Source organism: Streptomyces sp. NPDC059009 (assembly GCF_042740175.1).
Lineage (GTDB): Bacteria > Actinomycetota > Actinomycetes > Streptomycetales > Streptomycetaceae > Streptomyces.
This window is the reverse complement of record NZ_JBHYJB010000037.1, coordinates 1-84,647: the sequence shown is the minus strand read 5'-3', so window position 1 is coordinate 84,647 and position 84,647 is coordinate 1. Positions and strand designations below refer to the sequence as shown.

Here is an 84,647-nt window from a genome sequence, read left to right as displayed (position 1 = left end):
CGTTCCGGGGGGGGCGGGGGACAGTCCGGGCCAAGGGCTGGATCGGGCACCGGGGTGGGCGGCGCGGCGGGGGGGGGGGGGCCGGCGCGCCCGCCCCGGGGCGCCCCCCCACGGCCGCCGTCGCGCTCGCCGTCGGCCTGGCGGCGGGCTGCTCGTCGTCCGAGGGAGAGAAGGGCGGGGACCACGCCGCCGCCCTGTCCAAGGCCGACATCACCAAGACGTCCGCGCTGCCCGCCTCGGTGCCCGACCACCTCAAGATCCCGGACATCGGCGTCGACGCGAAGCTCGACTCGGTCGGCCTCGCCTCCGACGGCACCATGCAGACGCCGCCGTTCGACAAGCCGATGGAGGCGAGCTGGTACAAGAACGGCCCCACCCCGGGCCAGACCGGCGCCGCCGCCATCGCGGGCCACATGGACACCCCGGACACGCCCGAGGCCGTCTTCTACAACCTCAAGAAGCTGAAGAAGTACGAGCAGATCGAGGTGCACCGCACGGACGGCACCACGGCCGTCTTCGCCGTCGACGAGGTCGACACCTACAAGAAGGACCAGTTCCCCACAGAGAAGGTCTACGGGAAGACCGACAAGGCCGAGCTGCGCCTCATCACCTGCGGCGGCGACCTGACGAAGGACCGCCACTGGGACTCCAACGTCGTGGTCTTCGCCCACCTGATGGGCAAGGAGGCGTGAGGAGCTCCTCGGGCCGAAGTCCGAGGTCCGAGGAGCCCGACCCGGCAGGGACCCGACCCGGCAGGGATCTGACCCGGCAGGGGCCGCCGCTCGCCCGTCGCGGCGGCCCGGTCCCGGCTCAGCGCAGCCGGGTTCCGGCGTACGCCTCGATGGCGGCGCGCTGGTAGGCGGCCAGGCCCGGCGCGATCCCCCTCGTACGCCGCGCGCCAGTGCTCGTTCTCCACGCAGGTACGCCCGATCGCGCGGTACTCCTCGGCGGTGGCCGCCCGGATCCGGGCCAGCGTGCGGTACTGGGTGTCGATCTCGGCCTGCACCTCATCGGCGTCGGCGGGCAGGCCGGCGGCCAACAGCTCCGCCAGCCGGATCATCTGCGCCGTGCGCTCGCGCTCGTCGGCCTCCCTCGCCGCCTCACTCAACGCCGCGCCATGCCGCTCGACGGCCCCGACCAGCTCCGGGAAGCCGTGCAGGGCCTGCATGCACTGGGCGGACCGGATGCCCTCGAACAGGTTCTCCGGCCGGCTGATGCTGATCATGTCTGCGCCGTCCTTCCTGGACTGCTCCAGTACGGCGATCGTGCGGGCGATGGTTCCGGCCAGGACATCCAGCCGGTCGCGCTCGGCGAGCAGCCGACGGTGATGGCCCCGCAGCGCCACCAGCTCGTCGACCTGCGCGGCCAGGATCCGGCCGATCTCGGGCAGTCCCACGCCCAGCGCCCTCAGCACGAGAACCTGCTGCAGCCGCAGCAGTTGACGGTCCTCGTAGTAGCGGTGGCCGTTGGCCCCGATCCGGGCCGGCGGCAGCAGGCCGATCTCGTCGTAGTGCCGCAGTGTCCGGGCCGTCACCCCCGACATCCGGGCGACCTCCGCGATCGGCCAGGCCATCGCCGCCTCCCTCACACGTGCCTCACCGGGCCGGATTCTCCGGCTCTGCTCAGGACGGTAGAGGCTTCCGCTGCGGCAGCTTCAAGCCCCGCTCCCAGACTCCCAGGTCCCGCGCCGATCGGCGGCCGCCCGGACAGCGCACCTCCTAGACAGGAGCCTCGGTGTCGACGGCGGCCCGGGTGACGGGCCCGTACACGCCGAGCGGCTCGTGGATGTTCCGGGCCTGCTGGAGGCGGGCCACCGCGGACGCGACATCGCTGCTGTAGTAGCCGTCCACGGGGCCGATGTAGAGCTGCAGGTGTTGGAGCTGCTGCTGGATCTGTACGACGGAGTCGCCGCTGGCGCCGACGGAGAGCGAGCCCGGCGGACTGGCGACCGACGGCGCCGGGCGGTGGTGCTGCGTGGGGCTGGGCTGCGCGGTCGGCTTCCGGGCGGGAGCCGGAGGAGGGGTGGGTGCCGGGTCGTCGGCCGGCGGTCCGGCCGTGTCCTCGGGCGGGGTGTCGGCCGAGGCGTCCGGGCTGGGGGTCGCCTGGCGGTTCCCGGACGCGGCGTCGGGGGTGGCGGGCTCCGGGCTGCGGGACGTCGCGAGGAACGCGGCCGTGGTGACGGCGAGGGCCGCCGCCGCGGCATACCCGTAGAGGGAGGGCCGGGCGCGTCGTGTGCGCCGTCGGGAGCGGTGCCTGGCGGCCGGTGCCGGGACCGGAACGGTGACCGGTGAAGTGAGCGGTGAGGCGGCCGGTGAGGTGACCGGTGGCGCGGTGATCGGAGGCACAGGAGGCGCCGGCGGAACTGGAGGAACTGTAGGCACCGGGGGCACGGCCGGAGCGGAGGAGGCCGGACGGTCGCGCCGGTGCGCGGCGGGCGCTGCGGGCGCGATGCGATGACGGCCCTTCGGCCCCTTCGGGTCCTTGCGGTTGTTGTCCTTGCGGTTCTTGCGGTGGGACGACGGCGCCGTGCGCGGCGCCATCAGCGGAGGTCCTACCGGAGGCAGCGTCACGGTGGCCGTCGTGGACCCACCGGGAGTTGTCTGCTTCAGGTAGGACGACAGCGCGGGGTACGCCGTCAGGTCTGAGTCAGCTGCCTTGAGTTTCACAGCGCAGAACCTAGAGGCCGACACCCTCCCGCATCGCCCGCACAGCGCCCGGCCAGTGATCCTTAAGGCGCCGTTGAAGATCACCTCAAAGCCGGTTAAGGGCATGTCCGACGTGGGCGGACATGGGCGCGGCAGCGCCGGCCGGAGAAACTTTCCGGACTCCGGTCACATCTGCGCGCGGGCATCCGTCAGTGCTGTGAAGACGCCGAGCAGGCCGTCGGAACACAGCGAAGGAGCCCAGCCATGACGAACACTTCGGATATCTCGGACACCTCGAACGCCGTGAACACCGCCAAGGTCTCGATCTCCCGGATGCCCAACCCGGGTGAGTTCGTGCCCGAGTTGAGTGACATCAGCGCAGCGCTCTTCAAGGCCACGGGCAACCACTCGGTGCCGCGCACCACCATGAACCTCGTCCACCTGCGCGCCGGGCAGATCGTGAACAACACCTACCTGACGATCCTGAACACCGGTTTCCTGCGGAAGGCCGGACAGTCCGAGGAGCGCATCACCGCCGTCTCCTCCTGGCAGGACGCTCCCTACTTCACCGACGCAGAGCGCGCCGCACTCGCGCTGGTGGAGGCCACCCTCCAGCCCGCCCCGCACGGCCAGGAGCGCGTCTCCGACGAGCTGTACGCCGAGGTGGCCGAGCACTACGACGAGAAGGCGCTGGCCACCCTCACCATCGCGATCGGCCAGATCAGCTTCTTCATCGCCCTGGCCGTGATCGGCAAGCCGCAGCCGGTCACCTCGCTCGCGGACGAGCAGTGGGACTGACGACGGGTGGGACTGACGACGGGTGGGACTGACGACGGACCCCATTCCTCAGTCGCCCCCGCAGCCACCGCCCCCACAGCCGCTCCCGCAGCCGTGCCCACCGCAGCTGTGGCCCCCGGAACTGTGACCGCTGTCGCCGGAACTGCCGCCCGAGCCGTCCCAGACGCCGCCCCCGCACCCGCCACCGCTGGTGCTTCCCCAGCGGTTGCGCTCGGACGGCCGGGGCCGGGCGGCCCGTCCGCGGGCCTGGCGCTCCTTCCTCAACTGCTCCTGTCGCAACCGGGCCTTGCGCTGCTCCTCCTTGTACCGCTCCGCCGCCTCCCGGGCCTGCTGCCGCCTGGCACGCTCCCGCTCGGCGGCGTCGGCCGGCTTCCAGGGGCTGAGGCCGTGGCGCCGCTGCGGCCGGAGCACGGCGGACACGAGCCGGGTGCGGATCTGCCCCGCCTCCCCTCGATGCGCGTGGTACTCCACGAGGGCGCACTCCACCACCACCTCGGCCCCTTCGTGCAAAGGCCCGTAGACGATCGCCTCGAAGGGCTCGTGGGCCGCGTCGATGTCGTGGTGTCCACCCCCGGCGCCGTACGCCGTGCCGTTGCCCAACAGGCGTACGCCGTCGCGGGTGTCCCGGTCCCCGGGGACGTACGAGATGAGGGGCCGCCCCGATGTCGTACGGGCGTCCGGGTACAGCCAGTGGCGCCCGCCGCGGCCCGTGCGCACGCCCACGATCAAGGCGGGCTGCGGCTCGTCGTGCAGTCGGCGGGCCGCCCGGGAGGCGGTCATGCCCCGGCCGAAGAGGGTGCAGCCGGGGACGGCGAGGAGCAGCACGACGCTCTGGTGCCCCACGGCGTCGTACGGGGATGCGCCGCCGGACGCCCGGAGATCGCTGACCAGGCCGTCGGTGAGGACGCCGGCCGCGACCAGACACAGCGCGAGACCGAGATAGACCTGGAAGTGGCCGCGGCGGCCGTCCGTCTCCGGAACCCCGTCGGGAAGGTCGACGCGGCGCCTGCCCGCCGCGTCGAGGGCGAGCCGCCGCTGCCGGCGCCGGGCGTGCAGCCGAAGACAGCTGCCCGCCAACGCCCAGGCGCACGCGCCCAGTTCGATGAGGTATCCGGCAGTCCCCGCTCCGCCGAGGGATTCGGGGGAGGAGAGGGCGGCGGCAGCGCCGGCCGCGACGCCGACGGAGGCCACCGCGGCCGCCACCGGCAGGAACCGGTACCAGAGGGGGAGGGCCAGGAGCAGAAACGCGGCGGGGTAGCGCAGCCAGTCCGTGCCGCTGCCGCTGCCGCTGCCGCCGGTGCCGGGCCAGGCCGCTGCCGTCGACGAGGCGGCGACGGTCATCACGTACGCCGTGAGGGCCACGACCGCGAGAGCCCAACTGCCCGCGCCCGGGGCGAAGATGACCGGCAGCCGTGCCCTCCGCCACTGCTCCGCACTGCTCACGGGCCAGGCCGCGACGCCGCCGTCGGGTATCGCCCCGCCGGGCAGATGCTTGACATGGAAATGGGCCACTACGTCCCCCTTGATGTACATGACTGCGCGGTGACCGTACCCGCGGAGCGGCTGTGCCCAATCACTCAGTGCGCGGCGCCGGGCGGGCGGCCCCGGGACTTCGCGAACAGGCCCCCCGCCCCCCTGTCCCGCCCCCCGTATCCCGTTCTCCCGCGTCAGTGACGGGTGACCGAGCGGATCCAGGCGAGCTGCTGGGAGATCTCCCCGGCCTCGGCGACCTTGTCCCGGTCGGAGCCGTCGAAGACCCCGAGGAGGGTCTCTTTCCCGTGCGGGGCGATGCTCATCACCGGGCCTCCGGAGTCACCGCCGGCGGGGATCCCGGACACCTTCTTCATGCAGAAGTCCGAGCCGCCCGGCGTGGTGTAGCCCTTGCACCGGGGGTCGTCGGGCCGGATGACCCGCAGGTGCGCCTGCTTGAGCACCGGAGACTGACAGGTGTTCTCGTCGCTGGTGCAGGTGGCGCCCCACCCGTACTGCCGCACGTCCAGGCCGGGGTGGACGGGGGCCGTGGCCGGACGTGCGGGCCGGACCTTCATCGACGGCACCTTGATCAGCAGCATGTCGGCGCGTGCGCTCCCCGCGCGCTTTCCGGGCAGCGGGCGGACCGTGGTGCCCTTGCGCATGTCGAGGTTGCCGACGCGGAACGAGATCCGCCTGTCGGCGACCGGCTGTCCCTGCTCGAAGAAGCAGTGCGAGGCGCTGAGGATCCACTGGCGGGCGACCGCCGTCCCGGTGCACGTCGGTTTGCCGTCGACGAGCATGCGCACCGCCCAGGGGGCGTAGGTGCTCTTCGACCCGCCGATGACGGCGGAGGCCGGCGCGGACAACATGACTGTGCCGGTCACCAGCACCAGGGCGGTCAGCAGCAGAACACGAACTCGACGCACCATGCGTAACGGCTCCTCTCCTCAGGACATCGCCTGCACTCCTGCACTCCTGTACTGATGAAGAGATACCTGTCTGAGCCAACTGGTTCCGCATGCACCGGCAACGACGTGCGGTGTCACCGATCGCCGGGGCGTGATCCGCTCGCGGACGGCGGAGTCGTCATGGCCGCGAGGCAGCCGCGCACCCAGTCGTCCCGGTACTGCTGTGACAGGCTGCCGGTGTACTCGGGTGTCGAGGCGTAGCTGTCGCAGAGTTCCCGGTAGCCCGCGGTGCCCGTGCCCGTGCCCTTGCGCACTGCTCTGAACTCGATGACAGATCCTGGCGTGGCGTCGGCCGTGACCGTCCTGTCCAGATGCAGAGAGTCGGTCACCGGGCCTGAAGGGGGCGGGGAGTTGGGTGCTGTGGTCGGCGTCGGGGCAGGTTCTGGTTCTGGATCGATGCGCGCCTTCACCCACGCATGGCCCCGGTCATAGGCTTCCTGGGCCTTCGGATCGGCCTGGTCGGGGAAGGCCATGGATTCGACCACCGTGGTGGCGGCGGCCGAGAGGGCGATGACGGCGGCCAGGGACATGAGCACGGTGCGGGGTTTGGGCTGACGCATCGCGTCAGCCTACTTCTGGTGGCGTCTGCCCACGGAGTAGGGCGAGTTGTGCGCCCCGAAGGAGCTGTAGGAGCTCCGATCGGAGCGAGCCTGCTCGCGGTGGTGCTGCTCGATGAGGAGTCCGTCGACGTTGTGCGTGGCGCCGTTGCGCCGGCGCAGCAGGACGACGATCAGGAGGAGGGCCACCCCGGCCAGGAGGCCGAGCGCGATCAGCAGCGTGGTCATGTCTGACTCCTCTTGATCTCCCGCAGGGCAAGGAAGGACAGCTTATGGGCCAGGCTCAGTTCGTGGCGCTCGGATCACGAACGGCGGTGGTTTCCAGACGTACTTCAGTGGTTGCCTGACGCATTTCAGTGGTCGGATAGCGCACCACCAGCACCGCCTCCACGTCCCCCGACGGCGCCCCGTACACATGCGGCACATCGGCCGCCCACTCCACGTGCCCTCCCGGGCCCGCCTGGAGGGGCGCCGTGGCCGGGCCCACGAGCGCGGTCCCGGTGACGACGACGAGGTGCTCGGTGGCACCGGCGGTGTGCGCGCCCGACTGCTGCCGCTGCCCCGCCCGGATCCGTATCCGGAACACCTCCGTGACCGCCGCACCGTCCTCGAAGCGCTCGATCAGGCGGGCGTCCACGGCGGTGCCGGAGAGTTCGGCGTGCTCGACGGGCGCGCTCAGGACGGCGGTGAGGTGCGTGCCGAGCGCGGTGGTGAGGGCGTACAGGGTCTCCAGGGTGGGGTTGCGGCGGCCGCTCTCCAGCTCGGACAGGGTGCCCTTGCCGATCCCTGCGCGGCGGGCCAGCTCGGAGAGCGACATCCCCTGCCCGTCCCGGAGTTGGCTCAAGCGGCGCCCCACCTGCTCGGGCAGATCACTCATGTCGTACGGACTCCCTTCACCGCTCCTGGTCCTGCTGCCGGCCCCGCACTCGCCGTCCGCCCCGCACTCGCCGTCCGCTCGACGCGGCCAAGTCCCGTGCGCCACAGCACCGTTGACCGAACCGTACCGGCGTCCTACTGTCACCAGCGTGCGTTCTGTTTACGGAACGCAGTGCGCCCCAGCCAGAGTACGTCCACGTCCTGGAGGGATCCCTATGAGCGTGTCGCGGCTGCGCCACATCCCCGGCATCGGGGTCGACACGATGGGCGACGCGGCCGATGCCGCGCACGACCCGGACCTGCTGCGCCTGGAGAACCTCGACACCGACCTGCGACCACCCCAAGTCGCCCTCGACGTCACTCACTTGGCGATCGACGACGACGCCGCCAACAGCTTCCTGCCCTTCCAGGGCAAGACCGAGCTGAGGGCCGCGGCGGCAGCGCACGTCGGCCGGATCGCGGGCGTCCCCTACGACCCCGCCACCGAGTGTCTGAGCGTCGCCGGGGGCCTCAACGGCGTACTGAACGTGCTGCTCGCGACCGTCGAGCCGGGCCAGGAAGTCGTGGTGTGCGATCCGATCTACGCCGGACTCGTCAACCGCATCCGGCTGGTCGGCGGCGTGCCGCGACATGTGCGCGGCACTCCCACCAAGGACGGCTGGAGCGTCGACCCGGACGAACTTGCCGCCGCGGTCGGCCCGAACACGGCCGCGGTCCTCGCCATGTCCCCGGCCATGCCCACCGGCGCCCTGCTCGACGACACCCACTGGAACGCCCTCGCCCCCAAGGCCGTCGAGCACGACTGCTGGATCGTGTACGACGCCGCCATGGAGCGCATCCGCTTCGACGGCCGCGCCCCCGCGCACCCCGCCTCCCACCCGGCCCTGGCCGACCGCACCCTCACGGTGGGCTCGGCCTCCAAGGAACTCCGCATGATCGGCTGGCGGGTCGGCTGGGTCGTCGGTCCCGCGCGGATCATCGCCGACGTCCACCTCGTCGGCCTCACCAACGTCGTCTGCCAGGTCGGCATCGCCCAACAGGCCGTCGCCGCCGCCCTGGAAGCGCCCGACGCCGAGGCCGACGTGGCCGCCGCCACCCGCGTCTGGCAGCAGCGCTGCGAGCTCATCCTGGACGAGCTCGCCGACTACCCCTGCGTCCGGCCGCACGGCGGCTGGTCCCTCCTCGTCGACACCGCCGCACTCGGCCTCTCCCCGGCCGACGCCTCGGACCGCCTCTTCCGCCAGGGCCAGGTGGCCGCGACGCCCATGACGGGCTGGGGGCCGAGCGGCGACGACTACGTCCGCCTGGTCTTCGCCAACGAGCCGGTCGAACGGCTGCGGGGGCTGGGGGAGCGGTTCAGGGCGGCGTTCGGCTAGACGGTTGCCACGCGGCGTTCGGCTGGGCGGTTGCCACCTGCCTCGCCCGACCGCGCTGCCTAGGTCTTGCCGCCCAGGCCGCCCAGGCCGCCCAGGTTGCCCAGGGCGCCGTAGACCTGTTGCTCGGTCAGCCGACTCGCAGGCAAAGGGCTGCGGGCGGCCTCGGTGCGCAGACCGTCCAGGAGAAAGGCGGCTTGTCGGCGCCAGGCGTCCGGGGCGGCCTCGGCGGTTGCCCGGGCCAGCAGGGCGTTGGCGGCGAAGGCGAACACCAGGTCCGCGTTGGTGAAGTCGGGGCGGAGGGCGCCGGCTTCATGGGCCCGCTCGACGATCCGTTGCGCGGCGCCCATGGTCCGGCCGCAGGCGGACATGAGGCGCTCGGCGCCCGGATAGCGGCCGCTGACCACGTCGGCGACGGCGGGGTCGGTGGCCTGGAGTTCGCAGAGCTTCTCGACGTAGTACGCGAACCCCTCCCAGGCGTCTTCGTAGGCGAGGGCCTGCTCGGCGACCTCACTCAGGCGGCGCGCCGCACGATCGGTCACCACTTCGTCGATGAGGGCCTCGCGCGTGCCGAAGAGGTTGTAGAGCGTGCCGTGGCTCACTCCTGCCCGGCGGGCGATCTCTTTGAGCGGTACGTGCAGGCCACGCTCCTGGAAGAGCTCAGCGGCGGCTGCTCGCAGCTTCTCCGCGTTCCGTTGTGCGTCGGCCCGCATCTGGTGATTCCTCCTGGTACCGGCATGGCGTACTCCGTCGCTGCGCCCTGCCCGCCGAGCAGAACTTGACCCTTGGGTCAACCTGCATGTTACCGTCCAACTTAAGTTGACCCAAGGGTCAAGATGTCGAAGGCCGAGATGTCGCGAAGTCGAGAAGCAGAGAGCAAGGAGAGCCCTCATGTCCAAAGTGATCGCCGTCTTCGGGGCCGGTACCGGTCTCGGTGCCTCTGTCGCCCGCCGCTTCGGCCGTGAAGGCTTTCGTGTCGCCCTGGTGGCGCGCCGCCGGCAGCGCCTGGATGCCCTCGTCGAGGACCTCGCGAAGGACGGCATCGAGGCAGCCGGATTCTCCGCCGACCTGTCCCGGCCCGCCGAAGTGCCCGCGCTGATCGCGAGCATCCGCGACCGCTTCGGCCGCATCGACGTGATCGAGTACGGGCCGTTCAGCACCGAGCAGAGCTTCGCCCCGGCCACGGAGACAGACGCCGCCTCCCTGGAGAAGGGCCTCCCGATGTTCCTGCTGACCCCCGTGGAGGTGGTCCGCGCAGTGCTGCCGGAGTGGACCGGGCGGGGAGACGGCGCTTTCCTCCTGACCACCGGCGTTTCGGCGGTCCACCCGATGCCCGGTCTCAGCGGCCTGGCTCCCGTGGGAGCCGCTGCCCGCAACTACCTCTACTCCCTCCACGGCGAACTGGCCGACGCGGGCATCTACGTCGGAACCCTCTCCGTCGGCGCATCGATAGCCCGCAGCGAGATGAGCGCACTCATCGCCCGGTCCGGAACCCCTGCGGCTTCGACCGCGGAGTTCCCGGTCGTCGACCCCGATGACCTCGCCGAGCAGTACTGGGACATGTACACCCAGCGCGACCGGATCGAGCAGCTCCACCCTCAGCCCTGAAGCGTGCGGCGCAGCCAGGGCGGTGTCCCTTCCGGGTGATGGCCAGGGCGCGGCTGCCGTGCCCCGCGTCGGCGGGAGCGGAGACTGGCCGGACGTCCCCGGACTGTCCCGCCCCCGCTCCTGTGAGTTGCCGTGTTCGCTCTTCTCCTCCTGGTGTCCCTGCTGTTCGTGTGGACCCTGGTGTCGGAACGGCTGGCGCGGTGGAGCATCACCGCGCCGCTCGCGTTCGCGGTCGCCGGGATCGTCCTGACTCGTGGGGAGCACCCGCCCGTCCAGCTCGACCTGGAGGCGCACGCCTTCCAGCGCGGCCTCGAACTCGTCCTGGCGGTCATGCTGTTCACGGACGCCACCGAGGCCCGGGACTACGAACGGCTGGGCAAGTCGGTGGGGGAGGGGCGGCTGCTCGGCCTGGCGCTGCCCGCATCGGTCGGGCTGACCACCCTCTTCGGCGCCGCGCTCTTCCCGGGCACGAGCTGGTGGCTGCTGGCCGTGGCCGCGCTGGTCGTGATGCCCATGGACCTCGCCCCGATCGCCACGTTCCTGCGTGATGCGCGGGTGCCGCTGCGGGTGCGTGCCGCGCTGAACATCGAGGGCGGCTTCAACGACGGGCTGATCTCCCCGCTGTTCACCTTCTGCGTGGCCAACCTCGTCTCCGCCCAGGGCGATACGTTCACCGATCTGCTGCTGAACGCCCTCAAGGGTGCGGTGTTCGCGGTGCTCGTCGGCTCGGCCCTGGGGTTCTTGGCCGCCTGGCTGGTGCGGCGGGCCCTGGAGGCGGGGTGGGCGCGGCCCGCCGGGCTGCGCCTGGCCACCTTGACGCTGCCCTTCGTCGCGTACGCCGCCGCCGTACCCATCGGCGGCAACGGCTTCGTCGCCGCCTTCGTGACCGGCCTCTGGTACGCCCACACGGCGCACGCCATCGGCCACCACAGCCTCGAACTCGCCCACGACGCCGTCGAAGTGATGGCCCTGGCCGTGTGGTTCACCTTCGGGAAGCTCACCGCGGACGACTTCGCGCAGGGCGGCGTCACCTGGCCCGTCATCGGCTACGCGCTGCTCGCCCTCACCGTCGCCCGCATCGTGCCGGTGTACGCGGCGCTGGGCGGCATGGGCTTCGACCGGGTGGAGCGGGGCGCGGTCGGGTGGCTCGGCTCCCGCGGGGTCACCTCGATCGTCTTCGCGTTCCTCGCGTACGTCCAACTGCCCTATGGCAGCGCGGTGTTCATCTTCAATGTGACCTGTGCGACCGTTCTGCTGAGCATCATCCTGCACGGCGTCACGATGGAGCCCATCGCCCGGTGGTTCGAGGGCCACCAGGGCCGGAGTGCTCCGTCGTCGCTCGCCGAGGCGGACGGCGGCCGGTGACGGTCGGGGCCCCGGCGCGGCCCGGACTTCACGAGTCCGAGTCGCCCGGGCCACGGTCGCCCCCAGGGGGTGGGCGGTGTTCGTCGGCGTCGTCCGGAGTCCGTGTCGTCGTCGGCGCTCCGGCGACCGTGTCCTGGAACCAGGTGCGCAACCTCTCCCAGCGGGCGTCGTGCCGGGCGGTCTGCCGTTCGGCACGGGCCCGCTTCGCCGGGCGGTCGCGGTAGAAGCGGCGGTACCAGGGAGAGCCGGGCCGGGCCAGGCGGATCGCCGCGGCCGCGCCCACCACCGGCACGAACAGGCCGAGCACCCCCAGCCGGAGCTTCCCCTTGGCGAACGCCACCGCAGCACACAGTGCGTCCGCCACGATCGCCGTGATCCACCAGCCGCGCCCGGTCGTCGCGAGGTCGCCGAAGGAGTCGATGCCCAGCGGAGCGATGCCCAGCAGCACGGCCCCGACCGCGGCCACGGTGAGGGTGATCGCCTCGATGGAGGCGCGGCCCTCCTTGGACCAGTAGACGTCCTGCAGATGCAGGATCAGCGCGAACTCATCGAGGACGAGACCGGCCCCGGTGCCGAAGACACCGGCGGCCAGACAGCGGGACAAGCTGTCGCCACCGGACACCCCGACTGCCCAGAAGCCTCCGGCGACGGTGAGGATCACGCCGGGCACCACGTGGTGGATGTGCAGTCCGCCGGAGCTGACATTGCGGAACGGCCCCCGCCCGGCCCGGATCATGCGCGTGATCAGGCGGGTCACCAGAAACACCACGACGAACGCCAGCAGCGCGATGGTGAGCGGGAGCCGTCCGTTCGAGCTCGCCGCCAGTACCCGTACCGCTTCCGCCGCCGTCAGCCCGTGCTCTGTCACAGCCCGTAAACGAGCCGAGGGTGCCCCGGACACCGAGGCCGTGAGGAGACCGTGCAGCCGGTACGGTTCGGGCCGTCACGCCTTGCGAGCCGCCTTCTCCGCCGCCCGCACCTGAGCGGCGAACTCCTTGGCGGACAGGCGTTCCAGGGTGCCACCGTGGCGCAGGGCCAGGTCGTCGGCGGGCTGCGGTGACTCTTCGTAGAGGTCGGCGACGAGCGCCGCCGTCCCCTCCTCGACGCGGCCGCTGACGTAGATCAGCGCGGCCCCGCCCTCCTGGTCGCGGGCGTTCGCGAGCGCCTCGGCGGCGGCTGCCGCGTTGGTCAGGCCCAGGAACGCCCCCGCGGGCCCGGCGAGCAGCCCGAGCAGCCCGCCGACGACCCCGGCGCCCACCGTGTACCCGGCCGCGCTCTCCACATGGCTCTCCGGCACGTCCACGATCCCGTCCGCCGAGCGCTCCAGGACCGCGACCGCCGCCAGGTCGGGCAGCAGCTTGAAGTCCTCGAACGCCGCGCGGCAGCGGCCGGGATCGTCGAAGAAGATCAGCAGCACATGGTGGGTGTCGGCCATGACGGGGGCTCCTCGGCTGGCTCCTTGGCGGGCTCTTCGGTGGGCTCTTGGGCTGGCTCTTTGGCGTGCTCTTCGGCGTGACGGGGCCATTCCAGTGGACCCGGCGGCGGCTGCCCCCGCCAGTGGAACCCAGGAGGCGGGGCGCGGCAGACCGTGCGAGATTCGGTCGTGTCCGCTGCGTCGCCGGAGTGAGGAGCCCGATGGTCGCACTGGTCCAGCCGGCCACGCAGGTGACCGAGGTTGGCGCGGTCCCCTGCGGCGCAGCGGGCTGTTTCCGGCCCCGGTCCTGATCGGATCGTGCGCGGATGAGCTGGTGGCGGGAGCGGGCGAGGCGCGCCGGGCGACAGCGCCGACGCAGGGACGGGGCGCCGCCGCAGACCGGTGACCCGGGGGTCTCCGGCGCGGCCGGCCCAGGCGATGACTCGCCGCCGTCCGACGTCTCCGCGCACGACCTCGCCGCCGCCCTCCTCAAGCGGCTGCCCCCGCTCGGCGCCGACACCATCCGGGTCCCGCGCAGCGAGGACCTGGAGCCGCGCATGCTCCAGGAGCTCGCCGCCACGCTCAGCACGGTGGGCATGGACCTCGTCCGCGCGGCGGAGCGCACCGCGCAGATCGAGAGCACCATCAAGGACATCGCGGCCCGCTACGGCGTCGCCGCGCGCTGCTTCGCCGTGCCCACCGGCGTCTTCGTACGAGTCGCCCACGGGCCGGGCAGCACCGCCGGGATCGTCGACTTCGCCCCGGTCGAGGGCCCCGACCTCCGGCTCGACCAGGTCCAGGCCCTGCAGCTCCTGGTCGAGCGCATGCGGCGCGAACCGGTACCGCTGCCCGAGGTGCGCGGGGCACTGCGGGAAGTCGACGAGCTGACCGTCCGGTTCAACCCGGCCGCCCGCGTCCTGGGGTACGCGCTGCTCACCGTCGGCCTGGGCGTGGTGCGCCACCCCACCGTCCCCGCCATCGTGGGCTACGCGGTCCTGGGCGTCCTGGTCGGCCTGCTGCACCTGCTCGGCGACCGCTTCCCCGCGATCAGGAGCGGGCTGCCGGTGGCCGCCGCCGTCCTGGTCACGGTGGTGGCGCAGCGCTGGGCGGGCCCCGTGCTGCACGAGGCGCCGACGAACCTGTTCATCCCGCCCCTGATCGCCTTCCTGCCGGGAGCCTCGCTGACGCTGGGCGTCATCGAACTCGCCGCCGGCGCCGTCCTGTCCGGCATGGCCCGGCTCGCCAAGGCGGGCAACGTACTGCTGCTGCTCGCCTTCGGCATCCTCGTCGGCACCACCGCCGTGGGCGCCCGCCCCGTCGCCGAGCCCTACCCCGACACCCTGGGGCGCTGGGCCCCTTGGTGCGCGCTGCTGCTGCTCGGCCTCGGCTTCCAGCTCTTCCGCATCGCCCCGCCCCGCGTCATCGGCTGGCTGGTCGGCGCGCTGTTCCTGGCCCGCTTCGTGCAGTCGCTGGGCACCACCGTCCTCGGGCCCGCCTTCGGGGCGTTCGCCGCGGGCATGCTGCTGCCGCCGATGGCCGCGGCGATCCAGCGGCGCACCAGCACGCCGGACCGGGTGATCTTCCTGCCGTGCTTCTGGATGCTGGTCCCCGGCTCGACCGGTCTGCTGGGCGTCTCCGAACTCTTCGTCCAGCACAACGCCAACAGCGTGCCCGACCTGATCACCACCACCGTCACGGTGGCCGCGATCGCGCTCGGCGTGCTGGTGGGAGCGGGCCTGCTGCAGCGACCCCACCTCGAACTCGCCACGGCGGCGCCGCCCGGCGATTCCCGGACGCCTGACCCCCGTACGACCGATCCGAGAACGACCGATTCCCGTACGGCCGAGGGGCCCGGCTGACCCCCGGTCGGCCACGGCCTTGACTTCTCCGGAGCGCCACCTCACCGTGCCGCCATGACGCCCCCGTCACCGCCTCCGCCCCCGCCCCCGCTTCCTCGCTCCCGTGCCGCCTTCGTCCCCTGCTCCGGCGAGAGCTGGCGCGACCCGTACCCCATGTATGCGGCGCTGCGCGACGAGGATCCGCTGCACCACGTCCAGGACGGCGACTACTGGGTCCTGTCCCGGTTCGCCGACGTCTCGGCGGCGCTGCGCGATCCCGAGGTGTACTCCTCCCGGCAAGGGCTCACCTTCACCTACGGCGACATGAAGGCCATCGGCCTGGACGCGGCGACGCCCATGGTGATGCTCGACCCACCCGAGCACACCGACTTCCGCAAGCTGATCACCAAGGGGTACACGCCGCGCCGCGTCGCCGCCGTCGAGCCGGACATACGCCGCTTCGTCCGCGCCCGCCTGGACCACCTCGACGAGCTGGCAGAGCAGAGCGGAAAGGCCGAAGTGGACCTGATATCCGGCCTGTTCAAGCCGCTGCCCAGCTTCGTCGTGGCGCGCTACCTCGGCGTCGACGAAGCGGACCGGGCGCGGTTCGACGACTGGACGGAGCAGATCGTCGCCGCCAACGCCCAGGGGGACCCGCTGGGCGCGACCGAGGCGGTCAGCGGCCTCTTCGGCCACTTCACGCAGCTCATCGAGCGCCGCCGCGCCGCCCCCGCCGACGACACCGTCTCCGACCTGATCCAGGTCATGGGCGACGACGAGGCGAGCCTGCTGCGCATCCTGGGCTTCGCCTTCACGATGGTCGCGGGCGGCAATGACACCACCACCGGGCTGCTCGGCACCGCCGCCGAACTCCTCACCGCACACCCGGAGTTGCGCCAAGCGCTCGCCGCCCGCCCGGAGGAAGTCCCGCGCGCCGTCGAGGAGTTCCTGCGCCTGGCCACACCCGTGCAGGCGCTGGCCCGCACCGTCACCAGGGACGTGACCCTGCACGGCGCCACCGTCCCGGCAGGCCGCAAGGTGCTCCTGTTGTACGGCTCCGCCAACCGTGACCCGCGCGAGTTCGGCCCCACGGCCGACGTACCGGACACCGGCCGCACTCACCGTCAGCACGCCGCCTTCGGCTTCGGCCCGCACCACTGCCTGGGTGCCGCCGCGGCCCGCCTCCAGGCGCGCGTCGCCCTGGAGGAACTCCTCACCCGCTTCCCCGAGTTCACGGTCGACGCGGCGCGCGGCACCTTCGCGGGCGGCAGCTTCGTGCGGCGCTACGCGTCCTTGCCGGGCACCCTGACCTGAGGCCGCGAGGGCGTGCGGCCGCGCGTGGTCAGGGGGTGGCGCGCAGCAGCACGAGCGACCCGCTGTACGTCGGCCGACTGCGCAGGTGGCCGAAGGCTTCGTCCCAGGCGCCGCAGCCCAGCGCGCGGCGCAGAGCGGTGTCGAAGTCCAGGCCGGCCCGGTCGTCGAGGGAGCTCCAGGCCGAACTGGCCGGGCGGGCGGCAGAGTCGAGGAGGAGTTCGGGGCGGCCGTAGTACGCCTCGTTGAACCCGCCGTCGGTGCAGTCCAGGGGGATGGGGACGAACTGGATGGTGGTGGTGCCGCCGAGCGCGGCCGTGAGGCGGTGCAGGGGCGGGTGGCGGCGGGCCTCCGCGTCGAGGACCTCGGGGGCGTACTCGTACAGCCAGAAGTCGCGCACGCGCAGAGGGTCGCAGGTCAGCACGGTGACGGGGCCGCGGGTGACGCGTCGCATCTCGCGCAGCCCGGCGGTGACGTCGGACCACTCGTGGACGCTGAACAGGGTCATCGAGGCGTCGAACTGCCCGTCGGCGAAAGGGAGATGTTCGGCGACGGCGTCGATGGCGGTGGCGAGCTCGGCGGGGCGCTGGGCCCGCAGGGCGAGGGAGGGCTCGACGGCGGTGATCGAGTGGGCTGCGTTCTCGTAGGACCCGGTGCCCGCACCCACGTTGAGGACGGTGCGGGCGTCGCCCAGTGCCTGGTCGACGTAGTGGGCGATGCGCGCGTCAGGGCGGCGGTAGGCGTCAGGGCCGCGGCCGATCGCGCGGTGGCCGACGTCACCGACGTATCCGTCCTGAGTGCGCATGACCATCAATGACCTCGCCTGCTGGGCCCGGACCGGGGGCGGAGCCACCGGCATCCGCGTCCCGAAGAACACTCCCATCCTGCATGTGCCAAGGCGCATGTCATAGTCCCCTGTCGCATGCTTGGCCGATCAGCCAATGTGCGTCGCAAATACGCTGTCGTAGTTGGATGTTGCGCTGGTGGGCTCGGCGGGCTCGGCGGGCTCGGCGGGCCGAAGGAGGCCGGGACTTCGGCCCCGGCCCGATCTGCCAGGAACCGTGGCCCTTCTGGCTCGCGGATGCGGCGCGCCCACAACCGGACTTTTGCGGATGGATTACCTTCGGGGCCATGAAGTCAGGTGGGCCGCGACAGCGGCCCGCTCGCCCCTTCCGTCCCTCTACCTTTGTGAGGCACCACCCCATGAGCCTGTCCATCCGTAACCAGATCGCCGGTACCGTCGCGTCCGTCACCACCGGCGAAGCCATGGCGACGGTCAAGGTCCGCCTGGACGGCGGCCAGGACATCACCGCCGCGATCACCACCGAGGCCGTCAAGGACCTCGGGCTCGCCGAGGGCTCCGCGGTCAAGGCCCTCGTGAAGTCCACCGAGGTCTCCCTGGCCACCGGCCCGGTCCAGGGCCTGTCCATCCGCAACCAGATCCCGGGCACCGTCTCGGACGTCGCCGCCGGCGGCGCCATGGCCTCGGTCAAGGTCGACGTCGAGGGCGGCGCGCTCACCGCGGCCATCACCAAGGACGCGGTCACCGACCTCGGCCTGGCCGCCGGCTCCTCCGTCGTCGCCCTGATCAAGTCGACGGAGATCTCGCTCGCCACCGCCTGATCCGGCGTCGGCACGACCGTGGGGCCCCTCACCCGGGTTGGGCGAGGGGCCCTTGGCGTGCCACGTTCAGGGCCCGTACGTCGCCCGCCCGCCCGGCGCAGCGCGGGGCGCTCACATCGTGGCTCCGGCCCGTGTGAACGGAGAGCCCGCACCCGGCCCGGGATCCGGCCCGCTGGAGGCCCCGCCTCAAGGAGCCGGCTCGGTCAGCCTCAACGCCTCCTCCACCAGCGTCTCCACGATCTTTGACTCCGGCACCGTCTTGATGACCTCGCCCTTGACGAAGATCTGTCCCTTGCCGTTGCCGGAGGAGACGCCGATGTCGGCCTCGCGGGCCTCCCCGGGGCCGTTGACCACGCAGCCCATCACGGCGACGCGCAAGGGGTGCGGGAAGCCGTCGAAGGCCGCCTCCACCGCCTCGGCCAGGCGGTACACGTCGACCTGGGCGCGGCCGCACGAAGGGCAGGAGACGATTTCCAGGCGGCGTTCGCGCAGGCCCATCGACTGGAGGATGGCGATGCCGACCTTGACCTCCTCCACCGGCGGTGCGGACAGCGAGACCCGGATGGTGTCGCCGATGCCGCGGGAGAGCAGCGCTCCGAAGGCGACCGCCGACTTCACCGTGCCCTGGAAGGCGGGGCCCGCCTCCGTGACGCCCAAGTGCAGCGGGTAGTCGCAGCGTTCGGACAGTTCCGTGTAGGCGGCGGTCATGACGAGCGGGTCGTGGTGCTTGACGGAGATCTTGAGGTCGGTGAAGCCGTGCTCCTCGAAGAGTGATGCCTCCCAGAGAGCCGATTCGACGAGTGCCTCCGGTGTGACCCGGCCGTACTTGAGGAGCAGTCGCTTGTCGAGGGAGCCCGCGTTCACGCCGATACGGATGGGCGTCGCCGCGTCCCGGGCCGCCTGGGCGATCTCCTTGACCTTGTCGTCGAAGCGCTTGATGTTGCCCGGGTTGACGCGGACCGCCGCACAGCCCGCGTCGATCGCGGCGAACACGTACTTGGGCTGGAAGTGGATGTCGGCGATCACCGGGATCTGCGCCTTGCGGGCGATGGCGGGCAGCGCGTCGGCGTCGTCCTGCGAGGGCACCGCGACGCGCACGATCTGGCAGCCCGCTGCGGTGAGTTCGGCGATCTGCTGGAGCGTGGCGTCGACGTCGGCGGTGAGCGTCGTCGTCATGGACTGCACCGAGACCGGGGCGTCACCGCCGACGGGCACGGAGCCCACGTGGACGGTGCGCGTGCGGCGGCGCGGAGCGGTCAGCGAGCGGGCGGGCATGCCCAGGTCAGTGGTCACGGAGGGCCTCCGGCTCCAGGTGGGGGTGGCCCGCGCGGGCGCGCAGGACCGAGTGGACGATGCCGCTGCGGCCGAGCCCGGCCGCGGCGAGGATGTCGGCGCGCCCGCCGTGGGCGAGGAACCGCCCGGGCAGGCCGAGGACCCGTACCGGCACGGTGCTTCCGGCGTCCGCGAGCGCCCGGGCGACGGCCGTACCGGCGCCTCCGGCCCGGGTGTTGTCCTCCACGGTGACGACCAGCCGGTGCCGGGCGGCGAGCCGCGTCAGGTCGGCGGAGACGGGCAGGACCCAGCGCGGGTCGACGACGGTCACGCCGACGCCGAGCGCGGACAGGTGCTGCGCCGCCGCCAGCGCCTCGGTGGCCAGCGGGCCCACCGCGATCAGCAGGACATCCCGGTTCCGGGAGTGCCGCAGCACGTCGACGGAGCCGATCCGCTCCACCGCCGAGAGGTCCGCGCCCGCCGTCGCCTTGGGGAAGCGCAGCGCGGTCGGCCCCCGGCCGTCGGCCACGGCCTCGCCGAGCAGCTCCCGCAGCCGCGCCGCGTCCCGGGGCACCGCGACCCGCATCCCGGGCACGGCCCCCAGCACCGTCAGGTCCCACATGCCGTGGTGGCTCGGCCCGTCCGGACCGGTGACCCCGGCCCGGTCCAGGACGAAGGTGACCGGGAGCCGGTGCAGCGCCACATCCATCAGCACCTGGTCGAAGGCGCGGCCCAGGAAGGTGGCGTACACGGCGATCACGGGATGCAGCCCCGCCATGGCCAGGCCCGCCGCCGACGTCACCGCGTGCTGCTCGGCGATCCCGACGTCGAAGAACCGCTCCGGGAAGCGCTCACCGAAGGAGGCGAGCCCCGTCGGGCCGGGCATCGCGGCGGTGAGGGCCACCAGGTCGCGGCGGCCTTCGCCGAGGCGGCAGATCTCCTCGGAGAACACCCGCGTCCACGTCGGCGGGGCAGGGGTGGACGAGCGCGGGCCGCCCGTCTGCGGGACGAGTGGTCCGACCGCGTGCATGCGCTCGGAGGCGTCCGCCTCCGCCGGTTCGTACCCTTTCCCCTTCACGGTCACGACGTGCACCACGACGGGCACCCGCATGTCACGGGCGATGCGCAACGCCTCCTCCACGGACGGCAGATGGTGGCCGTCGACCGGTCCGAGATAGGCGAAGCCGAGGAGCTCGAAGAGCGTGCGGGCCACCGGCAGCGGACCGCTCACACCGCTCACACCGCTCACACCGTTCACCCCACTCACGCCACCGCCGGCGACGCCCGGCGGCCGGTTCGGCGAACCCGGCGCGTCCAGCAGCCAGTCGACGGTGTCCGTCGTGTCGCCGCGCAGGTGCTGGAGGTGGTCGGCGAGGGCGCCGACGGTCGGGGCGTAGGAGCGTTCGTTGTCGTTGAGGACGACGATGACGGGGCGGTGCGGGGCGCCCCCGATGTTGTTCATCGCCTCCCACGCCATGCCGCCGGTCAGCGCCCCGTCCCCGATGACCGCGACCACGGACCGGTCCGCCTCGCCCGCCAGATGATGGGCCTTGGTGAGCCCGTCGGCATACGAAAGGGCCGTCGAGGCATGGGAGTTCTCGACGAAGTCGTGCGGGGACTCGGCGCGCGAGGGATAGCCGGACAGGCCCCCGGCCTGACGCAGCCGACGGAACCCCGGAGCCCGCCCGGTGAGCAGCTTGTGCACGTACGCCTGGTGGCCGGTGTCGAAGAGCAGCGCGTCCGAGGGGGAGTCGAAGACCAGGTGCAGCGCGAGCGTGAGCTCGACGACGCCGAGGTTGGGGCCGAGGTGGCCGCCCGAGGCACAGACGTGCTCGACGAGGAACGCGCGGATCTCGGCGGCGAGTTGCTCTCGCTCCTCGCCGGACAGCGAGCGCAGGGACTCCGGGCCGGAGACGCGGCGGAGCACGGGGTAGTCGTGGGTCACGGGAGCAGAGGTCACAGCAGCCATGGGTGCGCCTACTTACGAAGCGGGGAGCGATGGTGCAACGGGTCGGCGGGGGAGGGGAGTTCACGTCCGTACGGCGACGAACGGGCTCCATCCGTACGGCGGCGAACGGGGCCCATCCGCTCGGCGGCGGGGCGCGCTCACGTCCGCACGGCCGAGGGCGGCGCGAAGTGCAGGTCCTCCACGGTCGTGGTGCGCTCGACGACCGTGACGGGGCCCAGGCCCGCGAGGAACTCGATCACCTCGTCCACCAGGGCGGGCGGCGCCGACGCCCCGGCGGTCAGGCCGACCCGGTCCGCGCCCTCGAGCCACGCCGGGTCGATGCGGGCGGCGTCCTCGATGAGGTGCGCGGCGGTGCCGAGGCGGCGGCTCACCTCCACCAGACGCACGGAGTTGGAGGAGTTCGCCGAGCCGACGACGAAGAGCACATCCACCTCGCCCGCCACCGCCTCCACGGCCAGCTGCCGGTTGGTCGTGGCGTAACAGATGTCGTCGGAGCCCGGCTCGGCGAGGAGCGGGAAGCGTTCCCGCAGCGCGCCGACGACCTCTTGGGTCTCCTGGACGGCGAGGGTGGTCTGCGTCAGTACTGCGACCCGTTCGCTGTCCGGTATGTCGAGCGACGTGAGTGCCGTGACGTCCTCGGCGGTCTCCACCAGGACGGTCCTGTCCGGTGCCTCGCCCAGTGTGCCCTCGACCTCCTCGTGCCCGGCGTGGCCCACGAGGACGACGGTGTGGCCGCGCCCCGCGAACCGCCGTGCCTCCGCGTGCACTTTGGTCACCAGCGGGCACGTCGCGTCCACGACCCGCAGCCCCCGGCGCCCGGCCTCGGCCCGCACCTGCGGGGAGACGCCGTGCGCGGAGAACACGGTCAGCGCGCCGTCGGGTATCTCGTCGAGCTCGTCGACGAAGCGGGCGCCGCGCTCGGTCAACTCCGCCACGACATGGGTGTTGTGCACGATCTGTTTGCGCACGTAGACGGGTTCGCCGGCGTCGGCGAGAAGCCGCTCCACGGTGTCGATGGCCCGCTCGACCCCCGCACAGAACGAGCGAGGAGAGGCGAGAACCACCGTGCGGGGGTGGGGCGTCGGGGAGGCCGGGCCGGGATCGGAGCCGTCGGGATGCGGCGGGACGGACATGGTTCCGCCTCCTCTCAAGAGGCTGGGGCGGTCTGCCCCGAAAGGGGCCAGGGGCTGTTCGGCCGGGTGGTCAGCCCGGCCGGGCCGGTTCGTCTCTGCTGGTCGGGAGGGCCGGATGGTCGGTCCGGCCGAGCGGGCAGGCGTGCGCGCCGAAAACACTCCCCGCCGTGAATCCCCACACCCCGGCGGGCCTCACTCGGCACCACGATGCGCCTGGTGAGCCGTTTCCCGTCCGGCATGCGAGCGGCAGAATTCACCTAAGCACCGGACATCGACACCAGTAAGTGGCCTGTACCGCTGCATGCGTGAATATGTTGAAAGCCCACGAAAAAACCGTCCTGCGCGGCCGGTCGAGGACGTACGCCGATCAGCCGCAGAGCACCCTGAGGGACGCCGCATGACCCGCCGCGGACGCAACCACCAACTGGCCGCCCTGCTCGCCGAAGCAGACTGGAGCGCCGCGCAACTCGCCCGCCGGGTCAACGCCTTGGGCGGCGCCCGTGGCCTGCGGCTGCGCTACGACCGTACGGCGGTCGCGCACTGGCTGGCCGGGACCCGCCCTCGGCGCCGGGTCGCCGATGTGGTCGCCGAGGTGCTCAGCCAGGCCACCGGCCGGACCGTGACCCCCGACGACACCGGCCTCGCCCCCCTCGCCCGGGCGCGCGGCGAGGTGCTGAGCCCGGCCGTCGACCGCACCGACCCGGTCCGCCGCCTGCTCACCCTGTGCCGCACCGACATCCATCCCGGACTGCGCTCGGTCCTCCTCAACTCGCCCTACATCACGGACTTCAGGCCCCGCTGGCCGCTGCCGCCGGGCGACGACGCCGAGGACCTGCCGACCGCGCACACGCCCTGGGAGGCGCACTCCCTGGAGGAGGCGGTGACGCTCTTCCACGACCTTGCGGCGCGCCACCCCGGCCCGCGCACCAGGGCGGCCGCCGCGGCCTTCATCGCAGGTGAAGCGGGACCGGGGCTCTTCACGCAGACCCGCTCCCCGTCCCATGCCGCTCTCCTGGTGCCCCTGTCCCAACTCGCCCATCTCCTGGGCTCGATGAGCGGAGCGGCCGGTCACGACGGGCTCGCCCAGGACTACTTCCGCACCGCCTGCGCACTGTCCGCCCGGGCGGGGGACCACATCACGTACGCGATCACGGTGCGCTCGATGAGCACGCAGGCCCACGAACTGGGCCACCCCATGCACGCGTTGGAGCTCGCCGAGCGCGCGGCGATGCTGGCCCCCCGCGAGACTCCGCCCGAGGCCCTGGCCTACCTCCTGGCCGGACGCGCCCTGGCCCGGGCCGCCCAGGGCCTCGGCCGGGGGGCGCGCGACGACCTGCGCCAGGCCGAGCGCCACCACGCGCGGGCGGGCGAGGACAGCGCCCCGGGTGCCTTCACGGCGTATCCCCGGGCGGGCCTGGACTACCAGCGCGCCCGCACCCTCCTGGTCCTCGGTGACCGGACCGGGGCGCTGCACGCCTTCCAGGAGTCCCTGGAGCACCGCGACGCCGAACACCGCAGGGCCCGCGCACTCAGCCACGCCCGCTACGCCGAGGCCCTGCTGTCGGTCGGACACCTGGACGCGGCCTGCGCCCAGTGGCGCGACTGCCTCGCCCTCCTGCCCACCCTGCCGCCCCATCAGGCCCGCCACATCCTCCGCACCGTGGTCCGGCGCCTGTACCCCTACCGTCACCACGGCAGCGCCCAGCACGTGCTGCTGCTGGTGCGCGCGCAGCTGACGACCCCTCGCTGAGAGGCAGTCCTTCAAGCCACGGAAGCATGCGCTCGATGAGACGTTTGCCACCGCCGGGGGCGGCGCGTCGCGTGCGCGGTCAAGGGGCGAACAGGGTAGCCAGAGATCATGGTCTCCTCATCGAACGTGCCCCGCGCCCTGGCCGGTCTTCGCGCCCTGGACAGTTTCCGGGTCCTGGACCGCCGGATGTTCCTGCGCGTGGCCGAGTCCCGGCTGCCGGGCGCGGAGCAGGTGCTGCCGCGGCTGTCGCGGGCCGCGAACCACGGCCGGCTGTGGTTCGCCACCGCCGGGGCCCTCGCGGTCGCGGGCGGGCCTCGCGCGCGGCGGGCCGCGGTCCGCGGGGCCGGGGCCCTGGCGCTCGCCTCGCTGGCCACGAACACCGTCGCGAAGTACGCGGTGCGCAGGCCCCGTCCGGCCTTCGACGCGGTCCCGCTGGTGCGGCGCCTGGTGAAGTACCCGCACACCTCCTCGTTCCCCTCCGGGCACTCCGCGTCGGCCGCGGCCTTCGCCTGCGGCGTGGCGCTCGAGTCGTGGCGCGGCGCCCTCGTCGTCGCCCCGCTCGCCGCCGCCGTGGCGTTCTCCCGGGTGTACGTCGGTGTCCACTACCCCAGTGACGTCCTCGCGGGCTGCGCGATCGGCGCGGCGGCGGCCGCGGCCACCTGCTACTGGTGGCCGCCGCGCGTCACCGCCCCCGGCGAGCGCACGGCCCGCGCGGACGAGGCGGCACCGGCCCTGCCGCGGGGCGCCGGCCTGACCGTGATCGTCAACTCCCGCTCCGGCGCGGGCGTTCCGGGCCGCCTGCCCGCCGACGAGCACCTCAAGCTGCTGCTGCCCGAGGCAGAGATCGTCGTCAGCGCACCCGGCGACGACCTCGGCGCGCTCCTGGACGAGGCGGCGCACCGCGCCAAGCAGGACGGCGGCGCACTGGGCGTGTGCGGCGGCGACGGCACGGTCAACGCGGCGGCCCGGCGTGCGACCGAGGCGGGCGTGCCGCTTGCCGTCTTCCCCGGCGGCACCCTCAACCACTTCGCCCTGGACGCGGACACGCAGACCTTCGAGGAGACGGCCCACGCGGTGGAGTACGGGCAGGCCATCCGCGTGGACCTGGCGCAGGTACAGGTACCGGCGGGCGAGGACAAGGACTTCCTCAACACCTTCTCCATCGGCCTCTACCCGGAACTGGTCGCCGCGCGCGAGCGGATCGAGGGCCGCATCGGCAAGGCACCCGCCGCCGCCCTCGCCCTGGCCCGCGTCCTGCGCACCGCCGCCCCGATCCACCTGCGCATCGACGGCGAACCCCACCTGATCTGGCTGCTGTTCGCGGGCAACGGCCACTATCTGCCCGACGGCTTCGCCCCCAGCCACCGCCCCCGCCTGGACGACGGCACCCTGGACATCCGTACGGTCTCCGCCGACACCCCCCTGGCCCGCACCCGCGTCGTGTTCTCGGCCCTCACCGGCTCCCTGCTCCGCTCCCGCGTCTACCACGCCCGACAGGTGAGGCGACTGGACCTGAGCGAGCTCTCGGACGTCAACTCCCTTGCTTACGACGGCGAGACGGCACCGGCACCCGACGCGCTCACCCTCGCCAAGCAGCCCGGCGCCCTCGTCGTCTACAGCCCCAGCAACGCGCCGAACGAGGTCGTGCAGCGGGCACGCACGGTCACGGCGGCGGCATATGGGGGCGGCAGCCGCCGCGTGCGCGAGGAGAAGTAGCGGGGGAGCAGGAGGGGGGGAGCAGGAGGGGGGCCGCGCAGACCGGCGCGCGGTGACCCTCAGCCGGGCTGGAAGAAGGCGAGCATCTTCTGGGCGGCGTCCGGCGCCGTCAGCAACTCCTGGATGTCCGCGGACATCCGGGCGGCGGCGCCGGTGCGCTCGAACATCTCGCGTTCGTACTCCCTGACGGCGGCGGGCACGTCGTCCGGGTGCGCGGCCAGCGCGAGGCCGAGGAGCGCGCCGTCGAGCAGCGCCATGTTGGCACCCTGGCCCACCGGCGGCATCAGGTGCGCGGCATCGCCGAGCAGCGTGACGTCCGGCGCCGACGGCCAGGTCAGGCCGACCGGGAGCGTGGAGATCGACCGCGGCACGACCGTGTCGTCGCAAGCCGCGATCAGTGCCGTGAAGCGCGGGTCCCAGCCGGAGAACAGGTCGATCAGCCGCGCCCGGGCGGCGGCCGGGTCGTCGAAGGGGATCCCGCTGGTGGCGAACCAGTCCTGGTCGGTGTTGTAGAAGTTGAGGCCGATGCGCACGCAGCCGTCGCCGTTGCGCTGCGCCGCCAGGGACTGTCCGTTGCCGAGCACCCAGTAGTTGCCGCGCCCGACCATTGCCGCGAGGTCGGGGTGGGTGTGGTCGATGTCGGAGATGCAGAGCTCGACGAAGTTCTGGCCCATGTGCGTCGGCCGGGCGTCGGTGAGGAGGGGGCGGACCCGGGAGTTCGCGCCGTCGGCGCCGACCAGCAGGTCGTACGGAGCGCTGCCGCCCTCGGCGAAGTGCAGCACGCCGTCGGCGGCGGACGCGAAGGCGTGCCCCCAGCGCACCACGCCGCCGGGGAGGGAATCCAGCAGCAGGTCGCGCAGATCGGCGCGGTCCACCTCGGGCCGCGCGAGCGGGGCGTCGTCGGGTGTGTCCTCCTGCAGCAGCAGGGTGCCGTCCGGTTCGAGGAGCCGCATGTCCTGGCCTTCACCACGGGCTATCGCGAAGAACTCGTCGATCAGACCGGCCTCGCGCAGCGCCCGCTGCCCCGAGTGGATGTCGAGCATGCCGCCCTGATCACGCGCACCGCGCGAGGCGTCGCGCTCGTACACGACGGCGCCGATGCCGTGCACGTGCAGCACCCGGGCAAGCGCCAGGCCGCCCGGGCCCGCTCCGACAATGGCGATGTTCGTGGTCATGGTTGCCCCCATACGATTCGCTGTATTGGTCGATACACTGTATCGCTCAAAGCGCTGTATCGTCTGCGGCATGGTGGTGTGGGAGCGGCCGGAGCCGCAGGACCGACCGGTGCCGGCCCCGCTGAGCCGGGAGCGGATCGTGCGAGCGGCGGTCCGACTGGCCGACGCGGACGGCATGGAGGCGGTGTCGCTGCGCAAGGTCGCCGGCGCGCTGGGCGTGGGGCCGATGCGGCTGTACGGCTACATCGACACCAAGGAGGAGCTGCTCGACCTGATGGTCGACGCGGTGCACGCCGAGATCCGGCCGGAGGGGGACGGTTGGCGCGCGGCGCTGCGCTCCTTCGCCGAATCCACCCGGCAGGCCGTGCACCGGCACGAATGGCTCGCCGACCTGATCGGCGGCCGCCCCCGGCTCGGTCCGCACGCCCTGGCCAGGGGGGAGGCCGTCTACGCCGCGATGGACGGCGTCGACATGGACACCGTCGTGCCGGTGGTCGCCGCGGTCGACGCGTACGTGATCGGGGCGGTGCGCCGGGAGATCACCGAGCTGCGCGCCGAGCGGGCCACCGGCATGGACAAGGGGCAGTGGCAGGCCACCTACGGCCCTTACCTGAAGCGCACCTTCGCGACGGGACGGTTCCCCGCGCTCGCCTCGGTCGTACGCGACGGCCCCCACCTCGACGCCGACGAGACCTTCTGGAGCGGACTGGACTTGCTGCTCGACGGCGTCGAGGCGCGTATTTCTGGGTGACGTCTCAGGTTTCTGGGTGACGTCTCAGGGCGTCGCGTGGCCGCCGTGTCGGACCTACGCCCCCGGTGGCAGGTGCCGGGCGCGGCTGCGGACCTGGAAGGCGGTGATGATCTCGGTGACGCCGAGGGCGACCAGCCAGCAGCCCGCCAGCAGCGTCAGGACCGCGACCGAGTCGAAGGGCGAGGTGATCAGGACGACGCCCGCGAGGAAGCTGATCACGCCCATGAAGACCTGCCAGCCCCGGGCGGGCATGTGCGGATCGGAGGCCGCGGCGATCGTCTGGGCGATGCCCCGGAACAGCCAGCCGATGCCGATCCACAGGGCGAGCAGCAGGATCGACTGCAGCGCACCGCGGAAGCAGAGCAGGCCGAGCAGGATCGACAGGGCACCGCTGATGAACGCCAGCACGCGCAGCCCCGTCGACACATGGGTGCCGAACGCGGAGGCGAGCTGGGCGATGCCGCTGACGACGAGGTAGATGCCGAAGAAGACGCCCGCGACGAGCAGGGACGCGCCGGGCCAGACCAGCACCAGGACACCGAGGACCAGCGAGGCGATCCCGGCCAGCAGAATCACCTGCCAGGCGGCGCGCGAGAGGCGGCGCAGCGGCCCGTCGGGCACCTGGTCGCCGGGCGGAGCCCCGCCGTCGGCGTGGTCTTCGGGGGCGTGCGGTGGAGTGCTCATGATCCAAAAGTGGGGGCGGCCGGGCGGGGGCGCCAGTGATGCGGGGCCGTCGGAGCGACGGGTGGGGGTGTCCGGTCCGGGCACGGGCGCCTCGGAGCCGCTCGGAGGGGCGGGCCGCCAGGCATTACGTCCGGGAGCCGAGGACGCAGTCGACGGCCATGTACAGGGTGTCCGTCTCTCGGATCGCAGGCTCGACTCGTCGGCGGGCATCGAGGTCGCCATGAGCGGCTTCGGGACGAAGCGCTGCCACTACGTCACCGACGCCGGTGCGGAACACCAGCTCGTCCCGGACCCCGTCTCCGCGGAGGGCCGTCGCTCCCGCCTCGGAGCGGGCCCTTCGCATGCGCTACAGCCGGCTGCCCGACGGTGCGGCCAACTGGCATGTGCCCTACCCCGGGGCGCCGCACCCTCGGTGGCGCGGGGTCGTTGCTCAAGGTGCTGACCTGCGCCTCATCCCTGTATCCCTGTAGTCCCGTATCGCCGTAGTCCCGTACCCCCGTATCCCCGTTCTCTGCGTCTTTCCCAAGGAGTTGTGCTGCAGCCATGACGGCCCCCGAGGAAGTCTCCCTCCCGTCCCCCGACCGTCTGATGGCCCTCAGTACGGGCTTCTGGGCGTTCAAGGCGCTGGCCACGGCGCACGAACTCGACGTGTTCGCGCGGGTGGACGCCGCGGGCGGGCTCACCGCGGCCGGGCTCGCCGCGGACCTGGGCGTCGAGACCCGGCCGACCCGCCTCCTCCTCACGGCGTGCGCAGCGCTCGGCCTGCTGGCGTCCGACGACGGTGTGACCTACCGCAACACCCCGCTCGCCGACGCCTACTTGGTCCCCGGCCGCCCGTACCACTTCGGCGGCTGGCTGCGGATGCTGGACCAGCGGCTGTACGCGGGGTGGGGCAGGCTGACGGAGGCGGTCCGGTCCAACGCGCCCACCACCTGGGACCCGGCCCGGCAGAAGAGCCTCTTCGACAACGAGAGCCCCGAACTCCTGGACTCCTTCTGGGAGGGGATGCACTCCCTGTCGTCCTCGACCGCCCGCGTCCTGGCCCGGTCCGCCGACTTCACTCCGTACCGCAGTCTGCTGGACCTGGGCGGCGGCTCGGGCGCCTACTCCATCGAACTGTGCCGCGCCTACCCGGAGTTGCGCGCGACTGTCCTCGACCTGCCGCACGTGTGCCCGGTGGCCGATGCCCACGCGGCGCAGGCGGGGCTCTCCGGTCGCGTCACGGCGCGGCCCGGTGACTTCCTCGGCGACGAGCCCCTGCCGCAGGGGCACGACCTGATGCTGCTCTCGATGATCCTGCACGACTGGGACGCCGACACCGGCCGGGCCCTGCTCTCCCGGTGTCGAGGCGCGCTGGCGCCGGGCGGTGCCGTCGTGATCAGCGAACTGATGGTGGACGACCGGCGCGACGGGCCGCCCGCGGCCGCGCTGATGGGCCTCAACATGCTGGTGGAGACGGTCGGCGGGGAGAACTACACGGCGGGGGAGTACGGGGAGTGGCTCGTCGAGGCGGGATTCCGTCCGCCGCGTCGTATCGACCTCGACGCGCCGGGGGCGAACGCGGCGCTGATCGCGGTGGTGGCCGACTGACGCCCGGAGAGTGCGGCCGGACGCGCCGGGGCGCACAACTGGCCGGTCCGCGGGCGCCGTTTGATCCGCTGTCCCCCGTGTGAGGGGCGTCCGATTCTCCTGATCAGGGCACGTCCTGGGGAACCGCACCGCACCTCAGGGTGGGCAGGGCGAACGGGATGAGCCGGATGAGCAGGAGGGCATGAGATGAACGTGCGCAGGAGGATTCCCCGGGCGGCCGGCGCCGCCTCCGCCGTCTCCGTCGCCGCCGTGACACTCGGCGTCATGAGTGTGCTGACCGCCCCGGCGGCCCACGCGGCGGACGGCACGGCACCGGCCTGCATCAACAGGTATGTGACCGACACCCCCAATGGCTTCGACGTCGACCTGACCAACAACTGCGGACGCACCATGCGGGTCAAGGTGGTGGTCGACTTCGCAGGGGACAGCCCGTGTTACATCCTCGGTGCCGGGCAGTCGAAGCTGTACATCTACGAGGGGGTCACGGGCACGTACGACCGGACGGTGGTCTGCTGAGTCGAGGTGTGAAGCGAGAGGAGTCGTGACTGTTGACGCCGATGAACGTGACGGTGTGGGACGAGACCGGGGGCCAGGGCCCGCCCGCGGTCTTCGTGCACAACATCTTTACCTGGGGCAGCGACGACGTCTACGGCTTCGCCGCCCAGCGTCCGTTGGCCGACCGTGCCCGGCTGCTGCTGGTGGACCGGCGCGGGTACGGCCGAAGTCCGGACGTCGAGCGCAACGACTTCGAGGTCGATGCCGACGATGTGGTCGGGCTCCTGGACGAGTCGTCGACCGCGTCTGACGGCCGCGGCCGCGGCCGCGGCAACGATGGCGGAGGCGGGCACGGGGACGGTGTGCACGGGGACGGCGTGCATCTCGTGGGGCACGGCAACGGCGGCGTGATCGCCATGCTCGCCGCCGCCCGCCGCGCCGATCTGGTGCGGTCGCTGACGCTGATCCAGCCCTCCGCGTTCACCGCAGCCGCTCAACACCCCGTTGTGGCGAAGCTCTTGAGCCGGGTGACGGGCGCGGCGCCCCAAGTGGCCGATTCCATGGGCGCGGTGGAGTTCCTGCGCAACTCCACCGAAGGCATCGGAATGCCCATGCCCGAGCCGACCCCGGAGCGACTGCGGGCCGTGGCCACCTCGATGCGGGAGCGGCCCATCTGGGAGGCCGACGTGCCCGTCAAGCCCCTCCGCGCGGCGCCCTTCCCCACGCTGGTGATCTGCGGGACTTGGGAGGACGCCCCGGAGCTCTACCGCACCCACGTCGGTGAACCGCTGGTGGCCGTGGCCGAGACCCTCACCGAGACCCTGGGCGCCCACCTCCTGCGCGTGCCCGGCTTCTACCCCCACACGCAGGAACCCGACGCCGTCAACGAGGCGTTGCGTGAGCTGTGGGGTCGCGCCGGGTAGGCGGCATCCCGCATGCGTCAGCCGATGGTGACCATGCCCGCCTCCGACGGGGTGCCGTGCGCGTCCACGGCGATCAGCATGTAGTCACCGGGTGGGGCCGCTGCGGGGTTGACCGGTGTCTTCGCGGCGATCCGGTACACGCCCTCGCCCCCGCGTGCGGCGGGCTTGTGGCCGGTCACGTCCAGCCACACGTAGCGGGAGCTCATCTCGTTCCCGTGGGTGGTGGAGCCGAGCTTGACGATGGCCAGGCGCATGCCCCCGAGACCCGCGGTGGGGCCTTGTACGTCGACGCTGATCTTCTTGCCGTAACCGGCCTTAAGATCGGCCGCGTCGACGAGTTCGGGGCGGGGACGCCACATGTACTCGGGGTAGAAGCGTTCGCCGTCGGTGTGGGCGTGCAGGTGCTTGTACTGGCCCATGGCGTCGAGGGAGTCGTCGTAGCCGCCGGTGGAGCCCGCCTTCAGGACGGTGCCCTCGGGCAGCAGCATCGCGGTGGCGTGGTAGCGGCGGTCGGTCCTGGCAGTCGCCGCCACGGTGAACTGCTCGGTGGCCGGGTCGTAGATCTCCGCCTGGAGGACGTAGTCGGTGTTCTTGTTGGTGTAGCCGGTCCGCGCGCCGCCCGAGACGAGGAGCGTGCCGTCGGCGAGCATCGTGGCGTCGCACAGGAAGCGGGCATGGTGCATCCGGCCGGTGGCCCGCCAGCCGGACTGCTTGCCGATCGCCTTGCGGGTGTCGATGTCGAAGATCTCCGCCGAGGCCGTCATTTCTGGTCCTCGGCGAGGTCGCGGTGTTTGTCGGAGGAGTCGATCTGTCCGCCGAGCGCGAGGATGCGCAGGCTCGTGTCCGAAGCCCGGAGACAGCTGGTGCTTGCGCTCCTCCGGTACCCCTGTCTGGCTGGGCAGGCGCTTGAGGTCGACGAGTTCGACCTTGCCGACGCCGGTCATCGTGCGGGTGATGGGGTCGAAGACCTCGTAGTTGTTGTGGATGTTGGCGAAGTAGCCCTTGACCGGGTCCTTGTCGGTGCCGTCTCCGACGAGGGCCTTGGTGCTGCCCGAGGAGATCAGCATGCGGCCGTCGGGCATGGTGGTGATCGTGGGGTACCAGCGCGGCAGGGCCATGGTGTCGAGCGCCGTCCACCGCTTGGGGTTCTCGGTGTCGTAGACGAAGACGCCGTGTGCGTCGCCGCTGTCCTGCTCGCCCGGGGTGGTGGGGATGATCAGCCCGCCAAGGACGAGGAGTGTGCCGTCGGGCATCTGCCCTCCGGCGCCGCAGAAGATGTTGGTCTTCATCGCGTGGTCCATGCCGTGGTGCATGTCCTGGTCCCGGGTGCGCATCGTGGCCGGGTCCAGGGAGCGGGACTCGCACTTGCCTCTCGCGTAGAGGTCCCAGATGTACTGGCCGGGCTCGTCCTTCTTGGGGACCAGGTCGCCGTTCTCGTCGCGGGCGCGGGGCGGGGACCACATGGCTATCTCGGTGCCCTTGCCCTTGCGCAGCAGCGCGGAGTGCACGGCGACGATGCCGAGGTCGCCGACCTTCTCCCAGCGTCCCCCCGCGGGGACCGCGTACACGTCCACGCGCGTCTCGCCCTTCGGGGTGCGGACGGTGAGGGTGTCGGCGGGGCGTCCGGGGCGCCCGCCTCGAGGGAGGTGATCCAGATTTCGGCGGTCCTCCCGGCGGGCACCGCGAGGCGCTGCTTGGGTGCGGTGCGGCCCCCTGCCTTGTCGGCGATCAGCGTGCGGCCCTTCGTGCTGGTCACGGTCACGGGGACGTCGCCGCCGCCGCGGGTGGGCTCGAGGCCATGGGCCCGAAACCCTCGACTCCCTCGATGACGGTGTGGACGATCTCGGGCTTGGCAGCGATGGCGTCCGGTATCCAGGCCATGGCGGTCTTGAAGTGCGCGGACTGGACGTGCAGTTGACCGGCCTCCTCGTCGCGGAAGCCCTCGACAAGGGTGTAGCGGGTGGGGTCTTCCACGCTGCGGGTCCAGTCGAAGAACAGGCAGCCCTCTTCGGCCCGGCACGCCTCGGAGAATGCGCGGACGTCGTCGAGCCACCGCTCCGGTGGCCAGGCCCGCGAGAGCCTGCTTGCGCCCGGCGCCGCCCATGCGGGAGGCGTTGGCCAGGCCGGTCGCGCCGAGCACGAGTGCCGGGACGGCGATGGTGCCGGTGACATCGCGCACGGCGGGCACGATGCCGCCGACGACGGCGAGCACCCCGTAGGCGATGGCGAGGGTGGCCAGGCCGTTGAGCGGCTGCCTGCGCGGCCCGCCGGGGGCAGGGGCAGAGGCGGGTGTACGGCGGGTGGGGGTCATGCCGAGGGGAAGTCCTGGCGTTCGATGAACTCGATGACCTCGCCGTCGGGGCCGTAGACGAACCCCATGCGGAGCTTGAGGTCCGCGTGCCCGTTCAGCCCCTTCTGCTCCAGGTCGAGGGGGGCCTGCATGGCGCGGGCGCCGTGGTCGAGGGCGCGGGCGTAGGCGGCGTCCACGTCATCGGTGCGCAGGGCGATGTGGAGCAGGGCGTTGGTCTCGGAGCGCTCCTCGTCGGCGGGCGCTGCACCTGGGTAGCCGGGGCGGGCGGGGCCGCCGGGAACGATGGTGTCGGCGTCGAAGAGTTCGAGGTAGCGGCCGTCTCCCGCGTCCAGGAAGACCGACCGGCCCACGACGCCGGGGGCGGTCCACTCGTAGGCGAGGGAGAAGCCGAGGGCGTTGGTGTAGAAGCGCACGGTGGCTTCGAAGTCGCGGGCCCGCAGCGCGAAGTGGTCGAAGCCGCGCAGCCCCAGGGAGTTGGTGATCACGGTGCGGAGGAGTCCTTTTCTGTCTGTGTGGCGAGGTACGTCCGCAACGTTGGCACTGCTGCCTCCATAGGGCAAAGGCGAGATTTCGATGAAGCTCATAGGTGGGCACTATGGGGGAGCGTGCGACTTCAGGGCGTCTGCAAGGGGGGCGGCGGGGTGCACTGGCCCAGTGGGATCGATCGAATGTGGCGGGCCAATAGTTGGGCATCGCCTGCGGCCCGTAGAAGACCGTCACCCGAATTGACCCGAACAAGGCCCCGGCCGGCGAGAGAACCCGCACCGGCGGCAGAACCCGCCGGCAAGCGCGGCGTCAGTGGTGCGCGTCCAGCGGTACGGGCAGGCTGGGTCAGGCCACTTGATGGTGTGTCAGCCCGTGCCCCGGGGCACGACCAGACCGGTTTCGTACGCGATCACCACCGCGTGGGTCCGGTTCTGCGCACCGAGCTTGGTCAGCACGTTCCCGACGTGCGTCTTCACCGTCTCCAGGCTCACCCTGCACGACTCCGCGATGTCCGGGTTGGACCGGCCGGTGGCCATCAGGCGCAGCACCTCCTCCTCCCGGCCCGTCAGCGCGGCCTGCGGCAGCGCCTCGGCGGATCCCAGGGGGCGGGCGGTGACCATCCGGCGCAGGGCCGCCGGGAAGAGGATCGCCTCGCCCGCCGCGACCACCCGCACCGCCTCCGCGATCTTGGGGACGGGGAGCCGCTTGAGCACGAAACCGCTGGCCCCGGCGCTGAGCGCGGCGGTGACGTAGTCGTCGTTCTCGAAGGTGGTGATCACGACGACTTTCGGCGGGTCGGCCGGCCCGGCGAGGAGCTGCCGGGTGGCCTCGATGCCGTTGCGGCGCGGCATCCGTACGTCCATCAGGACCACGTCCGGCCGCAACTGCCGGGCCCGCTCGACCGCTTCGATGCCGTCGGCGGCCTCCCCGACGACGGCGATCCCGGGCTGCAGCGCGAGCAGCGTGCGCAGACCGCTGCGGGTCACCTCGTCGTCGTCCGCGACCAGCAGGGTGGTGCGGCCGGAGGCGTCGGCGGTGTCAGTGGTGACGGCTGCGCTCGCGTCGGGGCCGGTCGCGACCGCTGCGCTCGCTCGTGAGCCGATCATGCGGGCAAGCGTACCGGCAGCCGGACCGCGAGCCGCCAGTGCTCCGGTCCGTCCGGACCGGCCTCGATCTCGCCGTGCAGGAGCCGCACGCGCTCCACGAGACCGGGCAGGCCGTGCCCGGACGTCGGGAAGGCACCCGGGCTCATGGCCCTCCCGGCTCCGGTCCGGTTGACCACGCGGAGCTCCAACGAGTCCGGCGCGGCCGCCACCTTGAGCCGGATCGGACCGCCCGCTCCGTGCCGCAGCGCGTTCGTCAGCCCTTCCTGCAGGATCCGGTACGCCGCCCGGGAGAGCGTCCCCTGTACCTGCGCACAGTCGCCCGACAGCTCCGGTTCCACCACCGCGCCCGCGTGCCGCAGCCGGTCGAGCAGCTCGGGCAGGTCGGCCAGGGTGCGGGCCGGCGCCGTCCCCGCCTTCTCCTCGCGCAGCATGCCCAGCACATAGTCCAGGTCCTCGAGGGCGGCCCGGGCCGACTCCTCGATGCTGCGCAGGGCCGCCCGCGCCGCCACCGGGTCGGCACAGAGCACCTCGCCCGCCACCGCTGCCTGGATCGTGGCGGCCGTCAGGGTGTGCCCGATCGAGTCGTGCAACTCGTGGGCCAGCCTGTTGCGTTCGGCCAGCGCCCGCTCCCGCTCGGCCGCCAGTGCGAGCCGCTCAGCCGACGACGGGCCGAGGAGCCTGGGCGCCAGCCACCGCAGGGCGTAGGTCACGGCCAGGCACAGAGCCGCAGCCGGCAGCAGGCAGCCGAGCGCCGCCGCCCAGCTCTGCCAGCCGCTCTCCGCCCGCAGCGACCAGCCGTTCACACTCACCCCGGCCTCGGCGCCGGCCCATCCGCCGGGAAGGAGCAGCGCCGCGACGAACAGCAGGACGCTCAGCTGCGCTCCCGCCCACCCCAGCAGCACATGCGCCAGCAGCCAGAGCGGGGTCCGCAGGCGGTCGGCGCCCGATGCCGTGGAAGAGGCCGCCCCCTCACCGAGCGAGCCCGCACGCCGACGCTCGCCCACGGGGTCCGGCAACGGCACCCCCAGCATCCGCCGGGCGCAGGCGATCAGCACCCGGCGCGTGGTAGGAGCCAGCCCGATCACACCGATCAGCACGGACCAGACCAGCACCGTGAGAGCGAACTGCGCTCCCCAGGAAGCGGATGACCACGCCAGTGCCGGTAGTGCCGCGAAAGGCAGCAGGGGAAGGCTCGCCAACGCGCCGCAATAGGCGAACAGCGCACCCGAATACGTGGAGCCGCGCAGCAGCGGCCGGATTCCTCTGAACATGGCCGGACAAGTATGACCGTACGGCCCACCGGCGCCCTCCCTCGATCGGGGGAGGGAATTCTCCCGCCTTCCCGCGATGTGCCCATGAGCCCCCGAATCCAGAATCGGGGCTTCACCAGTTGACGGGACGAAAGGAAAGGACGGGCTGATGAACCCTCAGGGAATCGAGACGCCGCTGAACCACACGGTGTCCGCTCAGGACCAGGCTGTACGGACTCGGACAGCACCGAAGAACGGCCTGGCCACGGCCGCCCTGACCCTGGGCATCGTCGGCCTGTGCACCTCGGTCGTCTTCATCGGCGGCCCGCTCGCCGTGATCGGCCTGATCCTGGGCATCGCCGCGCTGACCACGGCCAAGCGGACCGGTGCGGGCCGGGGCAGGGCCGTCACCGCCGTGGTGATGTCGTCCCTGGCGATCGTGGTGTCCGGGCTGGTCGCCGTCTTCATGGTCTGGTACGCGAACAAGACGCAGGAGTGCTACCAGCCCGACAGCTTCCACCAGTACACGCAGTGCGTCCGCGAGCGCCTGAACGGAAACTGACCGGCCTTCCCTTTCCCTCGCTTTCTCACGCCTTCCCTCACCGGTGAACCGGCCGCCCACTCTCCTCGACAAGGACGAGCAACATCGTGCGAAGCACAAACACCCGCAAGGCCCCCCTGCTTGCCGCCGGCCTCGCGGCGGCCGCCCTTTCGACGCTGACGCCCGCAGCGGCCTTCACGGCGTCCACGGCATCCGACACGTCCACGGCATTCGACACGTCCATGGCATCCGCTGCTTCCCCTGCCAAGGACCCCTTGCGGGAGTACACGCATCAGAAGCTCCACTGGAATCGCTGCGACGCGAAGGGCCCAGGCACCCTCCAGTGCGCGATGCTCAAGGTGCCGCTGGACTACAGCGACCCCGGCGGCAAGACGATCGGCCTGGCGATATCGCGGCTGAAGGCGGGCAGCGCGAAGCGACGTCACGGTGTTCTGCTGCTCAACCCGGGCGGCCCCGGCGCACCGGGACTGCAGCTGCCTGCCGACCCGCTCCTGAAGTTCCCCGCGGAAGTGAAGCGGCGCTACGACCTCGTCGGCTTCGACCCGAGGGGCGCCCGGCGGAGCTCTCCCGTCAGCTGCGGGCTGACCGCCGAGGAACAGGCCGACCATCCGTACAAGGCGGAGACCGTCGCGAAGGACCTGGACCGGGCCCGTGCCATCGCCGGGAAGTGCCGGGCCAGGGCCGGTGAGAAGCTGCGGCACCTCACCACCCGCAACAGCGCCCGTGACATGGACGTCATCCGCGCCGCGCTGGGCGAGAGGACCATCTCCTACCTCGGGATCTCCTACGGCACCTACCTCGGCGCCGTCTACATGCAGCTGTTCCCCCAGCGGGCCGACCGGATCGTGCTGGACAGCGCAACCGACCCGACCCGCATCTACCGGGGGATGTTCCAGGACATGGCGAAGGCGGCCGAGCACGCTTTCACGCGCTGGACCGCATGGACCGCCCGTCGGCACACGACCTATGGACTGGGCGACACTCCGGCCAAGGTCCGCAAGACCTACTGGGACCTGATCGCACGGGCGAATCGCAAGCCCATCCCTTTTGCGGGACAGACCCTCACCGGCGACGGCATCCGTGCCGACAACCGCACGTTCTTCCACGTCCGGAAGGCCGCCGAACGGATCGCCGGACTGAAGAAGGCGGCCAAGGACAAGCACCCCACCCCGCCCGGCACGCCCGATCAGGGCCGGACCCCCGACGACAGCTACTTCTCCGCCGCCTGGTCCTTCATGTGCGCCGACACCCGCACCTGGTCACACGCCCCTGAGCAGTACCGCCGCGAGGCGGTCCGCGACAAGGCCCGGTATCCGCTGTACGGCGACTTCGCGGCCGCCATCACACCCTGTGCCTTCTAGGAGCAGGGCAGCGAGCCGCAGACCAGGATCGACAACAAGGTCCCTGCGCTGATCACGCAGAACGAGTGGGACTCCCAGACGCCCCTCTTCGCCGGCCGGGCCATGCACCGGTCCCTGCGCGGCTCCCGGATGCTCACCGTCGCCGGAGGCGAGGGACACGGCGTCCTCTACGCGCCGGACGGCAGCCCTTGCGCGGACAAGGCCGCGACGTTCTACCTGACCACGGGCAGGCTCCCCGCCGAGGATCTGACCTGCCGGGCTCCGGCCGGGCAGCAGCAGTGAGCCTGTCGAGCTCGCCGAGCCCACTGACTCCTGCTGACTCCGGCTGACTCCGGCGAGGGCGCCGCAGCCGGGGCCGCCGACCCCGCCTCCCCTGACCCTACGCGCTGTAAGGTGACGGGATGGCAGGCACCAACCCCCAAGGCAGAGCGAGCAGATCGGGCCGGGCAGGCAGAGCGGTACGGCGCGGCGCCGGCGAGTTGGAGAGCGAAGTCCTCGCCGCCCTGTGGGCCACCGACAAGGCCCTCACCCCCGCCGAGATCCAGAGCGGGATCGGTGGTGACCTCGCGTACAACACGGTCCACACCATCCTCAAGCGCCTGCACGACAAGGGCCTCGTCCTGCGGGACGCGGAGGGGCGGCGCGGGGCGTACCGGCCGGTGAAGAACGCCGCCGAGATGACCGCCGAGGCCATGCACCAGGCCCTCGACCGCGGACCGGACCCGATCGCCACGCTCCAACAGTTCGTCACCGGCCTGAGTCCCGGGGAGGAGCGCGCGCTGCGTGACCTGCTCGGCAGGGGCGACCCATGAGGATCGACGGCTACACCCCGCTCGCCCTGTCCCTGCTGCTCGCCGCCACCCTCGTCAACGAGGCCCCGCCCGTGGAGGGCGCTAGGCGGTACGGAACCGGGGCGCCGCCGTGGGATCACACGATCCTGCGGCGCACCAGCACGACCAGCACCGCAAGCCCCGGCACCAGCGGCAGCCACGCGGTGAACAGCCGGTAGCCGATCACCGCCGCACCGGCCGCCGACCCGGGCGCCCCGGCGGCCACGAGTGCGAACAGAAGAGCGGCGTCCAGCGAGCCGAGGTTGCCGGGCGTCGGCAACAGCACCGCGGCACTGCTCGCCGCGAGATAGGCGAGAGCCACCTGCTGGGCGGGCAGCGCCACGTCCAGGCTCCGGGTCAGCGCGATGAGCACGGTGGCGTGGAGCAGGGCGAAGGCCAGCGAGCCACCCCACAACGCGGCAGCTCTGTTCGGAAGTTGATGCACATCCCGTACGTCGGCGAGGACACGGGCCGCCGCACCCCGCAGCCGGCCCCGGAACGGTACCGTCGCGGCGCCCGCCACGCAGACCCCGGCGAGCGGCAGCCACGGCACCGACTCCGGCATGCGCAGCACCCCCGGGCAGGACACGGCCAAGACGGCCAGGAGCGCACCGCGCACCGCGCCGCCCGCACCGGTCTTCACCGCGAGCGCCGACGCCGCGCGGGGCAAGGAGAGCCCGCACCGTTGCAGCAGCCGCACATTCACCGCGCCCGCCCCGAGCCCGGACGGCAGCACGTGATTGGCCGCCGACGCCGCGAACTGCCCCGCCAGCAGCCGCCCCGCGGGCAGCGTCTCCCGCACCGCCCCCTGGAGGGCGAGCGCCGAACACCCCCACGTCAGCACCGCACTCGTACCCGCCACCAACAGCCATCCCCGGTCGGCGGCGGCGAGCCGGTCGACCCCCTCCGCGACCACGGCCCGCTGACGCACCGCGACGACCGTCGCCACCACCATGACCACGAGCGCCACGGCCCCACGCCCGCGCGCCCCCTGCGCCCACCGCATCGGGCGCATCTGACGCATCTGACGCACCCGCGTCCGGGTCTCCGACGGCATCGCCATGCGTTACGACCTTCCCGTACGGTGAGCGCGCTGCGGCTTACTGGTCCGGCCTGCACCCTTGCACGTTCCGCTGTTCGTCCGCCGTCAACCCTACGAGGTGTAGGGGAATCCCCGTTGCGGCCGTGCGCCGACTGTGGGGCTGTGAAGGGTGATGCGGGGCACCGGAAAAGGGTGACAGGACGTTGTCGCGCAGGGCTGCGACGGTTGGTCCATGACGTTCACCGATGAGGACTGCCTCGCCGAGACTCTCGCGTTCAACAAGCAGTTCGAGGCCGCTGCCGCGAACCGACCGGCACGCGAACGGCCGCTGGACGCCGCCTTGTTGGCGACCCTGCGACGCAACCGGCTCGGCGGCGACACACCCCCGGTCCGGCTGCCGCACAGCCGAGACCGCGTCGTCGAGGGCGGGGTGAAGGTACGGATCTTCGTGCCGGACCAGGTCGACGGCGTGTACCTGCACATCCACGGAGGTGGTTGGACGTTCGGTTCCGCCGACGGACAGGACGAGAGACTGTGGCGGCTCGCTGAACGAGCACGGCTCGCCGTGGTGAGCGTGGAGTACCGCCTCGCGCCGGAACACCCGTTCCCGGCCGGGCCCGACGACTGCGAAGCCGCGGCCCGGTGGCTGGTGCGGCACGCCGCGGCCGAGTTCGGCACCGAACGGCTGCTGATCGGCGGCGAATCGGCCGGTGCCCACCTCGGCGTCGTGACGCTGCTGTGCCTGCGTGACCGGCACGGCATGACCGGAGCGTTCCGCGCGGCCCACCTGGTCTTCGGCCCCTACGACCTGTCGATGACACCCAGCCAGAGGTCGTTCGGATCCCGGCAGTCGCTGAGCAACACCGAGTCGCTGCGGCGGACCTATGAGCTGGTCACTCCCGGCATGGGCGCCGAGCAGCGCCGGGATCCCGACATCTCACCGCTGTACGCCGACCTCCAGGGGATGCCCCCGGCCCGCATCGTCGTCGGCACCGAGGACCCGCTCCTCGACGACTCCCTCTTCCTGGCCGGACGCTGGGAGGCGACGGGAGCGACTGTGCAGCTCGGCGTCGTACGGCGGTGCGGCCCACACGGCAGCCCAGAAGATCGCGGCCACGATGACCGGCCCCGCCTCGGCGGCGGCACAGGAACTCGCCGCACGGATCGTCGCGCTGCCCTCGCGGACCGACATGTCGGTCCGCGACGCGGTGGAGGCGTCCCTCACCACGCATACGGTGCTGCGCCTGTCGTACGTAGACGCGACAGGCCGGCAGAGCGACCGCGAGGTGGAACCGGCCGGGCTGCTCACCGCGGATGGCCGGTGGTATCTGATTGCCTGGTGCCGAGCGCGCCAGGCCGGGCGTGGCTTCCGCCTCGACCGCATCGCAGCGGCGGCAACGACGACTGAGCGGGCTCGCGCCCACGACCTGACCGCACTGCTGCGCGGCTCGGCCGGGGCCGATGCCGTGCGACCCGCCACGCTGGCGCCCCTCACGTCCCGCCGCTGAACCGGGCAGGACCCCGCGAGGCCCGGCCGATCGCGTGTGCGAGCATGACCCGCCGTGAGAGCGGATGGAGAGTGTGAGGCGGGGGCTGTGGCCGGGTCGGGTGGCGCGGACGGGGGCGAGGGAGCTGAGGAGGCCGGCGCGGCCGACCCGGCGGAGAGCGCTGACGGGACGGCCGGATGGCCGCTCGTACCCGGGGACACGGCGCTGACCATCAAGGTTCCTGAGGCCGACGCGCTGGTGCAGGAGGCGTTCCCGGCACACGTCACGGTCCTCTTCCCGTTCTTGCCCGAGGAACGGCTCGACGACGGGACGACCGAGCGGAAGCTCGCCGAACTGGTTCGCGCTCATGACGCCTTCGACCTCACCTTCTCGGAGTTCGCCTGCTACCCCGGGGTGCTGTACCTCGACCCGTGGCCGCACGACCCGGTCACGGCGCTCGCCAAGGACCTGACCCGGTGCTGGCCCGACGTGGTCCCGTACTGGGGGATATTCGGCGAGGGCGGTCTCGCGCCGCACCTCACCCTCGCCAAGGGAGAGGGCCCGGACACCTGGCGCACCGCCTACGACGCGCTGGCCGCTCGTCTCGCCCCGGCTCTTCCGCTCCACACCCGCGTCCGGCATGTCGACCTGATCACGTGGGACGGCACGCGGTGGTGCGACCGGGCTGCGTATCCGCTGGGCTGACGAAGGTCTCGCCGCGGCCCGGCAGGCCCACTGGCAGCAGACCTGCACCGCCCACCGGGGATGTACGGCAGCGAGCCCTCCGGCCTCTGCCCGCCACGCCGCCGACTTCAGGCCGACCGGGCTCACGCAACTGCCGCCCGCCCGGCTTGTGCTCTCAGTCGCTCCAGCGGTCGTGGATGTCGCTCAGCGTCGCGAACCACACGTCGTCGTGCTGCCGTGCGTGGCGGATGAATCGCTCCAGCATCATGATCGCGTGTGCCCGGCCGCTCACGAGGCCGTGCACGGTGAGGGTCACGACGCCGCCGGGTTCGTTCTCGTAGGCGTAGTCGAAGGTGTCCCGCCAGCGTGCGAAGACCCCCTCGGTCGACATGAGCCCGGCGAGCAGTCCGGGTACATGGTCGAGTGCGGGGACGTCGTCCATGTACCAGGACACGGGCAGTTCGAGGACCGGGCTGGGCGGGCCGAACTCGTTCGGTTCCTCGCGGTGGACCACGACGGGGCGCGGCCGGTAGGGGATGAAGTCGCGGCCCATCAACGAGCTGTCCCAGGCGAAGCCGAACTCCTCGAGGATGCCGAGTGTGGCGTCGGAGAAGTCCCAGGCCGGTGACCGGTAGCCGCGGGGGCGCCGGCCGACGATCTTCTCGTGCTGGCTGAGCTGCAACTCCATCAGCCGCCGTTCCTCCGCCTCGGTGAGCGAGGGCACCGACTCGTGGTACGCGCCGTGCGCGGCGATCTCGTGCCCGTGGTCGAGCACCGACCGGATGCTGTCCGGGAATGTGATCAGTGTGTGCCCGGGGGTGCACCAGGTCGTCGGGATCTCATGCTTCTCGAACAGCGCGAGCAGGCGTGGGGTGCCCACCTCGACGTCGAAGTCTCCGCGCGACAAGAAGGCGGGGCTGAGCTTGGACGTGTCTCCGTCGGGCGTGCACTGCGCGTCGAAGTCGACGCCTATGTTGACGGCGAGACGCTTACCGTCGGGCAGGTTGAGCGGCATGCAGGCTCCTGAGTCGAGTGCCGGGGGAGGGCTTGGCCGTCGTGTTCCCACCAACACCGCCGTCGCGCACGCGTGTTCCCCTCAACTGCCCTGACAGCGCGCCATGGGTGGTTCCGTCGACGCCGGCCTCCCGCATCCCTCACCCGTGCCGCCACCGCCGAGACCACCGTGGACCCCAGCAGCGTGATGACCCTGCTCGCGGATCACGGCACCGACGGCAGTGAACTGACCAGCTACCGCTCCACCTTTGCGAAGGGCGCGGTCGGTGCTCCCGCGCACTTTCACACCAGAGCGTCGGGGATGTTCTTCGTCATGGACGGCGCTCTGCAGGTGCTGGTCGATGACGAGGTGAAGGCCCTGGAGAAGGGGGACTACCTGCGTCTGCTGGGCCGGGTCATGCGCGGAGAAGCCGGATTCGAGGAGATCAAGAACTCCTCGGAGCTGTACGACAACCACTACGTCGACAGCCCTGTCTGGCAGAGCGCCCTGCAGGCCGCCAAGTGACAGCCCCGCCGAGCGGACGGGCAGAGGGCGGCCGTGGTCCCTGTTGAGTTGTCGAGCTGTTCGCGCAGGAAGTCGGCGTGCCCGGCGTGGCGGCTGGTCTCGGTGAGGATGTGGACCAGGACGTTGAACAGTTGCACGTCCGGGCGTGGCCACCAGGGCACGTGGCCGGGGGAGTCGATGGCGAGGGCGGTGATCGTCGCATCGGCGTGCTCCCCGACGCGACGGTAGCGATCGATGATCTCCTCGCGTGTCTCGTGCTCGGTCGCCCACATGTCGGTGCCGCGCTTCTCGAGGTCGTCCCATCGGGGCAGAGGTTCGGGGAAGGGGCGGCCGAAGACCTCGCCGAGGTAGCGGGACTCCCACGTCGACAAGTGTTTGACCAGGCCGAGAAGGTTGGTACCCGTCGCGGTGAGCGGGCGACGGATGTCGTACTCGCACAGCCCGTCGAGTTTCCCGATCACTGCCTCGCGGAGCTGTCGCAGCTGGCTGTGCAGGTGGGCCTTCGCGTAGTCGTCGATCATGGGGTGTGAGCCTGTCATCGGCCGATGACGGGTTCAACGGGTTCAACGGGACCGGCAGGTTCAACGGGTCCAACGGCGACCAGGATTGGGCAGCCAGGACTCGGCGGTGGAGTCACCATTGTCCGTGATCGGTAGCGATCGCATACGGCATGGCCGGAACTCCTCCCTCCCACCTCACACTGCTGCGGCCGGTTCATTGACCGCGTACCGGAAATCGACAAGCGCCTTGAGCACTCACGTCCGGCCTACGGGGGAACCCCATGCGCACGAAGACCCGCAAGAACTGGCAGCTCGGCCTGCTGGGCGCCACCGCCGCGCTCGCCCTGGCCACCAAGACGGCCTCGCCGAGCAAGCCGGCCCCGGAGAAGAGCACACCGGCCCCCGGGAAGACGGACGACGCCGAGGGCTCCGGCGGCGCCAACTCCGGTGGCAGCAGCGGCGGTTCGGACAAGGGCGACTACGCGGACCGGCAGACCCCGCCCGGCCCGATCTGCGCCCACCACGGCAAAGGCCCGTACTGGAGGCTCGTCGGCTACCTCAAGGACGGCACCGACGACAAGGAGGGCAACGACCTGCTGACCTTCCACATCGGCTCGTACGACTGCAGCGACGGGAGCCACCCGGTCCTCGAGATGGAGGGCGGGGGCAGGCACACGACGAGCATGGCTGTCGACGAGAAGCACCTGAAGGTCGTCGTGGCCGGTCAGCTCGCCTCCGAGATGGGCGGCAAGGAAGTGGACACCCAGAAGTTCCTGAGCAAGCTGGGCGCCAGGTGAACACCCTCGGCGGCTGACCGCACGGGCGGCCGAGGGCAAGGCGCTGGGGCATCGGTCTTCCTCTCCCCCTGGGAGAACGGAGGGGGAGACGTGCCTCAGTGCGCCGCCCAGTGACGGAGCTTCTCGGGGTTGCGCACGACCCAGATGTGCTTGATCCGGTCGCCCACGATGTCGAACGCGAACACCGTCACCGTGACGCCGTCCACCTGAGCCACCACACCGGGCTGGCCGTTGACCACCTGTTCCAGGAACGTCATGCCGGCGGGCCTGCGGTGGGCGATCTCGATCCAGGCGTGCGCGATCTGCTCGCCGCCTTCGATGGGGTGCAGGAAGGTCGTGGCGAGGCCCCCGCCGTCGGCGATCGCCGTGGCCTCGGGGTCGAGCAGGCCGATCAGGGCGTCGATGTCCTTGGCTTCCCATGCCTGCTTGAAGTCCCTGACGATGCCGGTGCGTCGGGCCGGCGGGGGCGTGGAGGAAGGCCGTGCGGTCCGGATGCGGCGGCGGGCCGAGGAAGCCAGTTGGCGGCATGCCGCGGGGCTGCGGCCGACGATCTCGGCCACTTCGGCGAAGGAGTGGCAGAAGACGTCGTGCAGGATGAACGCGACGCGCTCGGCGGGGGTCATCGATTCGAGCACGACCAGGAAGGCCAGGCTGATCGACTCGTCCAGGGTGACCCGGTCGGCCGGGTCGACGGCCGCACCGCCCGGCCGCCCGCTGACCCACTCCGTGCGCCCGGGCAGCGGCTCGGGGATCCACTCGCCCACGTAGGTCTCCCGCCGGGCCCGTGCGGAGCCGAGCAGGTTGAGGCAGATGCGGCCGGCGACCGTGGTCAGCCAGGCGCCGGGGGAGTTGATGGTGTCCTGCTGCTGCCGCGACATGGCGTACCAGCGGGCGTATGTCTCCTGGACGGCGTCCTCGGCCTCGGCCAGGGAGCCCAGGAGCCGGTAGGCGAGGTTGATCAGCTGGCGCCGCTCGCCCATGACCGTGTCCCGGTCCGTGTCCGGGCCCGTGTCCAGGCGCGGGTGCGGGTCTGGGGCCGGATCGGGTCGGTGGTGTCCTGCCTCGGATCGGGTGGTCATGGTGTCGCAGCTCCCTCGGTCGCGTCTGCCCTCACCGGTCCGACAGCGCAGCCCTCTGGAATGTGAGGCGAGGCAGCGACCTCACATTCCCGAGGGCTGCCGTGTCGGACTGCTGAGACGAGCACATCATCCAGCGGACAGGAAGCTCACCGACATCATGACGACATCACTGCCGACGCCGGCTTCGACCTCGACCTCGACCTCGACCTCGACTTCGACCTCGACTTCGACCTCGACTTCGACGTCGATCGCACCCTTTGCCGTCCCGGCGCCCGCGCAGCGCCTGGAGCGGGCGGCCACCGCGCTGACCGCGCATGGGTTCACCGTGGAGATCCTCGATGACGCCGCCGCCGCGCGTACGCGCATCAAGGATCTGATCCCGGAGGGCGCCGGCGTCTTCACCGGGGCCAGCGAGACCCTCCGGCTGTCCGGCATCCACGAGGACATCAACACCGGCGGGCGATACGACGCCATCAGGCCACGGGTCCTGGCCATGGACCGCGCCACCCAGATGAACGAGATCCGGCGGCTGACCGCTGCCCCCGACGTCGTCGTGGGCAGCGTCCACGCGGTGACGGAAACCGGCTCTCTCGTGATCGCCTCGGGCAGCGGAAGCCAGCTGCCCGCCAACGCCGGCGGCGCCGCCCGTGCGATCTGGGTCGTCGGCGCGCAGAAGGTGGTTCCCGACCTGCCCGCCGCGCTGCGCCGCGTCGAAGACCACTGCCTCCCTCTGGAGAGCGCCCGCACCCAGGAAGCGTATGGCTGGGACAGCGCCGTCAATCGCCTCCTCGTCCTCAACGCGGAATTCCAGCCCGGACGAGGCACCGTCCTGCTGCTCCGCGAGGCGATCGGATTCTGAACCACCCTGCGGTTCCGGGCAGTTCTCCTGTCGATCCCGCGCCCTCGCGGCTGGGCTGGTGGCGGTGGCGGCCGACCCGTCCGGGCTCGAAGGGCACGAACAGACCCTGTACGGGGCCTGCTTGGCGGCCGTCGCGTTCGCGTCCGGCGTCTGCTGCGGGCCGCGTGGCAGGGCGCGGATGCCTGGCCCGACGTCCGGGGCGTGGTGACGTGTGGGGCGCGGCAGGGGCGCACCCCGCCTGCCCTGTCATGCACATTGCTTCCTTGTGAACCAGTGCGCCTCCTTCGTCGCCGAGTGCAGGGCTGGGAGGGAGGAGAGGTAGAAGACATCGCGTGGCAAGTACACACCACCCAGTCCCAGGAGGCTCGGATGGCCAAGGCCGACCCCATGCCGGACAGCCACAAAGTCACGTACTTACCGGACGAGTGGCACTACCCCGACGTACTCGACGACGACCTCAAGGACAGCGGTCTGGCTCCTCCCGAGGCGGCCGAGGTGATCTCAACCTCATGGGAGTACTGCCGGTGCAGCATTCCCGTGTTCACCAACTGGGACCGCTTCCTCGCCTTCGTCCGTCTCACCGTGATCTACACGGTCGCCGAGTACCGGGGTGACCTGACCGACGACGTCCTGGAGGGCAGGCCCCTGCTGGGCTACGACGCGGACGGTCTGCTGCGCACGCTGTTCGAGGACACTCCCGTGCTGGAGGAGATGTCGCGTGAGTTCTGGACCTTCATGATCATCGCGTCGGAGAAGACGCGCGGCGACCGGCGGGGCTCGCTGCTGTTTCGCCGGCTGGTGGAGGCCACCGCGCACTCTCCCGCGGACTTCCTGCGTCTTCGCGACGCCGACGCCCAGGTCCGGCTCTACCTCGCCGCCACCCTCGCCTGCAACGACGTCACCGACCCGGACGCCTACTGCGGGGAGGAGCAGAACCGGGCCCTGAACGAACTGACGATCTCGCGCTACGACACCGTGGGGTACTTCAAGCACCGCGCGGAAGCCGAACTCTTCGACCCCTACTTCTACACCGGCCCGGAGATCCGCCAGGAGTACTACCACAAGCTCCGCCAGGCCCTGTGGGCGCTGGACACCAACTGGGGGCGCACGGCCAACGGGCGGTACATGCTCGCCTACATGAGGATCATGGGCGGCCCCATCCACCTGGAGATGCGGCGCTACCGGTTCGTGCAGGACGGGCTCGTGCTCGGCAGGACCGAGACGGACTCCGTCGTCGAGGAGACCCGGCGCAACTTCAAACTCTGGTACCGAATCGACGCTCCCGACGCCGGGCAGCCGCAGCCGGCCGACGTCGAACGGTACGAGGCCATCATGGCCCAGGAGGAACGGCTGCTGTTTCCCGGGCTCGCGGCCATGCTCAATCGCCCCGACGAGGAGAAGTGCCCACGTTGCGTGCGACGCCATGCTTATGGGGCGCAGTCGATCGGGGAAGTGGCCGGGGTCCAGCTCTGCGACGACTGCCGGGCAGTATGGCGCGCCTATTTCCTCGACGTCCCTCGCCGTGTCGCAGCAGCCCTGCCCCTGGCGGGTGCAAAGCCGGACCGGCCCACGACGGCAGCCGCGCGCGAGAGTGCACCGACGCCTGGATGAACGACCCAGGCGAGGTCAGCGTCGTCCGAGTACCTGGTCGATCTCGCTCAACTGGGCTGCGGTGAGCGGCCCCTTCGCCATCGCCGCCGCGTTCTGCTCCGCCTGCTCGACCGAGCGGAACCCCGGGACCGGGACGGTGCGCGGGCTGCGCGCCCACAGCCAGGCCAGGGCGCCCTGGCCGAGGGTGCGGCCGCCGGAGGTGAGGATGTCGCGCAGGGAGTCGACCCGGGTGACCCAGTCCTGGTCGGCGCCGGCGTTCTCACGGAAGCCCGGCAGCCAGGTGGGCGGTGAGTTGCGGATGTCCCCGGCCGCCAGGACCCGCCCGGACGTGTGCTTGCCCGTCAGCAGCCCCATGGCCAGCGGACTCCGGTTGATGGCGGCAAGGCCCAACTCCTCGCACAGAGCGATCATTTCGGGCGCGTCCTGCAGTACGTTGAGTGCGTGCTGCACGGCCGCGCAGTGCTCCCCCTCGGCGAACACCCTGGCCCGCTCGGGGTCGTCGGTGCTCCATGCGTAGGCGCGCACGAGTCCCTCGCGGACGAACTCCTCGCAGAGGTCGCGGAGTTCGGCGCCCCGTCGTGGATCGGCCTCGGACAGGTGCAGCTGGTAGAGGTCGATGTGATCGGTGCCGAGCCGCTGCAGTGACGCGGTCAGGGCCCGGCGGGCGTATGGCGGGGAGTCGTCCGAGCCGGTGAGGGTGCGCGTCCTCTCGTCGAAGACGTTGCCCCACTTGGTGGCGATCACGACGTCGTCGCGCCGCTCGCCCAGCGCACGCCCCAGCACGCGCTCGCTGTGCCCGGCGCCGTACGTGTCCGCCGTATCGAAGAACGTCACGCCGAGGTCGAGAGCGCGGTGGATCGCCCGTACGGACTCGCTGTCGTCGACCGTGCCCCAGCCGAGGGGCCGGCCGCTCGCGTCCTGCCACTCCCCGCCGATGGCCCAGCAGCCGAAGCCGAGAGCGCTGACCTGGATGCCGCTGCGACCGAGTGTCCTGTTGGTCTCCATGCCTGCCCACGCTAGGAGTTGGAGCGCACGCGAAGGCAACGCTTTGCGGCCTCGTCGACGGCGGCCCCGGCTGTTCGGCGCGTGCAACAAGGCTGTTATGTACTGATCGATCCAAAACCTGATAGCGTGCGGAGCGGTGAGTCCACCAGTCGTGGTGGGCTCGGTCCGAACGGATGGGGAGGCATGCCATGGCAGCAGATCAGCGCACGGCCCGAGAGGTCCTGGACGCGTATCTGCGCGAGTTGCACAGCGGCTACAGCGAGCGGATGGTGGAGCTCTTCGCCGCGAAGGTCGACTGGAGTATTCCCGGGGCGGACGACGTCCCTTGGCTCGGGGAGCGCTCGACGCGGGACGAGATAGCCGACTACTTCACCTCACATGCGGGCTACGTGGCCAGGGACGAGTTCGTTGTCGAGCGCGTGCTGGCCGATGACCGGGACGGGGTGGCGCTCGGGTACTTCAAGGGCCGGGTCAAGGCCAACAACGCGCCGATGGAGAGCTGGTTCGCCATCCAAGTGACCGTGTCCGACGGGCTGATCACGCGCTATCGCTTCTACGAGGACAGCCTGGAGGTCGCGCGGGCGTGGCGGGCGCCGGGTCGGGCGGAGTCGGCCTGAGCCCTGAGCCCTGAGCCCTGAGCCCTGAGCCCGATGCCCGGAAAGGGGCCGTCGGGCAGGGGGCGTCGAACACAGGCTCTGTGCCTGGCACGCACTCAGCCGACGATGGCCACGGGCGCGTCCCAGGCGTTGCGGTCGACGGTGATCGTGTAACCGCCGCGCTTCTCCTTGCTGTTGACCATGTACTGGTGGCCACGGCTGTGGTTCGTGTACAGCGACTTCGACCACGGCCAGTCACTGGTCGTGGTGTTGACTTTGTCCCACTTCGCGTACCAGAGGCTGTCCGGCAGGTCGGTACGGTCGGCTGCTGTGGCCACGGCCTTCGCACTGGAACTGCTGAACCCGTAGTACCCGGCCCGGTACGTCTTGGCGCGCAGGGTCTTGGTGAAGGCGCGCACGTACGTGAGCACGGCCTTGTTGCACGAGGCGTTCGCGACGTCGTACGGCTCCATGTCCAGGTAGATCGCGCTGCCCGCCTTCATGCCGAGCTTGGATGCCTTGGCCACGGCGTCCTTGCCGTTGGCGACACCGAGGGAGGAGGCGTTGGCCGCCGTCATCTTCTCCGGGCTGGAGCCCCTCTGGCAGAACGGCTGAGCACCCACGTAGAGGGGGATGAGCTTCCACCCCTGGGCGGTGACCTTCTTCACCCAGGGTGCGGTGAGGTTGGGCTGCGAGCAGCCGCGGTTCTTGCCACCGATGTAGACGGCGGCCGCGCCGTAGAACCCGGTGCGCCACGCCTTCATCGCGGCGGCAGAGGGGGCGGTGCAGGTGTCGAAGGCGCGACCGGTGTACGTCTTCTTCGCGGGCCAGGTGGTGCCCGCCGACGCGCTCTGCACGAGGGCGCCGCCACCCGCGACGATCGTGGCACCCGCGGCGCCCCAGGCGATATAGCGATTTCTCTTGGACAGCCGGTGCGCAGGCTTGCGCGACGTGCCGAACATAAGGTCCCCACCCCTTGACGCGCACTGGCGCACTTCTGTTGTTACTGATCGCTGCAGGATAGACCGGGCTTGTCAGGGCCCTCAACGGCCGACCGGAAACCTTCCGCCCCCCGTGGGACGCCACACGCCGCGCTGCTCACCATGCCCCTGGGGATGGCCGGTATGCCTCTGACACACCGGGAGGGGGCCCGCGAGGATCGAGGATGCAGCCTGAATTCCCCCTGCAGAGAGCCTCTGGGATGGTGAGAGTCGCTGATGAGCGCGAGTGACCCCGGTCCGGCTCCGACATCAGATCCCGGGCCTCTGAAGAGGGCGTGCAGGGCCGCGATACGGCGCATGCGCAGCGGCTGGCGGTACGCGTGGACTCCGGCCTCGCACGCCGCGGTGACCGGCGGCGTCGTCATCGCCGTCGCAGGCAGCCTCTCGACCGTCGTCTTCACCGGTCTGTGGGATGAGACCTTCGGACCCGAGCCGCCTCCCAAGGCGGCCTCGTGCCCGGGAAAGGGCTGCGAGGGCAAGAACCCGCAGAAGATCGGCGGCTGCACTGCGGACGCGCGGACCTACCAGCCGGTCAGGAAGAAGAACCCTGCCACGCTGCACCTGCGCTACTCCAAGCGCTGTGGCGCGGTATGGGCCCGGGTGACCACCGCCGAGGTGGGAGACAGCATCAGCGTCTCGGTCCAGGGCGGTTCGGCGCAGAGCGCCGTGGTGGAGACCTTCCATGACCAGTTCACTCCCATGACGGTGGTCACCCGCTCCTTCAGAGTGCGGGCATGCGTCGTGCCGACCCATGCCACGAACCGCAAGGGCACCTGGGATCGGTACTGCATGAACGCCTCCGACAAGTCGCCGTGGTCGAAGCCCGGTTAGTCCTGGGGCGGCGCCCCCAGCTCAGGGTGCGCCTCGAGGAGTTTGCGCGGGGCCGCCTGGCGCCAGGAGTCGGCGAGGATCGCCGCCAGCTCGTCGCGGTCGTCCAGGGCGTGGATCCTGACTCTGAGCCAGGGGTAGTTGTCGTCGTGGCCAGCGCGCAGGAAGAACTTCTCCGGCTCTGTCGCGATGAGTTCGGCGCGCTCCTCCTGAGGGCACTTCACACCGAGCACGGGGCCCTCCGGGGAGTCGTCGATGGAGGCGAAGACCTTGCCGCGTTCGACGCGGAAGGTCGGCATGCCCCAGGCGGCCTTCTCGAAGGCGCCGGGCAGTTCGAGGGCGATCCGGCGGACGTCGTCTTCGGTGGGCATCGCGCGCTCCTGCTGGTCGGGGCCCGGGGCGGGTCGGAGTCCCAGCATCGCGCACCCGGCTCTGGCTCACCTGGGCAAAGGGGCCTGTCACCCGGGCGGGGTGGTAGAAGAAGTGCCCCCGGTGACCCAGCGCACGCCGTGCTGTGCGCCTTGCGCGGCGTACACCGGCGCTCTCGCCGCCACGGCCCGCTCATGCGCGCGGCGGACCAGGTCCCACGAGCTGCGCGGGCGCCAGTGTGCCCTCGTGCCCCGCGTACCACGCAGGTCATGGGCACAACAAGGCGACGGTGGCTCACGCCTTCTTGAGCCCCGGCCGTGTCCCGCACGATGGCGCTCATTGGCCGCTGCTGGACCTGCGCGGCGGTCGATGGCCACGTACGACTCAGCAGAGGACGGCGGGCGGGGTATGACGGACCTATTCGTCGAGGGAATCGCCGAGACCGAAGCGCAGAACGAGCCTGACTTCAGCTCACCGGAGGTCAGCCAACTCCTGGATGGGGCACGGACGTTGATCGGGACGTCCGTGCACCAATGGACGCAGAGCATGGCAACCGCGCTCCGGCGCATGGTGGAGTACCACTTCGGCTGGAACGAGCAGGGCGAGCCGACCGGGCGGAGAGACAGAGATGAGGAGGGCGGCGGCGCCGAGCACACGCCGCTGCCCGGCAAAGCGCTCCGCCCGGCCCTCGCGCTGCTCTGTGCGGAAGCGGTGTGCACACGGCGCGACCGCGCCCTGCCCGCCGCGGTCGCCGTCGAGCTGGTGCACAACTTCTCACTGGTCCATGACGACCTCATCGACGGCGACGCCTACCGCCACGGCCGGCCCACGCTCTGGTCCCGCTTCGGCCGGGGTGAGGCCACGCTGACGGGCGACGCCCTGTTCGCCCTGGCCTTCCGGGTCCTGGCCGAGGCCCCGGCGCCCCGGCTCGCGCTCACCCTGTGCGAACTGGCCGACGCCACCCACGAGATGGCCGACGGACAGGCGCTCGACCTGCTCGGGCAGGGCAGGGGCCGGGTCGACGGCGGCGTGGTCGCCGAGCGGGCTTGTGCCGTCGCCCGGGCCAAGACCGGGGCGCTCATGGGCTGTGCGTGCGCGGTCGGCGCCATCGCGGGTGGCGCGGACGATGTGCGTACGGGGCACTTCCGCGCCTTCGGGCGGAGCCTGGGCCTCGCCTTCCAGCTCGCCGACGACCTGTTGGGCATCTGGGGCGACCCGGGCCGCACCGGCAAGCCCGTGGGCTCCGACCTGGCCGAGCGGCGGGTGACCCTGCCGGTGGCCGCGGCTCTTGCCTCGCGTACGGCCGCGGGGCGGGAACTCGCCGAGCGCTATGACGCCGTTGAGCCGCCCGGCATGGCCGAGGTGCCGGACATGACCCGACTCGTCGAACAGGCCGGTGGCCGCCTCTGGGCAGTGCAGGCGCTCGCACGCTTCCGCGCCGAGGCCGCGGCCCATCTGCGGCGGGCTGCACCGGCATCCGGGCCGGGCGGCATGCTCAGCGGCCTGGCCGCGGCTGCGGCTTGCCGTAGCCACTGAAGGTCGAGGGCCGGGTCTCAATGCCTGGTCCCGAAGCCCGAGTTCGAGCGCCTGGCTCCAGGGGCCGAGGCCCGTTGTACCGGCTCAGCGACCAAAACCCGGTAGCGGAATCCCGGTGCCCGATCCTGAGCAACCGAGCCCCGTGTCAGAGCCCAGCGTCCGACACCGAAGACCGAAGACCGAAGGCGGAAGACCGAAGGCGGAAGGCGGAAGGCGGAAGGCCGAAGATCCAGCGCCCGATCCCGAACGATCGTGCCCCCGGAACCCGAGCCCCCGCACCTGAGGCCCTCCAATCCACCCGCAACAACCCACGACACCGGCCCACGACCTCCGCCCCATGACCCCTCGGCCGCCCCCGGGGCCGGGGCCTGCCGCGAAAGGACGTGTCCCCCCATGCCCCCCACCCCACAACCCGCACGCGACGCCCCCTTCCTCCCCAAGTCCTGGCTCCAGCGCTACGACAGCGTGCGCCTCACCCGGGACTCGGACGGCGCCGTCCTCGACCTCCCCGTCGGCAGTTCCATCCTCTCCTTCCTCGACTACAACCCGCGCTGGTTCGTGGACCGGCTGGTCGAGAGCCACGGTCGGACGCTGTTCACCCTCGGCCTCGACATGACCAACTCGTGCACGGACGCCTGCCCGATGTGCTTCACCATGGCCAAGCGCAAGGCGGACGGGCTCAATCTCCACCTCGACGTCGATCTGACCCTGCGGCGCATGGCCGAACTGCGCGCGGCCTACCCGGACACCTTCCGTCTCGTGATGATGTCCGGCTCCGGTGAACCCCTCAACTTGCCCGGCGTGGAAGAGCTGTTGGACGGGGTCGCGGACCTCGGGCTCGCCATCCGCGTCTACACCGCGGGCAAGAAGCTCAACAAGGAACGCGTCCGCCGCGCCGTGCTGCGCTCGGCCGTCGCCGTGCGGCTGAGCGTCGACGCCGTGGACGAGGAGACCTTCCGGACCGTGCACGCGGCCGAGGGGCTCGACGAGCGGCTCGACTCGATCCGGGCCCTGGTGGAGGAGCGCGACCGCTCCGGGGCCACGACGCTGATCGGCGCCCACTTCGTCATCCAGCGCGACAACTGGCGCCAGATCGTGCCCTTCGCCGAACAGACCCGGCGCCTGGGCTGCGACTACGTCTCGTACAGCCAAGAGACCTACGGGCACGTCGCCGGAGGCTTCACCCGCGCGGAGTTCCAGCGCATGATCGCCGACCTCAACGCCGTGGAGCAGCTGCACGACGACGACTTCGGGGTGATGGTGCCGCGGCTGACCGCGCGGCCCACCGTGCTCGCCTTCGACAAGGACTTCACCGCCGACGAACGCGTCCTCGACGGCTGTCACCACAGCCGCCAGCACATCTTCTTCGGCGTCCGCAACGACTTCTCCGCCTGCTGCCTCGCGGGCATGGACGCGGACTTCGCCCGCGAGTCCCGTCTGGGGCCGCTGGCCGACGACCGGACCATGACCGGTGTGCGCGCGGTCGTGGAGCAGGGCGTCGGCAGCGCCCTGGGACGGCCCGCCAAGCTCAGCTGCAACTCCTGCATGATGAACGGCTACAACACCGTCCTCGACAAGATCTTCCATTTTCTCGACGGCGAGACGTCGTGGGACTGCGGGCTCCTGCCGTACGTACCGGGCCGCAGCCGCGCCACGGACTACGAGCTGGTGATGAAGGGCGTCGAGGAACAGGAACGTCTCGCCGCGCGCACCGGTACGGCCGAGCGGCCCCCCACCTTGCTGCCCGTCGTCAACGCCGACTAGCCGACCGGCCGACCAGTCGAGGGGGCGAGGTCTCCATGAACCAGCCGCTGTCCTACCAGTTCTGCATCGCGGTGCTCGGACTGTCGTGGATCGTCGTCTACGCACTGATCATCCGTCTCGGATTCCGGGACCGGACCTATGGCATGCCATGTGTGGCGGTGTGCGGAAACCTGGCGTGGGAGTTCCAGTTCGCCTTCGTCAGGCCCTACGAGCCCTTCCAACAAGCCGCCGACATCGTGTGGTTCACGATGAACCTCGTCATCGTGGCGACCGTCGTGAGATTCGGGCCGCGGCAGTTTCCCGGCCTGCCCGCCGCCGGCTTCTACGCGCTGTTCGGCACCGGCATGGCCCTGGCCTTCAGCGGGGTCCACCTGCTGGCCCGCGAGCTGGGCGACATGGCCAGCGTCTATCTCGGCTTCGGCGACACGGTGCTGATGTCGGCGCTGTTCCTGTCCATGGCCATCGGCCGCCGCACCCTGGCCGGGCAGTCCCTGGTCATCGCATACGTGAAATGGATCGGTACGGCCGTCGGCAGCGTCGCCTACTGGTTCTTCGACGCCGAGCACTCCCACGTGCCGCTCATCGGATACGGCGGGATCGCCATCTTCGTCCTCGACGCGGCGTACGTCGTGGTCCTGCACTGGCTGCGCGCCCAGGACCGGGCGGTGACCACACCGCCGGTGCTGCCCCGCCCGGCTTCGTCCCGGGACGCCGCCGAACCAGCCGACCACCGTGCCCGCACAGCCCGCACAGCCCGCACCGACCTCGCAGACCTCACCGAAGGACCGTGACCCCCATGCGCCTGAAAGCCGACCTGTACGACGCGTACCGAGATCTCGTGGGCGACCGGGTCCAGCGCGGCGAACGCTACGAAGAGATGCTGCCCGCCTTCTACTCCTTCGCGACCGCGGCCTACCGCGACAACTGGGCCGACTCCTTCCACCTGCCCCCCTTCCACGGACCCGAGGGCCTGGGGGAGGCGCTGACCGCGCAGGAGCACCGCCTCGCGGACGACGCCGGGTTCACCCATGGCATGCGCCTGCTCGACATCGGCTGCGGCATCGGCGGCCCGGCCCTGTCCATCGCCCGGCACACCGGCGCGCACGTGACCGGCCTCAACATCGTGCCGGCGCACATCGACCTGGCTCGTGAGCGAGCCACCGAGCAACAGATGGACGATGCAACGGAGTTCGTCGTCGGGGACATGATGAAGCTGCCCTTCCCCGACGCCTCCTTCGACGGCGCCTTCTCCTTCGACGCGATCTGCCACGCCCCCGACAAAAGCGCCGTCTACGCCGAAGTGGCCCGCGTCCTCAGGCCCGGCGCGGTCTTCAGCGGCTGTGACTGGCTGTGCGCCGACGACCTGGGCGCGGCCGACTACCAGCGCTGGATCGAGCCCGTGTGCACGTACTCGGCGCTGCCCGGAGTGCTCAGCCCCGCTCAGGTAGCCGCCGGACTCACCGCCGCGGGATTCACCGTCCACCATTGCCACGACCTCGCCGAGAGCGGCGACATGGCGCCGAACTGGGAGCTGTTCGAGCGTGCCGCGGCGACCATCACGCCGCCCCGCACCGGCGCCCACGAACTGCTGTGGCAGCACGCCGTGACCACCGCTCGCGCGGGGCGCGCGGGCACGTTCGTCGTCGGCACCTGGCACGCCGAGCTGACGAACGACTCCTCCCGGGAGGGCCGATGACCCGCTACGACACCCTGATCAAGAACGGCACCGTGATCGACGGGCGGCGCACCCCACGCCTGCGCGCCGACCTCGCCATCAAGGACGGCAAGGTGGCCGCCATCGGCAAGCTGCACCCCGGCGACGCCGAACGCACCCTGGACGCCGACGGGTTGATCGTGGCCCCCGGCTTCGTGGACCTGCACACCCACTACGACGCCCAGCTGTTCTGGGACCCGTACTGCAGCATCTCCGGTCTGCACGGCGTCACGTCCGTGGTGATCGGCAACTGCGGCTACGGCTTCGCGCCGGTGCGCCCCGCGATGCGTGAGGCCGCGATGCGCACCCTGACGCGTGTCGAGCAGATCTCGTACGACTCGATGCGGCTGTCCCTGCCCTGGACCTGGGAGAGCTTCCCGGAGTTCGTCGACGCCGTCGAATCGACCCCCAAGGGCGTCAACGTCCTTCCGTACATGGGGGTGAACCCCCTCCTGACGTACGTGATGGGGGAGAAGGAGGCGAAGGCGCGGCACGCCACCGACGAGGAGAACACCGAGATCGCCCGGATCTTCGACGAGGCCCTGGCCGCCGGGGCCTGCGGCTGGTCGGCGCTGCGCTGCCCGCCCGACTCCTACTCCAGCGTCCACCGCGACCACGACGGGACGTCCTTCGCCTCCGACCTGATGAGCAACGAGACGGCGCTGGCCCTCGGGCGCGTGATGGCGCGCCGCAACGCGGGCTTCATGGAGCTGACGATGGTCTCCAACGACCCGGCAGCCGACATCGCGCACATGGAGGAACTGGCCCGCGTCAGCGGCCGCCCCATCATCTGGAACACCCTGGTCGTGGACGGTGCCGACCCCGAGCGGCACCGCATGGCCATGGCCTGGTTCGACAGCTGCCGCGAACGCGGCCTGCCGCTGTACTGCCAGGCCACCACCACCGACGTCAGCATGCCCTTCACGCTGGACGTGTGGAACCTGTGGGACGCCAACCCGGCCTGGCAACAGGCCCTGACCGGCACCGTCGAGGAACGCATCACCGCCCTCTCCGACCCCCGCACCCGTAAGGCGCTCAAGAAGGAGAACGTGGTCCTCTTCCCGCTGCGCCTGGTCACCCTCATCCGCACCGAGCTCGTCGAATACACGGCGTACGAAGGGAAGTTGCTGCCCGAGATCGCCGACGCCGTGGGCCGCGACCTGGTCGACGTGTTCCTGGACATCTCCATCGCCGAGCAGCTGCGCACACAGTGGCGAGTCGACCTGCTCGAACCGGACTCCTCACTGCTGCGCGAAGTCATCCAGCACCCCTGGATGATCCCCGGCGTCTCCGACGGCGGCGCCCACAGCAAGATGCTGACCAGCGGCCGCTTCCCGACCGAACACATCGAGACCTACGTCCGCGAGTACCAGTGGATCTCCCTGGAGGAGATGCACTGGAAGCTCTCCGCCTTCCCGGCCTGGGTCGCCGGATTCAAGAACCGCGGCACGCTCGTCGAAGGCGCCCCGGCGGACATCGTCGTCTACGACTACGAGAACCTGCGCTCCCTGCCCGAGGAGATCAGCCACGACCTGCCGGGCGGCGACTGGCGTCGCACACGCAGGGCGGAGGGCTACCGCCACATCCTCGTGAACGGCGAGATCACCTACACCGACGGCACCTGCACGGGCGCCACGCCCGGGCGGCTGCTGCGGCACGGCGGCTGACACACCAAGGGGGGCAGCTGTGGGGCGATCGGGTGCACACGTACCTGCGGGCGCGCGCGTGGCCGTCGTCGGCGCGGGCATCGCGGGCCTGGCCGCGGCCTTCCGGCTCCAGCGCGCCGGTTGCGACGTCACCGTCCTCGACACGGCGCCGCGCGAGCTGGTGGGCGGCCGGATGGCGAGCCAGGAACGCGACGGCTTCCACGTCGACCTCGGCGCCCCGCTGCTGGGCCGCCGCTACCGGCGCATGCGGTCGCTGATCGCCGACGCCGGGCTGGAGGGGGAGGTGCTGCCCGCGGCCGACCTGACCGGCACCGCGTACGAGGGACGGGTGCACCGGGGCCGGACCGGGAGCCCGTTGCGGCTGCTCGGCGGCGGACTCCTGCACGGTGTGCCCCTCACGGACCGCCGCCAACTCCTGACCGAGCTACGGAAGTTGCGCCCGGTCCTGCACCCGGACGACATGTCTGCGGCCGCCGCGCACGACACGGAGAGCGTGTACCGGTACGCGCTGCGCCGGGGCCTGTCCACCCGCACGGTGGAGCATCTGCTCGACCCGCTCGGAGCCACGCTGTGCCTGACGGACCCTGAGGACACCGCGCAGGCCGCGCCCTTCCTGTACCTGGCGTTCCTGCTCACCTCGGGCGGCTACTTCACCTCCGTGCGCGGCAGCGGCTTCCTGCCGCAGGGTCTGGCCCGCACGGTGCCGGTGCGGCACGGAACGCGGGTGGTCGCGGTGGCGGCGGCGGGCGCGGAGGTGCACGTCACCTCGCGGTGCCCTGCGCGGGCAGAGCGCAGTGACGCCTTCGAGGGGCTGGTGCTCGCCGTCCCGCCGACGCTGCTCCCCGCGATCTGGCTACAACTTCCCCCGGAGCTCAAGGAGTTGTGCCGTGCCACGCGATACGGGTCCGCCGTACAGGTGACGTTCTGCCTGGACCGGCCGACCACGGAGCACGCCGTGATGGTGCACACCCCGCGCGCGGAGACCCCGGACCTGGGGGGCTGCGTGCTGCCGCACAACCTCTCGCCGCTGCGCGTCCCGCCGGGCCGGGGAATGATCACCGCGTATCTGCGCGGCGAGGCGTCGCGGCGGCTGTGGGACGGTGACGACGCGGAGGCGGCCGACCGGGTCCTCGCGGGCCTCGCCGCCCTGGGCGTCCTGCCGGAAGCGGGCACCCACTGCGAAACCGTCCACGTCGACCGGATCCCGAACTGCGTGGTGCGCCGCGCCCCTGGTGACTACCGCCGTGTCGCCCGCGCCGCCGCCTCGTACCGACCCGGCGGCGGCCGCATCCAGCTCGCGGGCGGCGACCTGTTCGGCCACTCCACCACCATCGGCAGCCTCACCTCGGGCGAGGAAGCGGCGCGACGTCTCCTCGCCGAGCTGCGGCCCGCGCCCTCCCGCACCCTCGGATCCCGCACCCCGCGCACGGAAAGGCCCGCATGTTGAATCAACGGATCCCCACGCCCCGCGGCCCGGCGGCTCCGGTGTCACCGATCCTCATCACCGGCTGCTCCACCGGCATCGGCCGCGCCACCGCACATCGCCTCGTCCACGACGGCCACTTCGTGTACGCCACCGCCCGCACCCCCGAAGCCGTCAAGGAGCTGCGCGGCGCCACCTGCCGGACGCTGCGCCTCGACCTCACCGACGAGGCGAGCATGCGCGCGGCGGTCGAAGTCGTCGAGCAGGAGCACGGCCGCATCGGCACCCTGGTCAACAACGCCGGATACGCGGAGATCGGCCCGGCCGAGCTGCTCACGACCGAGCGGCTGCGCCTGCAGTTCGAGACCAACGTGTTCGGCACCTGGCGGCTGTGCCAGCTCGCCCTGCCCGCCATGCGTGCGGCGGGAACGGGCCGGATCGTCAACGTCGGCTCCATCGGAGACAGTTGCACCCTGCCGTTGTGGGGCGCCTACACCGCGTCCAAGCACGCGCTCAAGGCACTCAACGACACCCTGCGCATGGAGCTCGCGCCGTACGGCATCACGACGGTGCTGGTCGAACCGGGCCTGATCGACACGCACTTCGCCGCCGCGATCGACCAGAACATCACCCGGCACGGTACGGACGGCCCCCACCCCGCCTACGACGCCCAAATGCGCGGTTTCGGCGCGGTGTTGGGCGACGTACTGTCCCGCGGCGCGACGTCCGCACGGCTGCGCGCGACGCTCCTGCAACGGATCACCCAGAAGCCCGACGCCGTGGCCCGCACCATCGCCACCGCGGCCACGGCCCCCCGCCCGCACCCCCACTACCGCGTCCCGCTGCACGCCCGGCTCGCCATCGCCGCGCACCACGCCCTGCCTGCCCGTAGCTGGGACGCGCTGACACGCCTGCTGTTCCTGGGCCGGGCGGGCGCCGCAGCACCACCTCGTGGCGCACCTCTCGCCGGCGCTCCGGCCCGCCGGGTGCCCGGGGGCGAGCGGTGAGCCGGGGCGGGCCGTCACGTTCGGTGCGGGTGGGCGTGCGCGTCCTGAGCGACTACCTCACCGACGGCACCTCCAAGGGACCGAGACCGGCGACCCCTTCGACGCATACCGGACCGGCGCCGACACCTATCGGGCTCCCGTCCGCCTGGCCGCCTACCAGCGCGGGCTCGAACAGCGCTTCCCTCAGGAAGCCGCGGCGATCGCGGAGTTCTTCCGCCGGACAGGACGCCTTCTCCGGCGGGGTGCTCGGCGCGATGGCGGGCGGACTGCTCGCCGCACACGAAGCACTCGGCCCGCTGGGCAGGCTGCGCCTGTGGCGGTCGCTGCTCCACGCGGCGGGACGTACGACACCTCGGATACCGCCCGTTCGGCCAATGCCCCCCGTACCGGCAGAAGGGACCAGAAGGGACACCATGACCGAACCCCGCGACCCCCTGCACTCCGACGCCACCTGGCACGACCTGATCGGCCCCACGCGCCGCTCCCAGGCGCGCCGCCGACTGGCGCGACGCTGCTGGATCGGCACGGACGACCCCGAACCCTGGGTGAGCCGGCAAGTCGACCGGGAATGCCTGGAGATGGCCTACGTGCTGCTCGCGCTCATCTCTCCCGTCACCGCGCCGGGACGCGACCGCGACGCGATCATCGTTTACGGGGCGCTGTCCGCGGTCTTCGACACCTGCGCCACCAAGATGCGCGCCTTCACGACCCAGGACCTGCTCAAGAAGAACTACCGGGGCCGCCCGATCGAGGAGTGGGCGCAGCGCGCCACCAACGGCGTCGACGACTGGTCGAAGAACACGCTCCTGACACAGTTCCACCGGCAGATCGCCCAGCTCTCCGAGAACCGCGTGGAACGCGGCAGGCAGCCGAGCGCCGCCCGCACCCGCGTGAACCAGGAGCACTACCGCGCCTACATCAACTGGCGTGTGCGCGAAGGCTGGTACTACGGAGGACTCTTCGCCTGCGCCCTGGCCTCAGGCATCGACCTGCGGGACATCCCGCGGCACTGGATGGACGAGACGCTGGAAGCGGTCGTCCTCACCTTCGACATCCACGGGTCACTGCGGCACGCCTACGAGCAGGAGATCGGCCACACCCTCAACTACCTCCCGGGCAGCCAGCACGACAAGGTGTCCGCCTCGCTGGCCGCGTACACGGAGATCCTCCTGCGCCTCCAGGACACCGACGAGCTGAGGGCCCCGGAAAAGGAATACCTGATGCGCTTCGTCACGGGCCTCATCACGGCCTCGTACGGATGCCGCCGCTACAACAGGACCACCGCCCTGCACATCGCCCGCTCCGAAGACGTGGCGATCAGCTGGAGCCACATCGACCAACCCCCCAACTACCGCTACAGCTACGACGAATTGAGCAACGGAACCAACTGACCCCCGAACGAAGAGCGAGACCGAGACAGAGACCGAGAACCAAGGGGAACGACATGAGCACCCCCGACGCAGGCCCCTACCTCACGCTCGACGCCGCAGCGCACCGCGCACACATCCGTCAACGGCTACTTCACCGCGGCCGCGATGCGCACACGCACCCCGGCGATCCGCGCCCGCGCGGCCGAGGTCCTGGACCGCCTGCCCCAAGACGCCGACTGGGTCCAGGACTTCTGCATGCCCTACACCGTCCACGTCATCGCCGACCTCCTCGGAGTGCCCGACACGGACCACGACACCATCACCCGCTGGGACACCCTGCTCACCTCGCTCGCCACCGGCGCCGAACTCACGGCCGAAACCGTGACCGCCTACCTGGACTTCACCCAGGAATTCACGGAGTACTTCCGCGACCGCGCGGCCCACCTCGCGGACCACCCCGACGGCAGCCTCCTGAGCCACCTGATCCAAGAGGGCGACAACCTCACCGACCACGAACGCATCCAGTTCCTCCTCATCCTGTTCCCCGCGGGCAGCACCACCACGGTCATCCTGCTCACCCACATCGCGATGCGGCTGGCCGCGCAGCCCGACGTCATCGCCGAACTGCGCGCGGATCCCGCAGCCCGGCCCGACTTCATCGAGGAGTGCCTGGTCGAGCGCAGCCCGTCCGCGAACGTCTTCCGCACCACCACGCGTGACGTCGTCCTCCAGAACACCCCGATCCCGGCAGGCGCCCACCTGCTGCTCCTGGTGGCCGCCGCCAACCAGGACATCCCCGACCGCTCCGCGCACCTCGCCTTCGGCCACGGCGTCCACCGCTGCCTGGGCGCCCAACTGGCGCGCACCGAGGCCCGCGCAGCCCTGGACGAACTCCTCGCCCGCTACGGCCACATCGCCCTCAGAGCCGACCCGTCCTCCCTGCCTGTACGCCCGCACTTGCTGATCCCCGCGTATGAGCGGCTCCCGATTCGACTGGAGCGACCGAGCTGACGAAAGCCCCCCGGGGGCCAAGCCGTATGTCAGGCCGCCGCAGCGAACAACGTTGAGCTCGCCCACACCCCGACACAACAGCTCCTGGCTGAACCGTGGAGGTGGCGCTCGTATGAGCCAATGGGCCTTCTGTGCAGGCCATTTGGCCACCTGATCTTCGTTGCCGCAGCGACCTGTGTGACGAATGGGTTTGAAGGTATCTGATCTTCGGCCAGCCCTCGTGCGGAGATCTCACTGGTCCTGGCGCGAGTGAACGGCGGTACGGGACGGGGTTGCCGCACGCACGGCGAGACGCGCCCGGGAATCACGCCGGATCGGATTGACCAAAATCTTCGTTGCATCATGCATGCGCATGGCGGATTTACCGCTCCTCCCCCTTCGATGCGCCGTCCGGAAACGCCCTGGCTGGCCCGGACGACGCGATGTGAAGCTCGGCGGCGTTGTTGTCGTCCCGGAGAAAGGCAGAAGCAGTCATGGCCCTCAAGGACTTCCCGCAGCCCGTTTCACTTGCCGACGCCCTCGCGAAATCGCACGGCCCTGGTCAGGCGGTGCAGACGTACGTCCAGACGATCGGTCAGACCGTCGACATGCAGGTCGGTGAGCTGAAGAAGAACGAGGGCTTCATGGAGGAGCTCAACCAGGCCGCCGCGCAGACGGCGAAGGACGGGCTGGAGGCGCTGGAAAAGATCAATGGGCATCTGGCGACCGCCCGCACGCATGCCGACGAGTGGAACAGCGGGCTGCTGAAGGGGATGCTCGACACCAACGCCGACGTTCAGGGCTACAGCAAGGAGTTCAAGACCCTCGGCGGTGCTGCGTCCCAGGCGCTCAAGGACGCGGAGAGCGGGAGCCCGGAGGCGATGAAGGAGGCGCTGGGGGAGGCGCACACGAAGCTCAAGGCACTCCAGGGCGCCGTCGGAAAGCGTCAGACGAAGGCTGGCGGGATCGCCGACTCGCTCCACACCTTCCAGCAGCACGTCGCGGCCGATGCCGTCGCGTTCGGCGACGACAAGACCAAGGTCGACGCGGTGCTCACCGGGGACACGGGCTTCCTCAACAGCCTCATGGGCGAGATCGACGCGCTGAACGAAGGCATCAACAAGGACAACGCGATGATCGCCGGTGGCGCAGTCGCGATCGCCGCGGGCGTGGTCGCCGGTGTGATCGGGGGCTTCTTCATCGCCACCGGGATCGGTGCGGGGGTGGGGTTGATGATCCTGGGCGCGGGTGTCTGCGTGGCCGGTGCCGGGGTGGCCCTGGTCACTGTCGCGGGCCTCGACCTCAAGAAGAAGCAAGGGCAGATGGCCGAGGACCAGAAGGAGCTCACCCTCCTCAAGGCGAGCGTCGCCTCCTTCGGCTCCGCCCAGAAGGCCGTCGCCGGACTCGCCGATCAGGCGACGGCGGCCGCGGCGGGCGCACAGCTGCTGTACCAGGGATGGGAGGCTCTGGGATCGAGCCTCGGCGAGGTGGTGGAGATCCTCCAGGACGCCATCGACGCCGGCGACCCGGACGACCTCAAGGACGCCCTGGACAACACGGCGGCGTTCCTGGACAGCGCGCTGGACGACTGGGCGAACGTCGACAAGGCGACGGAGGCCATCGCCACGGCTCTGAGCGGCCTCCAGACCGCGCAGACGGACATCCCGCAGGTTTTCCTCGCGGCCTAGGCCGCGTCTGACGGCTCTTGAAGCCGTCTCTCGGCCGGTACAGACAATTCCCATGAGGCTGCCCGCGCCTCGTGAGGCGACTCACGCCGTGCGGGCAAACCGCCAGGCGGCCCACCAAGAGCCATCGGACTGGCCCTGGGCGCGGCGGCGCCGCACACGGGCCGGGCGGCGCCCGCGACCGCCCGGCCCGCCCCCTGTCCCAGTAACCCCGAGGAGCGACCAACCATGTCCACGAACGCACCGCAGTCCGTGTCCATGAACGAGGCGATCCGCAGCACGCACGGCCCGTCGATCGCCGTACAAGGCATGATCACCGTCATCCAGCTGACCCCCCACCTGGACTTCGAGTCCGTGAAGACGAAGGTCGAGCCGGAACTCCAGAAGCTCACCCCGGACGTGGCCGCCGCCGCAGTGCAGGCGCTCGACGACATCGACACCCACACCGGTGGCGCCCTCGACCACGGCAACGATTGGGTGACGGAGGTGCTGCCGAAGCTCGACCAGACCGCGGACGACGTCAGCGGTTATGCGGACGAGTTCGACCATGTGGCCGGCCCCGTTCTCCAGGCGATCGAGGACCTCGGGCCGGCGCCCACCCCCGATGAGCAGAAGGCCGTCCTGGAGAAGGCCAAGTCCAAGCTCACGGCGCTCCAGCCCCCTGTCGCGGAGCGCGCGAGGAACGCGGGGAAGCTGAGCGAGGCCCTCGACGGCGTGTCCGAGGACGCCCAACGCGACAAGAGCTGCTTCGAGCAGGACCGCCAGGCCGTCGACAACGCCATCACCGGCGGACACGGTGCCATCACCGCGATCGGCGATCGCGTCACCCAGCTGAACAGCGAGCTCGCCGAGGACGCGGCGAAGATAGCCAAGGGGGAGGTCGATGTCATCCCCGGCATCTGTCTCATCGCGATCGGCGGCGCCTTCACCCTGGACGGAGAACCCGAGATCGGCCTGAACTTCATCACCGCCGGGATCGGCCTCCTGCCGCCGTCGGGGACGACGATCAGCCAGAAGGACCTCGACGAGGAGAAGGCGGAACTCGCCCAGGATCTGGAGGAATTGACCCTCCTTCAGAGCGCGATCTCCTGCTTCGGCACCACACAGTCAGCCGTGACGCAATTCGCCGGCAGCACCTCGGTCAGTGCCGAGGGCGCCCACGCTCTGAAGAACGCCTGGGATGCCTATGGCGACGCCCTGAAGTCGAACCTGAAGAGCGTCAAGGACGCCCTCGACGGCCTGGCGCATTTCACCGAGACCATCACCGGGCTGCGCCAGTTCCTCCGGTTCACCACCGAGGACTGGGCGGACGCCAAGAAGACCGCTGAAACCGTGAAGGCGGCCCTGTCGGGCGTCGCGACGGACCCGGACGTGTCCCGCGTCGACTGGGGGACGAGCATGGCAGTGGGCGCCCCCGGCGCGATGATGGAGGACTTCGACAGTGCCGTGTCCCACGCGGAGGCCACCGTCCGCAACTACTGCGTCGCCGTGAACCCCGACGACCAGGTCGCCAAGGACTTCCTGGAGACCTCGCTGCGGTGCGACGGCACCAGCTGGCTCTGCGACGGCACCCGCTGGATCCGCGACACCTGCCACGCCCTGGGCGACATCCCGTTCGCCCAGCTCATCAAGGACTCCAACATCGATGACATCACGTCGCGGCTGAAGCCGGTCTGCGACAACTTCGACCTCGACAACCCCAACGCCAAACTCATCCTCTTCAACGACTACGTACGGGAATTCACCCAAACCCGCACGGCCCTCAAGGGCGAACAGCCCGCCGATCAGTACAAGGAAGCCTGGCAGGACTGCTGCGACGCTTCCGACAACGTGTCCACGCGGCTCGACAAGCTCAAGCCCGCCGTCCCGCAGCTGGGCGCCTCCGTGCAGGAGGCGCTGAGCCTGGCACAGGAGGGCGATGGCGATGACGCCATCGATCAGTGGCACAAGGTGCTGAACTACGCAGCGCAGCTCACTGACATGCCGTAGCACACCCTCAGCGGCGTCCTGCGCGCCTGAGCCCGGCCCGCACGCAGGCAGGCAGGCAGCGTGTGCTCGCACGCCTGCTCGCGCCTGCGGGCACGGGCCCGTATCCCGGTGAGCATCCACGCCACGGCAGACGTGGCAGAGCCGCCCGCCGGAGAGGGCCCCGGGCGGTGAACGAGTCCGGACAGCGGAAGTCTCGCCACATGACCCGTCGGACACGGCCTGGGCGGCCTACGCGGTTGTGGCGATGCCGCCGTCGACGGGGAGCACGGCGCCCGTCAGGTACGCGCCTGCCCGGCTGGCGAGGAACACGGCGGCACCCGCCATGTCGTCGTCGCGGCCGATCCGGCGTAGTGGGGCCGACGCCGCGATCGCCTCGCCGAACTCATCGAGGGTCGCAGCCATCATCGTCGACGGGAACGGTCCCGGCGCCACGGCGTTCACGGTGACGTGCTGCGGTCCCAGTTCCTTGGCGAGCACTCTGGTGAGTTGATGCAGTGCGGCCTTGCTGCTGGAGTACGAGTAGTTGGGCCGCTGGGGGATGTGGATGGCGGCGATGCTGCCGATGTTGATGATCCGCGCGGGATCGTCGGCGGTGCCCGCCCTGCGAAGCGCGGGCAGCAGCGCCTGGACCAGCCAGAACGGCGACTTCAGATTGAGGTCGACGACCGTGTCCCAGGCCGCGTCCGGGAACGTCGCCAGCGGCTCGTCCCACATGGCGCCCGCGTTGTTGACGAGGATGTCGAGACGCTCCGAGTCGGCGGCGACGAGGTCGGACAGCCGCCGACACTCGTCGTGGCGGGACAGGTCGGCGGGGATGGCCCGCACCTCACCGAATGTGGACAGCCGTTCCTGCGCTTGAGTGCACGCTTCTGCGTTGCGTGAGCTGATGACCACGCGGACGCCCGCCTGGAGAAGGCCACGCGCGATCATCATCCCGATGCCTCTGGTGCCACCGGTGACGAGCGCGCGCTTTCCGCTCAGGTCGAAAAGTTCTGCATGCGTGGTGAATTGGTTGTCTGCCACTTGACGCCTTTCCAGTTGATCGTGCGGGATGACGCGTCGGGGTGTTCAGCAGGTCGATGTGTGTCCCTGTCATGGAATCCGTATGCGTGCGCGGGTGGGAGTCACTGCTCTTCCGGGTAACGGCAGTACCTCCCAGCACACCGCCGCACGATCTACGGTGGTGATGTGACCGGCAGTGAGAGGCATGAACAGGCCGACGAGGTGCGGGAGTTCCTCAGCACCCGTCGCGCCCGCATGACGCCCCAGCGGGCAGGGCTGCCCGTCTTCGGTGGCAATCGACGTGTGACCGGGTTGCGCCGGGAGGAGGTGGCACTGCTGGCCGGGATGAGCATTGACTACTACATCCGCCTCGAGCGCGGGAACTTGAGGGGCGTCTCGGACTCGGTGCTGGACTCCTTGTCCCACGCACTTCAGCTCGACGATGCCGAGCGGGCCTACCTCTACGACCTGGCCCGCGCGGCCACTGCGCCCGGTCGGCCGCCTACTGCGACGGGGCGGATCCGACCGGTGGTTCTGCGGGTGCTCGACGCGATGACCGACCTGCCGGCCTACATCCGCAACCGGCGGTTCGACATCCTCGCCGCCAACACTCTCGGCCAGGCTCTGTATGCCCCGGTCTACGATTCCCCGTTGTTCGCACAGCGTGGTCCGGTCAACACCGCGCGGTTCCTGTTCCTCGATCCTGGTTCTGCCGATTTCTGGCCCGAGTGGGAGAAGGCCGCCAACGACTCAGTCGCCTTCCTGCGCACCGAGACCGGCCGCTCGCCGCAAGACAAAGGGCTGATGGACCTGATCGGCGAGCTCTCCACAAAGAGCGACGAGTTCGCCCAGCGTTGGGCCAGGCACGACGTGAAGTTCCAACGCTCCGGCGTGAAGCAACTCCACCACCCGCTCGTCGGGGACCTGGCCCTGCCCTACGAAGCCCTCGATCTGCCCGCTGACCCCGGGCTCCGTATCACCGTCTACTCGCCCGAGCCCGACTCACCCGAACGTCAGACACTCGATCTTCTGGCCAGCTGGGCCGGCTCGACCGCACTCGAGCGCTGACAATCGCCACCCCGCTGGATCACATCCCGGACGGTGCCTTCGTCGGCCTGCACCAGCTGGGCGATCACTGCCACGGCGCACGATCTGCTGAAGCTTCTGCCCTTCCTGACCGGTCAGTCTGCGCACCCGGACAGGCTCAGCCACCACACCCCAACGAGATGATCTGCCAGCGGCAGAACACCGGCCGGACCGGGCTCGACGATCAATACAGTCCCGTCTCATGACGAAGATTGCGACGCGTACGGTCGCGTACCCGGCCGACGGTTTGACGATGATGGGGCACCTCGCGCTCCCGGCCGGTGTCGGCCGCCGGCCCGCGGTGCTGCTCGGACCGGAGGGCATGGGGCTCAGCGACGTCGAGCGCCGCCGGGCCGATGCTCTCGCCGAGCTGGGATACGTGGCGCTGGCCTTCGACCTTCACGGCGGGCGCTATCTGGGCGACCCCGAGGAGATGCTGGCCCGTTGCCTGCCACTGCTCGCTGATCCCGACCGGATGCGGGGCATCGGCCATGCGGCGCTCGACGTGTTGCGCACCGAACCGCGGACCGACCCCGACCGGATCGCCGCCGTCGGCTACGGCACCGGGGGCGCCGTCGGGCTGGAACTCGGGCGCGACGGCGTCGACCTGCGCGCGATCGGAACAGTCAACGCCCTGACCACGGGCCGACCAGGCGAGGCGGCGCGCATTCGCTGCCCGGTGTGGGCCGGGGTCGGGTCGGAAGACCCGATCATGCCGCCCGCGCAACGGAGCGCGTTCACCGCCGAGATGCAGGCCACGGGCGTCGACTGGCGCCTCACGGTCTACGGCGGCGCCTTGCACGCCTTCCACCACCCAACGGTCGACCACACCGTCCGCCCCGGCGTCGGCTACCACCCACAGCACGCGCAGCGAGCCTGGCGCGATGTCGTCGACCTGCTCGTCGAGTGCCTGCCCGTGACGGAGGCAGCGCGGCCACGGGACTGGCCGCACTTCTAGTAGCAGGTCTTGCAGCACCGGCCGGCTCCGCCGATGTTGCGGCGGGTCGGAACGTCACACAGAAGACGCGTCGTCGCCCAGGTAGGGAACGACCATCCTGGTCCGCGTCTGCCTCTTGAAGAGGGATACCTGTACTACTGCCACCAGTGGGGCTGAGCCGCCGTGGAACGCGCTCCGGGATCGTTGTAGATCAACGCGAACAGGCCGAGCATCGTCACACGAAGAGCGGGGAGATCAGCACGCCGAGCGCGGCCGGGACCAGCCCGTGCAGATGCCGGCCCTCGAGGCCCTGCCGCCGACTCTGATCGTCCAGCGTGTCCTGAACTGGCACGAGGAGATCAACCACATGGCCGCCGCCACCGAGTGGCTGTGACCAGCGCCTTCGACAGACGCTCTAGGTGGGGGGTGACCTGTCGGCGAGCTGGTTGCTGAGGTCGATCTCCGCCATGTGCGTCTCGGCCCAGTCCCGCAGGGCGGAGAGCGGTCTTTCGAGGGACAGGCCGAGCTCGGTGAGCCGGTAGTGGACGGCGGGCGGCACGGTGGGTTCCACTCGCCGCGCGACCAGGCCGTCGCGGACCAGGCTCTGCAGGGTGACGGACAGCATCTTTTGTGAGATGCCAGGGATGCGGCGCCGCAGTTCCGCGAAACGGAGCTCGTCCGGAGTCTCCTCGGCCAGCACTTTGACCGTCATCGACGTCCACTTGGTGCCGATGCGGTCGAGCAACTGACGGGTCGGGCAGCGCGGATCCAGCAGATCACCCCGCTCACCGGGCCGTCGGCCGGGTTCGCCGGGCCTCGATGTGGTCACTCTGGGCTCACCACCTGAAGGGAAAGTGCCGTCTTGGACGACCCAGGATAGTTCCATAGCGTGACCTGGTCACTATTCCTCACCACACACCTGGAGCCTCTCCATGCCCGAGCTGCGGCGCGTCCCCGTCAACGGTGTCGAACTGAACGTCGCCCTCGCCGGATCGGGCCCGGCCGTACTGCTGCTGCACGGTTTCCCGCACACCTGGGAGCTGTGGACGGACGTCATGGCCGACCTGTCCGGCCGCTACCGCGTCATCGCGCCGGACCTGCGCGGGTTCGGCGCGAGCAGCCCGGCCGCCTCCGGGTACGACGCGGGCACCCTGGCCCAGGACGCCGCGGCGCTCCTCACCGCGCTCGGCGTGTCCTCGGCAGCGGTGGTGGGCATCGACGCGGGTACCGCGCCGGCCTTCCTCCTCGCCCTCCGTCGCCCCGGTCTCGTCCGGCGTCTGGTCGTCATGGAATCCCTCCTGGGCAGGCTGCCCGGCGCCGAGGACTTCCTCGCCGACGGGCCGCCGTGGTGGTTCGGCTTCCATTCCGCCGCGCCCGGCCTTGCCGAGACCGTGTTGGAGGGCCACGAGGCCGCCTACGTCGACTGGTTCCTGCGTGCCGGCACGCTCGGCGACGGGGTGCGCCCCGCCCTCCGGGACGCCTTCGTCCGCGCATACACCGGCCGCCAGGCGTTGAACCGCGCGTTCTCGTACTACCGGGCACTGCCCCAGAGCGCGGTACAGATCGAGCAGGCGGTCGCCACGGCCCGACTGACGGTGCCGACCATGGCGTTGGGCGCCCAGCCCGTCGGTACTGTGCTGGAACGTCAGCTCCGCCCGGTCACCGACGATCTCACCGCACACGTCATCGAAGACTGCGGCCACATCATCCCGCTGCACCGCCCGCACGCCCTGCTCAAGCTGCTGCATCCATTCCTGGCCGATGAGGACGCGAAAGCGAGGGGACTTGGGGACCGGGAGGACCTGGGGACGGCCAGGGGGGCACACCGGTTGACCGCAGGGAACAACGGGACTGGGCGGGACGTTGCGATGGTTGCGGTTGAGCGAAAACCGCGCAGCGGACCAGCTGTTGACCCTGGATGACCCTGGACCGAGAGGCCCCAGCATGCCCCTGACCCAGTCCGAACGTGAGTCCTTTCTGACGGAGCCGCACATCGGTGCCCTGTCGATCGCCCGCTCCGACGCGGACCGTGCGCCGCTGAACGTACCGGTCTGGTACATGTACGAGCCGGGCGGCGACCTGTGGCTCGTCACCGCCGCCGACTCGGCCAAGGCAAAGGCCCTGCGCGCGGCCGGCCGGGCCTCGCTGATGGCCCAGCGCACCGAGCCCACGGTCCGCTACGTGACGGTGGAGGGACCGGTGGAGATCGAACCGAGCACGCCGGAACAGCTGCGGGCGGTCGCGGAGCACTATCTGGGCCCGGAGGGAGCGGCCAAGTATCTCGAGTTCGCCGAGGCCGAGCTGGGTGACGAAGTGATCGTCAGGATGCGCCCGGAGAAGTGGCTGTCGGCTGACATGGGCTCCTTCTGAGCGGGAGGACATGGCGACGACTCTTCACATCGGCTCGGTACGTCCGAACAACCCGGCGTGCCCCGGCGGGAGTTGAGTGAAGATGCGGCGCAGCAGGGCGTCGTCGGCGAGCGCGGTATGGCCGATACGGGGGACATGGCCGACACGGGGTCATGCCGGTACGTCGGCGTACAGCAGCCCGTGTACGGCGTCGGCGCTGCCGCATCCCGACCGCAGCATCCGGTGCCGCGTCTCCGCGAATTCCTGTGCGAGCTCCGCCCGGTGGAAGCCGTCGAGTTGCGCGCGGCCCAGGTTGAGGAGGGTGCGTTCGGTTCCGTCGGAGTGGCGACAGACGGCAGCGGCCATCTGCTGCAGCCGCCGGTCCCACGCGGCCGAGCCGATGTCCGGCACGTCGAGCAGCGCGAGCAACACCCTTGTGGATTCATCGTGTTCTGCTTCGATGCGCTCGAAGAAGTCGGTGTGCGCGTAAGGGCGGAGCGGGGGATGCAGCACGCTTTCCTCGGCGTGGCCATGCGCGATCAGGAGGTCCGCGAAGTCATGGAGGGCCGCGTGCCGGTCGGCCTCGACGCTGCGCATCAGGCGCAGCAGGCCCTCCAGCGTCCGGTGGTCTTCGAGGATCAGCTCGATGACATCTTGGGGCGGGTTCATGTCGGTGCGCCTCCTGCCTTGGTGGGTTCGCATCCCGCTACCCGATCCGCGCACAAAACATTGCCCCCGCTGACCCGTGTGCCGCATGTCCCTGGTCAGAGCCCTGCGGGGATCGCTGCTCCGCCTTTCCATGAGCGTTCCGTCGGCGCGCCCGCAGGTTGTCGATCAGGGGGACGGGGAAGGAGTACTCCGCAGGACCTGCCGCGCAAAATATGCCGCGGCCCCGGTGAGCGGCCTTGCCGCGGATGTGCCGGTTGTCCCAGGAGGGGAAGTGATTCGCCATGCGTGCGCCACAGCGCGCCCATCGGCGTTCTGCCCGTGCCGAATACCTGCTGCCTCGTGAAGCCGCCTCGGCCGGCCGGGCCCGCCAGTTGACGTCCCTGTTCCTCGACCGCCCGCGCCGTCGGGTGCGGCGGGTGGACGCGGAGCGGGTCGACGACGCGGCGCTGATCGTGTCGGAGCTGGTCACCAACGCCGCGGTGCACGGCCGCAGCCCTTGTCGGCTGCGAGTGGAGGTGTCCGATGCGCGCGTGGTCGTCGAGGTGTACGACGCGAGCCCGGCCCGGCCGCGCCTCCGCCCGCTGACCGCGGAGGGGGAGAGCGGACGGGGGCTGGCCATGGTGCGGATGCTGGCGCAGCACTTCGCCGTCACCCCGGCCGCGGGCGGCGGCAAGACGGTGCGCGCGGTGCTGGCGGCCGACTGAATTGACGCCGGGGCCTTGGTGTCCGGACCGGCCCGCCGTCAGGCGACCTTGCGCGGGAGGAGCGCCCCGGGAGCGCACCGAGAGCGTCACCTTTCGGGCTGCGATGCCACGGGCCGTACGCAGTAACGCACCGTCGGCGTGGCGTTCGGATCCTTATACGGAGAGTCAAGTCACGGGATTGTCACGGTCGTTGGTGGGTAGCAGCCTGCCCACGACGCGCTCCCGTCCGGGGGCGCCCTTCTCATTACGGGAGCGACGACGGTGACCACGATCTCCAGCCATCCCGGCCGCACGACCGCCGGTGCCGGGCGACATACCACCGGCCCGGACGCCACCGCACCAGCGGGCCTGCCGGGCCTGTCGGGCCTGGAATGCCTGCCGTCCCTGCCCGACCCCAGGAGCACCAACGGCACCGACGCCCGCGCGCTGTCCAAGACCCTCTTCGCCCGCCTCGACGAACTGGAGGAAGGGACCCCGGAGCATTCCTACGTACGCAACTCGCTGGTCGAGTTCAACCTCGCCCTGGTCCACTACGCCATCGGCCGCATGACCGTACGCGCCGAGTCCCGCGAGGACGTCGTCCAGGTCGGCACCATCGGGCTCATCAAGGCGATCGACCGGTTCCAGGTGCGGCGCGGCACCGAGTTCCCCACCTTCGCCCTGCCGACCATCTTCGGCGAGATCAAGCGGTTCTACCGCGACACCACCTGGGCCGTGCGCGTCCCGCGCCGTCTGCAGGAGCTGCGCCTGCGCTTGTCGAAGGCCACCGCCGAGCTGGAGCAGGACAACGGCGGTTCGCCGAGCGTGAGCGAACTGGCCGAGCATCTGCACCTGGACGAGGACGAGGACGAGGTCGTCGAAGGGCTGATCGCCGCCAACGGTCACACCACGGTCTCCCTGGACCACCCGACCGACGTCTCGTCGCCGGAAGCCACCCTCGCCGACCACATCGGCTACACGGACGGAGACCTGGAAAGGGTCGAGGACCTGCACGCCCTCAAGCCCCTCCTCGCCGGCCTCTCCGACCGCGATCGCAAGATCCTCGCGCTGCGCTTCACCGAGGACAAGACGCAGAGCGCGATCGGCGAGGAGCTGGGGATCTCCCAGATGCATGTCTCGCGCATTCTGACGCGTCTGCTCAACCGGCTCGAGGCCGAACTCACCGTGCGGCGCTAGCCGCTGCGTCCCTGCCTCGCCGTGCGGAGTCCTGACGGTCGCTCCCCGGCTCGCTGACACATCCTTCTCTCCAGCGAGCCGGGTCGAGCTCCGGCGGGGCGTGCGTTCCCGCCCCGCCGAAGCAGAGCCCCGCCGGCGCCAGAGGCATGCATCCGCACACCCGATTCCAAGGTCGCCTCTCCCGTACGCGAAGCCCACGGGACGAATCTCGAGGAGAGATCTTGCAGAACTCACAGCAGAACTCACAGTGGAACGCGCAGCGCGACCCACGGCGAAACCCACAGCGCAACTCGCCCAACGGCCCCACGCTCATCGTCTCGGTGCAGCGCGCCTGCCGCCTGCTCGCCGCGTTGGAGCGGCGCGGGGGCCAGGCCACCGCCAAGCAGCTGGCGCGCGACACACAGATCCCGCTGCCCACCACCTACCACCTGCTGCGCACGCTCCTGCAGGAAGGCATGCTGCTCAACGCCTTCGGCCACTACATGCAGCCTCCCGCAGCGCCTGAACTGCCCACCTGCGTACCGGCATCGGAGAAGTCGGCACCGGAGGACTGGCTGGAGCGCATCAGCCGCCACCTGAGCGCGACGACGTACGCCGCGCTCTACCGGGACGGCGAGGTGGAGGTGTTCGCGCGGTCGCGGAACACTCCGGAGGCCCTGACGGCCACCCCGGTCCTCTTCGGCTCGGCGGCACATGCGCACGCGGCCGGACAGTGCCTGCTCGCCCGGCTCACCGACGCACAGCGCCGCGACCACTTCCGACGCCATCCCGTCTTCCCCCTCACCCCGTACACGGTGCCGGACACCGGGACCGCGCTGCGCAGACTCTCGGAGATCACGCCCTTCCAACCCGTGGTGGAAGTACAGGAGTTCGCCATGGGGTACGCCTCCGCTGCCGTGCCGATCTCCGTGGGAGGGGCCTTCGCCGCCATCTCCCTCTGCGTACCGGCCAACCGTGCACACCAGTTGAGGAGCCTGACGGCACAGCTCAATGACCGCGCCGAGGCAGCCCTGCGCGCCGGCTCGCTTCGGGGCGATGCGTGACAGCCGCAGGACTGCGTACGGGGATACTCGCTGGCGCAGCGGCCGTCCGGTTGGCAGGCTTGATTCATGAACGCCCAGCTCGCTGACGTGCCGGGCCACTCCTGGCTCGGCGCCCCGATCGACACCCGCCCCCTGTTCGCGCCCGAGCAGGCCGCGCTGATGGCCACGCTGCGCGGCCTGGCGCCCGCCGACTGGGGCAAGGAGGCGGTCCCGGGCTGGAGCGTCCGGGATGTCGCCGCGCACATCCTGGGCGACTTCTACGGGCGGCTCGCCCGGGACCGCGACGGACTCGGGGAAGGGCCCGCCTTCGCGCCGGGGGAGACCCTGGAGGCGTTCATCCACCGCATCAACCAGGAATGGGTCGACGCCTGCCGCCGGGTGGGCCCGACTGCCCTCACCGACACCCTCGGCCTGATCGGCGGGCAGGTGTCCCGCTTCTTCGAGGCCACCGATCCCGACTCACCCTCGCTGGGAGTGTCCTGGGCCGGTGTCGACCCGGCGCCGATGTGGCTGGACAGCGCCCGCGACCTGACCGAGTTCTGGACCCACCGCCAACAGATCCGGCACGCCGTAGGGCAGACCACGGACCCCGATCCGCGCCTGCTGTCCGCCGTCCTGGACACCTTCATGCGGGCCCTGCCCCACACCCTGCGCGAGGTCACCGCACCGGTCGGCACACAGATCCAGGTGCGGGTCGACGGACCGGCCCGCGGCAGTTGGACGGTGACGGCGCTGGAGAACCGCTGGTCGCTCGCCGAGCCGGGCACCGGCACCGACACCGAACATCCCGCCGCTCGCGTCGGCCTGGACGCGGAGACCGCCTGGCGCCTGTGCACGCGCGGCATCGAGCCGGACGCCGCCCTGGACCGCGCCCGCATCGACGGCGACCGCCAACTGGCCGCAGCGGCCTGCCAGATCGTGTCGATCATCTACTGACGTCCACGAGCCCGTCAGGTGCGGTGCAGGCGCACCGGCAAGGCTTGGACGCTGTTGCTGACGAATGACGGCAGCGGCGTCAGGTCCTGCGGCGGCACCGCGAGATCCAGGCACGGGAAGCGGGCGAAGAGCGCCGGCAGCGCGATCTCGGCTTCGAGGCGGGCGAGGGCGGCGCCGAGACAGTAGTGGGCGCCGTGCCCGAACGACAGGTGCCTGTTCGGAGAGCGGGTGGTGTCGAACTCGTCCGCATCGGCGCCGAAGTGGCGGGGGTCGCGCCCCGCGGCCGCGTACGACGCGAGGATCGCCTCCCCCTTCGGGATCACCGTGTCGCCGATGGGGATGTCGTCGCCGGCGTAGCGCAGCGGGAAGTGCCCGACGGGGGAGTCCCAGCGCAGCGTTTCCTCGATCACCGCGCTCCACGTCCGCTGCCCCGCGGTGACGGCCGTGAGCTCCGCGGGGTGGGTGAGCAGCGCCCTGACCGCGTTGGTGATCAGGTTGAGGGTGGTGCCGTGTCCGGCGACGAGGATCAGGATGAGGGTGCCGGTGAGCTCGTCCTCGCTCAGCCGGTCGCCCTGGTCGTGGGCGGCGATCAGGTGGCTGGTGAGGTCCTCGCCCGGGTGCTCGCGCCGCTGTGCGACGAGATCGGCGAGCAGGGCGTGGAGTTGCTGCATGGTGGCCAGGGTTTCCTCGGGCGAGGGGGTGCTGCTCGTCAGGCTCGCGGACAGGGCCCGGAACTGGTCGAAGTGTTCCCCGGGGACGCCGAGGAGATCGCCGATCACCTGCATGGGCAGTGGGTAGGCGAAGTGGGCCCGCAGGTCCACCGGTCCGGGCGGGTGCGCCGTGAGGGCATCGAGGAGGCGGTGGGTGATCGCTTCGATGCGGGGGCCCATCGCGTTGATGCGGCGCGGGGTGAACGCTTGCGTGACCAGGGTGCGCAGGCGCAGGTGGTCCTCGCCGTCGGCGGTGGTCATGCCGCGGTTGGTGACGAAGGCGATCAACGGCCAGCCGTCGGGTATCCGTCCGTCGCGCAGCGCGGCCCAGTTCGAGGCGTCCTTGAGGACGCGGGGATCGGCGAGCAGATCCTGGAGCGCCTGGTGACGGGTGATGACCCAGGCGGGAACGCTGCCGGGCAGCTCCACCCGCACCGCGGGGCCGAGGGCGCGGAGCCGTGCGATCTCGCCGTGCAGGTCACCGGCGGTCTCATCGAGGCGTACGAGCGGGGCGTGGACGTCCACGAGGCGGCTCCAGGGTCCGAGGCGGGCAGGGGGGCGGCGTGTGCCGCACCGGATCGTCCACCCGCACCGACCTGTTGGGGGATCCGCCACGGCACCGCGTGCACGCCAGCATCCACCCGAGAGGGAGTGTCCCTCCAGAGCGCCCTACGATTCCTCGCGCGGGGCACCCTCGTACGCCTGTCCCTGCGCCCTGCCCTCCGTCTGTCCCTCCTGCGGCCGGGATGCCTGGCGGGGCACGCGGGGCGTGGTGTGAGCGGTGGGCTGGGCCGGGGGCCAGGTGGGGCGGCTCGCTTCGGGCAGCTGTGCCAGTGCTTGGGACACGCTGAGGTAGGTGGGCAGCAGGATGATGCTGCCGGTCTGGGCCAGCAGGTCGACGAGGTTGCGCCCCGCGCCGGCCAGCAGCAGGTTCCCGCCGCGGCGTGCAAGCAACCACCGTAGGGCGAGCAGGCAGTTCAGTCCGCGCGAGTCACAGAAGGTGAGGGCGGTGACGTCGAGGACCAGGTACTGGCGTCCGGTGTCGATGCTGGTCCCACAGGTGGTCAGGAAGTAGCTCTCGCAGCTGTGGTCGAGTTCCCCTCGCGCGCGCAACACCGAGGTGTCGTCGCAGCTGGCGCTCGTGGTGATGGTCAGTCGATGGGTCTGTGTGGACATCGCACCTCCGTACGGCCAGCACAGGAATTCTCGAACTGCGCGCACAGCCGGCTCGTCGGGCAGCCGACGCTCGGCGGTGGCCTGCCGCCGCGAACCCTCCCTGCCGCGTCCGGCGCGCAGTGACGCCCTTACGGGTGAGCCTGCCCAGGATATGCGCGGGCAGCGGATCAAGATGAGATTCCTCATCGGGTTCGAACAATCCGTGGAGCGGTGGACCAATGTGTTGTGGGAGACGCTGATCCCGGCGTCACGCAAACAAGCGGAGGTGGTGGCGAAGCTGCGCACCGAGTGCGACGACCGGGCGCTGATCCTCGACCGGCAGCGCACGCTGGTCCCCAACGCCTTCGTGGTCCAGCTGCCACCGGACGCGCATCAGCAACTCATCTCCTGCAGCGGCCAGTTGGGCAGACACCTGGCCATCCAGGTGCGAAAGCACGCGGCGGAGCGGGGCTACACCTTCGCCGGTCCGGTGGTCGTCCACCTCACCGGGACGCCCGGCGCGCACGTGGGCCGATTCCGCATCCACAGCCGGATCGCCCCCTTGCAGCGGCGCACCGGCGCCTGAAGGGCGCCCTGCCCGCCTTGCTCCTGGCCCTCCGGGAAGGCAGGGCGGGCGGCGCCGGTGGAGGTGTGCGGGGGTGAGGCCCACTCTCAGCCACTCCCATGATCAGTCACTGCCGCTCCCGACGCCGTACCGTGGCGAGCGAAGCCGATCGTTTTGGAGAACTGGTGACACCTCGCCTCAATGCCTACGCCCAGCCCGTCGGGGAGCCTCTCCCTGGGTGGACGCCTCGCCCGGCCCCCGACAGGGTCGACCTGGAGGGCGCGTACTGCCGCCTCGAGCCGCTCGACGCCGCTCGTCATGCGGACGAGCTCCACGCGGCGTACGCGACCGAGTCCGATGGCCGGAACTGGACCTACCTGCCCGCCGGGCCCTTCGAGAGCGCCGATGACTACCGCCGCTGGGCCGAGGGCGCGGCCCGCAGCACCGATCCGCTCCACTACACGGTCATCGACCGGGCGACGGGCCGGGCCGTGGGCACCATGGCGCTGATGCGGCACGACCCGGCCAACGGGGTCGTCGAGGTCGGCTACGTCGTGTTCTCGCCGCTGCTGCAGCGCACCCCCATCTCGACCGAGGCGCAGTACCTGTTGATGGCCTACGCCTTCGACAAGCTGGGCTACCGGCGCTACGAGTGGAAGTGCGACGCTCTCAACGCACCCTCGCGCAAGGCGGCCGAGCGGCTCGGGTTCACCTTCGAGGGCGTGTTCCGCCAGGCGTTGGTCTACCGGGGGCGCAACCGCGACACCGCCTGGTACTCGATCGTCGACGGGGAATGGCCGCTGCTCCGCGAGGGGTTCGGCCGCTGGCTGGCTCCGGAGAACTTCCACGAGGACAGCCGGCAGAAGCACTCGCTGACCGAGCTGCGCGGCGATCCCCAGGGGGACATCGGGCCTACTGCCTGACGAACAGGGCCGGTCGGCCGGGCTCCCGCCGCTACCCGGCCTCGTCCGTCCGCGCTGAGGGGCCGGGGGCGAGGATCCGAGTACCCGCGGATCCATGGCATTTGACGACCCGCTGCTGTGTCAGCACGCCCACGGCCCGTTTGATGGTGAAGCGGGACACGCGGTAGTGCGTCGCGAGCTGGACCTGGGACGGCAACATCCCCGTGAGTTCACCGGAGTTGATGCGTACGAGCAGGTCCTGCGCCACCTGACGGAAGGCTGCGGGCGAGGTGTCGGCCGCGGCGAACGCCGCTTCCTGCTCCGTCGGGCCTGCCGCCTCGCAGGCGGGTGCGTGTTGCAGGCGGAGTCTGGTGCGGGCGGCGCGGCGGACGAACTCCGCCGTGGTGGCGGACACGTGGTAGTGGCGGGCCACCGCCTCGGCGTCCAGGAGGCGTGTGGTGGCGGTCTCGGGGTGCTGTACGAGCCTGTGGACCAGGTCCTCGGCCATGCTCTGGTAGGGCGGGGCGGCGTGGGTGTGGGCGGCCATGGTGTGACTCCGTCGTTCTTGCGCTCGCTTTCGCGTCTCGGACTGCGCGGCATCCGATTCGCCCATTATGCTCGCGATTTCACCCGGAATTGCACATCTATGTGCAAGCGCGGGCGGTGAAGGACCTTTGTCCTTGGCGCTTGGCTCACGTGTGCTCTTCCGACCTGCTGTCGGCCCGAGAAGACGGGACGTAGGTCCCGCCAGGCAGGAACGACGTAGGTCCCGCGGCGCAGGAACTCGGCCGGGCGGCGGGGCTCGCGGCGGGCCTCGATGAGATCGAGCGAGCCCCGCCGCCGTACGCCTCCGGTGGATCAGCGGCTCCCGGACGCCGTGTCACCCGCCTTCGCCGCCGCACCGCCCGCGCCCGGGACGCCGTCCTCGAAAGCGGTGCCCGCCGCGCGGTACCCGTCGACCTTCGACTTCACCTCGGCGGGGGTCAGCGCCTGGTCCTTGACGTGCAGGACGTAGTCGACCTGCTGGTCGTAGGCGCGGGGTTCCGTGGAGCTCTGGCCACCGAAGTCGATCAGCCACTGGTTGAAGTAGAGGCCCATGGGGCGCTCGGGCAGGTACTTGGCGTCGTGGGTGCCGAACAGCTGGCCGTCGACGTAGTACTTGATGCTGCTGTCGTCGATGGTGAACTGCACGTCGTGCCAGCCCGCGAAGCTCGTACGGGATTCGGTGTGCTGGTTGACGGCCTCCCAGGGGTCGGGGCGGTAGGTCTCCCAGGACGTGGTGTAGAGGATGTCGGAGGACTCGCCCCAGCCGCCGTTCGGCAGGTATTCGAAGTCGTACTCGGAGTAGTCGTCCGCCATCGGTGCGGTCAGGTCGTTGAGGGCGAAGAAGGTCTGCACGACGTGGTCGCCGTCCGGGCCCGACTTCGGCGCGTCGGAGAACTTGACCCGGGCCGCGTACGTGCCGTTCTTGAACTTCATGGACTTGGAGAGGAGTTCGGTCTGCTGCGTCGACTCGCCGGTGCCCGCCGTGGACGTCTCCAGGTTCATCACCGAGTTGTCGCCGTCCTTGGCGAAGGTGATGTTCTCGGTGGCCCAGGTCGCGCCCGGGACTCCGGGGCCGCCGGAGGTGGAGCGCACGGTCCAGCCGTGGGCGGAGATCGCCGGGTCGGTGTGGCCGGTGTAGTTGAAGTCGTCGAAGAGGGCTTCGCCTGCTGCGGCTGCCCTGTTGGCGGTTGTGCCTGCCCCGCTGGCCGTGCTGGCCGTGCTGGCGTTGGCGTTCACGGCCAGGCCCGTCGCCGCCAGCGCTGTGGCGGTCGCCAGGGCGATACGGACGCGGGGGCGGGTGCTGTTGCGGTGCTGTGCGGACACGATGTCTTCTCCTTCGTGGGGGGGGTGTGGTGGGGGAGGGCTGCGCTGGGTGGTGCTGCGTTACGTACGTGGTCGTGCCGTTCTCGCTGCCACGGCTGAGGAGGGCCGTGGGGACAGGGGGCGGTAGCGCACGCCGAGGGCGTCGAGCCGGGCCGTGTGGTCGTGCAGTCGCGGCAGGAACGAGTCGGTGAAGGAGCTCTCGCCGCTCCATACGCGGTCGGCGAGCGCGCACAGCCGGGGAAAGGTGAGGTACTCGACGTGTTCGGCGGTGGCCGCGAACTCCGTCCACAACTGGGCCTGCGCACCGAGGACTTGCGCCGTCAGTGAGGGTTCCCACTCCTCCGGCGCCGTGTCGTGCCCGTGGACCGCGCGCAGGTCGACCACCGTGCCGGGCTGGGCGGGCGGCTCGTCCGGGTCGGCGGACTGGGCGTGGTCGAGGTAGGTGGAGCGGTAGTGGCCCGTCACCACCTGGTGGCCCCGGCTCGCGGCCGTGCGGGCGTGTGCGCGGTCGCGCCAGGTCATCACGGTGAAGCCGGGCGGCAGTCCGGTCCCTGTCTCGGCCCAGCCCACCGGCGTACGGCCGTGCGCGAGCAGGTGTGCGCCGACGCGGGACATGAACCAGCCGTGCAGCTCCTCGGGCCCGGTCAGCCCTTCGGCCGCGATCCGGTCGCGTGCGGTCGGGCTCGCAGCCCACTCCGAGGTGGGGCACTCGTCGCCGCCGATGTGGATGTGCGGGGACGGGAAGACGTCCATGACCTCGTCGAGGACGCCGCGGCAGAAGTCCAGGGCCCGGTCGTGGACACCGAGGACGGTGTCGCACACGCCCCACTCGGTCCACACGTCGAGGCGCCGGCCGGGGTGGTTGCCGAGCTCCGGGTAGGCCGCGAGGGCGGCGCGGACGTGGCCCGGCATCTCTGTCTCGGGGACGACGGTGACACCCCGCTCGGCCGCGTACGCGACGAGGCCGGTCAGCTCCGCGCGCGTGTAGTGGCCGCCGTGCGGGATCCCGTCGTACGTCGTGCTGCCCGCCGGGCCGACCATCGACCGGCTGCGCCGGCTGCCCACGTCGGTGAGCCGCGGATAGGCCGCGACGGGCATCCGCCAGCCCTGGTCGTCCGTGAGGTGGAGGTGGAAGACGTTCAGTTTGTGGAGGGCGAGCAGGTCGACGTACCGGCGCAGGAAGGCGGCCGGCTGGAAGTGGCGGGCCACGTCGAGCATGGCCCCGCGCCAGGGGTGGCGCGGCACGTCGGTGATCTCGACGCAGGGCAGCGGCCAGTCGTGGCGCGGTTGCCGGGAGGCCGACAGGGCCGCGGGAGGCAGGAGTTGGCGGATGGTCTGGATGCCGCGCAGGAGCCCGGTCGGGTGGGCGGCGCGCAGGAGGAGGGCCTCGGGGGTGATGGTGAGGCGGTAGCCCTCCGTGCCGAGCTCGCCCTGCCCGTCGTCATCCAGGGTCAGGGTGAACTCCCCGTCCGGGGAGGGGCGGAGAGGCAGGGCGGTGGCTGGGGCCAGATAGGCGCGGAGCAGCTCGGCGGCGTCCTCCGTGCCGGGGGCGGCGCGGACCGTCGTACGGGAGTCGAGGACGAAGCGGCCTGGGCGTCGCGCGCAGTGAGTGGGTTGAGGGACGAGGGAGGGCTCGGAGTGCGGAGTGGGCACGGTGGGGGCCTCCGTGGTGGAGTCGTGCGGGACGGGACGGGACGGCGAGGGGCGGACAGGTCCTAGGTCGTGTCCGCAAAGTCGGTTGGCTCGTTGGGTATCTCGTGGTGCGTCGTCATGAGTTGACCGATCCGGCGTGGGCTGTGGTGGAGCCGT

Annotated in this window: 80 protein-coding genes and 5 pseudogenes; 48 read left to right on the top strand and 37 right to left on the bottom strand. The window is 71.1% G+C overall.

From position 1 onward, the window contains the following. On the top strand, positions 1-692 hold a 692-nt coding region (locus ACFWYM_RS31940; protein ID WP_384845240.1), incomplete at its 5' end, for a class F sortase. Positions 693-810: 118 nt separating this feature from the next. On the opposite strand, the pseudogene ACFWYM_RS31935 reads toward ACFWYM_RS31940, so the two are convergent. Next, positions 811-1,573, bottom strand: a pseudogene (locus ACFWYM_RS31935) (MerR family transcriptional regulator). 145 nt (positions 1,574-1,718) lie between these two features. Then, positions 1,719-2,540: a peptidoglycan-binding protein gene (locus ACFWYM_RS31930; protein WP_384845237.1), complete on the bottom strand. Its 822-nt coding sequence runs from the start codon at positions 2,538-2,540 to the stop codon at positions 1,719-1,721. Between the two features lie 369 nt (positions 2,541-2,909). Here ACFWYM_RS31930 and ACFWYM_RS31925 point away from each other — a divergent pair, with 369 nt between their 5' ends. Continuing rightward, the gene (locus tag ACFWYM_RS31925) at positions 2,910-3,443 is read left to right on the top strand and encodes a carboxymuconolactone decarboxylase family protein (protein WP_384845234.1); all 534 of its coding nucleotides are present in this window, start codon (positions 2,910-2,912) and stop codon (positions 3,441-3,443) included. 48 nt (positions 3,444-3,491) lie between these two features. Here ACFWYM_RS31925 and ACFWYM_RS31920 read toward each other — a convergent pair whose 3' ends face one another. The 5 genes from ACFWYM_RS31920 to ACFWYM_RS31900 form a co-directional block, all read right to left on the bottom strand. Continuing rightward, positions 3,492-4,955, bottom strand: a complete 1,464-nt coding sequence (locus ACFWYM_RS31920; RefSeq protein ID WP_384845231.1) for a hypothetical protein — start codon at positions 4,953-4,955, stop codon at positions 3,492-3,494. A gap of 155 nt (positions 4,956-5,110) precedes the next feature. Beyond that, positions 5,111-5,845, bottom strand: coding sequence for a S1 family peptidase (locus ACFWYM_RS31915; RefSeq protein WP_384845228.1), 735 nt, complete (start codon positions 5,843-5,845; stop codon positions 5,111-5,113). A 113-nt stretch (positions 5,846-5,958) separates the two neighbouring features. Beyond that, complete coding sequence (locus ACFWYM_RS31910; RefSeq protein ID WP_384845225.1) at positions 5,959-6,444, bottom strand: hypothetical protein; 486 nt, start codon at positions 6,442-6,444, stop codon at positions 5,959-5,961. A gap of 9 nt (positions 6,445-6,453) precedes the next feature. Further along, positions 6,454-6,669, bottom strand: coding sequence for a hypothetical protein (locus ACFWYM_RS31905; protein ID WP_384845222.1), 216 nt, complete (start codon positions 6,667-6,669; stop codon positions 6,454-6,456). Positions 6,670-6,724: 55 nt separating this feature from the next. Then, positions 6,725-7,318, bottom strand: a complete 594-nt coding sequence (locus ACFWYM_RS31900; RefSeq protein ID WP_384845219.1) for a helix-turn-helix domain-containing protein — start codon at positions 7,316-7,318, stop codon at positions 6,725-6,727. Between the two features lie 214 nt (positions 7,319-7,532). On the opposite strand from ACFWYM_RS31900, the gene ACFWYM_RS31895 reads away from it, so the two are divergent. After that, positions 7,533-8,693 carry a pyridoxal phosphate-dependent aminotransferase gene (locus ACFWYM_RS31895; protein WP_384845216.1) on the top strand — a complete coding sequence of 387 codons (1,161 nt, stop codon included), beginning with the start codon at positions 7,533-7,535 and terminating at the stop codon, positions 8,691-8,693. Between the two features lie 59 nt (positions 8,694-8,752). Here ACFWYM_RS31895 and ACFWYM_RS31890 read toward each other — a convergent pair whose 3' ends face one another. Continuing rightward, on the bottom strand, positions 8,753-9,403 hold the full coding sequence (locus tag ACFWYM_RS31890; protein WP_384845213.1) for a TetR/AcrR family transcriptional regulator: 651 nt from the start codon (positions 9,401-9,403) through the stop codon (positions 8,753-8,755). A gap of 178 nt (positions 9,404-9,581) precedes the next feature. Here ACFWYM_RS31890 and ACFWYM_RS31885 point away from each other — a divergent pair, with 178 nt between their 5' ends. Continuing rightward, complete coding sequence (locus ACFWYM_RS31885; protein WP_384845210.1) at positions 9,582-10,298, top strand: SDR family NAD(P)-dependent oxidoreductase; 717 nt, start codon at positions 9,582-9,584, stop codon at positions 10,296-10,298. A gap of 132 nt (positions 10,299-10,430) precedes the next feature. Then, positions 10,431-11,663, top strand: coding sequence for a cation:proton antiporter (locus tag ACFWYM_RS31880; RefSeq protein ID WP_384845207.1), 1,233 nt, complete (start codon positions 10,431-10,433; stop codon positions 11,661-11,663). 28 nt (positions 11,664-11,691) lie between these two features. Here the strand turns inward: ACFWYM_RS31880 and ACFWYM_RS31875 are convergent, their stop codons facing one another. Together ACFWYM_RS31875 and ACFWYM_RS31870 are read right to left on the bottom strand one after the other, a co-directional pair. Continuing rightward, on the bottom strand, positions 11,692-12,531 hold the full coding sequence (locus tag ACFWYM_RS31875; RefSeq protein ID WP_384845204.1) for a hypothetical protein: 840 nt from the start codon (positions 12,529-12,531) through the stop codon (positions 11,692-11,694). 75 nt (positions 12,532-12,606) lie between these two features. Continuing rightward, a complete protein-coding gene (locus ACFWYM_RS31870) occupies positions 12,607-13,098 on the bottom strand; it encodes a histidine kinase (RefSeq protein ID WP_384845201.1) in 492 nt (163 codons plus the stop codon). A gap of 305 nt (positions 13,099-13,403) precedes the next feature. On the opposite strand from ACFWYM_RS31870, the gene ACFWYM_RS31865 reads away from it, so the two are divergent. Both ACFWYM_RS31865 and ACFWYM_RS31860 read left to right on the top strand, forming a co-directional pair. Continuing rightward, positions 13,404-14,936, top strand: a complete 1,533-nt coding sequence (locus tag ACFWYM_RS31865) for a threonine/serine exporter ThrE family protein (protein ID WP_384845198.1) — start codon at positions 13,404-13,406, stop codon at positions 14,934-14,936. 54 nt (positions 14,937-14,990) lie between these two features. After that, on the top strand, positions 14,991-16,229 hold the full coding sequence (locus ACFWYM_RS31860; RefSeq protein WP_384845196.1) for a cytochrome P450: 1,239 nt from the start codon (positions 14,991-14,993) through the stop codon (positions 16,227-16,229). A 28-nt stretch (positions 16,230-16,257) separates the two neighbouring features. Here the strand turns inward: ACFWYM_RS31860 and ACFWYM_RS31855 are convergent, their stop codons facing one another. Then, entirely contained in the window at positions 16,258-17,031 is a 774-nt protein-coding gene (locus ACFWYM_RS31855) for a class I SAM-dependent methyltransferase (RefSeq protein ID WP_384845193.1), read from the bottom strand. A 398-nt stretch (positions 17,032-17,429) separates the two neighbouring features. On the opposite strand from ACFWYM_RS31855, the gene ACFWYM_RS31850 reads away from it, so the two are divergent. Continuing rightward, complete coding sequence (locus ACFWYM_RS31850) at positions 17,430-17,849, top strand: molybdopterin-binding protein (RefSeq protein WP_384845190.1); 420 nt, start codon at positions 17,430-17,432, stop codon at positions 17,847-17,849. Positions 17,850-18,035: 186 nt separating this feature from the next. Here ACFWYM_RS31850 and ispG read toward each other — a convergent pair whose 3' ends face one another. The 3 genes from ispG to ispH form a co-directional block, all read right to left on the bottom strand. Then, positions 18,036-19,124: a flavodoxin-dependent (E)-4-hydroxy-3-methylbut-2-enyl-diphosphate synthase gene (ispG, locus tag ACFWYM_RS31845; protein WP_384845352.1), complete on the bottom strand. Its 1,089-nt coding sequence runs from the start codon at positions 19,122-19,124 to the stop codon at positions 18,036-18,038. A gap of 7 nt (positions 19,125-19,131) precedes the next feature. Further along, positions 19,132-21,090, bottom strand: a complete 1,959-nt coding sequence (gene dxs, locus ACFWYM_RS31840) for a 1-deoxy-D-xylulose-5-phosphate synthase (RefSeq protein WP_384845187.1) — start codon at positions 21,088-21,090, stop codon at positions 19,132-19,134. Positions 21,091-21,227: 137 nt separating this feature from the next. After that, positions 21,228-22,223, bottom strand: a complete 996-nt coding sequence (gene ispH / locus ACFWYM_RS31835; protein WP_384845184.1) for a 4-hydroxy-3-methylbut-2-enyl diphosphate reductase — start codon at positions 22,221-22,223, stop codon at positions 21,228-21,230. 397 nt (positions 22,224-22,620) lie between these two features. On the opposite strand from ispH, the gene ACFWYM_RS31830 reads away from it, so the two are divergent. Beyond that, complete coding sequence (locus ACFWYM_RS31830; protein ID WP_384845181.1) at positions 22,621-23,973, top strand: hypothetical protein; 1,353 nt, start codon at positions 22,621-22,623, stop codon at positions 23,971-23,973. 108 nt (positions 23,974-24,081) lie between these two features. After that, positions 24,082-25,689 (top strand): bifunctional phosphatase PAP2/diacylglycerol kinase family protein, encoded by a 1,608-nt coding sequence (locus tag ACFWYM_RS31825; protein ID WP_384845178.1) that lies wholly within the window; start codon positions 24,082-24,084, stop codon positions 25,687-25,689. Positions 25,690-25,748: 59 nt separating this feature from the next. Here ACFWYM_RS31825 and ACFWYM_RS31820 read toward each other — a convergent pair whose 3' ends face one another. Then, positions 25,749-26,864, bottom strand: a complete 1,116-nt coding sequence (locus ACFWYM_RS31820) for an FAD-dependent oxidoreductase (RefSeq protein WP_384845176.1) — start codon at positions 26,862-26,864, stop codon at positions 25,749-25,751. Between the two features lie 70 nt (positions 26,865-26,934). Here ACFWYM_RS31820 and ACFWYM_RS31815 point away from each other — a divergent pair, with 70 nt between their 5' ends. Further along, complete coding sequence (locus ACFWYM_RS31815; protein WP_384845173.1) at positions 26,935-27,615, top strand: TetR/AcrR family transcriptional regulator; 681 nt, start codon at positions 26,935-26,937, stop codon at positions 27,613-27,615. Positions 27,616-27,669: 54 nt separating this feature from the next. Here ACFWYM_RS31815 and ACFWYM_RS31810 read toward each other — a convergent pair whose 3' ends face one another. Continuing rightward, complete coding sequence (locus tag ACFWYM_RS31810) at positions 27,670-28,299, bottom strand: HdeD family acid-resistance protein (RefSeq protein WP_384845169.1); 630 nt, start codon at positions 28,297-28,299, stop codon at positions 27,670-27,672. Positions 28,300-28,842: 543 nt separating this feature from the next. On the opposite strand from ACFWYM_RS31810, the gene ACFWYM_RS31805 reads away from it, so the two are divergent. From ACFWYM_RS31805 to ACFWYM_RS31795, 3 genes are all read left to right on the top strand, one after another. Continuing rightward, positions 28,843-29,889: a methyltransferase gene (locus tag ACFWYM_RS31805; protein WP_384845166.1), complete on the top strand. Its 1,047-nt coding sequence runs from the start codon at positions 28,843-28,845 to the stop codon at positions 29,887-29,889. Positions 29,890-30,075: 186 nt separating this feature from the next. Beyond that, positions 30,076-30,405, top strand: a complete 330-nt coding sequence (locus ACFWYM_RS31800; protein WP_384845163.1) for a beta-Ig-H3/fasciclin — start codon at positions 30,076-30,078, stop codon at positions 30,403-30,405. Positions 30,406-30,446: 41 nt separating this feature from the next. Continuing rightward, entirely contained in the window at positions 30,447-31,307 is an 861-nt protein-coding gene (locus ACFWYM_RS31795; protein WP_384845349.1) for an alpha/beta fold hydrolase, read from the top strand. Between the two features lie 17 nt (positions 31,308-31,324). On the opposite strand, the gene ACFWYM_RS31790 is transcribed toward ACFWYM_RS31795, so the two are convergent. The 5 genes from ACFWYM_RS31790 to ACFWYM_RS31770 all read right to left on the bottom strand — a co-directional run bounded on the left by ACFWYM_RS31790 (position 31,325) and on the right by ACFWYM_RS31770 (position 36,481). After that, on the bottom strand, positions 31,325-32,881 hold the full coding sequence (locus tag ACFWYM_RS31790; RefSeq protein ID WP_384845160.1) for a galactose oxidase-like domain-containing protein: 1,557 nt from the start codon (positions 32,879-32,881) through the stop codon (positions 31,325-31,327). 184 nt (positions 32,882-33,065) lie between these two features. Then, positions 33,066-33,479, bottom strand: a complete 414-nt coding sequence (locus tag ACFWYM_RS31785) for a putative quinol monooxygenase (protein ID WP_384845157.1) — start codon at positions 33,477-33,479, stop codon at positions 33,066-33,068. A gap of 135 nt (positions 33,480-33,614) precedes the next feature. After that, on the bottom strand, positions 33,615-34,103 hold the full coding sequence (locus tag ACFWYM_RS31780) for a VOC family protein (RefSeq protein WP_384845154.1): 489 nt from the start codon (positions 34,101-34,103) through the stop codon (positions 33,615-33,617). 366 nt (positions 34,104-34,469) lie between these two features. Then, positions 34,470-35,210 (bottom strand): response regulator, encoded by a 741-nt coding sequence (locus ACFWYM_RS31775; RefSeq protein ID WP_384845151.1) that lies wholly within the window; start codon positions 35,208-35,210, stop codon positions 34,470-34,472. Next, positions 35,207-36,481 carry a sensor histidine kinase gene (locus ACFWYM_RS31770; protein WP_384845149.1) on the bottom strand — a complete coding sequence of 425 codons (1,275 nt, stop codon included), beginning with the start codon at positions 36,479-36,481 and terminating at the stop codon, positions 35,207-35,209. Before ACFWYM_RS31770 ends, ACFWYM_RS31775 begins: the two co-directional genes overlap by 4 nt. Before the next feature lie 148 nt (positions 36,482-36,629). Here ACFWYM_RS31770 and ACFWYM_RS31765 point away from each other — a divergent pair, with 148 nt between their 5' ends. The 4 genes from ACFWYM_RS31765 to ACFWYM_RS31750 all read left to right on the top strand — a co-directional run bounded on the left by ACFWYM_RS31765 (position 36,630) and on the right by ACFWYM_RS31750 (position 39,195). Further along, positions 36,630-37,022 (top strand): DUF4190 domain-containing protein, encoded by a 393-nt coding sequence (locus ACFWYM_RS31765; RefSeq protein WP_384845147.1) that lies wholly within the window; start codon positions 36,630-36,632, stop codon positions 37,020-37,022. Between the two features lie 86 nt (positions 37,023-37,108). After that, positions 37,109-38,383, top strand: coding sequence for an alpha/beta fold hydrolase (locus tag ACFWYM_RS31760; RefSeq protein WP_384845145.1), 1,275 nt, complete (start codon positions 37,109-37,111; stop codon positions 38,381-38,383). Between the two features lie 27 nt (positions 38,384-38,410). Next, positions 38,411-38,665, top strand: coding sequence for an alpha/beta hydrolase (locus ACFWYM_RS31755; RefSeq protein WP_384845346.1), 255 nt, complete (start codon positions 38,411-38,413; stop codon positions 38,663-38,665). 119 nt (positions 38,666-38,784) lie between these two features. Then, entirely contained in the window at positions 38,785-39,195 is a 411-nt protein-coding gene (locus tag ACFWYM_RS31750) for a BlaI/MecI/CopY family transcriptional regulator (protein ID WP_384845142.1), read from the top strand. A 115-nt stretch (positions 39,196-39,310) separates the two neighbouring features. Here the strand turns inward: ACFWYM_RS31750 and ACFWYM_RS31745 are convergent, their stop codons facing one another. After that, a complete protein-coding gene (locus ACFWYM_RS31745; RefSeq protein ID WP_384845139.1) occupies positions 39,311-40,237 on the bottom strand; it encodes a YbhN family protein in 927 nt (308 codons plus the stop codon). A gap of 250 nt (positions 40,238-40,487) precedes the next feature. Between ACFWYM_RS31745 and ACFWYM_RS31740 the strand changes: the two are divergent. The 3 genes and pseudogenes from ACFWYM_RS31740 to ACFWYM_RS31730 form a co-directional block, all read left to right on the top strand. Beyond that, positions 40,488-41,270: pseudogene (locus ACFWYM_RS31740) on the top strand (alpha/beta hydrolase); the annotation flags it as partial. Positions 41,271-41,373: 103 nt separating this feature from the next. Further along, the gene (locus ACFWYM_RS31735) at positions 41,374-41,763 is read left to right on the top strand and encodes a helix-turn-helix transcriptional regulator (protein ID WP_384845343.1); all 390 of its coding nucleotides are present in this window, start codon (positions 41,374-41,376) and stop codon (positions 41,761-41,763) included. Positions 41,764-41,850: 87 nt separating this feature from the next. Beyond that, on the top strand, positions 41,851-42,447 hold the full coding sequence (locus ACFWYM_RS31730; RefSeq protein WP_384845136.1) for a 2'-5' RNA ligase family protein: 597 nt from the start codon (positions 41,851-41,853) through the stop codon (positions 42,445-42,447). A 154-nt stretch (positions 42,448-42,601) separates the two neighbouring features. Here ACFWYM_RS31730 and ACFWYM_RS31725 read toward each other — a convergent pair whose 3' ends face one another. Further along, positions 42,602-43,441, bottom strand: coding sequence for a polysaccharide deacetylase (locus tag ACFWYM_RS31725; protein ID WP_384845133.1), 840 nt, complete (start codon positions 43,439-43,441; stop codon positions 42,602-42,604). Between the two features lie 90 nt (positions 43,442-43,531). Here ACFWYM_RS31725 and ACFWYM_RS31720 point away from each other — a divergent pair, with 90 nt between their 5' ends. Then, entirely contained in the window at positions 43,532-43,945 is a 414-nt protein-coding gene (locus ACFWYM_RS31720; RefSeq protein ID WP_384845340.1) for a cupin domain-containing protein, read from the top strand. Here the strand turns inward: ACFWYM_RS31720 and ACFWYM_RS31715 are convergent. Further along, the gene (locus ACFWYM_RS31715) at positions 43,897-44,466 is read right to left on the bottom strand and encodes a DinB family protein (RefSeq protein ID WP_384845337.1); all 570 of its coding nucleotides are present in this window, start codon (positions 44,464-44,466) and stop codon (positions 43,897-43,899) included. The two genes, ACFWYM_RS31720 and ACFWYM_RS31715, sit on opposite strands and share 49 nt — an antisense overlap. Before the next feature lie 260 nt (positions 44,467-44,726). On the opposite strand from ACFWYM_RS31715, the gene ACFWYM_RS31710 reads away from it, so the two are divergent. Further along, positions 44,727-45,242: a hypothetical protein gene (locus ACFWYM_RS31710; RefSeq protein ID WP_384845130.1), complete on the top strand. Its 516-nt coding sequence runs from the start codon at positions 44,727-44,729 to the stop codon at positions 45,240-45,242. A 95-nt stretch (positions 45,243-45,337) separates the two neighbouring features. Here ACFWYM_RS31710 and sigJ read toward each other — a convergent pair whose 3' ends face one another. Then, entirely contained in the window at positions 45,338-46,321 is a 984-nt protein-coding gene (sigJ, locus tag ACFWYM_RS31705) for an RNA polymerase sigma factor SigJ (protein ID WP_384845127.1), read from the bottom strand. A gap of 157 nt (positions 46,322-46,478) precedes the next feature. On the opposite strand from sigJ, the gene ACFWYM_RS31700 reads away from it, so the two are divergent. Together ACFWYM_RS31700 and ACFWYM_RS31695 are read left to right on the top strand one after the other, a co-directional pair. Continuing rightward, complete coding sequence (locus tag ACFWYM_RS31700) at positions 46,479-47,180, top strand: LUD domain-containing protein (RefSeq protein WP_384845124.1); 702 nt, start codon at positions 46,479-46,481, stop codon at positions 47,178-47,180. 369 nt (positions 47,181-47,549) lie between these two features. Then, entirely contained in the window at positions 47,550-48,791 is a 1,242-nt protein-coding gene (locus ACFWYM_RS31695; RefSeq protein ID WP_384845121.1) for a hypothetical protein, read from the top strand. Positions 48,792-48,806: 15 nt separating this feature from the next. Here the strand turns inward: ACFWYM_RS31695 and ACFWYM_RS31690 are convergent, their stop codons facing one another. After that, the gene (locus ACFWYM_RS31690) at positions 48,807-49,796 is read right to left on the bottom strand and encodes an aldo/keto reductase (protein ID WP_384845118.1); all 990 of its coding nucleotides are present in this window, start codon (positions 49,794-49,796) and stop codon (positions 48,807-48,809) included. A gap of 188 nt (positions 49,797-49,984) precedes the next feature. On the opposite strand from ACFWYM_RS31690, the gene ACFWYM_RS31685 reads away from it, so the two are divergent. Further along, entirely contained in the window at positions 49,985-50,413 is a 429-nt protein-coding gene (locus ACFWYM_RS31685; RefSeq protein ID WP_384845115.1) for a nuclear transport factor 2 family protein, read from the top strand. 95 nt (positions 50,414-50,508) lie between these two features. Here the strand turns inward: ACFWYM_RS31685 and ACFWYM_RS31680 are convergent, their stop codons facing one another. Beyond that, a complete protein-coding gene (locus tag ACFWYM_RS31680; protein WP_384845112.1) occupies positions 50,509-51,354 on the bottom strand; it encodes a glycoside hydrolase domain-containing protein in 846 nt (281 codons plus the stop codon). A 336-nt stretch (positions 51,355-51,690) separates the two neighbouring features. On the opposite strand from ACFWYM_RS31680, the gene ACFWYM_RS31675 reads away from it, so the two are divergent. After that, positions 51,691-52,224, top strand: coding sequence for a DUF2690 domain-containing protein (locus ACFWYM_RS31675; protein WP_384845109.1), 534 nt, complete (start codon positions 51,691-51,693; stop codon positions 52,222-52,224). On the opposite strand, the gene ACFWYM_RS31670 is transcribed toward ACFWYM_RS31675, so the two are convergent. Further along, complete coding sequence (locus tag ACFWYM_RS31670; RefSeq protein WP_384845106.1) at positions 52,221-52,592, bottom strand: MmcQ/YjbR family DNA-binding protein; 372 nt, start codon at positions 52,590-52,592, stop codon at positions 52,221-52,223. The genes ACFWYM_RS31675 and ACFWYM_RS31670 overlap by 4 nt on opposite strands. 544 nt (positions 52,593-53,136) lie before the next feature. On the opposite strand from ACFWYM_RS31670, the gene ACFWYM_RS31665 reads away from it, so the two are divergent. The 11 genes from ACFWYM_RS31665 (at position 53,137) to ACFWYM_RS31615 (ending at position 67,735) form a co-directional block, all read left to right on the top strand. Beyond that, positions 53,137-54,126, top strand: coding sequence for a polyprenyl synthetase family protein (locus ACFWYM_RS31665; protein ID WP_384845103.1), 990 nt, complete (start codon positions 53,137-53,139; stop codon positions 54,124-54,126). A gap of 393 nt (positions 54,127-54,519) precedes the next feature. Next, complete coding sequence (locus ACFWYM_RS31660; protein ID WP_384845100.1) at positions 54,520-55,890, top strand: radical SAM protein; 1,371 nt, start codon at positions 54,520-54,522, stop codon at positions 55,888-55,890. Positions 55,891-55,925: 35 nt separating this feature from the next. Then, positions 55,926-56,681, top strand: a complete 756-nt coding sequence (locus ACFWYM_RS31655) for a hypothetical protein (protein WP_384845098.1) — start codon at positions 55,926-55,928, stop codon at positions 56,679-56,681. 5 nt (positions 56,682-56,686) lie between these two features. Beyond that, a complete protein-coding gene (locus ACFWYM_RS31650; RefSeq protein WP_384845095.1) occupies positions 56,687-57,586 on the top strand; it encodes a class I SAM-dependent methyltransferase in 900 nt (299 codons plus the stop codon). After that, positions 57,583-59,271, top strand: a complete 1,689-nt coding sequence (locus ACFWYM_RS31645) for an amidohydrolase family protein (RefSeq protein ID WP_384845092.1) — start codon at positions 57,583-57,585, stop codon at positions 59,269-59,271. Before ACFWYM_RS31650 ends, ACFWYM_RS31645 begins: the two co-directional genes overlap by 4 nt. Before the next feature lie 19 nt (positions 59,272-59,290). Then, a complete protein-coding gene (locus ACFWYM_RS31640; RefSeq protein ID WP_384845089.1) occupies positions 59,291-60,718 on the top strand; it encodes an FAD-dependent oxidoreductase in 1,428 nt (475 codons plus the stop codon). Next, entirely contained in the window at positions 60,712-61,701 is a 990-nt protein-coding gene (locus ACFWYM_RS31635) for an SDR family oxidoreductase (protein WP_384845086.1), read from the top strand. The genes ACFWYM_RS31640 and ACFWYM_RS31635 overlap by 7 nt, the downstream gene beginning before the upstream one ends. Positions 61,702-62,114: 413 nt before the next feature. Continuing rightward, complete coding sequence (locus ACFWYM_RS31630) at positions 62,115-63,092, top strand: hypothetical protein (protein ID WP_384845083.1); 978 nt, start codon at positions 62,115-62,117, stop codon at positions 63,090-63,092. Positions 63,093-63,236: 144 nt separating this feature from the next. Then, on the top strand, positions 63,237-64,082 hold the full coding sequence (locus ACFWYM_RS31625) for a cytochrome P450 (protein ID WP_384845080.1): 846 nt from the start codon (positions 63,237-63,239) through the stop codon (positions 64,080-64,082). Positions 64,083-64,555: 473 nt separating this feature from the next. Then, positions 64,556-65,749: an HBL/NHE enterotoxin family protein gene (locus tag ACFWYM_RS31620; RefSeq protein WP_384845077.1), complete on the top strand. Its 1,194-nt coding sequence runs from the start codon at positions 64,556-64,558 to the stop codon at positions 65,747-65,749. A gap of 225 nt (positions 65,750-65,974) precedes the next feature. Then, positions 65,975-67,735, top strand: coding sequence for an HBL/NHE enterotoxin family protein (locus ACFWYM_RS31615; RefSeq protein ID WP_384845074.1), 1,761 nt, complete (start codon positions 65,975-65,977; stop codon positions 67,733-67,735). A 228-nt stretch (positions 67,736-67,963) separates the two neighbouring features. Here the strand turns inward: ACFWYM_RS31615 and ACFWYM_RS31610 are convergent, their stop codons facing one another. After that, positions 67,964-68,758 (bottom strand): SDR family oxidoreductase, encoded by a 795-nt coding sequence (locus ACFWYM_RS31610; RefSeq protein ID WP_384845071.1) that lies wholly within the window; start codon positions 68,756-68,758, stop codon positions 67,964-67,966. Between the two features lie 165 nt (positions 68,759-68,923). On the opposite strand from ACFWYM_RS31610, the gene ACFWYM_RS31605 reads away from it, so the two are divergent. Further along, complete coding sequence (locus ACFWYM_RS31605; protein ID WP_384845068.1) at positions 68,924-69,805, top strand: helix-turn-helix transcriptional regulator; 882 nt, start codon at positions 68,924-68,926, stop codon at positions 69,803-69,805. 11 nt (positions 69,806-69,816) lie between these two features. Here ACFWYM_RS31605 and ACFWYM_RS31600 read toward each other — a convergent pair. Continuing rightward, a pseudogene (locus ACFWYM_RS31600) lies at positions 69,817-69,949 on the bottom strand (IS630 family transposase); the annotation flags it as partial. Between the two features lie 76 nt (positions 69,950-70,025). On the opposite strand from ACFWYM_RS31600, the gene ACFWYM_RS31595 reads away from it, so the two are divergent. After that, complete coding sequence (locus tag ACFWYM_RS31595) at positions 70,026-70,781, top strand: dienelactone hydrolase family protein (protein ID WP_384845065.1); 756 nt, start codon at positions 70,026-70,028, stop codon at positions 70,779-70,781. Between the two features lie 394 nt (positions 70,782-71,175). Here the strand turns inward: ACFWYM_RS31595 and ACFWYM_RS31590 are convergent, their stop codons facing one another. Then, complete coding sequence (locus tag ACFWYM_RS31590; RefSeq protein WP_384845062.1) at positions 71,176-71,589, bottom strand: winged helix-turn-helix transcriptional regulator; 414 nt, start codon at positions 71,587-71,589, stop codon at positions 71,176-71,178. A gap of 103 nt (positions 71,590-71,692) precedes the next feature. Between ACFWYM_RS31590 and ACFWYM_RS31585 the strand changes: the two are divergent. Together ACFWYM_RS31585 and ACFWYM_RS31580 are read left to right on the top strand one after the other, a co-directional pair. After that, a pseudogene (locus ACFWYM_RS31585) lies at positions 71,693-72,520 on the top strand (alpha/beta fold hydrolase); the annotation flags it as partial. Positions 72,521-72,704: 184 nt separating this feature from the next. Further along, on the top strand, positions 72,705-73,130 hold the full coding sequence (locus ACFWYM_RS31580; protein WP_384845059.1) for a pyridoxamine 5'-phosphate oxidase family protein: 426 nt from the start codon (positions 72,705-72,707) through the stop codon (positions 73,128-73,130). 150 nt (positions 73,131-73,280) lie between these two features. Here ACFWYM_RS31580 and ACFWYM_RS31575 read toward each other — a convergent pair whose 3' ends face one another. Then, the gene (locus ACFWYM_RS31575; protein ID WP_384845056.1) at positions 73,281-73,778 is read right to left on the bottom strand and encodes a hemerythrin domain-containing protein; all 498 of its coding nucleotides are present in this window, start codon (positions 73,776-73,778) and stop codon (positions 73,281-73,283) included. 281 nt (positions 73,779-74,059) lie between these two features. Here ACFWYM_RS31575 and ACFWYM_RS31570 point away from each other — a divergent pair, with 281 nt between their 5' ends. From ACFWYM_RS31570 to ACFWYM_RS31555, 4 genes are all read left to right on the top strand, one after another. Further along, positions 74,060-74,482, top strand: coding sequence for an ATP-binding protein (locus ACFWYM_RS31570; RefSeq protein WP_384845053.1), 423 nt, complete (start codon positions 74,060-74,062; stop codon positions 74,480-74,482). A 261-nt stretch (positions 74,483-74,743) separates the two neighbouring features. Next, a complete protein-coding gene (locus ACFWYM_RS31565) occupies positions 74,744-75,658 on the top strand; it encodes a SigB/SigF/SigG family RNA polymerase sigma factor (RefSeq protein ID WP_384845050.1) in 915 nt (304 codons plus the stop codon). 221 nt (positions 75,659-75,879) lie between these two features. Next, the gene (locus ACFWYM_RS31560; RefSeq protein WP_384845046.1) at positions 75,880-76,701 is read left to right on the top strand and encodes a helix-turn-helix domain-containing protein; all 822 of its coding nucleotides are present in this window, start codon (positions 75,880-75,882) and stop codon (positions 76,699-76,701) included. A 66-nt stretch (positions 76,702-76,767) separates the two neighbouring features. Next, the gene (locus ACFWYM_RS31555; RefSeq protein WP_384845043.1) at positions 76,768-77,637 is read left to right on the top strand and encodes a maleylpyruvate isomerase family mycothiol-dependent enzyme; all 870 of its coding nucleotides are present in this window, start codon (positions 76,768-76,770) and stop codon (positions 77,635-77,637) included. A 14-nt stretch (positions 77,638-77,651) separates the two neighbouring features. Here the strand turns inward: ACFWYM_RS31555 and ACFWYM_RS31550 are convergent, their stop codons facing one another. Next, positions 77,652-78,872 (bottom strand): cytochrome P450, encoded by a 1,221-nt coding sequence (locus tag ACFWYM_RS31550; protein WP_384845040.1) that lies wholly within the window; start codon positions 78,870-78,872, stop codon positions 77,652-77,654. Between the two features lie 144 nt (positions 78,873-79,016). Continuing rightward, positions 79,017-79,523, bottom strand: coding sequence for an STAS domain-containing protein (locus ACFWYM_RS31545; protein WP_384845037.1), 507 nt, complete (start codon positions 79,521-79,523; stop codon positions 79,017-79,019). A 172-nt stretch (positions 79,524-79,695) separates the two neighbouring features. On the opposite strand from ACFWYM_RS31545, the gene ACFWYM_RS31540 reads away from it, so the two are divergent. Continuing rightward, positions 79,696-80,088 (top strand): DUF3662 domain-containing protein, encoded by a 393-nt coding sequence (locus ACFWYM_RS31540; protein WP_384845034.1) that lies wholly within the window; start codon positions 79,696-79,698, stop codon positions 80,086-80,088. 164 nt (positions 80,089-80,252) lie between these two features. Then, a complete protein-coding gene (locus tag ACFWYM_RS31535) occupies positions 80,253-80,990 on the top strand; it encodes a GNAT family N-acetyltransferase (RefSeq protein WP_384845031.1) in 738 nt (245 codons plus the stop codon). 31 nt (positions 80,991-81,021) lie between these two features. Here ACFWYM_RS31535 and ACFWYM_RS31530 read toward each other — a convergent pair whose 3' ends face one another. From ACFWYM_RS31530 to ACFWYM_RS31520, 3 genes and pseudogenes are all read right to left on the bottom strand, one after another. Continuing rightward, positions 81,022-81,516, bottom strand: coding sequence for a GntR family transcriptional regulator (locus tag ACFWYM_RS31530; RefSeq protein ID WP_384845028.1), 495 nt, complete (start codon positions 81,514-81,516; stop codon positions 81,022-81,024). A gap of 311 nt (positions 81,517-81,827) precedes the next feature. Next, positions 81,828-82,679, bottom strand: a pseudogene (locus ACFWYM_RS31525) (glycoside hydrolase family 16 protein); the annotation flags it as partial. Between the two features lie 219 nt (positions 82,680-82,898). Then, entirely contained in the window at positions 82,899-84,491 is a 1,593-nt protein-coding gene (locus tag ACFWYM_RS31520; protein WP_384845025.1) for a beta-N-acetylhexosaminidase, read from the bottom strand. Between the last annotated feature and the right edge of the window lie 156 nt (positions 84,492-84,647).

What these genes read in the sequence shown, in the direction of transcription:
- ACFWYM_RS31930 (WP_384845237.1), bottom strand. Translation starts at nt 2,540, where the DNA reads ATGGCGCCGCGCACGGCGCCGTCGTCCCACCGCAAGAACCGCAAGGAC.
- ACFWYM_RS31925 (WP_384845234.1), top strand. Translation starts at nt 2,910, where the DNA reads ATGACGAACACTTCGGATATCTCGGACACCTCGAACGCCGTGAACACC.
- ACFWYM_RS31915 (WP_384845228.1), bottom strand. Translation starts at nt 5,845, where the DNA reads ATGGTGCGTCGAGTTCGTGTTCTGCTGCTGACCGCCCTGGTGCTGGTG.
- ACFWYM_RS31910 (WP_384845225.1), bottom strand. Translation starts at nt 6,444, where the DNA reads ATGCGTCAGCCCAAACCCCGCACCGTGCTCATGTCCCTGGCCGCCGTC.
- ACFWYM_RS31905 (WP_384845222.1), bottom strand. Translation starts at nt 6,669, where the DNA reads ATGACCACGCTGCTGATCGCGCTCGGCCTCCTGGCCGGGGTGGCCCTC.
- ACFWYM_RS31900 (WP_384845219.1), bottom strand. Translation starts at nt 7,318, where the DNA reads ATGAGTGATCTGCCCGAGCAGGTGGGGCGCCGCTTGAGCCAACTCCGG.
- ACFWYM_RS31895 (WP_384845216.1), top strand. Translation starts at nt 7,533, where the DNA reads ATGAGCGTGTCGCGGCTGCGCCACATCCCCGGCATCGGGGTCGACACG.
- ACFWYM_RS31890 (WP_384845213.1), bottom strand. Translation starts at nt 9,403, where the DNA reads ATGCGGGCCGACGCACAACGGAACGCGGAGAAGCTGCGAGCAGCCGCC.
- ACFWYM_RS31885 (WP_384845210.1), top strand. Translation starts at nt 9,582, where the DNA reads ATGTCCAAAGTGATCGCCGTCTTCGGGGCCGGTACCGGTCTCGGTGCC.
- ACFWYM_RS31870 (WP_384845201.1), bottom strand. Translation starts at nt 13,098, where the DNA reads ATGGCCGACACCCACCATGTGCTGCTGATCTTCTTCGACGATCCCGGC.
- ACFWYM_RS31865 (WP_384845198.1), top strand. Translation starts at nt 13,404, where the DNA reads ATGAGCTGGTGGCGGGAGCGGGCGAGGCGCGCCGGGCGACAGCGCCGA.
- ACFWYM_RS31860 (WP_384845196.1), top strand. Translation starts at nt 14,991, where the DNA reads ATGACGCCCCCGTCACCGCCTCCGCCCCCGCCCCCGCTTCCTCGCTCC.
- ACFWYM_RS31855 (WP_384845193.1), bottom strand. Translation starts at nt 17,031, where the DNA reads ATGCGCACTCAGGACGGATACGTCGGTGACGTCGGCCACCGCGCGATC.
- ACFWYM_RS31850 (WP_384845190.1), top strand. Translation starts at nt 17,430, where the DNA reads ATGAGCCTGTCCATCCGTAACCAGATCGCCGGTACCGTCGCGTCCGTC.
- ispG (WP_384845352.1), bottom strand. Translation starts at nt 19,124, where the DNA reads ATGCCCGCCCGCTCGCTGACCGCTCCGCGCCGCCGCACGCGCACCGTC.
- dxs (WP_384845187.1), bottom strand. Translation starts at nt 21,090, where the DNA reads ATGGCTGCTGTGACCTCTGCTCCCGTGACCCACGACTACCCCGTGCTC.
- ispH (WP_384845184.1), bottom strand. Translation starts at nt 22,223, where the DNA reads ATGTCCGTCCCGCCGCATCCCGACGGCTCCGATCCCGGCCCGGCCTCC.
- ACFWYM_RS31830 (WP_384845181.1), top strand. Translation starts at nt 22,621, where the DNA reads ATGACCCGCCGCGGACGCAACCACCAACTGGCCGCCCTGCTCGCCGAA.
- ACFWYM_RS31825 (WP_384845178.1), top strand. Translation starts at nt 24,082, where the DNA reads ATGGTCTCCTCATCGAACGTGCCCCGCGCCCTGGCCGGTCTTCGCGCC.
- ACFWYM_RS31820 (WP_384845176.1), bottom strand. Translation starts at nt 26,864, where the DNA reads ATGACCACGAACATCGCCATTGTCGGAGCGGGCCCGGGCGGCCTGGCG.
- ACFWYM_RS31815 (WP_384845173.1), top strand. Translation starts at nt 26,935, where the DNA reads ATGGTGGTGTGGGAGCGGCCGGAGCCGCAGGACCGACCGGTGCCGGCC.
- ACFWYM_RS31810 (WP_384845169.1), bottom strand. Translation starts at nt 28,299, where the DNA reads ATGAGCACTCCACCGCACGCCCCCGAAGACCACGCCGACGGCGGGGCT.
- ACFWYM_RS31805 (WP_384845166.1), top strand. Translation starts at nt 28,843, where the DNA reads ATGACGGCCCCCGAGGAAGTCTCCCTCCCGTCCCCCGACCGTCTGATG.
- ACFWYM_RS31800 (WP_384845163.1), top strand. Translation starts at nt 30,076, where the DNA reads ATGAACGTGCGCAGGAGGATTCCCCGGGCGGCCGGCGCCGCCTCCGCC.
- ACFWYM_RS31795 (WP_384845349.1), top strand. Translation starts at nt 30,447, where the DNA reads ATGAACGTGACGGTGTGGGACGAGACCGGGGGCCAGGGCCCGCCCGCG.
- ACFWYM_RS31785 (WP_384845157.1), bottom strand. Translation starts at nt 33,479, where the DNA reads ATGTCACCGGCACCATCGCCGTCCCGGCACTCGTGCTCGGCGCGACCG.
- ACFWYM_RS31775 (WP_384845151.1), bottom strand. Translation starts at nt 35,210, where the DNA reads ATGATCGGCTCACGAGCGAGCGCAGCGGTCGCGACCGGCCCCGACGCG.
- ACFWYM_RS31770 (WP_384845149.1), bottom strand. Translation starts at nt 36,481, where the DNA reads ATGTTCAGAGGAATCCGGCCGCTGCTGCGCGGCTCCACGTATTCGGGT.
- ACFWYM_RS31765 (WP_384845147.1), top strand. Translation starts at nt 36,630, where the DNA reads ATGAACCCTCAGGGAATCGAGACGCCGCTGAACCACACGGTGTCCGCT.
- ACFWYM_RS31750 (WP_384845142.1), top strand. Translation starts at nt 38,785, where the DNA reads ATGGCAGGCACCAACCCCCAAGGCAGAGCGAGCAGATCGGGCCGGGCA.
- ACFWYM_RS31745 (WP_384845139.1), bottom strand. Translation starts at nt 40,237, where the DNA reads ATGCGTCAGATGCGCCCGATGCGGTGGGCGCAGGGGGCGCGCGGGCGT.
- ACFWYM_RS31735 (WP_384845343.1), top strand. Translation starts at nt 41,374, where the DNA reads ATGACCGGCCCCGCCTCGGCGGCGGCACAGGAACTCGCCGCACGGATC.
- ACFWYM_RS31725 (WP_384845133.1), bottom strand. Translation starts at nt 43,441, where the DNA reads ATGCCGCTCAACCTGCCCGACGGTAAGCGTCTCGCCGTCAACATAGGC.
- ACFWYM_RS31715 (WP_384845337.1), bottom strand. Translation starts at nt 44,466, where the DNA reads ATGATCGACGACTACGCGAAGGCCCACCTGCACAGCCAGCTGCGACAG.
- ACFWYM_RS31710 (WP_384845130.1), top strand. Translation starts at nt 44,727, where the DNA reads ATGCGCACGAAGACCCGCAAGAACTGGCAGCTCGGCCTGCTGGGCGCC.
- sigJ (WP_384845127.1), bottom strand. Translation starts at nt 46,321, where the DNA reads ATGACCACCCGATCCGAGGCAGGACACCACCGACCCGATCCGGCCCCA.
- ACFWYM_RS31700 (WP_384845124.1), top strand. Translation starts at nt 46,479, where the DNA reads ATGACGACATCACTGCCGACGCCGGCTTCGACCTCGACCTCGACCTCG.
- ACFWYM_RS31695 (WP_384845121.1), top strand. Translation starts at nt 47,550, where the DNA reads ATGGCCAAGGCCGACCCCATGCCGGACAGCCACAAAGTCACGTACTTA.
- ACFWYM_RS31690 (WP_384845118.1), bottom strand. Translation starts at nt 49,796, where the DNA reads ATGGAGACCAACAGGACACTCGGTCGCAGCGGCATCCAGGTCAGCGCT.
- ACFWYM_RS31685 (WP_384845115.1), top strand. Translation starts at nt 49,985, where the DNA reads ATGGCAGCAGATCAGCGCACGGCCCGAGAGGTCCTGGACGCGTATCTG.
- ACFWYM_RS31680 (WP_384845112.1), bottom strand. Translation starts at nt 51,354, where the DNA reads ATGTTCGGCACGTCGCGCAAGCCTGCGCACCGGCTGTCCAAGAGAAAT.
- ACFWYM_RS31675 (WP_384845109.1), top strand. Translation starts at nt 51,691, where the DNA reads ATGCGCAGCGGCTGGCGGTACGCGTGGACTCCGGCCTCGCACGCCGCG.
- ACFWYM_RS31670 (WP_384845106.1), bottom strand. Translation starts at nt 52,592, where the DNA reads ATGCCCACCGAAGACGACGTCCGCCGGATCGCCCTCGAACTGCCCGGC.
- ACFWYM_RS31665 (WP_384845103.1), top strand. Translation starts at nt 53,137, where the DNA reads ATGGCAACCGCGCTCCGGCGCATGGTGGAGTACCACTTCGGCTGGAAC.
- ACFWYM_RS31660 (WP_384845100.1), top strand. Translation starts at nt 54,520, where the DNA reads ATGCCCCCCACCCCACAACCCGCACGCGACGCCCCCTTCCTCCCCAAG.
- ACFWYM_RS31655 (WP_384845098.1), top strand. Translation starts at nt 55,926, where the DNA reads ATGAACCAGCCGCTGTCCTACCAGTTCTGCATCGCGGTGCTCGGACTG.
- ACFWYM_RS31650 (WP_384845095.1), top strand. Translation starts at nt 56,687, where the DNA reads ATGCGCCTGAAAGCCGACCTGTACGACGCGTACCGAGATCTCGTGGGC.
- ACFWYM_RS31645 (WP_384845092.1), top strand. Translation starts at nt 57,583, where the DNA reads ATGACCCGCTACGACACCCTGATCAAGAACGGCACCGTGATCGACGGG.
- ACFWYM_RS31635 (WP_384845086.1), top strand. Translation starts at nt 60,712, where the DNA reads ATGTTGAATCAACGGATCCCCACGCCCCGCGGCCCGGCGGCTCCGGTG.
- ACFWYM_RS31630 (WP_384845083.1), top strand. Translation starts at nt 62,115, where the DNA reads ATGACCGAACCCCGCGACCCCCTGCACTCCGACGCCACCTGGCACGAC.
- ACFWYM_RS31625 (WP_384845080.1), top strand. Translation starts at nt 63,237, where the DNA reads ATGCGCACACGCACCCCGGCGATCCGCGCCCGCGCGGCCGAGGTCCTG.
- ACFWYM_RS31620 (WP_384845077.1), top strand. Translation starts at nt 64,556, where the DNA reads ATGGCCCTCAAGGACTTCCCGCAGCCCGTTTCACTTGCCGACGCCCTC.
- ACFWYM_RS31615 (WP_384845074.1), top strand. Translation starts at nt 65,975, where the DNA reads ATGTCCACGAACGCACCGCAGTCCGTGTCCATGAACGAGGCGATCCGC.
- ACFWYM_RS31595 (WP_384845065.1), top strand. Translation starts at nt 70,026, where the DNA reads ATGACGAAGATTGCGACGCGTACGGTCGCGTACCCGGCCGACGGTTTG.
- ACFWYM_RS31580 (WP_384845059.1), top strand. Translation starts at nt 72,705, where the DNA reads ATGCCCCTGACCCAGTCCGAACGTGAGTCCTTTCTGACGGAGCCGCAC.
- ACFWYM_RS31575 (WP_384845056.1), bottom strand. Translation starts at nt 73,778, where the DNA reads ATGAACCCGCCCCAAGATGTCATCGAGCTGATCCTCGAAGACCACCGG.
- ACFWYM_RS31570 (WP_384845053.1), top strand. Translation starts at nt 74,060, where the DNA reads ATGCGTGCGCCACAGCGCGCCCATCGGCGTTCTGCCCGTGCCGAATAC.
- ACFWYM_RS31555 (WP_384845043.1), top strand. Translation starts at nt 76,768, where the DNA reads ATGAACGCCCAGCTCGCTGACGTGCCGGGCCACTCCTGGCTCGGCGCC.
- ACFWYM_RS31545 (WP_384845037.1), bottom strand. Translation starts at nt 79,523, where the DNA reads ATGTCCACACAGACCCATCGACTGACCATCACCACGAGCGCCAGCTGC.
- ACFWYM_RS31540 (WP_384845034.1), top strand. Translation starts at nt 79,696, where the DNA reads ATGAGATTCCTCATCGGGTTCGAACAATCCGTGGAGCGGTGGACCAAT.
- ACFWYM_RS31530 (WP_384845028.1), bottom strand. Translation starts at nt 81,516, where the DNA reads ATGGCCGCCCACACCCACGCCGCCCCGCCCTACCAGAGCATGGCCGAG.